At 59.1% G+C, this 93,131-nt stretch carries 92 protein-coding genes, 1 tRNA gene and 7 pseudogenes (1 of these 100 only partly in view); 62 read left to right on the forward strand and 38 right to left on the reverse strand.

Annotation, left to right across the window (positions count from 1 at the left end):
* A protein-coding gene (locus FQ187_RS03685) for an HIT domain-containing protein (RefSeq protein WP_149628517.1) crosses the window boundary here: on the forward strand, positions 1 to 120 show its final stretch. The gene continues 306 nt to the left of window position 1, outside the view; the window shows 120 of its 426 coding nt (coding positions 307-426); its start codon lies off the left edge, out of view; the stop codon is at positions 118 to 120.
* Between the two features lie 3 nt (positions 121 to 123).
* Positions 124 to 330, forward strand: coding sequence for a SlyX family protein (locus FQ187_RS03690; protein ID WP_056741397.1), 207 nt, complete (start codon positions 124 to 126; stop codon positions 328 to 330).
* 60 nt (positions 331 to 390) lie between these two features.
* Here the strand turns inward: FQ187_RS03690 and FQ187_RS30700 are convergent, their stop codons facing one another.
* Positions 391 to 993, reverse strand: coding sequence for a cold-shock protein (locus FQ187_RS30700; protein ID WP_111451443.1), 603 nt, complete (start codon positions 991 to 993; stop codon positions 391 to 393).
* A 514-nt stretch (positions 994 to 1,507) separates the two neighbouring features.
* Between FQ187_RS30700 and FQ187_RS03700 the strand changes: the two genes are divergently transcribed.
* The 18 genes from FQ187_RS03700 (at position 1,508) to nadA (ending at position 15,953) form a co-directional block, all read left to right on the forward strand.
* Complete coding sequence (locus FQ187_RS03700; protein ID WP_149628445.1) at positions 1,508 to 1,846, forward strand: ribbon-helix-helix domain-containing protein; 339 nt, start codon at positions 1,508 to 1,510, stop codon at positions 1,844 to 1,846.
* Positions 1,847 to 1,982: 136 nt separating this feature from the next.
* Positions 1,983 to 2,204, forward strand: a complete 222-nt coding sequence (locus FQ187_RS03705; protein WP_010457489.1) for an FmdB family zinc ribbon protein — start codon at positions 1,983 to 1,985, stop codon at positions 2,202 to 2,204.
* Between the two features lie 122 nt (positions 2,205 to 2,326).
* Positions 2,327 to 4,102: an aspartate--tRNA ligase gene (aspS, locus tag FQ187_RS03710; protein WP_149628446.1), complete on the forward strand. Its 1,776-nt coding sequence runs from the start codon at positions 2,327 to 2,329 to the stop codon at positions 4,100 to 4,102.
* Between the two features lie 123 nt (positions 4,103 to 4,225).
* A complete protein-coding gene (locus FQ187_RS03715) occupies positions 4,226 to 4,972 on the forward strand; it encodes a YebC/PmpR family DNA-binding transcriptional regulator (RefSeq protein WP_149628447.1) in 747 nt (248 codons plus the stop codon).
* Between the two features lie 156 nt (positions 4,973 to 5,128).
* Entirely contained in the window at positions 5,129 to 5,653 is a 525-nt protein-coding gene (gene ruvC / locus FQ187_RS03720) for a crossover junction endodeoxyribonuclease RuvC (RefSeq protein WP_149628448.1), read from the forward strand.
* A gap of 116 nt (positions 5,654 to 5,769) precedes the next feature.
* Entirely contained in the window at positions 5,770 to 6,384 is a 615-nt protein-coding gene (ruvA, locus tag FQ187_RS03725; RefSeq protein ID WP_149628449.1) for a Holliday junction branch migration protein RuvA, read from the forward strand.
* Complete coding sequence (gene ruvB, locus FQ187_RS03730) at positions 6,385 to 7,446, forward strand: Holliday junction branch migration DNA helicase RuvB (RefSeq protein WP_134417557.1); 1,062 nt, start codon at positions 6,385 to 6,387, stop codon at positions 7,444 to 7,446.
* Positions 7,447 to 7,573: 127 nt separating this feature from the next.
* Positions 7,574 to 8,041, forward strand: a complete 468-nt coding sequence (gene ybgC / locus FQ187_RS03735; protein WP_008147372.1) for a tol-pal system-associated acyl-CoA thioesterase — start codon at positions 7,574 to 7,576, stop codon at positions 8,039 to 8,041.
* Positions 8,031 to 8,726 (forward strand): protein TolQ, encoded by a 696-nt coding sequence (gene tolQ / locus FQ187_RS03740; RefSeq protein ID WP_046049659.1) that lies wholly within the window; start codon positions 8,031 to 8,033, stop codon positions 8,724 to 8,726. Before ybgC ends, tolQ begins: the two co-directional genes overlap by 11 nt.
* Positions 8,727 to 8,749: 23 nt before the next feature.
* Positions 8,750 to 9,202 carry a protein TolR gene (tolR, locus tag FQ187_RS03745; RefSeq protein ID WP_161807482.1) on the forward strand — a complete coding sequence of 151 codons (453 nt, stop codon included), beginning with the start codon at positions 8,750 to 8,752 and terminating at the stop codon, positions 9,200 to 9,202.
* Positions 9,202 to 10,281 (forward strand): cell envelope integrity protein TolA, encoded by a 1,080-nt coding sequence (tolA, locus tag FQ187_RS03750; protein WP_149628450.1) that lies wholly within the window; start codon positions 9,202 to 9,204, stop codon positions 10,279 to 10,281. Before tolR ends, tolA begins: the two co-directional genes overlap by 1 nt.
* Before the next feature lie 29 nt (positions 10,282 to 10,310).
* The gene (gene tolB, locus FQ187_RS03755; RefSeq protein ID WP_218580699.1) at positions 10,311 to 11,579 is read left to right on the forward strand and encodes a Tol-Pal system beta propeller repeat protein TolB; all 1,269 of its coding nucleotides are present in this window, start codon (positions 10,311 to 10,313) and stop codon (positions 11,577 to 11,579) included.
* Between the two features lie 52 nt (positions 11,580 to 11,631).
* Positions 11,632 to 12,129 (forward strand): peptidoglycan-associated lipoprotein Pal, encoded by a 498-nt coding sequence (pal, locus tag FQ187_RS03760; RefSeq protein WP_003178634.1) that lies wholly within the window; start codon positions 11,632 to 11,634, stop codon positions 12,127 to 12,129.
* Between the two features lie 6 nt (positions 12,130 to 12,135).
* A complete protein-coding gene (gene ybgF, locus FQ187_RS03765) occupies positions 12,136 to 12,975 on the forward strand; it encodes a tol-pal system protein YbgF (RefSeq protein WP_149628452.1) in 840 nt (279 codons plus the stop codon).
* A 167-nt stretch (positions 12,976 to 13,142) separates the two neighbouring features.
* Positions 13,143 to 13,790 carry a 7-carboxy-7-deazaguanine synthase QueE gene (gene queE / locus FQ187_RS03770; RefSeq protein WP_149628453.1) on the forward strand — a complete coding sequence of 216 codons (648 nt, stop codon included), beginning with the start codon at positions 13,143 to 13,145 and terminating at the stop codon, positions 13,788 to 13,790.
* Position 13,791: 1 nt separating this feature from the next.
* A complete protein-coding gene (gene queC, locus FQ187_RS03775) occupies positions 13,792 to 14,484 on the forward strand; it encodes a 7-cyano-7-deazaguanine synthase QueC (protein WP_149628454.1) in 693 nt (230 codons plus the stop codon).
* Between the two features lie 63 nt (positions 14,485 to 14,547).
* Positions 14,548 to 14,623 (forward strand) — tRNA-Lys (locus tag FQ187_RS03780).
* A gap of 271 nt (positions 14,624 to 14,894) precedes the next feature.
* On the forward strand, positions 14,895 to 15,953 hold the full coding sequence (gene nadA / locus FQ187_RS03785) for a quinolinate synthase NadA (protein WP_149628455.1): 1,059 nt from the start codon (positions 14,895 to 14,897) through the stop codon (positions 15,951 to 15,953).
* 64 nt (positions 15,954 to 16,017) lie between these two features.
* Here the strand turns inward: nadA and FQ187_RS03790 are convergent, their stop codons facing one another.
* The 17 genes and pseudogenes from FQ187_RS03790 to gap form a co-directional block, all read right to left on the reverse strand.
* On the reverse strand, positions 16,018 to 16,506 hold the full coding sequence (locus FQ187_RS03790) for an RDD family protein (protein WP_149628456.1): 489 nt from the start codon (positions 16,504 to 16,506) through the stop codon (positions 16,018 to 16,020).
* A 96-nt stretch (positions 16,507 to 16,602) separates the two neighbouring features.
* Entirely contained in the window at positions 16,603 to 16,815 is a 213-nt protein-coding gene (locus FQ187_RS03795; RefSeq protein ID WP_003175786.1) for a cold-shock protein, read from the reverse strand.
* 400 nt (positions 16,816 to 17,215) lie between these two features.
* Entirely contained in the window at positions 17,216 to 18,340 is a 1,125-nt protein-coding gene (gcvT, locus tag FQ187_RS03800; RefSeq protein ID WP_149628457.1) for a glycine cleavage system aminomethyltransferase GcvT, read from the reverse strand.
* A gap of 38 nt (positions 18,341 to 18,378) precedes the next feature.
* On the reverse strand, positions 18,379 to 19,755 hold the full coding sequence (locus tag FQ187_RS03805) for an L-serine ammonia-lyase (protein ID WP_149628458.1): 1,377 nt from the start codon (positions 19,753 to 19,755) through the stop codon (positions 18,379 to 18,381).
* A gap of 120 nt (positions 19,756 to 19,875) precedes the next feature.
* Positions 19,876 to 22,728, reverse strand: coding sequence for an aminomethyl-transferring glycine dehydrogenase (gene gcvP, locus FQ187_RS03810; RefSeq protein ID WP_149628459.1), 2,853 nt, complete (start codon positions 22,726 to 22,728; stop codon positions 19,876 to 19,878).
* 11 nt (positions 22,729 to 22,739) lie between these two features.
* Positions 22,740 to 23,123, reverse strand: a complete 384-nt coding sequence (gene gcvH, locus FQ187_RS03815; protein ID WP_007949423.1) for a glycine cleavage system protein GcvH — start codon at positions 23,121 to 23,123, stop codon at positions 22,740 to 22,742.
* Positions 23,124 to 23,423: 300 nt separating this feature from the next.
* Positions 23,424 to 24,932, reverse strand: coding sequence for a sigma-54-dependent transcriptional regulator (locus FQ187_RS03820; protein WP_149628460.1), 1,509 nt, complete (start codon positions 24,930 to 24,932; stop codon positions 23,424 to 23,426).
* A gap of 132 nt (positions 24,933 to 25,064) precedes the next feature.
* Positions 25,065 to 25,424: a DUF5064 family protein gene (locus FQ187_RS03825; RefSeq protein WP_149628461.1), complete on the reverse strand. Its 360-nt coding sequence runs from the start codon at positions 25,422 to 25,424 to the stop codon at positions 25,065 to 25,067.
* Between the two features lie 12 nt (positions 25,425 to 25,436).
* On the reverse strand, positions 25,437 to 26,366 hold the full coding sequence (gene arcC / locus FQ187_RS03830; protein ID WP_149628462.1) for a carbamate kinase: 930 nt from the start codon (positions 26,364 to 26,366) through the stop codon (positions 25,437 to 25,439).
* A gap of 57 nt (positions 26,367 to 26,423) precedes the next feature.
* The gene (locus FQ187_RS03835; RefSeq protein WP_149628463.1) at positions 26,424 to 27,434 is read right to left on the reverse strand and encodes an ornithine carbamoyltransferase; all 1,011 of its coding nucleotides are present in this window, start codon (positions 27,432 to 27,434) and stop codon (positions 26,424 to 26,426) included.
* A gap of 70 nt (positions 27,435 to 27,504) precedes the next feature.
* Positions 27,505 to 28,761, reverse strand: coding sequence for an arginine deiminase (gene arcA / locus FQ187_RS03840; protein ID WP_149628464.1), 1,257 nt, complete (start codon positions 28,759 to 28,761; stop codon positions 27,505 to 27,507).
* Positions 28,762 to 28,796: 35 nt separating this feature from the next.
* Entirely contained in the window at positions 28,797 to 30,224 is a 1,428-nt protein-coding gene (gene arcD, locus FQ187_RS03845; RefSeq protein WP_149628465.1) for an arginine-ornithine antiporter, read from the reverse strand.
* A gap of 593 nt (positions 30,225 to 30,817) precedes the next feature.
* Positions 30,818 to 32,149, reverse strand: a complete 1,332-nt coding sequence (locus FQ187_RS03850) for a CoA transferase (RefSeq protein ID WP_149628466.1) — start codon at positions 32,147 to 32,149, stop codon at positions 30,818 to 30,820.
* Positions 32,150 to 32,187: 38 nt separating this feature from the next.
* Positions 32,188 to 32,943, reverse strand: coding sequence for a methyl-accepting chemotaxis protein (locus FQ187_RS30810; protein WP_371925501.1), 756 nt, complete (start codon positions 32,941 to 32,943; stop codon positions 32,188 to 32,190).
* 150 nt (positions 32,944 to 33,093) lie between these two features.
* A pseudogene (locus FQ187_RS30815) lies at positions 33,094 to 34,731 on the reverse strand (hypothetical protein); the annotation flags it as partial.
* Entirely contained in the window at positions 34,635 to 35,099 is a 465-nt protein-coding gene (locus FQ187_RS03860; RefSeq protein ID WP_008155845.1) for a methylglyoxal synthase, read from the reverse strand. The gene FQ187_RS03860 and the pseudogene FQ187_RS30815, both read right to left, overlap by 97 nt.
* Before the next feature lie 29 nt (positions 35,100 to 35,128).
* Complete coding sequence (gap, locus tag FQ187_RS03865) at positions 35,129 to 36,130, reverse strand: type I glyceraldehyde-3-phosphate dehydrogenase (RefSeq protein WP_149628468.1); 1,002 nt, start codon at positions 36,128 to 36,130, stop codon at positions 35,129 to 35,131.
* A 220-nt stretch (positions 36,131 to 36,350) separates the two neighbouring features.
* On the opposite strand from gap, the gene edd reads away from it, so the two are divergent.
* The 11 genes from edd to FQ187_RS03925 all read left to right on the forward strand — a co-directional run bounded on the left by edd (position 36,351) and on the right by FQ187_RS03925 (position 49,796).
* Positions 36,351 to 38,177 carry a phosphogluconate dehydratase gene (gene edd / locus FQ187_RS03870; protein ID WP_149628469.1) on the forward strand — a complete coding sequence of 609 codons (1,827 nt, stop codon included), beginning with the start codon at positions 36,351 to 36,353 and terminating at the stop codon, positions 38,175 to 38,177.
* On the forward strand, positions 38,174 to 39,133 hold the full coding sequence (locus tag FQ187_RS03875; protein WP_149628470.1) for a glucokinase: 960 nt from the start codon (positions 38,174 to 38,176) through the stop codon (positions 39,131 to 39,133). Before edd ends, FQ187_RS03875 begins: the two co-directional genes overlap by 4 nt.
* A gap of 86 nt (positions 39,134 to 39,219) precedes the next feature.
* Positions 39,220 to 39,951 (forward strand): response regulator, encoded by a 732-nt coding sequence (locus FQ187_RS03880; RefSeq protein ID WP_008155851.1) that lies wholly within the window; start codon positions 39,220 to 39,222, stop codon positions 39,949 to 39,951.
* Entirely contained in the window at positions 39,941 to 41,410 is a 1,470-nt protein-coding gene (locus tag FQ187_RS03885; protein WP_074879393.1) for an ATP-binding protein, read from the forward strand. The genes FQ187_RS03880 and FQ187_RS03885 overlap by 11 nt, the downstream gene beginning before the upstream one ends.
* A gap of 227 nt (positions 41,411 to 41,637) precedes the next feature.
* A complete protein-coding gene (locus FQ187_RS03890; protein WP_149628471.1) occupies positions 41,638 to 42,897 on the forward strand; it encodes an AGE family epimerase/isomerase in 1,260 nt (419 codons plus the stop codon).
* 117 nt (positions 42,898 to 43,014) lie between these two features.
* On the forward strand, positions 43,015 to 44,322 hold the full coding sequence (locus FQ187_RS03895; RefSeq protein ID WP_149628472.1) for an ABC transporter substrate-binding protein: 1,308 nt from the start codon (positions 43,015 to 43,017) through the stop codon (positions 44,320 to 44,322).
* A gap of 158 nt (positions 44,323 to 44,480) precedes the next feature.
* On the forward strand, positions 44,481 to 45,389 hold the full coding sequence (locus tag FQ187_RS03905; protein WP_007902369.1) for a carbohydrate ABC transporter permease: 909 nt from the start codon (positions 44,481 to 44,483) through the stop codon (positions 45,387 to 45,389).
* The gene (locus tag FQ187_RS03910) at positions 45,382 to 46,227 is read left to right on the forward strand and encodes a carbohydrate ABC transporter permease (RefSeq protein WP_007902370.1); all 846 of its coding nucleotides are present in this window, start codon (positions 45,382 to 45,384) and stop codon (positions 46,225 to 46,227) included. Before FQ187_RS03905 ends, FQ187_RS03910 begins: the two co-directional genes overlap by 8 nt.
* 4 nt (positions 46,228 to 46,231) lie before the next feature.
* Positions 46,232 to 47,392, forward strand: a complete 1,161-nt coding sequence (locus FQ187_RS03915; RefSeq protein WP_149628473.1) for an ABC transporter ATP-binding protein — start codon at positions 46,232 to 46,234, stop codon at positions 47,390 to 47,392.
* Between the two features lie 94 nt (positions 47,393 to 47,486).
* Positions 47,487 to 48,833, forward strand: a complete 1,347-nt coding sequence (locus tag FQ187_RS03920) for a carbohydrate porin (RefSeq protein WP_149628474.1) — start codon at positions 47,487 to 47,489, stop codon at positions 48,831 to 48,833.
* A gap of 108 nt (positions 48,834 to 48,941) precedes the next feature.
* Positions 48,942 to 49,796: a D-hexose-6-phosphate mutarotase gene (locus FQ187_RS03925; protein ID WP_149628475.1), complete on the forward strand. Its 855-nt coding sequence runs from the start codon at positions 48,942 to 48,944 to the stop codon at positions 49,794 to 49,796.
* 95 nt (positions 49,797 to 49,891) lie between these two features.
* On the opposite strand, the gene FQ187_RS03930 is transcribed toward FQ187_RS03925, so the two are convergent.
* Complete coding sequence (locus tag FQ187_RS03930) at positions 49,892 to 50,752, reverse strand: MurR/RpiR family transcriptional regulator (protein ID WP_177318169.1); 861 nt, start codon at positions 50,750 to 50,752, stop codon at positions 49,892 to 49,894.
* Positions 50,753 to 50,994: 242 nt separating this feature from the next.
* Here FQ187_RS03930 and zwf point away from each other — a divergent pair, with 242 nt between their 5' ends.
* From zwf to FQ187_RS03950, 4 genes are all read left to right on the forward strand, one after another.
* Positions 50,995 to 52,464 (forward strand): glucose-6-phosphate dehydrogenase, encoded by a 1,470-nt coding sequence (zwf, locus tag FQ187_RS03935; RefSeq protein WP_008151108.1) that lies wholly within the window; start codon positions 50,995 to 50,997, stop codon positions 52,462 to 52,464.
* Entirely contained in the window at positions 52,451 to 53,164 is a 714-nt protein-coding gene (gene pgl / locus FQ187_RS03940; protein WP_149628476.1) for a 6-phosphogluconolactonase, read from the forward strand. The genes zwf and pgl overlap by 14 nt, the downstream gene beginning before the upstream one ends.
* 17 nt (positions 53,165 to 53,181) lie before the next feature.
* Positions 53,182 to 53,847: a bifunctional 4-hydroxy-2-oxoglutarate aldolase/2-dehydro-3-deoxy-phosphogluconate aldolase gene (locus FQ187_RS03945; protein WP_008151112.1), complete on the forward strand. Its 666-nt coding sequence runs from the start codon at positions 53,182 to 53,184 to the stop codon at positions 53,845 to 53,847.
* 168 nt (positions 53,848 to 54,015) lie between these two features.
* Positions 54,016 to 54,741 carry an intradiol ring-cleavage dioxygenase gene (locus FQ187_RS03950; RefSeq protein WP_149628477.1) on the forward strand — a complete coding sequence of 242 codons (726 nt, stop codon included), beginning with the start codon at positions 54,016 to 54,018 and terminating at the stop codon, positions 54,739 to 54,741.
* Between the two features lie 2 nt (positions 54,742 to 54,743).
* Here the strand turns inward: FQ187_RS03950 and FQ187_RS03955 are convergent, their stop codons facing one another.
* The gene (locus FQ187_RS03955) at positions 54,744 to 55,925 is read right to left on the reverse strand and encodes an aminotransferase class V-fold PLP-dependent enzyme (protein ID WP_149628478.1); all 1,182 of its coding nucleotides are present in this window, start codon (positions 55,923 to 55,925) and stop codon (positions 54,744 to 54,746) included.
* Between the two features lie 36 nt (positions 55,926 to 55,961).
* Positions 55,962 to 56,198, reverse strand: a complete 237-nt coding sequence (locus FQ187_RS03960; RefSeq protein ID WP_096509378.1) for a DUF3820 family protein — start codon at positions 56,196 to 56,198, stop codon at positions 55,962 to 55,964.
* 203 nt (positions 56,199 to 56,401) lie between these two features.
* Between FQ187_RS03960 and FQ187_RS03965 the strand changes: the two genes are divergently transcribed.
* From FQ187_RS03965 to FQ187_RS03980, 4 genes are all read left to right on the forward strand, one after another.
* Complete coding sequence (locus FQ187_RS03965; protein WP_149628479.1) at positions 56,402 to 56,869, forward strand: PA2169 family four-helix-bundle protein; 468 nt, start codon at positions 56,402 to 56,404, stop codon at positions 56,867 to 56,869.
* A 159-nt stretch (positions 56,870 to 57,028) separates the two neighbouring features.
* Positions 57,029 to 59,017, forward strand: a complete 1,989-nt coding sequence (locus tag FQ187_RS03970; protein WP_149628480.1) for an FUSC family protein — start codon at positions 57,029 to 57,031, stop codon at positions 59,015 to 59,017.
* Positions 59,004 to 59,210: a DUF1656 domain-containing protein gene (locus FQ187_RS03975; RefSeq protein WP_008151119.1), complete on the forward strand. Its 207-nt coding sequence runs from the start codon at positions 59,004 to 59,006 to the stop codon at positions 59,208 to 59,210. The genes FQ187_RS03970 and FQ187_RS03975 overlap by 14 nt, the downstream gene beginning before the upstream one ends.
* Before the next feature lie 10 nt (positions 59,211 to 59,220).
* Entirely contained in the window at positions 59,221 to 60,084 is an 864-nt protein-coding gene (locus FQ187_RS03980) for an HlyD family secretion protein (RefSeq protein WP_149628481.1), read from the forward strand.
* Positions 60,085 to 60,132: 48 nt separating this feature from the next.
* Here the strand turns inward: FQ187_RS03980 and FQ187_RS03985 are convergent, their stop codons facing one another.
* Both FQ187_RS03985 and FQ187_RS03990 read right to left on the reverse strand, forming a co-directional pair.
* On the reverse strand, positions 60,133 to 60,603 hold the full coding sequence (locus FQ187_RS03985; RefSeq protein WP_046049496.1) for a MaoC family dehydratase: 471 nt from the start codon (positions 60,601 to 60,603) through the stop codon (positions 60,133 to 60,135).
* A gap of 40 nt (positions 60,604 to 60,643) precedes the next feature.
* Positions 60,644 to 61,588, reverse strand: coding sequence for an alpha/beta hydrolase (locus tag FQ187_RS03990; protein WP_149628482.1), 945 nt, complete (start codon positions 61,586 to 61,588; stop codon positions 60,644 to 60,646).
* 246 nt (positions 61,589 to 61,834) lie between these two features.
* On the opposite strand from FQ187_RS03990, the gene fadD2 reads away from it, so the two are divergent.
* Together fadD2 and fadD1 are read left to right on the forward strand one after the other, a co-directional pair.
* Complete coding sequence (gene fadD2, locus FQ187_RS03995) at positions 61,835 to 63,523, forward strand: long-chain-fatty-acid--CoA ligase FadD2 (protein ID WP_149628483.1); 1,689 nt, start codon at positions 61,835 to 61,837, stop codon at positions 63,521 to 63,523.
* Positions 63,524 to 63,823: 300 nt separating this feature from the next.
* Positions 63,824 to 65,524, forward strand: a complete 1,701-nt coding sequence (fadD1, locus tag FQ187_RS04000; protein ID WP_149628484.1) for a long-chain-fatty-acid--CoA ligase FadD1 — start codon at positions 63,824 to 63,826, stop codon at positions 65,522 to 65,524.
* A gap of 61 nt (positions 65,525 to 65,585) precedes the next feature.
* Here fadD1 and FQ187_RS04005 read toward each other — a convergent pair whose 3' ends face one another.
* Positions 65,586 to 65,963, reverse strand: a complete 378-nt coding sequence (locus FQ187_RS04005; RefSeq protein ID WP_149628485.1) for a hypothetical protein — start codon at positions 65,961 to 65,963, stop codon at positions 65,586 to 65,588.
* Between the two features lie 199 nt (positions 65,964 to 66,162).
* On the opposite strand from FQ187_RS04005, the gene FQ187_RS04010 reads away from it, so the two are divergent.
* The 3 genes from FQ187_RS04010 to def all read left to right on the forward strand — a co-directional run bounded on the left by FQ187_RS04010 (position 66,163) and on the right by def (position 68,021).
* A complete protein-coding gene (locus tag FQ187_RS04010; RefSeq protein ID WP_149628486.1) occupies positions 66,163 to 66,354 on the forward strand; it encodes a CsbD family protein in 192 nt (63 codons plus the stop codon).
* Positions 66,355 to 66,525: 171 nt separating this feature from the next.
* Entirely contained in the window at positions 66,526 to 67,485 is a 960-nt protein-coding gene (locus tag FQ187_RS04015) for a YihY/virulence factor BrkB family protein (RefSeq protein WP_149628487.1), read from the forward strand.
* Positions 67,482 to 68,021, forward strand: a complete 540-nt coding sequence (def, locus tag FQ187_RS04020) for a peptide deformylase (protein WP_149628488.1) — start codon at positions 67,482 to 67,484, stop codon at positions 68,019 to 68,021. The genes FQ187_RS04015 and def overlap by 4 nt, the downstream gene beginning before the upstream one ends.
* Before the next feature lie 12 nt (positions 68,022 to 68,033).
* Here the strand turns inward: def and FQ187_RS04025 are convergent, their stop codons facing one another.
* Complete coding sequence (locus FQ187_RS04025; RefSeq protein ID WP_149628489.1) at positions 68,034 to 68,438, reverse strand: GNAT family N-acetyltransferase; 405 nt, start codon at positions 68,436 to 68,438, stop codon at positions 68,034 to 68,036.
* 287 nt (positions 68,439 to 68,725) lie between these two features.
* On the opposite strand from FQ187_RS04025, the pseudogene FQ187_RS04030 reads away from it, so the two are divergent.
* The 3 pseudogenes from FQ187_RS04030 to FQ187_RS30240 form a co-directional block, all read left to right on the forward strand.
* Positions 68,726 to 69,258 (forward strand): annotated as a pseudogene (locus FQ187_RS04030) (fatty acid desaturase); the annotation flags it as partial.
* Positions 69,259 to 69,260: 2 nt separating this feature from the next.
* Positions 69,261 to 69,598: pseudogene (locus FQ187_RS04035) on the forward strand (PhnD/SsuA/transferrin family substrate-binding protein); the annotation flags it as partial.
* Positions 69,597 to 69,719, forward strand: a pseudogene (locus FQ187_RS30240) (ABC transporter substrate-binding protein); the annotation flags it as partial. The pseudogenes FQ187_RS04035 and FQ187_RS30240, both read left to right, overlap by 2 nt.
* A 147-nt stretch (positions 69,720 to 69,866) precedes the next feature.
* Here FQ187_RS30240 and gstA read toward each other — a convergent pair.
* Entirely contained in the window at positions 69,867 to 70,466 is a 600-nt protein-coding gene (gene gstA, locus FQ187_RS04045) for a glutathione transferase GstA (protein ID WP_149628490.1), read from the reverse strand.
* A 99-nt stretch (positions 70,467 to 70,565) separates the two neighbouring features.
* On the opposite strand from gstA, the gene FQ187_RS04050 reads away from it, so the two are divergent.
* The 3 genes and pseudogenes from FQ187_RS04050 to FQ187_RS30825 form a co-directional block, all read left to right on the forward strand.
* Positions 70,566 to 71,438 (forward strand): LysR family transcriptional regulator, encoded by an 873-nt coding sequence (locus FQ187_RS04050; protein WP_149628491.1) that lies wholly within the window; start codon positions 70,566 to 70,568, stop codon positions 71,436 to 71,438.
* Between the two features lie 522 nt (positions 71,439 to 71,960).
* Positions 71,961 to 72,632: pseudogene (locus tag FQ187_RS30820) on the forward strand (PAS domain-containing protein); the annotation flags it as partial.
* Between the two features lie 111 nt (positions 72,633 to 72,743).
* A pseudogene (locus FQ187_RS30825) lies at positions 72,744 to 73,175 on the forward strand (methyl-accepting chemotaxis protein); the annotation flags it as partial.
* 118 nt (positions 73,176 to 73,293) lie between these two features.
* Here FQ187_RS30825 and FQ187_RS04060 read toward each other — a convergent pair.
* The 4 genes from FQ187_RS04060 to FQ187_RS04075 form a co-directional block, all read right to left on the reverse strand.
* Positions 73,294 to 73,848 carry a hypothetical protein gene (locus FQ187_RS04060; RefSeq protein WP_149628493.1) on the reverse strand — a complete coding sequence of 185 codons (555 nt, stop codon included), beginning with the start codon at positions 73,846 to 73,848 and terminating at the stop codon, positions 73,294 to 73,296.
* A 179-nt stretch (positions 73,849 to 74,027) separates the two neighbouring features.
* Positions 74,028 to 74,768: an NAD(P)-dependent oxidoreductase gene (locus tag FQ187_RS04065; protein WP_149628494.1), complete on the reverse strand. Its 741-nt coding sequence runs from the start codon at positions 74,766 to 74,768 to the stop codon at positions 74,028 to 74,030.
* 40 nt (positions 74,769 to 74,808) lie between these two features.
* Positions 74,809 to 75,441, reverse strand: coding sequence for a glutathione S-transferase family protein (locus tag FQ187_RS04070; protein WP_149628495.1), 633 nt, complete (start codon positions 75,439 to 75,441; stop codon positions 74,809 to 74,811).
* 56 nt (positions 75,442 to 75,497) lie between these two features.
* A complete protein-coding gene (locus FQ187_RS04075; protein ID WP_149628496.1) occupies positions 75,498 to 75,929 on the reverse strand; it encodes a PACE efflux transporter in 432 nt (143 codons plus the stop codon).
* A 120-nt stretch (positions 75,930 to 76,049) separates the two neighbouring features.
* On the opposite strand from FQ187_RS04075, the gene FQ187_RS04080 reads away from it, so the two are divergent.
* Positions 76,050 to 76,922: a LysR family transcriptional regulator gene (locus tag FQ187_RS04080; protein WP_149628497.1), complete on the forward strand. Its 873-nt coding sequence runs from the start codon at positions 76,050 to 76,052 to the stop codon at positions 76,920 to 76,922.
* Between the two features lie 41 nt (positions 76,923 to 76,963).
* Here the strand turns inward: FQ187_RS04080 and FQ187_RS04085 are convergent, their stop codons facing one another.
* Positions 76,964 to 77,995 (reverse strand): LacI family DNA-binding transcriptional regulator, encoded by a 1,032-nt coding sequence (locus FQ187_RS04085; RefSeq protein ID WP_149628498.1) that lies wholly within the window; start codon positions 77,993 to 77,995, stop codon positions 76,964 to 76,966.
* Positions 77,996 to 78,370: 375 nt separating this feature from the next.
* Here FQ187_RS04085 and FQ187_RS04090 point away from each other — a divergent pair, with 375 nt between their 5' ends.
* On the forward strand, positions 78,371 to 78,904 hold the full coding sequence (locus FQ187_RS04090; protein WP_149628499.1) for a gluconokinase: 534 nt from the start codon (positions 78,371 to 78,373) through the stop codon (positions 78,902 to 78,904).
* A gap of 82 nt (positions 78,905 to 78,986) precedes the next feature.
* Positions 78,987 to 80,339 (forward strand): GntP family permease, encoded by a 1,353-nt coding sequence (locus FQ187_RS04095; protein ID WP_149628500.1) that lies wholly within the window; start codon positions 78,987 to 78,989, stop codon positions 80,337 to 80,339.
* 130 nt (positions 80,340 to 80,469) lie between these two features.
* Here FQ187_RS04095 and alaC read toward each other — a convergent pair whose 3' ends face one another.
* Positions 80,470 to 81,681, reverse strand: a complete 1,212-nt coding sequence (gene alaC, locus FQ187_RS04105; RefSeq protein ID WP_008151144.1) for an alanine transaminase — start codon at positions 81,679 to 81,681, stop codon at positions 80,470 to 80,472.
* Between the two features lie 139 nt (positions 81,682 to 81,820).
* Between alaC and FQ187_RS04110 the strand changes: the two genes are divergently transcribed.
* The 4 genes from FQ187_RS04110 (at position 81,821) to FQ187_RS04125 (ending at position 83,789) form a co-directional block, all read left to right on the forward strand.
* The gene (locus tag FQ187_RS04110) at positions 81,821 to 82,483 is read left to right on the forward strand and encodes a LysE family translocator (RefSeq protein WP_149628501.1); all 663 of its coding nucleotides are present in this window, start codon (positions 81,821 to 81,823) and stop codon (positions 82,481 to 82,483) included.
* Positions 82,484 to 82,550: 67 nt separating this feature from the next.
* Positions 82,551 to 83,036: a GyrI-like domain-containing protein gene (locus FQ187_RS04115; protein ID WP_149628502.1), complete on the forward strand. Its 486-nt coding sequence runs from the start codon at positions 82,551 to 82,553 to the stop codon at positions 83,034 to 83,036.
* Positions 83,037 to 83,133: 97 nt separating this feature from the next.
* The gene (locus tag FQ187_RS04120; RefSeq protein ID WP_149628503.1) at positions 83,134 to 83,622 is read left to right on the forward strand and encodes a GNAT family N-acetyltransferase; all 489 of its coding nucleotides are present in this window, start codon (positions 83,134 to 83,136) and stop codon (positions 83,620 to 83,622) included.
* Positions 83,619 to 83,789 carry a prevent-host-death protein gene (locus FQ187_RS04125; protein ID WP_149628504.1) on the forward strand — a complete coding sequence of 57 codons (171 nt, stop codon included), beginning with the start codon at positions 83,619 to 83,621 and terminating at the stop codon, positions 83,787 to 83,789. Before FQ187_RS04120 ends, FQ187_RS04125 begins: the two co-directional genes overlap by 4 nt.
* A gap of 146 nt (positions 83,790 to 83,935) precedes the next feature.
* On the opposite strand, the pseudogene FQ187_RS04130 reads toward FQ187_RS04125, so the two are convergent.
* Together FQ187_RS04130 and FQ187_RS04135 are read right to left on the reverse strand one after the other, a co-directional pair.
* Positions 83,936 to 84,131, reverse strand: a pseudogene (locus FQ187_RS04130) (pyridoxamine 5'-phosphate oxidase family protein); the annotation flags it as partial.
* Between the two features lie 101 nt (positions 84,132 to 84,232).
* A complete protein-coding gene (locus tag FQ187_RS04135; RefSeq protein WP_149628505.1) occupies positions 84,233 to 84,718 on the reverse strand; it encodes an N-acetyltransferase in 486 nt (161 codons plus the stop codon).
* Between the two features lie 141 nt (positions 84,719 to 84,859).
* Between FQ187_RS04135 and FQ187_RS04140 the strand changes: the two genes are divergently transcribed.
* From FQ187_RS04140 to FQ187_RS04150, 3 genes are all read left to right on the forward strand, one after another.
* The gene (locus FQ187_RS04140) at positions 84,860 to 85,285 is read left to right on the forward strand and encodes an SgcJ/EcaC family oxidoreductase (RefSeq protein WP_008151160.1); all 426 of its coding nucleotides are present in this window, start codon (positions 84,860 to 84,862) and stop codon (positions 85,283 to 85,285) included.
* Between the two features lie 80 nt (positions 85,286 to 85,365).
* Positions 85,366 to 85,716: a YciI family protein gene (locus FQ187_RS04145; RefSeq protein WP_008151161.1), complete on the forward strand. Its 351-nt coding sequence runs from the start codon at positions 85,366 to 85,368 to the stop codon at positions 85,714 to 85,716.
* Positions 85,716 to 86,951 carry an RNA polymerase sigma factor gene (locus tag FQ187_RS04150; protein ID WP_149628506.1) on the forward strand — a complete coding sequence of 412 codons (1,236 nt, stop codon included), beginning with the start codon at positions 85,716 to 85,718 and terminating at the stop codon, positions 86,949 to 86,951. Before FQ187_RS04145 ends, FQ187_RS04150 begins: the two co-directional genes overlap by 1 nt.
* A 93-nt stretch (positions 86,952 to 87,044) precedes the next feature.
* Here the strand turns inward: FQ187_RS04150 and FQ187_RS04155 are convergent, their stop codons facing one another.
* The gene (locus FQ187_RS04155) at positions 87,045 to 87,899 is read right to left on the reverse strand and encodes a LysR family transcriptional regulator (RefSeq protein ID WP_149628507.1); all 855 of its coding nucleotides are present in this window, start codon (positions 87,897 to 87,899) and stop codon (positions 87,045 to 87,047) included.
* Between the two features lie 90 nt (positions 87,900 to 87,989).
* Here FQ187_RS04155 and FQ187_RS04160 point away from each other — a divergent pair, with 90 nt between their 5' ends.
* Positions 87,990 to 88,427 carry a multidrug/biocide efflux PACE transporter gene (locus FQ187_RS04160; protein ID WP_149628508.1) on the forward strand — a complete coding sequence of 146 codons (438 nt, stop codon included), beginning with the start codon at positions 87,990 to 87,992 and terminating at the stop codon, positions 88,425 to 88,427.
* A gap of 22 nt (positions 88,428 to 88,449) precedes the next feature.
* Here the strand turns inward: FQ187_RS04160 and FQ187_RS04165 are convergent, their stop codons facing one another.
* Entirely contained in the window at positions 88,450 to 89,208 is a 759-nt protein-coding gene (locus tag FQ187_RS04165) for an SDR family NAD(P)-dependent oxidoreductase (RefSeq protein WP_149628509.1), read from the reverse strand.
* Positions 89,209 to 89,329: 121 nt separating this feature from the next.
* Here FQ187_RS04165 and FQ187_RS04170 point away from each other — a divergent pair, with 121 nt between their 5' ends.
* On the forward strand, positions 89,330 to 90,226 hold the full coding sequence (locus FQ187_RS04170) for a LysR family transcriptional regulator (RefSeq protein WP_149628510.1): 897 nt from the start codon (positions 89,330 to 89,332) through the stop codon (positions 90,224 to 90,226).
* Between the two features lie 2 nt (positions 90,227 to 90,228).
* Here the strand turns inward: FQ187_RS04170 and FQ187_RS04175 are convergent, their stop codons facing one another.
* Both FQ187_RS04175 and FQ187_RS04180 read right to left on the reverse strand, forming a co-directional pair.
* Positions 90,229 to 91,842, reverse strand: coding sequence for an inorganic phosphate transporter (locus tag FQ187_RS04175; protein ID WP_149628511.1), 1,614 nt, complete (start codon positions 91,840 to 91,842; stop codon positions 90,229 to 90,231).
* Between the two features lie 111 nt (positions 91,843 to 91,953).
* Positions 91,954 to 92,976, reverse strand: a complete 1,023-nt coding sequence (locus FQ187_RS04180; protein WP_149628512.1) for a transporter — start codon at positions 92,974 to 92,976, stop codon at positions 91,954 to 91,956.
* Positions 92,977 to 93,131 lie beyond the last annotated feature (155 nt).

Below are 93,131 nucleotides of genomic sequence, written 5' to 3' on the forward strand. Positions count from 1 at the left end.
TGGCCGGCTCCGGTCTGGGGTCAACACCCAGCCAAACCTTATGGCTCAGAGCAGATCGCGGCGATTCGCGAACGGTTGCGCTTGGTATTGACCGATGGTTTTACGTTTCTGGAGGGTTGAATCATGAGCCTGGAAGATCGTGTTACCGATCTGGAGAGTCAACTGGCGTTTCAGGATGACACCATCCAGGCATTGAGTGATGTGCTGGCGACGCAGCAGCGTGCAGTTGAGCGTCTGCAATTGCAAATGGCGGCATTGCTCAAGCGGCAAGAAGAAATGGCTGGCCAGTTCGAGACGTTTGAAGAAGAGGCGCCACCGCCGCATTACTAAGTTGCATGTATTAAAAAACCGCGAACAGCCAGGCTGTTCGCGGTTTTTTTTAGCCTTGAATCAGCGACGCGGCAGTGCGGCGATCACATCTTCGGCTTGCAGGCCCTTGTCACGATTCATGACGGAGAACTCCACGCGCTGGCCTTCGACCAGAACACGATGACCTTCGCCACGAATGGCCCGGAAATGCACGAAAATATCATCGCCGGAATCACGGGAAATAAAGCCGAAGCCTTTAGAGGTGTTGAACCACTTTACGGTACCGGTATCGCGGTTGCTCATGTCATAGCTTGGCGAGGCGGCGGCCGGTGAAGATTTGTAGAAGCTGATGGCCAGGTGCAGAAGAACGGCAATCAGGGCAGCGACCAGGCTGAACAGAACAGCAGGTTGACCGGCAATGACAGGCATCGGCGCGATCAGCGTCAGGGTTTGCAGGACGACGGCCAGAACCAGCAGGGCGCTGACCAGGTTTTGCAGTTGATGACGCGGGCCTTTGTTCCAGTAGGGGATAACAGGAGCGAGGGTGAGGTTGAGCAGGCCGAAAAAGGCCAGGTACAGAGCATCGGGTTGTTGCAGGTAAGGTACGGCTTCGGATCGCAGGCTAGGGATGAAGGACAACAGCAAGGCTGCTGCGCCCATTAGCAGGTGGACAATTTTCAACATTTTGAGTAACTCACGTTAAGACGGATCACAAGGAAGAGCTGATTGAGTGCGGTTCGCTTCAGAACAATAAGAGGCGGTGGACACGTACCCGGTACCAGCCTATGCGCGGCCCCCGGAAAATAGGCGGTAGCGACACACTGTCTATTTAACAGCAAAGCCTGCAGCTACTCAAATCAGGCAGTCCAGCGGTGCTCTTAGGGTCGATTTGTCGCAGGTGGCCGGAGAATCCCGGGCTGCCTGACCCCGCATATGCAAGCCCACGAGAAAACCGCTCGGATGCTACGCTCCCTGTCTTCTCGTAACTTTAAGTGCCTTCCTGTTGAGTGATATTGCGCCCAGTCGTGTAGGAAATTATCTGGGGTAGGACGGTCTCCATGATCGCCCTTCAGTTGTTGGCTTATCCTACGTTGATGGTCATAAAGTCATCTGGATATAACTTTGCGCCTGCGCTTTTATAGAGAAACAGCTTGTTGCTCTAATAAAAAAGCAAGGATGACAAAGGAGTGTCAACGATATGGTTTACGAAGACAGGCGAAGCGAGTGGAGGGGCGGTCCACTTAAGGATGTAAGGATCGACCCATTTGTCAGCGAATTTGATATGGGCCTGGCCCAGCCTTTATCCCGGTCAGTGCGGTTGAATGGCTTTGCAACCTGTTTGCGGCTTGAACAGGTCTATTGGGATATTTTGGGCGACATGGCCAAGGTCAACTGCTGTACGGTCAGTGCGCTGTTGTCGCATGTGGACCGCGAGGTGCATTTACGTCACGGCGGGGTCAAGAACTTCACCGGGCTGGTGCGGGTTGTGTGCGTCGTGCACAGCCTGAAGGAAGGCGGCTGCGTCGCCATGCCTTAGCCACAGGGGTGGAATGGGTAGAGTGTCGGTCTGTGCAGTCTTACGGCTGCACAGGCTGCATTTAATGGATATAATCCCGCTCTTTGCCGCAAAACCCAGCGTGTGCGGTAGCAATCTGATCGCCGAGATAACCCCCATGCCGATGTACGACTATCAATGTGCTTCCTGTGGTCATCAGTTGGAAGCCATTCAAAAGATCAGCGCAGCACCGCTGGTCGACTGCCCTGCCTGCCAGGCGCCAGAGCTTAAGAAGATGCTGTCCATGCCGGGCTTCCGCCTTAGCGGCACCGGCTGGTACGAAACCGATTTCAAGACCGGTTCCAAGAAGAATCTGGCCGGCGGCGACAAAGCTGACTAGGGTCTTGAGCCTGAGTTGAACGACACGTGCGAGCTCTTGCATCATCTGGCACCTTTCACAAGGGCGGGATATGAGCAAGGTCTCCAACCGAATTTCGAATTACGAGAAGCGAAACCACTACCATGATGCGCAGCCATTATTGCGGCCAACTGAACGAAAGCCTGGAAGGCCAGGAAATTACCCTTTGCGGATGGGTTCACCGTCGCCGTGACCACGGTGGGGTGATTTTCCTCGATATCCGTGATCGTGACGGTCTGGCCCAGGTGGTGTTCGACCCGGACCGCGCTGAATCCTTCGCCGCCGCCGATCGCGTGCGCAGCGAATACGTGGTCAAGATCACCGGCAAGGTTCGCCTGCGTCCGGCCGGTGCCACCAACACCAACATGGCGTCGGGCATGATCGAAGTGCTGGGCTACGAGCTTGAAGTGCTGAACGAATCGGAAACCCCGCCGTTCCCGCTCAACGAGTTCTCCGACGTCGGCGAAGAAACCCGCCTGCGTTATCGCTTCCTCGACCTGCGTCGCCCGGAAATGCTCGAGAAGCTGCGTCTGCGTTCGCGCATGACCACCAGCATCCGTCGCTTCCTCGACGAGAACGGCTTCCTCGATGTCGAAACGCCGATTCTGACCCGCGCCACGCCAGAAGGCGCTCGCGACTACCTGGTGCCGAGCCGTACTCACGCAGGTAGCTTCTTCGCCTTGCCGCAATCGCCACAGCTGTTCAAGCAGCTGCTGATGGTCGCCGGCTTCGACCGTTACTACCAGATCGCCAAGTGCTTCCGCGACGAAGACCTGCGCGCCGACCGTCAACCGGAATTCACCCAGATCGACATCGAGACCAGCTTCCTCGATGAAAAAGAGATCATGGGCATCACCGAACAAATGATCCGCAACCTGTTCAAGGAAGTGCTGGACCTGGAGTTCGGCGACTTCCCGCACATGACCTTCGAAGAGGCCATGCGTCGTTACGGCTCCGACAAGCCGGACCTGCGTAACCCGCTGGAACTGGTTGACGTTGCCGATCAACTGAAAGAAGTCGACTTCAAGGTGTTCAGCGGCCCTGCCAACGACCCGAAATGCCGCGTTGCCGCCTTGCGCGTTCCAGGCGCGGCGAGCATGCCGCGCAAGCAGATCGACGACTACACCAAGTTCGTCGGCATCTACGGTGCCAAGGGCCTGGCGTACATCAAGGTCAACGAGCGCGCCAAAGGCGTCGAAGGCCTGCAATCGCCGATCGTCAAGAACATCCCTGAAGCCAACCTCAATGTGATCCTTGATCGCGTTGGCGCGGTTGACGGCGACATCGTGTTCTTCGGTGCCGACAAAGCCAAGATCGTCAGCGAAGCCCTGGGCGCGCTGCGAATCAAGGTCGGTAACGATCTGAACCTGCTGACGTGCGAGTGGGCACCGATGTGGGTTGTCGACTTCCCGATGTTCGAAGAGAACGACGACGGTAGCTTCACTGCCTTGCACCACCCGTTCACCGCGCCGAAGTGCACCCCGGAAGAACTGGAAGCCAACCCGGCGACCGCTCTGTCCCGTGCCTACGACATGGTACTGAACGGCACCGAGCTGGGTGGCGGTTCGATCCGTATCCACCGCAAGGAAATGCAGCAGTCGGTGTTCCGTCTGCTGGGTATCAGTGAAGCGGAACAGGAAGAGAAATTCGGCTTCCTGCTCGACGCCCTGAAATACGGCGCGCCGCCGCACGGTGGTCTGGCCTTCGGTCTGGACCGTCTGGTGATGCTGATGACCGGCGCCCAGTCGATCCGTGAAGTGATCGCCTTCCCGAAAACCCAGAGTGCTGCTTGCGTCATGACTCAGGCCCCGGGTGTGGTAGATGCCAAGGCATTGCGCGAACTGCACATTCGTCTGCGCGAAACGCCGAAAGCTGAGTAAGGCTGACCAGAAGGGCGCATCTTCGGATGCGCCCTTTCTTTATAGATTGATCGAGATTTTTATTTGCTGGCTGGCGCGTCATGGCGTAGCGGGCAATGTTTCAAAGAGAATTCGGAGCGAGATATGGCGGGTCATTCCAAGTGGGCGAACATCAAGCACCGCAAAGAACGTCAGGATGCCAAGAAGGGCAAGATTTTCACCAAGTGGATTCGTGAACTGACCGTTGCTGCCCGTCAGGGCGGTAGTGATCCGGGTTCCAACCCGCGTTTGCGTCTGGCGCTGGACAAGGCCCTCGGTGCGAACATGAGCCGGGACATTATCGACCGTGCGGTTGCCCGCGGCGCCGGTGCTGCCGACACCGACGACATGGTCGAGCTGACCTACGAAGGCTATGGCCCGGGGGGCGTGGCGGTGATGGTCGAGTGCATGACCGACAACCGCAACCGCACCGCCGCCGCTGTTCGCCACGCGTTCAGCAAGTGCGGCGGCAACCTCGGTACGGACGGTTCGGTGGCCTATCTGTTCGAGCGCAAGGGGCAGATTTCCTTCGCGCCGGGCGTCGATGAAGATGCGCTGATGGAAGCGGCGATGGAGGCCGATGCCGATGACGTGGTGACCCACGAAGACGGCTCCATCGACGTATTCACCTCGTTCGCCGGTTTCTATTCCGTGCGTAACGCGCTGGAAGCGGCCGGTTTCAAAGGCGATGACGCGGAAATCGTGATGTTGCCGACCACCAGTGCCGAACTGGACCTGGAAGGCGCCGAGAAGGTTCTCAAGCTGATCGACATGCTTGAAGACCTGGATGACGTGCAGAACGTTTACTCCAACGCGGACATTCCAGAGGCAGTCGCCGCACAGCTCGGTTAAGGGCGACTAAGATTCAATGTGGGAGCGAGCCTGCTCGCGAATGCGGATTTTCAGGCAACATTGTTGCTGAATATGAAACCGCTTTCGCGAGCAGGCTCGCTCCCACAGTTGTTTCGCTGTAATGAATATCGTGCTTTTACTTAACCCGCAGGCGTTATGACTTTAATTCTTGGTATCGACCCCGGTTCGCGCATTACCGGTTATGGCGTAGTGCGCGATACCGGGCGTGGTTGCGTGTACGTGGCGTCGGGCTGCATTCGCACAGGTTCCGGCGAGCTGCATGAACGCCTGCAAATCGTCTATCGCGGCGTGCGCGAAGTCATTCAGACCTACGGCCCGGTGACCATGGGCATCGAAAAGGTCTTCATGGCGCGCAACGCCGATTCTGCGCTGAAACTTGGCCAGGCCCGCGGCGCAGCCATCGTTGCCGGGGCGGAAGAAAGCCTGGAAATCGCTGAATACACCGCGACCCAGGTCAAGCAGGCGGTGACCGGGACCGGCGCGGCGAATAAAGAGCAGGTGCAAATGATGGTCATGCAGATGCTGAAACTGACCAGCAAACCGCAAATCGATGCCTCGGACGCCTTGGCCATCGCCATTTGCCATGCTCACACCCGTTCCAGCCTGTTGCCCCATGGCCTGGGCACGGCACGCAGTCGTGGCGGACGCCTGCGTCTCTGATAGCATCAGCAATCATTTTTTATGGAGCGAGGGTTTTGCGCCTGTGTCGTCGGCGCAAAACCCTTGCTCTGTCAGTCGCCAGCTGCTGAGCTGGCCAACGCTCAAGGATCTGAAACGTGATTGGACGCTTGCGCGGCACACTGGCTGAGAAACAGCCGCCGCACCTGATTCTGGATGTAAACGGTCTGGGGTATGAGCTGGAAGTGCCCATGACCACGCTTTATCGCTTGCCGTTGGTCGGTGAGCCGCTGACCTTGCACACCCATTTGGTCGTACGCGAAGACGCGCAGTTACTCTACGGCTTCTTCGGCAAGCGCGAGCGAGACTTTTTTCGCGAGTTGATCCGTCTCAATGGTGTAGGTCCGAAATTGGCCCTGGCTCTGATGTCGAGCCTGGAAGTCGATGAGCTGGTCCGCTGCGTGCAGTCCCAGGACACCTCGGCGTTGACCAAGGTGCCGGGCGTGGGCAAGAAGACTGCCGAGCGTTTGCTGGTGGAACTCAAGGATCGCTTCAAGGCGTGGGAGACTGTACCGGCGATGTTCACCCTGGTGCCAAACCAGCCGGGTGGGCCAGATGCGGCTCCGGTCGCTACCGCCGAAAATGACGCGGTTAGCGCGCTGATTTCCCTGGGCTACAAGCCGCAGGAAGCCAGCAAGGCGATTTCCTCGATCAAGGAGAAAGGTTTGAGCAGTGAAGACATGATTCGTCGTGCCCTGAAGGGAATGATCTAAGTGATTGAAGCTGATCGTCTGATTACCGCTACGCCTGGCCCTCGTGACCGCGAGGAAGTCCAGGACCGGGCGATTCGTCCCGTCAGCCTGGCGGAATACATCGGCCAGCCGACCGTTCGCGAGCAAATGGAATTGTTCATCCAGGCTGCCCGCGGGCGCAATGAATCCCTGGACCACACGCTGATTTTCGGCCCGCCGGGTCTGGGTAAAACTACCTTGGCCAACATCATCGCCCAGGAAATGGGTGTGTCGATCAAGAGCACCTCGGGCCCCGTGCTTGAACGCCCGGGTGATCTGGCTGCGCTGCTGACCAATCTTGAGCCACACGACGTGCTGTTCATCGACGAAATCCATCGGCTGTCGCCGATTGTCGAAGAAGTGCTGTACCCGGCCATGGAAGATTTCCAGCTCGACATCATGATCGGCGAAGGGCCGGCCGCGCGCTCGATCAAGCTTGATCTGCCACCGTTCACTCTGGTCGGTGCGACGACCCGTGCCGGCATGCTGACGAATCCGCTGCGCGACCGTTTCGGCATCGTCCAGCGCCTGGAGTTCTACAACATCGCGGATCTGGCAACGATTGTCAGTCGTTCGGCGAATATCCTCGGCTTGCCCCTGGACCCGGAAGGCGCCTTCGAAATCGCTCGCCGTGCCCGTGGTACGCCACGGATCGCCAACCGCTTGCTGCGCCGGGTTCGGGATTTCGCCGAAGTTCGCGCCAAGGGCCACATCACCAAACCAGTCGCCGACCTGGCCTTGAACCTGCTGGATGTCGACGAGCGTGGTTTCGATCACCAGGATCGACGTCTGTTGTTGACCATGATCGAGAAGTTCGACGGTGGGCCGGTCGGGGTCGATAGCCTCGCTGCAGCCATCAGTGAAGAGCGCCACACTATTGAAGACGTGCTGGAGCCGTACCTGATCCAGCAGGGCTACATCATGCGTACGCCGCGGGGGCGAGTGGTGACTCGGCATGCGTATCTGCACTTCGGTTTAAACATCCCGTCACGATTGGGCGAGATGCCAGTGGTAGACGAGTTCCTCGATGCCGTGGACGATTAATAACCTTTGCGCGCTGATTTATTCGGGGTTTGTGCGGTCCTAGGACCGTATTTTCGCCAGAAAGCCGTGAATCAATGAAAAACAGTTGCCTGGCCGGATTGGCAACCTGAGGAGTAAGCACTAGAGTATGCGCGCGCAAAACGGGCTTGAGCCTTTCGCACTTCGTTGTCGCGTTTATTACGAGGACACCGATGCGGGCGGCATCGTGTATTACGTTAATTACCTCAAGTTTATGGAACGGGCTCGAACCGAGCGGCTCCGGGAGCTGGGCTTTGCCCAATCCCAGCTTGCAGGTGAGGACCTGTTGTTCGTCGTGCATTCCAGCGAAGCGCGTTACCACGCGCCGGCGCGACTGGATGACGAGCTGCTGGTAAGCGCTGAAGTAATCGAATTGAACCGTGTCAGCCTGCGCTTCAAACAGCAGGTCAGGCGAGCCACGGATAATGCGCTGCTCTGCGAAGGGCAGTTTTTGGTGGCCTGTGTGCGCACTAACAGTTTGAAACCCCGGGCCATTCCCGAAGCTCTACGTGCGGCCTTTGCCGACGTGAGCGGCGCGGGTACACACTCAAAGCAGGAGATAAAGCGTGGAAGCTAACGTCGTCGACCATTCCTCCATGTGGAGCCTGGTCAGCAATGCCAGTATCGTGGTGCAACTGGTAATGCTGATCCTGGTAGCCGCATCGGTGACCTCATGGATCATGATCTTTCAGCGCAGCAATCTGCTGCGCGCCGGTCGACGTGCCCTGGAGAGCTTTGAAGAGCGCTTCTGGTCGGGTATCGACCTGTCCAAACTCTACCGCCAGGCCGGCAGTAATCCTGATCCGGATTCGGGCGTAGAGCAGATCTTCCGTGCAGGTTTCAAGGAATTCTCCCGTCTGCGCCAGCAGCCAGGTGTTGACCCGGAAGCGGTCATGGAAGGCGTGGCCCGTGCCATGCGCGTCGCCATTTCCCGCGAAGAAGAAAAGCTCGAGCAGAGCCTGCCGTTCCTCGCGACCGTAGGTTCCGTCAGCCCGTACATTGGTCTGTTCGGTACCGTCTGGGGGATCATGAACTCCTTCCGTGGTCTGGCAACTGCGCAGCAAGCGACCCTGGCCACTGTGGCTCCAGGTATCGCCGAGGCACTGATTGCAACCGCGATCGGTCTGTTCGCCGCCATCCCGGCCGTTATCGCTTACAACCGTTTTGCTGCTCGCAGCGAAACCCTGCTGAGCCGTTACTACACCTTCGCCGACGAATTCCAGGCGATCCTGCACCGTAAAGTGCACACCAGCGAAGAATAAGCAGGTAATTTCCAATGGCTTTAATCGCTCGAGCTCGCAAAAAGCGCAAGCCGGTTGCCGAGATGAACGTGGTGCCTTACATCGACGTGATGCTGGTACTGCTGGTCATCTTCATGGTGACCGCTCCGATGCTCAATCAGGGCGTGAAAGTTGATCTGCCCAAGGTTTCCAGCGAAGCCTTGCCGCAGGACAACAACACCCAGGTCCTGACCATTTCGATCAAGGCTGACAAGACCTACTACTGGAACCTTGGCAGCGAAGTCGACACTGAAAAGCAACAGGACAAGGCCATGACCTTGCCGCAGATGACTGACGCGGTGACCAAAATCATTCGCGCCGGCACTGAAGGTGGCAAGCGGACTCAGGTGTTCATCCGCGGCGACAAGACCGTCGATTACGGTTCCGTCATGGGCGCCATGGGCGGGTTGCAGAAAGCCGGGGTCGGTAATGTTGGCTTGATTACCGAGGCACCCTGATGCAGCAAATGCGAGAGCCGTCCGCCTCGGAAAGCTACTTCTGGCCTAGTGTCTGGGCGCTTGTCTTGCACGTGCTGGTTTTTGGCATGCTGTTCGTCAGTTTCGCCTTCACACCGGAACTGCCGCCGGCCAAGCCGATTGTCCAGGCGACCCTGTACCAACTGAAATCGAAAAGTCAGGCGACCACCCAGACCAATCAGAAGATTGCGGGTGAGGCGAAGAAATCCGCCGCGCGCCAGACCGAAGTCGAACAGATGGAACAGAAGAAGATCGAGCAGGAAGCGATCAAAGCCGCGGAACAAAAGAAGGAAGATGCGGCTCAAAAAGCCGAGGAATCCAAGAAGGCCGACGAGACGAAGAAAGCGGAAGAGGCAAAAAAGGCTGATGAAGCCAAGAAAGCCGATGAAGCGAAGAAGACCGCCGAAGCCAAAAAGGTCGAAGAGAAACAATTGGCTGATATAGCCAAGAAGAAGTCTGAAGAAGAAGCCAAGAAAGCAGCTGAAGAAGAGGCCAAGAAAGCGGCCGCTGAAGAAGCGAAGAAAAAGATCGTCGAAGACGCGAAGAAGAAAGCCGCGGAAGACGCCAAGAAGAAATCTGAAGCTGAAGACGCGAAGAAGAAAGTCGCCGAAGACGCGAAGAAGAAAGCTGCTGCCGATGCTGCGAAGAAAAAATCGCAGGAAGCGGCACGTAAATCCGTCGATGAGAAAAAGGCTCAGGCCCTGGCAGATCTGCTTTCCGACACGCCGCAGCGTCAGCAGGCCTTGGCGGATGAACAGGGTGATGAAGTCGCGGGTAACTTCGACGATCTGATTCGCTCGCGCGCTTCTGAAGGTTGGGCGCAGCCACCGTCGGCCCGCAAGGGCATGAAAGTGATCCTGCAAATCAACATGCTGCCTGACGGAACAATCTCCGGCGTATCGGTTGCCAAATCCAGCGGTGATGTACCGTTCGACAGTTCAGCGGTAGCGGCGGTAAAAAATATTGGTCGATTGACCGAAATGCAGGGTCTGAAGTCAGCTGATTTCGCACCCTATCGTTCATTCAAGATGACATTCACACCTGAGGATCTAGCCTTGTGAGAAACCTTCTTCGAGGACTGCTTGTAGTCATGTTCTGCTTTGCAGGACTGGCCACCGCAGATGAAAAAAATATCCTGGTCAGCAGTGGTAGCTCCCAGGCCACCCCGATCGCAGTCGTTCCGTTTGGCAACCAGGGCGGCAGCGTGCTGCCGGACGACATGGCCGAAATCATCGGTAACGACCTGCGCAACTCGGGTTACTACTCGCCGATTCCTAAACAGAACATGATCAGCCAGCCAAGCCAGGCCAGCGAAATCATCTTCCGTGACTTCAAGGCGCTGGGCGCCCAGTACGTCATGGTCGGCAGCATTGCTCCTGCGGGCGGTCGCCTGCAGGTCCAATACGCACTGTTCAACGTCGCCACCGAGCAGCAAGTGCTGACCGGCAGCGTGTCGGGTAGCGTCGATCAACTGCGCGACATGTCGCACTACATCGCGGACCAGTCGTTCGAAAAACTTACCGGTATCAAAGGTGCGTTCTCGACTCGTCTGCTGTACGTGACGGCCGAGCGTTTCTCTGAGAAGAACACTCGCTACACGCTGCAACGTTCGGACTATGACGGTGCCCGTGCTGTGACTCTGCTGCAATCGCGCGAGCCGATCCTGTCGCCGCGTTTCGCACCGGATGGCAAGCGCATCGCTTATGTGTCGTTCGAGCAGAAGCGTCCGCGTATCTTCATGCAGAACATCGACACCGGTCGCCGTGAGCAGATCACCAACTTCGAAGGCCTGAATGGCGCGCCAGCATGGTCGCCTGATGGCAATCGTCTGGCATTCGTACTGTCGAAAGATGGCAACCCGGACATCTACGTGATGAACCTGGGTTCGCGTCAGATCACGCGTGTCACTAACGGTCCTGGCATCAATACCGAACCGTTCTGGGGTAAAGATGGTTCGACCATCTACTTCACCTCGGACCGTGGCGGCAAGCCGCAGATCTACAAAACCAGCGCAGGCGGTGGCGGTGCGGAACGTGTGACCTTTATCGGTAACTACAACGCCAACCCTAAACTTTCGGCTGATGAAAAGACCCTGGTGATGATCCATCGTCAGGAAGGTTTCACTAATTTCAAGGTGGCGGCCCAGGATTTGCAGCGCGGAAGCGTAAAAATCCTCACTGATAGCACTCTGGACGAGTCGCCTACTGTTGCGCCCAACGGCACCATGGTAATCTACGCCACCCGCCAGCAGGGCCGGGGAGTCTTGATGCTCGTGTCCATTAATGGACGCGTAAGGCTCCCGCTTCCTACCGCACAAGGCGAAGTCAGAGAACCTTCCTGGTCCCCTTACCTGAACTGACGCGGCGCTACACGTTGTACTTAACACACTGGGGTTCATTAGGAGTTTCACGATGGAAATGCTGAAGTTTGGTAAATTTGCTGCGCTGGCTCTGGCCATGGCTGTAGCTGTAGGTTGCTCGTCCAAAGGCGGCGACAATGCCGGTGAAGGCGCTGTAGATCCAAACGCTGGTTACGGCGCAAACACTGGTGCAGTTGACGGCTCCCTGAGCGAAGAAGCTGCTCTGCGCGCAATCACCACTTTCTACTTCGAATACGACAGCTCGGACCTGAAACCAGAAGCCATGCGCGCTCTGGACGTTCACGCCAAAGACCTGAAAGCAAACGGCGCTCGCGTTGTTCTGGAAGGCAACACCGACGAACGTGGTACTCGTGAGTACAACATGGCACTGGGCGAGCGTCGTGCGAAAGCCGTTCAGCGTTACCTGGTACTGCAAGGTGTTTCCCCAGCTCAGCTGGAACTGGTTTCCTACGGCGAAGAGCGTCCAGTTGCTACCGGCAACGACGAGCAGTCCTGGGCTCAAAACCGTCGCGTCGAACTGCGTAAGTAATTCGTCATGCGAACGTGCCGTCGTGCTGTAACTGTTTTGGCTCTCAGCCTCGCACCGCTTGCGGTGTGGGCTGCGGTTCCTGTGGTCGATAACGACTCCGGCTATAACAATAGCGGGACTAGTAATCCGCCTGCGGGTTACGGTACGAACGGCGCCTATGCCGGGGGAGGGGTTTCGGCCCCTGTCTCGGCACAGGGCGAGCTGTTCAACCAACTGCAATCGATGCAGGAGCAGATCTCGCGCCAACAAGGCATCATCGAAGTTCTGCAAAATGATGTAGCGCGCATGAAGCAAGAGAACCTGGAGCGATATCAGGATCTTGATCGGCGCATAGGAACCGGCGTTGCACCAGCCGCGACTCCTGATAATTCTACCGCCGGTGGCAGTTTGAATGCCCCCGGTGCAGCAGCGGGCGCAGCCGCAGGAGCGGCAGCCGCTCAAGCACCTGCCGCGGGTAGCGAGCCGGCTGATCCGGCGAAGGAAAAACTGTATTACGATGCAGCCTTCGACCTGATCAAAGCCAAGGATTTCGACAAGGCCAGCCAGGCGTTTGCCGCATTCCTGCGCAAGTACCCTAACAGTCAGTACGCGGGTAATGCCCAGTACTGGTTGGGCGAAGTGAACCTGGCCAAAGGCGATCTGCAAGGTGCAGGTCAGGCTTTTGCCAAGGTTTCACAGCTGTACCCCAAGCATCCAAAAGTGCCTGATTCGCTGTACAAGCTGGCTGATGTAGAGCGCCGCCTTGGTCATCCCGACAAGGTCAAAGGCATTCTGCAACAGGTAGTGTCCCAATATCCGGGCACCTCCGCTGCTCAGCTGGCTCAGCGTGATCTGCAAAAAATGTAAGGGCAGCTTGACCCGCTTTGAAGAAACCCGCGCTTGTCGCGGGTTTTTTCGTTAGAATTCACGCCCTTTTTATGAAACACGCTTTTTGGGATCTGCGCGGTGGCGGGGTTCCTTGAAGTGCCTGACGGAGGCGGACAGCCTGTTTAGCTGTTATGCCCGTGGCGACTATGCAAGACACATTGAGAATCACCGAAGTTTTCTACTCGTTGCAGGGTGAAACGCGGACTGCCGGGCTGCCCACTGTTTTTGTGCGTCTGACCGGTTGCCCATTGCGTTGCCAATACTGCGACAGCGCTTATGCATTCACTGGCGGCACCCTTCGCACGCTCGACGACATCCTGGAGCAAGTGGCCGGTTTTCGTCCGCGTTACGTCTGTGTCACCGGCGGCGAGCCGCTGGCACAACCCAACGCCATCCCATTGCTCAAGCAGTTGTGTGACGCCGGTTACGAGGTCTCGCTGGAAACCAGCGGTGCCTTGGATATCTCGGCGGTCGATCCACGGGTCAGTCGCGTCGTCGACCTGAAAACCCCGGGCTCGAAAGAAGTCCACCGCAACCGCTACGAGAACATCGAACTGCTTACGCGCAACGATCAGGTGAAGTTTGTCATCTGCTCGCGGGAAGACTACGACTGGGCCGTGTCCAAGCTGATTCAGTACGGTCTGGATCAACGTGCCGGCGAAGTCCTGTTTTCGCCCAGTCACCATGACCTGAACGCTCGGGACCTGGCTGACTGGGTGGTGGCGGACAACCTGCCAGTGCGTCTGCAATTACAGTTGCATAAATATCTTTGGAATGACGAGCCGGGGCGCTGAAATGACTGAACAACTGAACACTGTCGAAAAACGTGCAGTCATCCTGCTGTCCGGCGGCCTCGACTCCGCGACCGTTGTGGCTATGGCCCGTGCTGAAGGCTATAGCTGCTACACCATGAGCTTTGATTATGGTCAGCGGTCTCATGCCGAACTGCACGCCGCCAAACGTGTCGCCCGAGACTTGGGTGTTATCGAACACAAAGTGATCGGTCTGAACTTGAACGGTATTGGCGGTTCGGCACTGACCGACAGCAGCATCGACGTGCCGGAAGTGCCGGGTGAAGGTATTCCGGTAACTTACGTGCCGGCGCGCAACACGGTGTTCCTGTCGCTGGCTCTGGGCTGGGCTGAAGTGCTGGGCGCGCGTGACATCTTTATTGGTGTGAACGCCGTGGATTACTCCGGATACCCAGACTGCCGTCCCGAATTTATCGAGTCCTTCGAGCGCATGGCCAATCTGGCGACCAAGGCCGGCGTAGAAGGGCAGGGCTTCCGTATTCAGGCGCCACTGCAGAACCTGAGCAAGGCGCAGATCGTCCAGGCAGGCGTGAAACTGGGTGTTGATTACGGGCTGACTGTTTCCTGCTATCAGGCTGACGATAATGGCCGCGCATGCGGCAAATGCGACAGCTGCCGCCTGCGCGCAGAAGGCTTTGCGGCAGCCGGAATCAGCGACCCAACACCTTATTTTTGATTTATTTCAAATTAGGTGTTGAATAGTCCTTAAAAATCAGTATTATACGCGCCACCACACAGCGGGTCGTTAGCTCAGTTGGTAGAGCAGTTGGCTTTTAACCAATTGGTCGTAGGTTCGAATCCCACACGACCCACCATTTTTGTAGAAGTTTTAAAAGTCTGGAAGGCCCACGCAAGTGAGGATTTCCGGATTTTTTTTTGCCCGCGATTTGAGCTCGCCCATTGCGGGGCTGCACCGCGTGACGCAGGTCAGAATCATCTTTTGCATCCACGGGATATTCTGTAGCCTTGCACAGCTTCAATGTTGTCCGTGCCTGATGATACTCACTCTCCCGGCGGTACCCTGAAAGGTCCGGAGCCGGGTGTATACTCGACTTTCGCGCGAAAGCGCCTGCAGGTCTTGCGAACATGACGCAGATTTCCGAACGCCTTCTGGTTCAAGCCCACCTCGACGCCAAGCAGCCCAAGCCGCTGACTGCCGAGGAGGAGGCCTATTACCGTGCCGCCATCGCTGCCGAGCTCAAGGCTAAGGATGCGGTGCTGGTTGCTCACTTCTATTGCGATCCGGTTATTCAGGCCCTGGCCGAAGAAACCGGCGGTTGTGTCTCCGACTCGCTGGAGATGGCCCGCTTCGGTAGCGCTCACCCGGCCAAGACCGTGGTGGTCGCCGGTGTGAAGTTCATGGGCGAGACTGCCAAAATCCTCAACCCTGAAAAACGCATCCTGATGCCAACCCTGGAAGCGACTTGCTCGCTGGATCTGGGTTGCCCGGTGGACGAGTTCTCGGCGTTCTGCGATCAGCACCCGGAGCGTACCGTGGTGGTGTATGCCAACACGTCGGCGGCGGTCAAAGCCCGGGCAGATTGGGTGGTGACTTCAAGCTGCGCGCTGGAGATCGTCGAAAGCCTGATGGATAACGGCGAAACCATCATCTGGGGCCCGGACAAACACCTGGGCACCTACATCCAGCGCCAGACCGGTGCGGACATGCTGCTGTGGGACGGTGCCTGCATCGTTCACGAAGAGTTCAAGTCCAAGCAGCTCGAAGACATGAAGGCGCTGTACCCGGACGCAGCGATTCTGGTGCACCCGGAGTCGCCGACGTCGGTGATCGAGTTGGCGGATGCCGTCGGCTCCACCAGTCAGTTGATTGCGGCAGCGCAGAGCCTGCCGAACAAGACCTTCATCGTCGCCACTGATCGCGGCATCTTCTACAAGATGCAGCAGCTGTGCCCGGACAAGGTCTTCATCGAAGCGCCAACGGCTGGTAACGGCGCGGCATGCCGTAGTTGCGCACATTGCCCGTGGATGGCGATGAACACCCTTGAGCGCCTGCTGAAGAGCTTGAAGGAGGGGGCGAATGAGATCTTTGTCGATCCAGCGCTGATTCCGCAAGCGATTCGGCCGCTCAAGCGCATGCTCGACTTCACACAGGCAGCGCGGATGAAGTTAGCCGGAAACGCCTGATTCGCCGTCAGTGAGCCAAAAGAAAACGCCCCGATTTGATCGGGGCGTTTTTGCATCTGCTGGATTACTTGGTTTTCTTTGGAATCCGCACGAGCTGGGTATTGGAGTAGATGTCATGCCAGCTACGTTTCTGTTTGTCGAATAGCGACCAGAAGAAACCCAGCCCGATGCACAGCAAGGATGCTATCGACACCACAAAGCGCAGCAACGCCTGCCAAAGGCTGATGGATGAACCGTCGGCGTTTTGCACGCGTATGCACCAGACCTGCATGCCCAGGGTCTGACCGGACCAGGTCCAGAATTTGGCGAAGAAGCCGAACAGCACAAACAGCAGCACCGTTGAGAGCAATGGATCGCCGTCCAGCGCGCCGGCTTCGGTCAGGGTGCGCATTTTGTCTTCGCCGATGATCGCCATCTGGATCATCTTGTAAATCCCGCTGGTGACGATCAGCAGGGCGGTACACAACAAGAAGTCGTAGAACATCGCTGCCAGGCGACGACCCAGGGTGACGGCAGGAAAGTCGCCCTGGGGTTTTAGAAGATGTTTCGACATGGCAGCCTCTGGACGGAAAAAAGAAGCCATTTTACGGATTTACGCGCACAAAAAAGCCCCTGATGTCAGCATCAGGGGCTTTTTCGTAACAGAAGATCAGGCTTCTGCTTGTACTTCGTCAGCCTGCATGCCTTTCTGGCCTTGCACAGCAACGAAAGTCACTTTCTGGCCTTCTTTCAGGCTCTTGAAGCCGTTGCCCTGAATAGCGCGGAAATGCACGAACAGATCCGGACCGCTTTCTGGAGTGATAAAACCAAAACCTTTCTCGTCGTTAAACCACTTGACGGTACCGCTCTGACGTTGGGACATTTCTTATTTCCTTTAACGCAAAAATTAATGACAGCCTCCTTCTTGTGAAAGAGTACTGGGGCTGGTTGCAGGAGAGTAAGAAGACGCCGAACGGGATGTAGCTAACTTGTAGGCTACTGCCCAGGTCACGATTCCAAGCGACCCATGCAAACACAGTGAACAAACTCTACGCCAACTACGGGAGAAAAAACAAGCCCTGTGGAGGGCCCGGATTTGCTCGCGTCGGGGCGTTTATGCAGCAACTAGTGTTGGCTTATGCAATCGCCGTGTTCAATTGTTTTCGATCGTTATAAGCAACGTTCATAAACGAAGCTTACAGGAGTGATGCACTGTTTTATGGCGGTTGCGTTACACATTAGTGCGCTGTTAACGCAACCGCGTTACTTATGGAAACAGTCAATCAGCCGCGGTAGTAGCGTTGTGGAACAAATGGCATTTTGCTTACAAGCAAAGGCACCTTTTTCCCACGAACAATCGCCCATACCGGCGTATCGAGAGCGATATAAGCACTGTCGACGTAACCCATCGCCAAAGGGCCGCCCAAGGTCGGACCGAAGCCACCGCTGCAAACAGCACCAATGATGTCGCCTGCTTCATTGACGATCTCTGCGCCTTCGCGCACCGGCGTGCGTTCCTGAGGCAACAGGCCAACGCGCTTGCGGCTGACCCCGGCTTGTTGCTGTCCGAACACGGTTTCAGCGCCAGGGAAGCCGCCGGCACGTGCGCCATCAGCGCGACGAGGCTTGGAGATGGCCCACAGCAGGCTGGCTTCGATCGGGGTGGTCTCGGTGTTCATGTCGTGGCCGTAGAGGCACAGGCCGGCTTCCAGGCGCAGGGAGTCGCGAGCGCCAAGGCCGATGGCCGCTACTTCAGGTTCGGCCAGCAGGGCGCGAGCCAGGGCTTCGGCGTTGGCGGCCGGTACGGAGATTTCGTAACCGTCTTCACCGGTATAGCCCGAACGGCTGACAAAGCAGTCCACGCCCAGCAGTTTCACGCGGGCGAATTGCATGAAGGTCATCTTCGCCACTTCAGGTGCCAGGCGTGCGAGCACGGTGACAGCGGTCGGACCTTGCAGCGCCAGCAGCGCGCGTTCTTCAAACAGCGGCTCGATAGTGCACTGGTCGCCGATGTGTTTGCGCAGATGCGCCAGGTCCTGGTCCTTGCAGGCGGCGTTGACCACCAGGAACAGTTCGTCGTTACCCAGGTTGGCGACCATCAAGTCGTCGAGGATGCCCCCCGTTTCGTTGGTGAACATCGCGTAACGCTGCGTGCCCACAGGCAGGTCGATGATGTCCACCGGCACCAGGCTTTCCAGCGCCTTGGCGGCATTGGCGCCGGTCAGACGGATCTGGCCCATGTGCGAGACATCGAACAGCCCGGCCTGATCACGGGTGTGCTGGTGTTCTTTCATCACACCGAGCGGGTATTGCACCGGCATGTCGTAGCCAGCAAACGGCACCATGCGGGCGCCAAGTTCGATGTGCAGTGCGTGCAGCGGGGTTTTCGACAGGTGTTCGGTGGACATATTCAGCTCCTGAAAAAGTGTGCAGATGCGCGTAAGCATCAGCACTCGATAATGTTGACCGCCAAACCGCCACGGGCGGTTTCCTTGTATTTGCTTTTCATGTCGGCGCCGGTCTGGCGCATGGTGCGGATGACCTTGTCGAGTGAGACGAAGTGCTGACCGTCGCCGCGCAGGGCCATGCGCACCGCATTGATTGCCTTGACCGACCCCATGGCGTTGCGCTCGATGCAAGGCACTTGCACCAGCCCGCCAATCGGGTCGCAGGTGAGGCCGAGGTTGTGTTCCATGCCGATTTCGGCGGCGTTTTCCACTTGCTGTACGGTGCCGCCAAGCACTTCGCACAGGGCGCCGGCGGCCATGGAGCACGCCACGCCAACCTCACCCTGACAGCCAACTTCGGCGCCGGAGATCGAGGCGTTTTCTTTATAGAGAATGCCGATCGCGGCCGCGGTCAGCAGAAAACGCACGACGCCGTCTTCGTTGGCCCCGGGGATGAAGCGCATGTAGTAATGCAAAACAGCGGGGACGATCCCTGCCGCACCGTTAGTGGGAGCCGTCACCACGCGCCCGCCGTTGGCGTTTTCTTCGTTGACCGCCAGTGCGTAGAGGTTGACCCAGTCCAGCACCGACAGCGGATCGCGCAGTGAAGACTCCGGGTTCTTGCACAGTTGCCGATGCAGCGCGGCCGCACGGCGCTTGACCTTCAAACCCCCGGGCAGGATGCCTTCGTTGCGGCAGCCGGCAGCGACGCAGTCCTGCATGACTTGCCAGATTTTCAACAGGCCGGCGCGGGTTTCCGCTTCCGGGCGCCAGGCGCTTTCGTTGGTCAGCATCACCTGGCTGATGGACAAGCCGTAGGTGGCACAGTGACCGAGCAGGTCCTTGGCGCTTTTGAACGGGAAGGTCAGTGGCGTGGCGTCTTCGACGATACGGTCGGCGCCGGCGGCGTCTTCATCGACCACAAAACCACCGCCGACCGAGTAGTACTCGCGGCTGCGGATTTGTATGCCCGCCGCATCGAAGGCGCGAAAGATCATGCCGTTGGGGTGATAGGCCAACGGTTTGCGGATCATCGCCAAATGTTCTTTCTCATTGAACGCAATGCTGTGTTCGCCGAGCAGGTTCAAGCGACCGTTGCCACGAATCTCTTGCAGACGGGCGGCGACGGTTTCGGTGTTCACGGTGTCCGGGTGTTCGCCTTCCAGACCCAGCAACACGGCCTTGTCGCTGCCGTGGCCTTTACCGGTGGCGCCGAGTGATCCGTAGAGCTCGACTTTGACGCAGGTGGTCGCGGCCAGCAGCCCTTCACGGCGCAAACCTTCGGCGAAACGTGCCGCAGCACGCATCGGGCCGACGGTGTGGGAACTGGAGGGGCCGATGCCAATCTTGAACAGGTCGAACACGCTTAAAGACATGGTTGTTCTCCGGTTTCTTGTTATAGGGACCGGCACAGATCCTTGTGGGAGCGGGCTTGCTCGCTCCCACAGGGTTTTGTGGTGTCCTTGTGGGGGCGAGTAAACCCGCCCCTTATTCGTTTAAGCGTAGCTTTCGATCGAAGGGCAGGCGCAGATCAGGTTGCGATCGCCAAACACGTTGTCGACGCGACCGACCGGTGGCCAGTACTTGCCTTCGATCAGCGACGCGACCGGATACACCGCTTGCTCACGGCTGTACGGATGCGTCCACTCGCCGACGATTTCCGCCGCGGTGTGCGGCGCGTTTTTCAGTGGGTTGTCGTCCTTGTCCAGGGTGCCGTTTTCCACCGCGCGGATTTCTTCGCGGATGCGGATCATGGCTTCGCAGAAGCGGTCCAGTTCTTCTTTGGATTCGCTTTCGGTCGGCTCGATCATCAGCGTGCCGGCGACTGGGAATGACATGGTCGGGGCGTGGAAGCCGAAATCGATCAGGCGCTTGGCGACGTCATCGACGCTGATGCCGCTGCTGTCTTTCAGCGGACGCAGATCGAGGATGCATTCGTGCGCCACCAGACCGTTGCTGCCGGTGTAGAGCACCGGGTAGTGCTCTTCGAGGCGACGGGAAATGTAGTTGGCATTGAGGATCGCCAGTTGCGAAGCACGCTTGAGACCCGCGCCACCCATCATCCGAATGTACATCCAGGTGATCGGCAAAATGCTCGCGCTGCCGAACGGTGCGGCGCAGACCGCGCCTTCCTTGCGCTCCATGGTGCCGTGCCCCGGCAGGAACGGGGTCAGGTGCGACTTGACGCCAATCGGGCCGACGCCGGGGCCGCCACCGCCGTGGGGGATGCAGAAGGTTTTGTGCAGGTTCAGGTGCGACACGTCGCCGCCGAACTTGCCCGGGGCGCAGAGGCCGACCATGGCGTTCATGTTGGCGCCGTCGATGTACACCTGGCCGCCATTGTCGTGAATGATGCCGCAGATTTCGCGGATGCCTTCTTCGAACACGCCGTGGGTCGACGGGTAGGTGATCATCAGCGCCGCGAGGTGTTCGCGGTGCTCGATGGCCTTGGCGCGCAGGTCTTCGATGTCGACGTTGCCGCGGGCATCGCAGGCAGTGACGACCACGCGCATGCCGGCCATATTGGCGGTCGCCGGGTTGGTGCCGTGGGCGGACGAGGGGATCAGGCAGATGTCACGACGGTCTTCGCCACGGCTCTGGTGATAGGCACGAATCGCCAGCAGGCCGGCGTATTCACCCTGGGAACCGGCGTTCGGTTGCAGCGAGATCGCGTCGTAACCGGTGGCGGCGCAGAGCATCGCTTCCAGTTCGTCGGTCAGTTGCTGATAGCCGGCGCTTTGCGCGGCCGGGGCGAACGGGTGCAGGGCGCCGAACTCGGCCCAGGTCACCGGGATCATTTCGCTGGCGGCGTTGAGTTTCATGGTGCACGAACCCAGCGGGATCATGGTGCGATCCAGCGCCAGGTCCTTGTCGGCGAGCTTGCGCAGGTAGCGCATCAGCTCGGTTTCCGAGTGGTAGCGGTTGAACACCGGGTGGCTGAGGATTGGCGACTGGCGCAGCAGGGTGGCCGGGATCGTGCTTTGGACGGTGGCAGCCAATGCCGCGAAGTCCGGCAGTGTTTGGCCGTCGGCCAACAGCGCCCACAGGGTTTCCACGTCAGCTTGCGAGGTGGTTTCGTCGAGGGACAGGCCCAGACGCTCGCCATCGACCACGCGCAGGTTGATCTGCTTAGCACGTGCTTTTTCGTGCAACGCGGCAGTTTGGGCGCCGGTCTTGATCGTCAGCGTGTCGAAGAAGTTTTCTTGCTCAACCGTCAGACCGATTGCGCTCAAGCCTTTAGCCAGAATCGCGGTCAGGTGATGCACGCGATTGGCGATCTGCGTCAGGCCTTTCGGGCCGTGGTACACGGCGTACATGCTGGCGATGTTGGCCAGCAGCACTTGCGCGGTGCAGATGTTGCTGGTGGCCTTCTCGCGACGGATGTGTTGCTCGCGGGTCTGCATGGCCAGGCGCAGGGCCGGCTTGCCGAAACGGTCGACCGAGACGCCGACCAGACGGCCGGGCATGTCGCGCTTGAACGCATCCTTGGTGGAGAAGTAGGCCGCGTGCGGACCGCCGAAGCCCAGCGGCACGCCGAAGCGTTGCGCGCTGCCGATGGCCACGTCGGCGCCGAACTCGCCCGGCGGGGTCAGCACGGTCAGGGCCAGCAGGTCGGCGGCGACCGCCACCAGCGCATTCGCCGCGTGGAAGCGTTCGGTCAGCTCGCGGTAGTCGAACACGTCCCCGTTGCTCGCCGGGTATTGCAACAAGGCGCCGAAAAATGGCGTCACGTCGGTCAGTTCGAGTTCGTCGCCAACGACTACGTCGATGCCCAGCGGCTCGGCCCGGGTGCGCAGCACGTCGAGGGTTTGCGGGTGGCAATGCACGGAAGCGAAGAAGGCGTGGCTGCCCTTGTTCTTGCTCAGGCGTTTGCAGAAGGTCATGGCTTCGGCGGCGGCGGTGGCTTCGTCGAGCAAGGACGCGTTGGCGATCGGCAGGCCGCTGAGGTCGCTGATCAGGGTCTGGAAGTTCAGCAGCGCTTCGAGACGGCCCTGGGAAATTTCTGGCTGGTACGGGGTGTACGCGGTGTACCAGGCCGGGTTTTCCAGCAGGTTGCGCAGGATTGGCGACGGCGTGTGCGTGCCGTAGTAGCCCTGACCGATGTAGGTCTTGAACAGCTGGTTTTTGCCGGCGATGGACTTGATCAAGGCCAGGGCATCGGCTTCGCTCAGGCCGTCTTCGAGGCCGAGGACGCTGGTGCCCTTGATGCTGTCGGGGATGACGCTGGCGCTCAGGGCTTCCAGCGAGTCGAAGCCGAGGCTGTTGAGCATGGCTTGCTCGTCGCCGGAGCGCGGGCCGATGTGGCGGGCGATGAATTCGTTGGCGGTCGTAAGGTTTACTTGAGTCATGTCGGCGCTCCTCAGGCTTCGGCGTTGGCTTTGATCAGACGGTCGTAGGCGTCTTGATCCAGCAGTTTGGCGACAGCCGATGCATCGGTTGGCTGGAAGCGGAAGAACCAGCCTTCGCCCAGCGGATCTTCGTTGACCAGTTCAGGGCTGCTGTCCAGCGCCGGGTTCACTTCCAGCACTTCGCCGTCCAGCGGCATGTACACGCCGCTGGCGGCTTTTACCGATTCCACGGTGGCGGCTTCAGCGCCTTTGTCGTAGGACTGCAGCTCAGGCAGTTGTACGAAAACCACGTCGCCGAGGGCGTTCTGTGCGAAAGCGGTGATGCCGACGGTGACAGTGCCGTCAGCTTCGGTGCGCAGCCATTCGTGATCTTCAGTAAAACGCAACTCGCTCATGGAAACTCCTAGGGGGCCAGACTCGTCTGGTGGACGCGATTGAATACTCGGCAATGCCGTACTTTATGGATGGTTACTAAGCAAAAACGCGGCCAATGTTATTTTTATCTTATAAATCAACTACTTAGAGGTTATGGTGAGGCGTGACACTTTGGTGGTTGTAGCGAAATCGCTACAGCGCAGGGCAAAGAAAAAAGCCTAAGTGGATCAAAGCCTTGCACTGCGGTGATTAAGAGAGGGTGTAGCGATATCGTTCCACTGTAGCGCTTTCAGTACAGATGGAGGTCGCTTTTGAGGTGCTTACGGTTTATTGGGAATGCCGTACTTGCGCAATCGATGGGCGATGGCGGTGTGGGAGGTTTGCAGGCGGCTGGCCAGTTGGCGGGTCGAGGGGTAGCTGACGTAGAGCTTTTCGAGCAAAGTTTTCTCGAACTCCTCCATCGCCTGTTCGAGGCTGTCGACGTCGCTGTCGCTCTGGCGCGCCACGGAGGTGCCGGCGATGTCGAGGTCACCAATGTCCACCAGGCTGCTCTCGCAAATCGCCGCCGCGCGAAAGATCACGTTCTGCAACTGCCGCACATTGCCCGGCCAGCGGTTACCCAGCAGTGCCGGATAAGTGCCCGGCGCCAGGCGACAGACCGGGCGCTGGATCTGCGCACACGCCTGCTGCATGAAGTAGCGGGCCAGCAGCAGAATGTCCTGGCCGCGTTCGCGCAGGGGCGGGACTTCGACATTCAGGACGTTGAGGCGATAGAACAGGTCTTCGCGAAACGAGCCTTCGCTGACCATTTTTTCCAGATTGCGGTGGGTCGCGCTGAGGATTCGCACGTTGACCTTCACTTCGCGATCGCCGCCGACTCGCCGGAAGCTGCCGTCGTTGAGAAAACGCAGCAACTTCGCCTGCAAGTACGGCGACATTTCGCCGATCTCATCGAGAAACACCGTGCCCTGGTTGGCCAGTTCCATCAGTCCCGGTTTGCCGCCACGTTGTGCGCCGGTGAAGGCGCCGGGGGCGTAGCCGAACAGTTCGCTTTCGGCGAGGTTCTCCGGCAATGCCGCGCAGTTCAGCGCCAAAAATGGCGAACTGTGCCGAGCACTGATGGCGTGGCAGGCGCGGGCCACCAGTTCTTTGCCGGTGCCGGTTTCGCCCTGGATCAGCAACGGTGCATCGAGGGCCGCAACGCGCTGGGCGCGGGCCTTGAGGGTCCGAATCGCCGGGGACTCACCAAGCAGTGCATCGAAACCTTCGGCATGGTCGTGGTGCAGCGCCGATAGGCGTTCGCCAATGCGGTTGGGTTGATACAGGGTCAGCAGGGCGCCGGCGTCGGTAATCGGTGTGGCGTCCAGCAACAACGTCTGGCCGTTGACGGTGACTTCCCGCAGCGGCAGGCGGAAGCCGTTTTCCAGCAAGGCTTCGAGCAGTGCCGGGTCGGCGAACAGGTCCGCGATGCTTTCGCCGTCAGGCTCGCGACCGTACAAGGCAATCAGTGCCGGGTTGGCCAACAGCACCTTGCCGGCACTGTCCAGCGCCAGGACCGGGTCGGTCATGGCCGCGAGCAACGCATCAAGCTGCAGGTGCCGACGCTGACCGGGAAGAATGTCGACCACCGTCACCGCTTGCACGCCGCGCACGCTGAACAACGCATCGCGCAGCTCTTCGAGGACTTGCGGACTCAAGGTCGGGGCGTCGATGTAGACGTTGGGCGGCACCATTTCCACCGCATCCAGATTGAGATTGCGCCCACCGAGCAGGGCCAGGACTTCCTGGGTAATGCCGACGCGGTCTATGAAGCTGACGTGGATACGCATGGGGCGGTTTTTGGTTCTGGAATGCGGAGGGTGGCAAGTATGCCTTGGGGCGGGCCAATGGTGAAATCCTGCGCAGGACTTCAATGCAACGCCGAACCAATGTGGGAGCGAGCAGGCTCGCTCCCACACGGTTTATCCGAGGTGCTCGGGTTTTACCGGGTCGCCGGACTTCACATCAAGCTGCTTGCGCACGTCTTCGAACATTTCGTCGTAGGTCTTGTGCATTGACGCGATGTTGGCTTCTTTAGGGATGCCATATTTTTGCGCGATGTGCATGGCGTGCCGGGCGAAGTCGAATGCCTGATCCTTGGGCAGAAAAAATTCTTCCTGCAAATCCTTACCCTCGATGCTGCCATGCATCTTGAAGAGCATGCCTTTGCCTTCCTTCGGATCCTGCGTAACTTCATAGTCGATGCGCAGGTTGTAGCTGTAATCAGCTTTATTCAGCGCATGGCGCTCGATGTGCAAATGACCCGGCTCGAACGTTGCCATTGACGTCTCTCCCTATAAATAAGTAATGCCAGGTTTCGCCGTGCTGATGCGGGTGCCGGCCTTGCCCTGGACGATCGCTTCGATGTCCGAGAGTGAACCGATCACCGCGGTTTTTCCAGTGCGGCGGGCGAACTCGCAGGCGGCCTGAACCTTCGGCCCCATGGAGCCCGCTGCGAAGCCGAGTTTTTCCATTTCATCCGGGTGAGCCTGGGCGATGGCTTTCTGGGTCGGTTTACCGAAGTCGATGAAAGCGGCGTTGACGTCCGTGGCGATCACCAGCAGATCGCTTTCAAGCTGTTCGGCCAGTAGCGCCGAGCACAGGTCTTTGTCGATTACTGCTTCCACGCCTTGTAGTTTGCCGCTGGCGCCGTACATCGTCGGAATGCCACCGCCGCCGGCGCAAATCACGATGCTGCCTTTTTCCAGCAGCCACTTGATCGGGCGGATTTCGAAGATGCGTTTCGGTCTCGGGCTAGCCACGACACGGCGGAATTTATCGCCGTCCGGGGCAATCGCCCAGCCTTTCTCGGAGGCGAGTTTTTCTGCTTCGGCTTTGTCGTAGACCGGGCCGATGGGTTTGGTCGGGTTCTGGAACGCCGGGTCGTTGGCGTCGACTTCAACCTGGGTCAGCAGGGTGGCGAAGGGCACTTCGAAGTCCAGAAGGTTGCCCAGTTCCTGTTCGATGATGTAGCCGATCATGCCTTCGGTTTCGGCGCCGAGCACGTCCAGCGGGTAGGGCGAAACGGAGGTGTAGGCGGCCGCTTGCAGTGACAGCAGGCCCACTTGCGGACCATTGCCGTGGGCAATGACCAGTTGGTTGCCAGGGTACACCTTGGCGATTTGTTCAGTGGCAATCCGGATGTTGGCGCGTTGGTTGTCCGCGGTCATGGGTTCACCACGGCGGAGCAGGGCGTTACCGCCCAGAGCAACGACGATACGCATAATGCAGTCCTTTAAGAATTATCGTTCCCGCGCGATGCACGGGAACGATCGATACAGTTAGATATCCGCCAACGCCGACACCAGGATCGCCTTGATGGTGTGCATGCGGTTTTCCGCTTGCTCGAAGGCGATGTTGGCCGGCGATTCGAAGACTTCTTCAGTCACCTCGACGCCATTGGCCAGGTGCGGATAACGCGAGGCGATGTCCTTGCCAACCTTGGTTTCGCTGTTGTGGAACGCCGGCAAACAGTGCATGAACTTCACGCGCGGGTTGCCCGAGGCTTTCATCATTTTCGCGTTGACCTGGTACGGCAACAGTTGCTCGATGCGCTCGTCCCACGCTTCCACCGGCTCACCCATCGACACCCAAATGTCGGTGTGGATGAAGTCCACGCCTTTGACCGCTTCTTTCGGATCTTCGGTGATGGTGATGCGCGCGCCGCTGTCTTCGGCGAAGGCTTTGCACTGGGCGATGAAATCAGCGTGTGGCCACAGCGCTTTCGGCGCGCCGATGCGCACGTCCATACCGAGTTTGGCGCCGATCATCAGTAGCGAGTTGCCCATGTTGTAGCGGGCGTCACCGAGGTAGGCGTAGCTGATGTCGTGCAGCGGCTTGTCGCTGTGTTCGCGCATGGTCAGGGTGTCGGCGATCATTTGCGTCGGGTGGAATTCAGCGGTCAAACCGTTGAACACTGGCACACCCGCAAACTTGGCCAGCTCTTCAACGATTTCCTGTTCGAAGCCTCGGTACTCGATGGCGTCGAACATCCGCCCCAGCACGCGGGCGGTGTCTTTCATGCTTTCCTTGTGGCCGATCTGTGACGACACCGGGTCGATGTAGGTGACGTGGGCACCCTGGTCATGGGCCGCGACTTCGAAGGCGCAGCGGGTGCGGGTCGACGTTTTCTCGAAGATCAGCGCGATGTTCTTGCCTTGCAGGTGCGGACGCTCGGTGCCGGTATATTTGGCGCGTTTCAGGTCCCGGGACAGGTCCAGCAGATAGTGCAACTCGCGAGTGGTGTGGTGCATCAGCGAGAGCAGGCTGCGGTTGCGCATATTGAAAGCCATGATTGGATCTCCTTTGGTTTCGGTTATCCCCAGGGCCCGCGCTTTATAAGCGCAGGCCCTGGTGGGCAAATTAATAGTCGATAGGGTCGCGAATGATCGGGCAGGTCATGCAGTGGCCGCCGCCACGCCCGCGTCCAAGTTCGCCGGCGCTGATGGTGATGACTTCCACACCGGCCTTGCGCAGCAAGGTGTTGGTGTAGGTATTTCGGTCGTAACCGATCACCACGCCTGGCTCCAGCGCCACGACGTTGTTGCCGTCGTCCCACTGCTCGCGTTCGGCGGCGAAGCTGTTGCCGCCGGTTTCCACCACGCGCAACGCTTTGAGGTTGAGGGCCTTGGCCACGGTGTCGAGGAAGCTGGTTTCTTCGCGGCGAATGTCGATACCGCCCGCTTTTCCTTCGTCAGGGCGCAAGGTGAAGGCGACGATCTGGTTCACCACTTCCGGGAAGATCGTGACGAGGTCGCGGTCGCAGAAGCTGAACACGGTGTCCAGGTGCATCGCTGCGCGAGATTTCGGCAGGCCGGCGACGATCACGCGTTCCACGGCTTTGTTCTTGAACAGGTTCAGCGCCAGTTGGCCGATGGCCTGACGCGACGAACGCTCGCCCATGCCGATCAACACCACGCCGTTGCCGATTGGCATCACGTCGCCGCCCTCAAGGGTGGAACTGCCGTGTTCCTGGTCCGGATCGCCGTACCAGATCTCGAAGTCGGCGTTGGTGAACTGCGGATGGAATTTGTAGATGGCGGTGGCCAGCAACGTTTCCTGGCGGCGCGCCGGCCAGTACATCGGGTTCAGCGTCACGCCGCCGTAGATCCAGCAGGTGGTGTCACGGGTGAACTGGGTGTTGGGCAGCGGCGGCAGAATGAAGCTGGAATGGCCGAGGAAGTCGCGGAACATCTGAATGGCTTTGCCGCCGAAACTGTCCGGCAGGTCATCGGCGGAGACACCGCCAATCAGGAACTCAGCGATCTTGCGCGGCTGCAGGCTGCGCAGCCACGAACTGGTTTCGTTGACCAGGCCTAGGCCGACCGAGTTTGCAGTGATCTTGCGCTCAAGAATCCAGTCCAGCGCTTCAGGGATGGCGACGATGTCGGTCAGCAGGTTGTGCATTTCCAGCACGTCGATGTTGCGTTCGCGCATCTTGGTGACAAAGTCGAAATGGTCGCGCTTGGCTTGGGCAACCCACAGCACATCATCGAAAAGCAGCTCGTCACAGTTGTTCGGGGTCAGCCGCTGATGGGCCAGGCCAGGGGAGCAAACCATGACTTTGCGCAGTTTGCCGGCTTCGGAATGTACGCCGTACTTAACTTTTTCCGTGGTCATTACAGGGATCCTCCAGATGACAAATAAGTCAGGTATTACAGAGTCAAGAAGCCGTCATACAGCCCGTAAGCCGCCACCAGGGCGCCCGCGACGACCGCTGCGAAAATCAGCTTCTCGATGTTGGTGAAAACCGGTTTGTTGACTTCAAGCTTGGCCTTGGCGAACAGGATCGCGCCGGGGGCATAGAGCAGGGCGGAGAGCAGCAGGTATTTGACGCCACCGGCATAGATCAGCCAGACCGCGTAAATCAACGCAACGGCGCCGATGAACAGGTCCTTGCTGCGTTCGGCGGCAGCGTTTTCATAGCTCTCGCCGCGCACCGCCAGCAGCAGCGCGTAGGCCGCCGACCACAGATATGGCACCAGAATCATCGAGGTGGCGAGGTAGATCAGCGACAGGTAAGTGCTGGCGGAAAACAGTGTGATGATGAGGAACAGCTGGACCATTGCGTTGGTCAGCCACAGCGCATTGACCGGCACATGGTTGGCGTTTTCTTTGCGCAGGAAGGCCGGCATGGTGTGGTCCTTGGCGGCGGCGAACATGATCTCTGCGCACAGCAACACCCACGACAGCAACGCGCCGAGCAGCGAGATGATCAGGCCAACGCTGATCAGCACCGCGCCCCAATGACCGACCACGTGCTCCAGCACCGCAGCCATCGAAGGGTTTTGCAGTTTGGCCAGTTCCGGTTGAGTCATGATGCCCAGCGACAGCACATTCACCAGCACCAGAAACAGCAGCACGGTGATGAAGCCGATCACCGTGGCTTTACCGACGTCGCTGCGTTTTTCCGCACGGGCCGAGAAAATGCTCGCACCTTCGATACCGATGAACACCCAGACGGTGACCAGCATCATGTTGCGCACCTGGTTCATCACGCTGCCCAGTTCCGGGTTTTTCACGCCCCAGATGTCAGCGGTGAAGATGTCCAGCTTGAAGGCGAAAATCGCGATCAGCACAAACAGGACCAGCGGCACGATCTTGGCGACGGTGGTCACCAGGTTGATGAACGCCGCTTCCTTGATCCCGCGCAGCACCAGGAAATGCACGGCCCAGAGCAGCACCGAAGCGCCAATAACGGCGGCGACAGTATTGCCCTCGCCAAAAATCGGGAAAAAGTAACCGAGGGTGCTGAAGAGCAAAACGAAGTAACCGACGTTGCCCAGCCAGGCACTGATCCAGTAACCCCAGGCGGACGAGAAACCCATGTAGTCGCCGAAACCGGCTTTGGCGTAGGCGTAGACCCCGCCGTCCAGATCAGGCTTGCGATTGGCCAGGGTCTGGAACACGAAGGCCAGCGTCAGCATGCCTACGGCGGTGATCGCCCAACCGATCAGCACCGCGCCGACGTCGGCACTGGCGGCCATGTTCTGCGGCAAAGAGAAGATCCCGCCACCAATCATTGAGCCGACCACCAGTGCAACAAGTGCACCGAGTTTCAGTTTTCCGGGGGATTCAGACATTGCATGACTCCAATGCAGGAGAAGAGAGACAACAGAATAATTCTGTTAGTTATTCACTCATCTGACATGGATCAATGCATAGGCACATTCCATTATTATTGAAAGACTTATGAACTTTTACCGAACATAACGGTACTGCTGGAAAGCCCTATCCAAAGGGCTTGGCCAGATCAAACAGAAATAATGCTTATCGCATGGAGTTTTGAAGCTAGTTTGTTTTTGAGTTTTCGCAAATTTTCTTGTTTGCGTGTAGTTGAGAATTGAATTATTAGGTTCAACACGCAGAACTTCTATTGCGACGCGCCTGATAGAAGCACTGACTATAAATAAAATTACGTTAATGACCATTAATCAATAAACGTTATTACCGTTTGACTATTTAGTTAAATCGTTGGGCGATCACTGCCGTCGGTATGCTGACCCTGGCGTTAGTCTTCCAGCGGTCGCTGGAATGGAAACGGTGGTCGAAGGGGGTGTATTCGCGCAGCATCGGATTGAAGGGGGAGCACGGCACGGCTCACCTTTGATCAGCGAGCCGGACACAGCAACATCGTGTTGACGGAAAGGCTCAGGGCGTGAAGGCGTCCGAAAAGTCACCACCACTGTGCGCGATGGGAACCCAATTCCCCGGCAGGAAGTGCCCACTGCATCGGAGTTCCGGTGATTTTCAGTGGCACATGAAGTCGATGCGCCGGTCCCCAGGTTGTCTGCTCAACCAACACGCCCTGATCGTTTTCATCCTCTGCCCGTAGCGGTTCGTGTGAACCTGCGCCCTGTCCAATCAACAACTTCGCCGTCCGCGCCAGCGACAACCGGGCCGACCCGCCACGCCCCAGCAACGTGATCGCCGCAGCCGCCATCAAATACCCGGTCGCATGATCCAGCGCCTGCACCGGCAGTGGCGTCGGCTTATCCGCGTTCTTCCATCGCATGCCCGCTTCGGCGATCCCGCTGCTCATTTGTACCAGGCTGTCGAAGCCGCGGCGGTTCTGCCACGGGCCGCTCCAACCGTAGGCATTGAGGCTGACGTCGATCAGGCCGGGCGCCAGTTTCTGGCGTTCGGCGACGCCGTAACCCAGGCGTTCCAGTGCATCGGCGCGATAGCCGTGGAGCAGAATGTCAGCGTCCTTGAGCAGGCTTTCGAACACCGAGCGATCAGTCTTGTCGTGCAGGTCCAGGCGTGCGCAGCGTTTGCCCAGGGTGACTTCCGGCACCACGCCCGGTTCGTTCCAGGTCGGTGGGTCGATCCGCAAAACGTCGGCGCCGAGGCCTGCCAGAAAGCGGCTGGCGATCGGTCCGGCGAGCACTCGAGTCAAATCCAGCACCTTGATCCCGGCCAGCGGTTGCGCCCCCGAGCCTTGCCACGGTTTCGCGTTCTGGCGACTGTTGTCAGCAAACTGAATCAGCGGTTCGGCGTTCACCGCCTGACCTTGGGGATGCGCCTGCCATTGCGCCCAGCTACGCATCTCGGCGGCGCAGCCACCGGCATCGACCACGGCCTGCTCCAGATCGCTTTTGGCCCATTGAGCAACCTTGCTCGCCATCGCTGCACGGTCGGTACAGGCGCCGAGCACTTTTTCGGCTGCGGCGCGGTGATGGGGTGCGTTGGTGTGCAGGCGAATCCAGCCATCCTTTGTGGCGTAGTCACCGGCGACCGGATCCCACGGCGGCGGGACGCTCCAGCCTATCGGGCGGATCGACGTGGCGAACCAGAAAGAGGCCAGGCGGCGGTCGACCTCAAGGCTGGGTAAGCGACCGGTTTGTTGCTGCAGCCATTCGCTGACAGCCTGGCCGGCAGCGGCAATGCTGGCGCACGCCAGGTCGGTGACGGCAAACGCCGAGGGCAGGGCACCGCTCGAGGTGAACTTGACCTGGGTATGAGGCAAGCCGAGTGCGGTTTGAATGGACGTGAGTAAATCAGTCATCGAAGGCCCTCCGGGAGAGGGCCTGATGATAGATCAAATTACACCCGGAACTGATCCATCAATTTCATCTGATGGGTGGTCAACGAATTGAGCTTGCTGCTGATCTGCGCCGATTCGGTGGCTTGGCCGGTCAGGGTTTCGGTGACGGTGCGGATCGCCGAGACGTTGCGGTTGACCTCTTCGGCCACGGCGCTTTGCTGTTCGGCGGCGCTGGCGATTTGCAGGTTCATGTCGCTGATGACCGTCACCGCGTCGCTGATTTTGCTCAGAGCCTGCACCGCTTGCTGGATCTGTCCGGCGTTGCTGTGAGCCTGGGACTGGCTCGAATGCATGGTGGCGACCACGCCGCGAGTACCGGACTGGATGCGCTCGATGACGATGCGAATTTCCTCCACCGAATCCTGCGTACGTTTGGCCAGGTTGCGAACCTCGTCGGCGACCACCGCAAAGCCGCGACCGCTTTCCCCGGCGCGTGCAGCTTCGATGGCGGCGTTGAGCGCCAGCAGGTTGGTTTGCTCGGCGATGCTGCGGATCACCTCCAGCACCGAACCAATCTGCTCGCTGTTGACCGCCAATGCTTCGACTTCGGTCACTGCCTTACTGACTTCGTCGGCCAGTTGATTGATGTCGCGGGTGCTGCGTTCGATGATCTGCATGCCGTCGCGGGCCGACTGGTCGGCACCCTTGGCCGCGTTAGCCGCGTTCGAGGCACTGTTGGCGACGTCGTGGGCGGTGGCGCTCATTTCGTTGGACGCGGTGGCGACCTGGTCGATTTCGCGGAACTGCACCTGCATGCCTTCGCTGGTCTGGCGGGCGATTTCTGAAGACTGGTCGGCCGTGCCGCGTGCATCGGTGATGCTTTGTTTGATCTGCGCGATGGTCGGTTGCAACTTGTCGAGGAAGCGGTTGAACCAGCTCACCAGTTCGCCCAGTTCGTCTTTCTTGCTGTAGTGCAGACGCTGCGTCAGGTCGCCGTCGCCGCTGGCAATCGCCTTGAGCATCTCGGCCACGCTGTTGATCGGCCGGGTCACGCCGGACGCCGTGAACCAGATCAGTAACAGTCCGACCAGGCCAGCAATCACCGCGACCAAAACGGCTTTGATCGTGCCGCTTTGCTGCGCGTCATTGAGTACGGCTTGCAGTTTTACCGAGTCGGCCAGCAACACTTGTTTTGGCAGGTCGATCACCACGCCCCAGGCTTTGGACTCGGCAATCGGACTGACCGGGTACACCGCACGGATCAGGTCGCCCTGTTCGAGAATCTTCGGCGTACCCCCGCTGAGTAGTTGCAGGACCTCCTTGCCATCTGCGCCCAAGGTATCGCCGATGCTTTTGCCGACCTTGCTCGCGTCCATGCTGTAACCGGCGAGTACGCCGCTGCCGGAGACAATCAGCATGTGTCCGGCGCTATTGAACAGGTCGCGTTGAGAATCGACAGCCGCCGCTTGCAGGGCGTCGAGGGCGATGTCCACACCGACCACGCCGATGGATTTGCCGTCCACCAGCAGCGGCACGGAAATGGTGGTCATCAGCATTTCCTTGCCGGCGACGGTATCGGCATACGGGTCGAGCAGGCAGGTACGTTTGCTATCGCGAGGGCAGGTGTACCAGCTGTTATAGGGTGTGCCGCTGAGGCTCAAGGTGGTTTTGGTCATGTCGTCTTCGACCATGATCGTGTTGATCCCGACACCGCCGGCACGGCTCCAGTAGCTGGCGAAACGACCGGCTTCGTTGGACTGGCGAGCCGCATCGTTGGCGAATTCGCTGTCCTTGCCGTCCAGGCCATTGGGTTCGAATGCCAGCCAGATGCCGAGCACTTTACTGTTGCGCTCGAAGGCGGTTTTCAGGCTCTGGTTCAACTCTTCACGCAGGACGCCGGCGTCAAGGGAGCGCTTGCTCGCCATGTTGCGCATGTCCTTGATCTGATCGGCCAGGGCTGTCACCACCAGCAGGCTTTCGCCGAAGGTCTTCTGCACCCGCACCGCTTGCTCGGCAGCCTTGGCCTGGAGCAGGTTCTGCACGCTGGCGGTGAGCATCTTGCTGCTGGAGGCACTGACCAGTTCATCGTTCTGATCGCTCTGGTAGATGTTCATGCCGACGATCAAGACGACCACGCCCAGCAGGCACAGACCGGACAGCAGGACGATTTTCAGGCGGATGGAGAGAGAGTCGAACATAGGACGAACTCGCGAATGGATGAGGTGTTGGCTGTGAGTCGGGATCGACCCGGTTCGCCAAGTCCATTCAGCGCCATTTAATGCACATCGGCGCGGGCGCAGGTTGCATGAACGCGAAGCCGACGAACGGTAGCAGGTGACCGTTTGCGCAGGAAAATGCCCTGAAAAGGACAGAAATTCAGGAGATTGTCGGCAACGATTCCGGCCGCGCGGCAGGGTGAGGCAGGAGGCTCGATCGACAAGTCCTCCTGCAGGAGCAAGCGCCCACAGGAGGGCGCATTCAGTCAGGCAAGCAACAGAGTGAAGCTTTAGGCGCGGCCCAGCAGATAGGTCGCGTAATCGGGGATCCGATGTTCGTGCGCCTGCTCCATCATCGGGCTGCTGAGCAGGTAGTCGGCGCTGCATTCGTTGCAGGCGACGGGAATGTTCCAGACCGCCGCGACTCGCAGCAACGCCTTGATGTCCGGGTCGTGCGGCTGTGGTTCGAACGGGTCCCAGAAGAACACCAGCATGTCGACCCGCTGCTCGGCGATTCGCGCGCCGAGTTGCTGATCGCCGCCCAATGGGCCGCTGATCATGCTCTCCACAGGCAAATCCAGGCGTTGTTGCAACAACAACCCGGTGGTGCCGGTTGCGACCAGTTCATGCTGTGCGAGCCTGTCTTTCTGCCGCTCCGCCCAGTCCAGCAAAAACACCTTGCAGTGGTCATGGGCGACCAAGGCAATACGCTTGCGCGCTGCCATGGTCTTTTGCGTAAAGCTGATACCGATCATGGGTGCTGCTCCTGCTTTTTCACGGCGGGTTATTCAGCGTTGCACAGCGCCAGGCAGTTATCGAGCATGCGGTTGGAGAAACCCCATTCGTTGTCGTACCAGGCCAGCACCTTGAGCAGCTTGCCGCTGGACTTGGTGTGGTTGGCGTCAAAGATAGACGACAGGGGATTGTGGTTGAAGTCGCTGGAGACCAGCGGCAGGGTGTTGTAACCGAGAATCTTCGAGTGCTGGCTGGCTTCTTTCAGCAGCGCGTTCACTTCATCGGCCGACGCTTCGCGTTTGAGTTGCACGGTCAGGTCCACCAGCGACACGTTGATCACCGGCACGCGCACCGACATACCGGTCAGTTTGCCCGCCAGTTCTGGCAGCACCAGACCGACCGCTTCAGCCGCGCCGGTTTTGCTCGGGATCATGTTCTGCGTGGCCGAGCGCGCACGATACGGATCGACATGATAGACGTCGGTCAGGTGCTGATCGTTGGTGTAGGCGTGAATAGTGGTCATCAGACCGCTTTCGATTCCCAGCTCGCGGTGCAACACCTGGGCCACCGGGGCCAGGCAGTTGGTGGTGCACGAAGCATTGGAAATGATCTGGTGCGATTGGCGCAGAATGTCGTGGTTAACGCCATACACCACTGTGGCATCGGCGCCTTTGGCCGGGGCCGAGATGATCACTTTGCGTGCGCCGGCCGTAATATGCGCGGCGGCTTTGGCGCGGTCGGTGAACAAACCGGTGCATTCGAATACGACGTCGATCTTCTCGGCAGCCCAAGGCAGTTCGGCCGGGTTGCGAATGGCGCTGACAGAAATACGGTCGCCGTTGACGGTCAGGCTTTCCCGATCGTGCTGGACATCGGCATCGAACGTGCCGTGAACAGTGTCGTACTTGAGCAGATGAGCGTTCATCGCGCTGTCGCCCAGGTCATTGATGGCAACGATCTGCAGATCCTGGCGATAACCTTGGGTATACAGTGCGCGAAGGACGTTACGGCCAATTCGGCCAAAACCATTGATTGCGATTCGAAGAGTCATTTAACAGGGCCGCCGTCGTTTTGTTGTTGGAATTACAAGATTATTCGCATAAAAATAGAAAACAAGCCTTTTTAATGGCAATATTTTGTTCAATCTACAACGAGTGACCTGAATCAACTGGTCCGACCGATCAAGAAAACCGTCTGTCATCCCATCGACAACGGCTCTTGTTCAGCATAGACAATCAGGTCGCCACATCCGTTAGCCTGGAGTTCTAAACATGCATCCCCGCGTCCTTGAGGTCACCGAACGGCTTATCGCCCGCAGCCGCGCCACGCGTGAGGCTTACCTTGCACTGATTCGTGGTGCTGCCAGCGACGGTCCCATGCGCGGCAAGCTGCAATGCGCCAACTTCGCCCACGGCGTGGCCGGTTGCGGCACCGACGACAAGAACAGTCTGCGGATGATGAACGCCGCCAACATTGCGATTGTTTCGTCCTATAACGACATGCTCTCGGCGCACCAGCCGTACGAAGTCTTTCCTGAACAGATCAAAAAAGCCCTGCGCGAAATCGGCTCCGTCGGCCAGTTCGCCGGCGGCACCCCGGCCATGTGCGATGGCGTGACCCAGGGCGAACCGGGCATGGAATTGAGCCTGCCGAGCCGTGAAGTGATCGCGCTGTCCACCGCTGTGGCGTTGTCCCACAACATGTTCGATGGCGCGCTGATGCTCGGCATCTGCGACAAGATCGTGCCGGGCTTGATGATGGGTGCGCTGCGCTTCGGTCACTTGCCAACGATCTTCGTACCCGGCGGGCCGATGGTCTCGGGCATTTCCAACAAGCAGAAAGCCGACGTGCGCCAGCGCTATGCCGAAGGCAAGGCCAGCCGCGAAGAGTTGCTGGAATCGGAGATGAAGTCCTACCACAGCCCGGGTACCTGCACCTTTTACGGCACCGCCAACACCAATCAGTTGTTGATGGAAGTCATGGGCCTGCACTTGCCGGGCGCCTCTTTCGTCAACCCGAACACGCCGTTGCGTGATGCCCTGACCCGCGAAGCGGCGCATCAAGTCACGCGTCTGACCAAGCAGAGTGGCGACTTCATGCCGATCGGCGAAATCGTCGACGAACGTTCGCTGGTCAACTCCATCGTGGCGTTGCACGCCACCGGCGGCTCGACCAACCACACCTTGCACATGCCGGCGATCGCCATGGCGGCGGGCATTCAATTGACCTGGCAGGACATGGCCGACCTCTCCGAGGTGGTGCCGACCCTGAGCCACGTCTACCCGAACGGCAAAGCCGACATCAACCACTTCCAGGCAGCGGGCGGCATGTCGTTCCTGATCCGCGAATTGCTGGAAGCCGGACTGCTGCACGAAAACGTCAACACGGTTTTGGGCCATGGCCTCAGCCGCTACACCATGGAACCGTTCCTCGAAAACGGCGAGCTGGTCTGGCGCGAAGGCCCGATCGAAAGCCTCGACGAAACCATCCTGCGTCCAGTCGCGCGTGCGTTCTCGCCAGAAGGCGGCCTGCGCGTGATGGAAGGCAACCTCGGTCGCGGCGTCATGAAGGTTTCCGCCGTCGCGTTGGAAAACCAGATCGTTGAAGCTCCGGCGATGGTGTTCCAGGATCAGCAGGATCTGGCCGATGCGTTCAAGGCCGGTTTACTGGAGAAGGATTTCGTCGCGGTGATGCGCTTCCAGGGGCCGCGTTCCAACGGCATGCCGGAGCTGCACAAGATGACGCCGTTCCTCGGCGTGCTGCAGGATCGCGGCTTCAAAGTGGCGCTGGTCACCGACGGGCGCATGTCCGGTGCGTCGGGAAAAATCCCGGCGGCGATTCACGTCAGCCCCGAAGCGTATGTGGGCGGCGCTTTGGCACGGGTGCAAGAGGGCGATATCATCCGCGTCGATGGCGTCAAAGGCACTCTGGAGCTTAAGGTGGACGCCGAAGAATTCGCAGCGCGCGAACCTGCCAAGGGCCTGTTGGGCAATAACATCGGCAGCGGGCGCGAACTGTTTGGTTTCATGCGCATGGCCTTCAGCTCGGCGGAGCAAGGCGCCAGCGCCTTTACTTCTGCCCTGGAGACGCTTAATTGAAACTGGCTTTGGTCGGTGACATCGGTGGGACCAACGCACGTTTCGCGTTGTGGAAAAACCAGCAGCTGGAATCGATTCAGGTGCTGGCAACGGCCGACCACGCCAGCCCGGAAGAGGCGATTGCTCTCTACCTGAGCGGGCTTGGCCTGGAACCGGGTTCGATCGGTTCGGTGTGCCTGTCGGTGGCCGGCCCCGTCAGCGGCGATGAATTCAAGTTCACCAACAATCACTGGCGACTCAGCCGCAAGGGTTTCTGCAAGACCTTGCAGGTGGATCAACTGTTGCTGGTCAACGACTTCTCGGCGATGGCGCTGGGCATGACCCGTTTGCAGCCGGACGAGTTTCGGGTGGTCTGCGAAGGCACGCCGGAACCGTTGCGGCCGGCGGTAGTGATCGGTCCGGGGACTGGCCTCGGTGTTGGCACGTTGCTGGATCTGGGGGAAGGTCGTTTCGCCGCGTTGCCGGGGGAGGGCGGTCACGTCGATTTACCGCTGAGCAGTCCGCGGGAAACTCAACTGTGGCAGCACATCTTCAATGAGATCGGCCATGTCAGCGCTGAAACGGCGTTGAGCGGCAGCGGCTTGCCGCGTGTCTATCGGGCGATTTGTGCGGTGGACGGTCATGAGCCCGTGCTGGATTCCCCTGAGTCGATTACCGCAGCCGGGCTGGCCGGCGATCCGATTGCCCTGGAAGTGCTCGAGCAGTTCTGCTGCTGGCTGGGTCGTGTGGCCGGCAACAACGTGCTGACCACGGGCGGTCGGGGTGGCGTGTACATCGTGGGCGGGGTGATTCCGCGGTTCGCCGATTTCTTCATCGAAAGCGGTTTTGCCCGGTGCTTTGCCGACAAGGGCTGCATGAGCGATTACTTCAAGGGCATCCCGGTGTGGCTGGTGACGGCGCCGTATTCCGGCCTGATGGGGGCAGGGGTAGCACTGGAGCAATCCAGCCCGGCCTGAAATGCTCCCACATGGGTTTTGCGGTGTTTGTTGGTTCTGCGCTTAAGGCATAATCCGCCCAATTCAAACAACAAGGACGCCGCCCCGTGAGCTCAGTCAACAAGTCGATTTTGTTGGTCGATGACGATCAAGAGATACGCGAGTTGCTGGACACCTACCTGACCCGCGCCGGTTTCCAGGTTCGTACCACGCCCGACGGTGCAGGCTTTCGTCAGGCGATGAACGAGGCACCGAGCGATCTGGTGATCCTCGACGTCATGCTGCCGGACGAAGACGGTTTCAGCCTCTGCCGCTGGATCCGTCAGCACCCGCGTCAGGCTCAGGTGCCGATCATCATGCTCACGGCCAGTTCCGACGAGGCCGACCGCGTCATCGGTCTGGAATTGGGCGCCGACGATTACCTCGGCAAACCCTTCAGCCCGCGTGAATTGCAGGCACGCATCAAAGCCTTGTTGCGTCGCGCGCAGTTCGGTCAGGAGCGTTCCGGCAGTGAAGTGCTGGCCTTCGATGACTGGCGACTGGACATGGTCAGCCACCGCCTGTTCCACATTGACGGCGAAGAAGTGATTCTCTCCGGCGCCGATTTCGCGCTGCTGAAACTGTTCCTCGATCATCCCCAGGAAATTCTCGACCGCGACACCATCGGCAACGCCACCCGTGGTCGTGATTTGATGCCGCTGGATCGCATCGTCGACATGGCGGTCAGCCGTTTGCGCCAGCGCCTGCGCGACACCGAAAAACCGCCGCGGTTGATCCGTACCGTGCGCGGCAGCGGCTACCAACTGGCCGCCAATGTGGTTGCCAGCAATGGCCACTGAGTTTTTTCGCAAGCTCGCCGCACGGATTCCCGTGCCGCGTTCGTTGCTCGGGCGGATGTTGCTGTTGACGCTGTTGGCAGTGTTGTTCGCCCAGACGCTGTCGAGCGTGATCTGGGTCTCGCAACTGCGCGCCACCCAACTGGAAGGACTGGTCACCAGCGCCCGTAGCCTCGCTCATTCGATGACGGCCAGCGTCAGTTACTTCCGCTCTCTGCCGGTAGCGTTTCGGCCATTGGTACTCGACCAGTTGCGCAGCATGGGCGGCACCCGTTTTGTGGTGACGCTCAACGACAAACCCTTGGGCATGGAAGTGCTGCCGATCACCCCGCGCAAAGAAGCCGTGCTCAAAGCGGTGGACGAAGTGCTGCGCCAGTCCCTGGGCCAGGACACGGATATCTCGGTGACGTTCGTCAGCCCCGAAGACCTGCGGATCTTCAACGGTGGCCTGAAACTCGATGAATTGCCGCGCTCCTGGGCGCATTACGCGCTGACCCTGGAACCGGTGAACCCGCCGGTATTGGTCACCCAAATCCAGATGGCGCCGGGCGAGTGGCTGTACATCGCCTCTCTGTTGCCCGAGCCCTACACCAGTCTTGAAGAACAAGGCCTGCCGGCGCAGCAAGTCTGGTTCATCGTGCTCACCAGCGGCTTTTTGCTGTTGTTCATTGGCCTGCTGGTGCACTGGCAGAGCCGGCCGCTCAAACGTTTGGCGCGGGCTGCCCGGGACATGTCCCTCGGCGCGGAAGTCGAGCCAGTGGCGGAGGGGGGCGGCAGTGAAGTGGTTGAGGTCGGCCGCGCCTTCAATGCAATGCGCGAACGCATCAGCCGTTACCTGACCGAGCGCAGCCAGTTGTTCAGCGCGATTTCCCATGACTTGCGCACGCCAATTACCCGTTTGCGGTTGCGGGTTGAATTGCTCGAAGACGAAACGCTGCAAGCCAAGTTCGGCCGTGATCTGGATGAGCTGGAGCTGTTGGTCAAAGGCGCGCTGCAATGCGTGAAAGACACCGACATCCACGAAAACATCGAGCCGGTGGACCTCAACCACGTGCTTGATTGTCTGGTGGAGCCGTACCTGGCGCCCAACGGCAATGGTCGCGTCACCCAGCAAGGGCGTGCGCTGGCGGCGTATCCGGGGAAGCCGCTGGCGCTCAAGCGTTGCATCGGCAACCTGATCGACAATGCCTTGAAGTATGGGCAGAAAGCGCATCTGCACATTGATGACGACCAGAGTGCGTTCATCCTGCATGTGGACGATGAAGGCCCAGGCGTGCCGGAGCAGCGGATGGAGCAGGTGTTCGAGCCGCACTTTCGGCTGGCCGGGCAGCAGCAGGGTTATGGATTGGGGTTGGGGATTGCGCGAAATATTGCGCATAGCCATGGGGGGGAGGTCAGCCTGCAGAATTTGCGTGAGGGTGGGTTGCGGGTGACGTTGCAATTGCCGCGCAGTGTTGATTAGCGGCACCGCGTTATCGTTCTTCGCGAGCAAGCCCGCTCCCACACTGGATTTGCGTCGTACACAAATCCAATGTGGGAGCGGGCTTGCTCGCGAAGGCGCCAGACTTTTCAACACATTCCTCAGGCTGAATGTCACAAGTCAGTGACATAACTCGCCCCCTTCGTTACAAGCCCGCCACCGCCCGTTGTTTAGACTGCCCCCAGTCATAACAACAAAAAAGGCACCCCATGGACACCTTCCAACCCGCGTTCAGCAGTTGGCTGAACGCCCCCGCCCATCAGCACTGGCTCGCCGCCGAAGGCCTGCGCCTGCTGGCGTTTGCCAAGGCTTCGAAGCTCGCCGTAGGCTTTGGCAATCTTGATGAAAAGGGCCGCCTCCCGGCCAACGCCCACGCCGAAACCATGAACACCGCGCGCATGACCCACAGTTTCGCCATGGCCCACATTCAGGGCTTGCCGGGTTTCGCCGAGCTGGTGGATCACGGCGTCAAAGCCCTCAGCGGCCCATTGCGTGACGCCGAACACGGTGGCTGGTTCGCTGCCCCCGAACACCGCGATGGCAACACCGGCAAGGCGGCTTATCTGCACGCCTTCGTCGCGCTGGCCGCCAGTTCTGCGGTCGTCGCTCAGCGTCCCGCCGCGCAGGCCTTGCTCGACGATGCTATCCACATCATCGACGCGCATTTCTGGTGCGAGCAGGAGGGCGCGATGCGCGAATCCTTCAACCGCGACTGGAGTGAAGAGGAAAGCTATCGCGGCGCCAACAGCAACATGCACGCCACCGAAGCCTTTCTCGCGTTGGCCGATGTCACCGGCGACAACCGTTGGCTGGTCCGCGCCCAGCGCATCGTCGAGCGGGTGATCCATGGTCACGCCGCTGCCAACGATTACCTGGTGGTCGAGCATTTCGACCGTGACTGGCAACCCTTGCGCGAATACAACCACGACAACCCGGCCGATGGTTTTCGCCCCTACGGCACCACGCCGGGCCACGGTTTCGAATGGGCCCGGTTGATGCTGCATCTTGAAGCGGCGCGGGTTAAGGCCGGGATGCTGACGCCGGGCTGGCTCGCCACCGATGCGCAGAAACTCTTCGACCACAACTGTCGTCACGGCTGGGATGTCGACGGGGCGCCGGGGATTGTCTACACCCTCGACTGGGACAATCGCGCCGTGGTTCGCCATCGCCTGCACTGGACTCATTGCGAAGCCAGCGCCGCGGCCAGTGCGCTGCTTAAACGCACAGGCGATGCGCAATACGAAAGTTGGTACCGACTATTTTGGGAATTCTGCGACAGCCATTTCATCGACCACGAAGGCGGCAGCTGGCATCACGAACTCGATCCGCAGAACCGTCCGAGCGCCGATATCTGGGCTGGTAAACCCGATCTTTATCACGCCTGGCAAGCCATATTTATCCCGCGATTGCCTCTGGCGCCGAGCATGGCGACTGCCCTGGCACAGTTATCCCAGAGCGCTCCTGTGTAACCATGCGGTGACATTCGAACGTCCCTTCGTTACCTGCGAAGGGACAACACCTGTTTAAAATCCTATGCAGCGCAAGCACCAGACTTGCATGCATAACAACAAGAAAGGTACTACTAGATGAACGCGATTTCTCGCCTCGCTACTGTCATTTCTCTCGCTTCACTGCTTCCCCTGTCTGCATTCCCGCTGAGTGCGCTTGCCGCCGACTCCAAAGGTTCGGTGGAAGTCGTTCACTGGTGGACCTCTGGTGGTGAAAAGGCTGCGGTCGATGTTCTGAAGGCCCAAGTCGAAAAAGACGGCTTTACCTGGAAGGACGGCGCAGTCGCCGGTGGCGGCGGTTCCACTGCCATGACCGTACTCAAAAGCCGCGCCGTCGCCGGTAACCCGCCGGGCGTTGCCCAGATCAAAGGTCCGGACATCCAAGAGTGGGGCAGCACTGGCCTGCTCAGCACCGATACCCTGAAAGACGTGGCCAAGTCCGAAGGCTGGGATGGCCTGCTGTCGAAGAAAGTCTCCGACACCGTCAAATACGAAGGCGACTACGTCGCCGTGCCGGTGAACATTCACCGCGTCAACTGGCTGTGGATCAACCCGGAAGTCTTCAAGAAAGCCGGGATCGAAAAAGCCCCGACTACCCTCGAAGAATTCTATGCCGCCGGCGACAAGCTCAAAGCTGCCGGCTTCATCGCGCTTGCCCACGGTGGCCAGCCTTGGCAGGACAGCACCGTGTTTGAAGACGTGGTGCTCTCGGTCATGGGCGCTGACGGTTACAAGAAAGCCCTGGTAGACCTGGATCAGAAAACCCTCTCGGGCGCCGAGATGACCAAGTCGTTCACGGAGCTTAAAAAACTCACTGGCTACATGGACCCGAACCGCGCCGGTCGTGACTGGAATATCGCGGCCGCCGACGTCATCAACGGCAAGGCCGGTATGCAGATGATGGGCGACTGGGCCAAGAGCGAATGGACCGCAGCCAAGAAAGTAGCGGGCAAGGACTACGAGTGCGTGCCGTTCCCGGGCACCGAAAAAGCCTTCACCTACAACATCGATTCCCTGGCGGTGTTCAAGCTCAAGGCTGATCGCAAAGGCGACATCGCCGCTCAGCAAGACCTGGCCAAGGTCGCGCTGGGTAAAGACTTCCAGAAAGTCTTCAGCATCAACAAAGGCTCGATCCCGGTGCGTACCGACATGCTTAACGACATGAGCGGCCTGGGCTTCGATTCCTGCGCTCAAGCGTCGGCCAAGGATTTCCTTGCAGACGAGAAGACTGGCGGCCTGCAACCGAGCATGGCGCACAACATGGCCACTTCCCTGGCCGTGCAGGGCGCGATCTTCGATGTGGTGACCAACTTCATGAACGACAAGGATGCTGACCCGGCCAAGGCCAGCGCCCAACTGGCATCGGCCGTCAAAGCCGCCCAGTAATCCCTGACACCGCGTGTCCCCATGTGGGAGCGGGCTTGCTCGCGAAGACGGACTGACATTCAACATGGATGTCGACTGACACACCGCTTTCGCGAGCAAGTCCGCTCCCACAAGGGATCGCCGTGCGGATTTCATTTCTCTTCACCTGGATTATCCCGATGAGCTCTGTGGCGGTTTTCAGCAAAGCCTCACCGTTCGACGCACTGCAGCGCTGGCTCCCCAAACTGGTTTTGGCGCCAAGCATGCTGATCGTCCTGGTTGGTTTTTACGGTTACATCATCTGGACATTCGTTCTGTCCTTCACCAATTCCAGCTTCATGCCGAGCTACAAATGGGTCGGCCTGCAGCAATACATCCGCCTGATGGACAACGATCGTTGGTGGGTCGCGAGCAAAAACCTCGCGGTCTTTGGCGGCATGTTCATCGGCATCAGCCTGGTGCTCGGCGTGTTCCTCGCGGTGCTGCTGGATCAGCGCATTCGCAAGGAAGGCTTCATCCGCACCGTTTACCTGTACCCGATGGCGCTCTCGATGATCGTCACCGGTACCGCGTGGAAATGGCTGCTAAACCCAGGGCTGGGCCTGGACAAAATGCTGCGTGACTGGGGCTGGGAAGGCTTCCGTCTCGACTGGCTGGTGGATCAGGATCGCGTGGTGTATTGCCTGGTGATCGCTGCTGTGTGGCAAGCCTCCGGGTTTGTGATGGCGATGTTCCTGGCCGGCCTGCGTGGTGTCGATCAATCGATCATCCGTGCCGCGCAAGTCGACGGTGCGAGCCTGCCGACTATCTACCTGAAGATCGTGTTGCCGAGCCTGCGCCCGGTGTTCTTCAGCGCCTTCATGATCCTCGCGCACATCGCGATCAAGAGCTTCGACTTGGTGGCGGCAATGACCGCTGGCGGCCCGGGCTACTCGTCCGACTTGCCCGCGATGTTCATGTATTCCTTTACCTTCAGCCGTGGCCAGATGGGCATCGGTTCGGCCAGCGCCATGATGATGCTCGGCGCGATCCTGGCGATTCTGGTGCCGTACCTGTACTCCGAATTGCGAGGCAAACGCCATGAGTAATCAACTCGGAAAACCGGCGATCAGCTTCAGCCGCATCGCAATCTACGCCACGCTGTTGCTGGCCGCCGCAATCTACCTGATCCCGCTGGTGGTGATGCTGCTGACCAGTTTCAAATCCCCGGAAGACATCCGCACCGGCAACCTGCTGAGCTGGCCGCAAGTGATTGACGGCATCGGCTGGATCAAGGCCTGGGACAGCGTCGGCAGCTACTTCTGGAACTCGGTGAAAATCACCGTGCCGGCAGTGCTGATCTCCACCTTCATTGGTGCAATGAACGGCTACGTGCTGTCGATGTGGCGCTTCCGCGGTTCGCAACTGTTCTTTGGGCTGCTGCTGTTCGGCTGCTTTCTGCCATTCCAGACCGTGCTGCTGCCGGCCTCGTTCACCCTCGGCAAGATTGGCCTGGCGAACACCACCACCGGTCTGGTGCTGGTGCACGTGGTCTACGGCCTGGCGTTCACCACGCTGTTCTTCCGCAACTACTACGTGAGCATTCCGGATGCGCTGGTCAAGGCTGCACGGCTTGATGGCGCGGGCTTCTTCACGATTTTCTGGAAGATCCTGCTGCCGATGTCGATCCCGATCGTGATGGTCTGCCTGATCTGGCAGTTCACTCAGATCTGGAATGACTTCCTGTTCGGCGTGGTCTTCGCCAGTGGCGATGCCCAGCCAATTACCGTGGCCCTGAACAACCTGGTCAACACCAGCACCGGGGCCAAGGAATACAACGTTGATATGGCCGCCGCGATGATCGCCGGGCTGCCGACACTGCTGGTCTACATATTCGCTGGCAAGTATTTCCTGCGTGGGCTGACGTCCGGCGCGGTCAAGGGGTAGAACAATGGCAACTCTCGAATTACGCAACGTCAACAAGACCTACGGCGCCGGTTTGCCGGACACCCTGAAAAACATCGAACTGAAGATCGATGACGGTGAGTTCCTGATTCTGGTTGGCCCGTCGGGCTGCGGTAAATCCACGCTGATGAATTGCATCGCCGGTCTGCAAAACATCAGCGGCGGCGCGATCCTGGTGGACGACGCTGACATCAGCGGCATGAGCCCCAAAGATCGCGACATCGCCATGGTGTTCCAGTCCTACGCGCTGTACCCGACCATGAGCGTGCGCGACAACATCGCCTTCGGACTGAAGATTCGCAAAATGCCCGCTGCCGAAATCGACGAAGAAGTCGCTCGCGTGGCCAAGCTGTTGCAGATCGAACATTTGCTCGGCCGCAAACCCGGCCAGCTCTCCGGTGGTCAGCAACAGCGCGTGGCGATGGGCCGTGCCCTGGCGCGGCGGCCGAAGATTTACCTGTTCGACGAACCGCTGTCCAACCTCGACGCCAAGCTGCGCGTCGAAATGCGCACCGAAATGAAACTGATGCACCAACGCCTGAAAACCACCACGGTCTACGTGACCCACGACCAGATCGAAGCCATGACTCTGGGCGACAAAGTGGCGGTGATGAAGGACGGAATCATTCAGCAGTTCGGCACGCCGAAAGACATCTACAACAACCCGGCCAACCTGTTCGTGGCGAGCTTCATTGGTTCGCCGCCGATGAACTTCATCCCGCTTCGGTTGCAGCGCAAGGACGGTCGTCTGGTGGCGCTGCTCGACAGCGGTCAGGCGCGGTGTGAATTGCCATTGGGTATGCAGGACGCCGGTCTTGAAGACCGCGAAGTGATCCTCGGCATGCGCCCGGAGCAGATCGTTTTGGCGGGCAGCGAGCCGAATGGTTTGCCGATCATTCGCGCCGAAGTCCAGGTCACCGAGCCGACCGGTCCCGACACCCTGGTGTTCGTCAATCTCAACGAAACCAAAGTCTGCTGCCGTCTGGCGCCGGACGTCGCGCCTGCGGTGGGCGAGACCCTGACCCTGCAATTCGATCCATCGAAAGTGCTGTTGTTCGATGCCAAGACCGGTGAGCGCCTGGGGGTGGCCGGTCAGCCTAAAACCGAGGCTCACAGCGCCAACGTGGCGCAGTTCAAGGGCCGCTGAAGAACAAGATGTGGGGGCGAGCTTGCTCGCTCCCACAGGGGATGTCACCGCGTTAAATAAAAACAGTTAATAACAATAAAACGAGGATGTAGGGATGAAGAAGAACAACAACGCTCAGCTTATCTGCCAGTTGTCAGCCATTGCGGCAATGATGCTGGCCGGTAGTGTGCACGCGGCTGACGCGTTCAGCGCCGATTCCGAATGGATGACCGGTGATTGGGGTGGCGAGCGGACCAGATTGATCGAGCAGGGTATCGACATCAAGATGGACTACGTCGGTGAAGTGGGTGGCAACCTTCACGGCGGGTTTAATGATGACAAGACCGCGCGTTACGCCGACCAGTTTGGGCTGGGCGTGGCGCTTGACCTGCAAAAACTGTGGGGCTGGGATAACACCCAGGCCAAGATCCAGTTCACCAACCGTAATGGTCAGAACATTTCCAATGACCGTGTCGGCGACCCGCGTGCCGGCACCTTGAGTTCGTCCCAGGAAGTCTACGGCCGTGGCCATATGGTTCGTCTGACCCAGTTGTGGGTCAAGCACCAGTTCCTCGACGGTAAACTGGACGTCAAGGCCGGTTACTTCGGCGAAGGCGAAGACTTCAACACCTTCCCTTGTGAGTTCCAGAACCTGGCATTCTGCGGTTCCCAGGCAGGTAACTGGGCGACCGGTATCTGGTACAACTGGCCAGTCAGCCAGGCTGCTGTGCGTGTGAAGTACAACATCTCGCCTGAGTTCTATGCGCAGATCGGTGCTTACAACCAGAACCCGTCGCAACTGGAGCACGGTAACGGCTTCAAGCTCAGCGGCAGTGGTACCAAAGGCACCGTTTTGCCGGTCGAACTGGTCTGGCTGCCTAACCCTAACAACCTGCCGGGCGAGTACCGTGTCGGTTACTACAAAAGCACGGCCAATGCCAATGACGTTCGTAAAGACGACAACGGCAATGATGCAGCAACCAGCGGCAACGCCTATCGCAGCCACGATAGCAAACACGGCTACTGGTTCGTGGCGCAGCAACAACTCACCAGCCACAACGGTGACGCTTCCCGCGGTCTGAACGTTGCCGCCAACGCCACTTTCCACGACAAGGACACCAACTTCGTCGACAACTACCAGTCGCTGATGTTTGTGTACAAGGGCCCGTTCGACGCACGTCCAAAAGATGACATGGGTATCGGTTTTGCCCGTATCCATGTCAACGATGACGTGAAGAAAAACGCCGAGCTGGTCAACGCCTCCAATGGAGTTACCGAGTACGAGGATCCACTGTTCTCGCCGCTGCGTACCACCGAGTACAACTACGAGATCAACTACGGCTTCCACGTTACCAACTGGCTGACCGTGCGCCCTAACCTGCAATACATCACTCACCCGGGTGGTGTTGATGAAGTCGACAACGCGCTGGTCGCCGGCCTGAAAATTCAGTCGGTGTTCTAACGTTGTTGCGATAAGCTCCTCTCTATGTGCGCATTTTTGCGGACAGCCCAGGCTGTCCGCTTTTTTTTGGGGGCTGCGCACCCCGGGTGATTTTCAGGACCGTGGCACATGCATGAGCATCCGCTACAACGCTTCTTCAAATCCTTGCGCGAACGTCCGGTGTTTGCGTGGGAGCGCTATCAGAAGCGCGACGTGCTGGTGATCGACCATCCGCTGTGTGCGGCTGTGTTCAGTCGGCAGGGTGCGCAGTTGCTGCACTTCCAGCCAAAGGGCCAGAAACCCTGGCTCTGGTGCGCGGCGAAGTGGCCGCAGGTCGGCGCGATTCGTGGTGGCGTTCCGGTGTGCTGGCCGTGGTATGGCCGTCATCCGAGCGAAAACGCCTGGCCGTCCCATGGCTGGGCACGGTTGATCGACTGGAAGTTGCTGAACAGCAGCACTGATGACGATGGCGTGCGCCTGCACTGGCAACTTCAGTTGTGCGACTGGCAAGTGGACCTGCACGCGCACTTGGGTGAACGCATGGATTTGCGCCTGAGTACCGAGCATCAAGACAGCCTGCCGTGCCAATTGAGTCAGGCGTTGCATGCGTATTGGCGTATTGGCGACGTCGGTGAGGTAGCGCTGTCTGGCCTCGACGGGGCGCAGGGTTACGACCAGTTGAACCGGCAGATTTGTCATCAGGAAGGCGAGTTGCGGGTAGAGGGTGGCTGTCAGCGGGTGTTCCAGCATGACGGCGAATTACAACTTAAGGACCACGCCTGGCAGCGTGAGTTGTGCATCGATACCGGTGACCATGCGGACACGGTGGTCTGGCATCCGGGCTCACGACCGTTGTTGGGAGTGAGCTGGAACGAGATTTCGGAGTTTGTGTGTGTTGAAGCCGCGAGTGGCGGGACCGATAGCCTGAGCCTGGCACCGGGGGAGAGGGCGCATTTGAGTTTGCAGGCGCGGGTCGGGGCGTAAGATCAAAAGATCGCAGCCTCGTTTCACTCGACAGCTCCTACAAGGGATCGTGTAAACCTGTAGGAGCTGTCGAGCGAAGCGAGGCTGCGATCTTTTTAATTAAACTCATCCCCAATCGGATACCGACTGGCATTCAGACTTTCCTTGATCTTGCGCAAATGCGGCTGGAAATCCACACCGCGGCGCAAAGTCATGCCGGTCGCCAGCACATCCAGCACGGTCAACTGAATGATCCGCGACGTCATCGGCATATAGATGTCGGTGTCTTCCGGCAGCGGAATATTCAGGCTCAACGTACTGGCCTTGGCCAATGGCGAACCTTCGGCGGTCAGACCCAGCACCGAAGCACCGTTTTCCCGGGCAATACGCGCCACTTCCACCAGTTCGCGGGTGCGGCCGGTGTAGGAAATGATCACGAACAACTCGCCGGTGTGCGCCACCGACGCAATCATGCGCTGCATCAGCACGTCGGCATGGGCGGTGACCGCCAGGTTGAAGCGGAAGAACTTGTGCTGCGCATCCAGCGCCACCGGGGCCGAGGCGCCGAGGCCGAAGAAATGGATCTGACGGGCCTGGATCAACAGGTCGACAGCGCGGCTGATCAGGTTCGGGTCAAGCGCCTGCAAGGCACTGTCCAACGAGGCGATGGCGCTGCCGAAAATCTTTTTGGTATACGCTTCCGGATTGTCGTCGGCCTCGACCGCACGGCTGACATACGCCGCGCCACTGGCCAGGCTCTGGGCCAATTGAAGCTTGAGTTCCGGGTAGCCGCTGACGCCGAACGAACGGCAGAAACGGTTGACCGTCGGCTCGCTGACCTTTGAGGCCTGGGCGAGGGCGGCGATGCTGAACCGGGTGGCCTGCTGCGGGTTGAGCAGGATCACTTCGGCGACTTTGCGTTCTGCCTTGTTCAGGTCTTCAAGGCGATTCTGGATCTGTTCCAGTAAATTTCGCACGCGGTCCATATGGTTTCCTTGGTTCGCCTACAAGAGTGCTCTGCGATGCAAGCAAGCGTGTTGCTATGCAAATTGGGCCTTTGATGCAGCCCCAAACGGTGGCCTATCCTACTGATGGCTCCGACCGTCCACCACTCGGAATCTGTATTTTGCGAAAATGTTGTGGTTATTACTACATTTTCCCTTGAGTGATGCCTTGAAAAAAGGTATTTGTAGCGTAACTTGATAAAAGAACAAACATCATGCCTTCGATTACGGTTGAACCGTGCACCTTTGCCTTGTTCGGCGCCCTCGGCGATCTGGCCCTGCGCAAGCTGTTTCCTGCCCTTTATCAGCTCGATGGCGCAGGCCTCTTGCACGAGGACACGCGAATTATCGCGCTGGCCCGTGAGCCTGGCAGCGAGCAGCAGCATTTGGCGTTCATCGCCTCCGAGCTGCGCCGCTACGTCGTCGCCAAAGAGCTGGACGAAGCCGTGGTCGAACGCTTCCTGGCCCGCCTGAGTTACCTGCACGTCGACTTCCTCAAGGCTGACGATTACGTCGCCCTGGCCGAAATGGCCGGCAGCGCCCAGCGTGTGATTGCCTACTTCGCAACACCGGCCGCCGTTTACGGCGCGATCTGCGAGAACCTGTCGAAGGTCGGCCTGACCGAAAACACCCGCGTGGTGCTGGAAAAACCCATCGGTTCGGACCTGGAATCCTCGCGCAAGGTGAACGACGCCGTGGCGCAGTTCTTCCCGGAGAACCGCACCTACCGCATCGACCACTACCTGGGCAAAGAAACCGTCCAGAACCTGATCGCCCTGCGTTTTGCCAACAGCCTGTTCGAAACCCAGTGGAACCAGAATTACATTTCCCACGTGGAAATCACCGTGGCCGAGAAGGTCGGGATCGAAGGTCGCTGGGGTTACTTCGACAAGGCCGGCCAGCTGCGGGACATGATCCAGAATCACCTGCTGCAACTGCTCTGCCTGATCGCCATGGACCCGCCGGCCGACCTGTCCGCCGATAGCATCCGTGACGAGAAAGTCAAAGTGCTCAAGGCGCTGGCGCCGATCAGCCCGGAAGGCCTGACCACTCAGGTGGTGCGCGGTCAGTACATCGCCGGTTACAGCGAAGGCAAATCGGTCCCTGGTTACCTGGAAGAGCCGAACTCCAACACCCAGAGCGACACCGAAACCTTCGTTGCGCTGCGTGCCGATATCCGCAACTGGCGATGGGCCGGTGTGCCGTTTTACCTGCGTACCGGCAAGCGCATGCCGCAGAAGCTGTCGCAGATCGTCATCCACTTCAAGGAACCGTCCCACTACATCTTCGCTCCCGAGCAGCGCCTGCAAATCAGCAACAAACTGATTATCCGCCTGCAACCGGACGAAGGCATTTCCTTGCGCGTGATGACCAAAGAACAAGGCCTGGACAAGGGCATGCAGCTGCGCAGCGGTCCGTTGCAGCTGAATTTTTCCGACACTTATCGCAGCGCACGGATTCCCGATGCCTACGAGCGGTTATTGCTGGAAGTGATGCGCGGCAATCAGAACCTGTTTGTCCGTAAAGATGAAATCGAAGCCGCGTGGAAGTGGTGTGACCAGTTGATCGCCGGGTGGAAAAAATCCGGTGATGCGCCCAAGCCGTACGCGGCGGGGTCCTGGGGGCCGATGAGCTCCATTGCTCTGATCACGCGGGATGGGAGGTCGTGGTATGGCGATATCTGAATTGAAACTGCCTCAGGGCGTCAGCGCCCATGAGTTCAAAAGCCCAGTGCTGCTGGCCGAAGGCCTGGCGCTGAATGTGACCAAGCAACTGAGTGACGCGATCGACGCTCGCGGCACCGCAACCCTGGTGGTTTCCGGTGGGCGCAGCCCGGTGGCGTTTTTCCAGCACCTGGCCAAGCAGACGCTGGACTGGTCCAAGGTTGTCATCACCCTGGCCGACGAGCGCTGGGTGCCGGTAGAGCATACCGACAGCAATGCCGGTCTGCTCAAACGCTATCTGCTGCAAGGTCCGGCGGCCAAGGCTCAGTTCCTGAGTCTGTACAGCGCCACGGCCAACCTTGAACTGGCGGCCGAACAGGCGGATCGCTTGCTCGAGGAGTTGCCGCCGATCGACGTGCTGATACTTGGCATGGGCGACGACGGTCACACCGCCTCGCTGTTCCCCAACAGCCCGAACCTGGCCGATGCCTTGAAAGTCGACGGCAGCCGTCGCTGCTGGCCGATGCTGGCGCCGACCGTGCCGCATCAGCGCCTGACCATGAGTCGCGCGCTGCTGGCCTCGGCCAAGACCACCGTTCTATCGATTTCCGGTCAGTCCAAGCTGACCACCTTGAGTGCCGCATTGGCCGGTGACGATGTCGCCGCCATGCCGATTCGCGCGTTTCTGCAACCTACGTTAGAGATTTACTGGTGCCCATGAGCCAAGGAACAGCCGCTATGACAACCCCATCCCCGACCGTTTCCATGGCGGACAAAGTTGCCCTGATCGACAGCCTCTGCGCCAAAGCGCGGATCCTGCCGGTGATTACCATCGCTCGCGAGCAGGACATCCTGCCGCTGGCCGACGCCCTCGCGGCCGGTGGCCTGACAGCCCTGGAAGTGACCTTGCGTTCACAGTTCGGCCTCAAGGCTATCCAGATTCTGCGCGAGCAGCGTCCGGAGCTGGTGACCGGTGCCGGCACTGTGCTGGATCGCAACATGCTGGCGGCTGCCGAAGCGGCCGGTTCGCAGTTCATCGTCACGCCGGGCATCACCCGTGACCTGCTGGAAGCCAGCGTCAACAGCCCGATTCCGCTGTTGCCAGGCATTAGCAACGCCTCCGGCATCATGGAAGGCTATGGCCTGGGATATCGCCGCTTCAAGCTGTTTCCGGCGGAAGTCAGCGGCGGCGTCGCGGCCATCAAGGCCCTGGGCGGCCCGTTTGGCGAAGTGAAATTTTGCCCGACTGGCGGGGTCAGCCCAGCCAACATCAAGAGCTACATGGCGTTGAAAAACGTGATGTGCGTGGGCGGTAGCTGGATGCTTGATCCCGAGTGGATCAAGAACGGCGACTGGGCCCGCATTCAGGAATGCACCGCCGAGGCACTGGCGCTGCTGGACTGATCGGCTTTTACCAAACACTTCGTTGTGTGTTCTACGGCTTTACGGTGCGCTTGGTCGGTGCACCGTTTTTTTTTGCCCGGTGAAAACCGCTTGGCGCGATAAATAATTACCGCACATCCGGCTTTGTCCCGCCCTAACCTGCGTTCATCTTATGGAAGAGAGAACGTCATGGACGACAACACTCCGGTTTCACCCCAGCCAGCGGTTTACCTGCTTTCACCCGAACAGATCGCGGGTCCTTATTTCCGAAATCCGAAATTGATCAGACGAAACATCAGCGAAGGCATGGACGGTATTCCCTTGGTGCTGAGGCTGACGATCGTCGATGCCATGACCGGTCAACCGGTGACTGACGCGTTAGTGGATATCTGGCACTGCAACGCGCGCGGTGCGTATTCGGGCTGGAGCAAGGTCAATCCGGACAAGGAAGTCGACGTCGGCGACATAGGCTCGATCCCGCGAACCGACGACGACACTTACCTGCGAGGCGGGCAATTCACGGACAAGAACGGCATCGTGCGGTTCACCACGATCTATCCGGGGTTCTACGCCGGCCGTGCCCTGCACATTCACGTTGTGGTACGCATTATGGAAGGCTACAACTACCTGGAAGAGCGGCATGTTGCCTGGGTCGGTCAGCTCTACTTTCCCGAGGTGGCCTCGCGCTCGGTACTCAACGCCAGGGAGTACCGCGGTCGAGCCGTTTCGCCGCTGACCAACGATCAAGACTTTTTCTATGAAAACATGGGCGGCGAAGCTTCGACCTTGAACGTTCACACCCTGAGTCGAGACTCGAATAAAGACGGCTACTTCGGGCACACGACCATCGGCATCGACACCTTCGCGGTGTCGACGCAGATCAAACCCGAGGACTTCGACAAATACACGGTGTGACGTCAGCGCAGTTCGGTGAGCGCTCTGGTCAGCAAATCCATGTCTGCAGCGGTGGTAGTGAGCCCCGGGGTTATGCGAATGCACGGACCACTCGCGGCACCGCTGCGCGCCACGGTAAACAGGTTGTAGTCCTTGAGCAGCCGCTCGACCATCACCTGTTGATCGGCATGCCGGGTAAAGCGCATCGAAGTGATGCCGCAATACAGTCGCGGGTCGTCCGGGGTCATGACGTCGATCCCCGGCAACTCGCGTACCGCGCTTACCCAGCGGTTGCGCAGGTAATTGAGCCGAGCGCCCTTGGCGGCGGAACCGCCCATGGCCCGATGTTCCTCGAACACCAGCGGCAAGGTCAGCAGCGCCGGGATGTTGGGCGTGCTGTACGGCGTGCGGGCGCGAATGTCGGTGACCGGGAAATGCATCTCGCCCATGTCCGGATCGATGTCGGCCAGGCGCTCGGGGGCGATATAAATGAAGCCCAGAGTCAGCGGTGCACCGATCCATTTGTGCAGGTTGTAGCCCGCAAAGGCGATGCCTAGTTTATCGAGATTGAACTCGAGCTGGCCGAGCGCATGGGCACCATCAAGGATCACGTCGATGCCATGTTCCCTGGCGGCTGCGGCAATGGCCTGCACCGGCATCACCAGCCCGGAGCGGTGAGTGACGTGAGTCAGGGCCATCAGTTTGAGTCGCGGATAACGCACGAAAGCTTCGCGGTAAGTGGCCAGCAAACTGTCGAAACTGGCGGGGTGCGAGTGTTCGATCTCGATCACTTCGACACCGCGATGACGTGCCAGCCAGCGCATGGCTCCTTTGACCGTGTCGTACTCCAGATCACACATCAGCACCTGATCGCCCGGCATCAGACGGTTGTAGTTGCGGATCAGCGATTGAAGACCGTCCGAAGCGTTGCGGGTGAGGGCGACGGTGTCGGCGGGGACGCTCACCAGCTCGGCGAGCTGTTTGCGGATCTCCAGGCTTTCGCCCTGTTCGAAGCGTTGCCGCACGTGCACCGAGTTGCCGCGGTTGATCAGTTCGATGTTGCGCTGATACTCCTCGACCACTGTGCGCGACATGCGCCCGAAGTACCCGTTTTCGAGGTTGACCGGGCCGGGTTCAACCGCATATCGGTCGGCAAAGGTTCGCCAGAAAGCTTCATCACGGGCGCGGCGGGTGTTATCGGGCATGGGCTACTCAATCAGGGGCCAGGTCTGGGTGTCGGGTCAATGGCGAGGGGCGGGTTTGCCATGTTTGGCGCGAAGCGGTTCGAGCAACTCCGACAGGCCGTTGTGATCGATTTCCTGCATCAAGGCCAGTAAGCCGCCGAGTTCGCCATGGGGGAAACCTTCCCGAGCGAACCAGTTCAGGTATGGGCCGGGGAGGTCGGCAATGATCCGGCCCTTGTATTTGCCGAAGGGCATTTCACGGGTGACCAGCAGTTCGAGCTTTTCAGGGTTCATCAATCAGTCGTCTTGATTCAATCAGTCTGGAAAATACAGGCATTCTGCATGCAGGCCAAATGACAGATCATGCAAATAAAGCGGATACAGTTTTCGCGTTAATCGATAAGCAATTGAAATATAAGAAATAACTTATCAATTCAAAGCTGGCATGCAGGATGCAACACCTATTGCATCTTTCATCAACCCGTGAGGAATTGAAAATGACCGACATGAATAAAGAAGCCATCTCTGTGCTCAACGACCTGATTGAAACCAGCAAAGACGGTCAGGAAGGGTTCAAGACTTGCGCTGAAGACATCAAACATCCAGAACTGAAATCGCTGTTCATGCAGCGTTCCGCCAACTGCGCCACTGCGGCTTCCGAACTGCAAGCGCAGGTGCGTTCGCTAGGCGGCGATCCGGAAACGTCCACCAGTGTCAGCGGTGACCTGCACCGTCGTTGGGTCGACGTGAAGGCGATGTTCACCGGCAAGGATGAAGAAGCCGTGCTGAACGAAGCCGAGCGGGGTGAAGACCATGCACTGAAGGCTTACAAAGAAGCCATCGAAAAAATCAACAAACACAACCTGGTGGGCATTCGTGATCTGGTTGAGCGTCAGTACCACGGCGTGCAACGCAATCACGATCAGGTAAAAGCCCTGCGTAACCAGGCGCGCGCACGCTCGTAAGCGTTCGTTGCCTGTCAAAAACGCCAGCCAGTCTGGCGTTTTTTTTGTGTCCGGGAATTAGCACTGGACGATCTATAGTTAGCTAGCTAATAATTTGTTTTTCAAGTGACTGAATCGAACCCGACTATCGTTAAATCGCCTTTTCCAAGAGTGCTTTACGTGCCTATCACCTTGCAGGCTTTGTTTGCGCCTGACCGCCGCGCCTTACAGTTCGCGATCAAAACGTTGATCGGCGGCGGTCTGGCGCTGTGGCTGGCATTACGCTGGGGACTGGAGCAACCGGCCTGGGCGTTGATGACTGCTTTCATCGTCGCCCAGCCCTTGTCGGGGATGGTGGTGCAGAAGGGCCTGGCGCGGTTGCTGGGGACTCTGGTCGGGACGATCATGTCAGTGGTGTTCATGGGGTTGTTTGCCCAGACGCCTTGGCTGTTTTTGTTGGCCCTGGCGTTATGGCTAGGGCTGTGTACGGCGAGTTCGACCTTGCTGCGCAGCGCCTGGTCCTATTCGTTCGTGCTGGCCGGTTACACGGTGGCGATTATCGCACTGCCGGCCATTACTCATCCGCTGACGGTGTTCGATCAAGCCGTGGCTCGCTGCACAGAAATCTGCCTGGGCATTCTTTGCGCCACCGCCGCCAGTGCGCTGCTCTGGCCGATGCGGGTCGAACGGCAACTGGCCGATGAGGCTCGGGCAGCCTGGCAAAGTGGGATGAGCGCCGCGCGTGCGACCCTGGCCGGTGATGGTCAGGCGCGTAAAGGCTTGCTGGAAATCCTGGGGAGAATCGTCGCCGTCGATGCCCAGCGCGAGCATGCCTGGTTTGAAGGAAGCCTGGGGCGGCAACGTGCACGTGCGATCAGCGGCTTGAGCCAAAAGCTGTTGATGCTGCTGCGCATCGCCCGTTCGGCGCGTCGTCAGTGGAAGCAATTGGAACCCCAGGAAGCCGAGCAACTGTTGCCCTGGATGACGGAGGTTCAAGAGGCGCTCAACAGCCCGGATACCGCGACCCTGCAGGCGCTGCGGCCGAGGTTGCTCGACGCTTCCCACGACCCGCACAGCAGCTGCGCACAGAGTTACTGCCTGGCCCGTTTCACCTTGTTGCTCGATACCGCCATGGCGGCCAGCGCCGCGTTGAACGCCGTTGAGGAGGGCAAGGAAACGGTCGATCCACCGAGAACCCTGACACCACACCGCGACCTGTCATTGGCGCTGATGTTCGGTACCCGCAGTGCGTTGGCGTTTCTGGTGGTCTCGTGCTTCTGGTTGGCGACCGCCTGGCCCGCTGCCTCCGGCGCACTGCTGTTGACGTGCGTGGTGTGTAGTCTGTTCGCCAGCCGCGAGAACGGCGCTCAGATCGGCATGAGTTTTATGCGCGGGATCTTCCTGGCCATTCCGGCCGCGTTTATCGTCGGGCAGATTCTGCTGCCGCAATGGAGTGGTTTTGCATTGCTGTGCATGGGCATGGGCGTGCCGTTGTTCCTCGGCGCGCTGGGCATGGCCAAACCGCAGATCGGCGCCACGGCTACCTCATTTTGTCTGCACTTCATCGTGCTGGTCTCGCCGCTTAATGCGATGAAATTCGATGTCGCGACTTTCTTGAACAGCGCTCAATCCATCGTGGTCGGTGTCGGCGCCGCAGTTCTGGCGTTTCATTTGTTGATTCTGCGCAACCCGACGTGGCATGGCCGACGTTTGCTGGCGGCAACCCTCGACGATCTGGTGCGCCTGACCCGGCGCAATCTGCGCGGTGCCGAAAGCTGGTTTGGCGGGCGCATGGCCGACCGCTTGCTGCAATTGGCGCGACACTACCCCGAGTTGCCGGAACCGGCGCGCAGTCGCTGGGACGATGGCTTGCTCGGCCTGGACATCGGCGACGAATTGCTGCATTTGCGTTTGAGTCTGGCGGTGGCGCAGGCACCGGTCAGTGCGCCTCAGCGGCGTTATCTCGAACAGCTGGAAAAAATCCTCGAGCAAGGCCCGGCCGGCAGTCGCGCCGAGGCGTTGGCGCAGCCGAGCGAAGAATTCTTGAAGACCTTGTACGCGTTGCCTTCCAGCGATGCCGTGAAACTGGCCCAAGGCGCGGTGCTGCAATTGCAAAGCAGCTGGCGCGCCTGGTGCCGTCAACAGGAGCAAAGCCATGGGCTTGCGTGAGTGGTCGGTGGGTGGCGTGCTGCTCAGTCCGTTTCTGATTTATGTGCTGCTGGCGCTGCTCGTGACCGGGGCCTTGCGCATGCTCTTGCGCCTGACGCCGGTGGGCCGCTGGATCTGGCATGAAGCATTGTTTGATTGCGCCTTGTACGTCTGTGTATTGACCTTGATCACCGTCGTCCTTGGACCTTTATAAGGAGTTGAAAATGCGTACACCCGTACGTGTCGCGGTAACCCTGGGCCTGGTGGCGGTGGCGATCTTTGCCGGCTTCCATTTGTGGCAGTACTACATGCTCACGCCGTGGACTCGGGATGCGCGGATCCGCGCCGACGTTGTGGTGATCGCGCCGGACGTCTCGGGTTGGGTGCGTGAGCTCAAGGCTTTTGATAACCAGCAGGTCAAGGCCGGCGATTTATTGCTGAGCATCGACCGCGATCGTTTCGAAGCGGCGCTGGAGAAAGCTCAAGCGGTGGTGCAGACCCGTCAGCAACAACTCAATCTGCGCGAGCGCGAAGCCAGTCGCCGCGCAGCCCTCGGGCCGCAGGCAATAAGTGCCGAGCTACGCGAGAACGCGCAAATCAACGCCGGCATCGCCCGTGGCGAACTGCGCGAAGCCCAGGCCGAAGCCAAGGTTGCGGAACTCAACCTCGCCCGTAGTCAGGTCCATGCGCCACGCAGCGGTCACATCACCAACCTGCGCCTGGCCGAAGGCAACTACGTGAATGCCGGGCAGTCGGTGATGGCGTTGATCGACGATTCGACTTTCTATGTGCAGGCGTATTTCGAAGAAACCAAGCTGCCACGGATTCGTGTTGGCGATCCGGTGAAGGTCTGGTTGATGAGTGCGGGAGAGGCATTGCAGGGGCATGTGGAAAGCATCAGCCGCGGGATTACCGATCGCAATACCACGCCGGACGGGCAGTTGCTGGCAGAGGTCGAGCCGACGTTTAACTGGGTGAGGCTGGCGCAGCGGATTCCGGTACGGATCAAGATTGATCAGTTGCCGGAGGGGATGAATTTGAGTTCGGGGATGACGGCGAGTGTGCAGGTGCAGGAGGGCAACCGCTGATCGTTCCCACGCGTGGGAACGATCAGCGTCAGGTAGGGGACCAGTGGTTCAGCCGATACTGATTGCGGGCAGCTTAGGCAACGTCACCGTCTGCTGCTTACGCGGCGCCAGAATCTCCGCCTCACCATCCACTACCAACTCATCACGCTGGTTAAACACGCGAGTGGCAATCCGCACACGAAACTTCGGCAGCTTCTCGAGAATCTCCAGACGCACGGTCAAGGTGTCGCCAATCTTCACCGGTTTCTGAAAGCTCATCTGCTGACCGATATAAATAGTCCCCGGCCCAGGCAACTCGCAGGCAACGGCAGCGCTGATCAGCGCCCCGCTGAACATGCCGTGAGCGATGCGCTCCTTGAACATGGTGCCGGCGGCGAATTCAGCGTCCAGGTGCACCGGGTTGTGATCGCCGGACATCGCGGCGAACAACTGAATGTCGCGCTCTTCGACCGTCTTGCTGTAGCTGGCGGTCTGGCCGACTTCAAGGGCTTCGTAAGGGGTGTTGGTAACCTGGGTCATCTGTTTCAATTCCTGTCACGAATAAATAAATTCAAAAAAACTATTCCGATCTGGGTGGCCGACGGTGGCTCAGCGCCTGGGCGATCCAGCTCAACACGTCATTGATCACTTCATCGCGGTTGCTCTCGTTGAACAGTTCATGCCGTGCCTGCGGGTAAATAGTCAGTTGCAGGCTCTGGCTGCCGGCAGCGCGCAGCGCATGGGCCAGATCTTTCAGACGCTTGCCTTCGCTCACCGGATCACATTCACCGCCGATGACCAGCAACGGCAGGCCCGGATCAATCTGAGCGAGATTGGACGCTTTGCTGATTTGCTGCAACCCACCGAGTAAATCGATCCACAGTTGATTGGTGCAGCGAAAGCCGCAGAGCGGGTCATTGGCGTACAGGTCGACCTGGGCCGGGTCGCGACTGAGCCAGTCGAACTGGGTGCGTTCCGGTTTGAATTTCTTGTTGAACGAACCGAATGACAGCCACTCGATCAGCGCGCTGCGACCCTTCGGGCCCTGGCGCAAACGTTCTAACCGCGCAATCTGCCGCGCCGCGCGATAGAGCGCCACCGGTTGGAAGTTCGACCCGCTGAGAACGGCCCCGTGCAGGCTGGCGCTGTGGTGCAGCAGATAGGCCTGGGCGATGTAGCTGCCCATGCTGTGACCGAGCAACACAATCGGCAGCCCCGGATGTTGTTGGCCGATGTGCTGGTTGAGGCTCGCCAGGTCGCCGACCACCTTGCACCAACCGTCATCGTCGGCGAAATGGCCGAGGGTCCCGTTTTCGGCAGTTTTGCCATGTCCACGCAGGTCCGGCGCATACACACCGTAGCCCTGAGCACAGAGTTTTTCCGCCAGACGCGCGTAGCGGCCACTGTGTTCCGCCATGCCGTGGGCCAGCAGGATCACTGCTTTTAACGGCGCGGCGGGCAGCCACTGGTTAACGAAGAGGCGGCTGCGGTCACTCGCGGTCAGCCAGAAAGTGTCGTGGATCATGGCGGTTCCTTTGCGTAGGGCTGCATGTGGCATGGGCGTCGTTGCATTGTATAGCGCATCCAAAGCGTGCCGTCTGATCAGGCCACGCCACGGCAGCTAGATTCACACGATCAATGTCGACCGTGCGCATATTTGCCTGATTCGCCATAGCTGCTAGTGTCCGTGAAGCTCCGCTTTTCGCTTTTTGTTTTTGAAGAAGGACAGAAAAGCGGCCCCGGATAGGTTCAGGTAAAGAGGACAAGAACAATGCAACCTGATTTCTGGAATGACAAACGCCCGGCCGGCGTGCCCCTGGACATCGATCAAGGGGCCTACAAGTCGGTGATCGAGGTGTTCGAGCGTTCCTGCAAGAAATTTGCTGACCGCCCGGCATTCAGCAACATGGGCGTCACCCTGACCTACGCCGAACTGGAACGCTACAGCGCAGCGTTCGCCGGTTACCTGCAAGCCCACACCGACCTGGTGCCCGGGGATCGCATTGCGGTGCAGATGCCCAACGTCCTGCATTACCCGATTGCCGTGTTCGGTGCCCTGCGCGCCGGGCTGATCGTGGTCAACACCAACCCGCTGTACACCGCGCGGGAGATGCGTCATCAATTCAAGGACTCCGGTGCCCGGGCGCTGGTTTACCTGAACATGTTCGGGCAAAAAATCCAGGAAGTGCTGCCCGACACCGACATCCAGTACCTGATCGAAGCGAAGATGGGCGACCTGATGCCCGCCGCCAAGGGCTGGCTGGTCAATACGATGGTGAGCAAGGTCAAGAAGATGGTCCCGGCGTACTCCTTGCCGCAGGCCATCTCCTTCAAGAGCGCGCTGCATCTGGGCCGGGGCCTGGGCATCAAGCCGCTGAACGCCAGTCTCAACGACATCGCCGTGCTGCAATACACCGGCGGCACCACTGGCCTGGCCAAGGGCGCGATGCTGACGCACGGCAACCTGGTCGCGAACATGCAGCAGGCGCGAGCGTGTCTGGGACAGTTCGGCAAAGACGGCCAGCCGTTGCTGCGCGAAGGGCAGGAGGTGATGATCGCGCCGCTGCCGCTGTACCACATCTATGCCTTCACCGCGAATTGCATGTGCATGATGGTGACTGGCAACCACAACGTGCTGATCACCAATCCGCGAGACATCAAGGGCTTCATCAAGGAGCTGAAGAACTGGCGGTTCTCGGCGTTGCTGGGGCTCAACACGCTGTTCGTCGCCCTGATGGACCACCCGGACTTTAAGACTCTGGATTTCTCCAGCCTCAAACTCACCAACTCCGGCGGCACCGCGCTGGTCAAGGCCACGGCCGAGCGCTGGGAACAGCTCACCGGTTGCCGCATCACCGAAGGTTACGGCCTGACCGAAACCTCGCCGGTGGCCTGCACCAACCCGTACGGCGACAAGTCGCGCATCGGTACGGTCGGCCTGCCAGTGCCGGGCACCACGCTGAAGGTCATCAACGATGAAGGCGTCGAGCAGGCGCTGGGCGAGCGCGGCGAACTGTGCATCAAGGGCCCGCAGATCATGAAGGGCTACTGGCAGAAACCCGAAGCCACTGCCGAAGTGCTGGATGCCGAAGGCTGGTTCAAGTCCGGTGACATCGCGGTGATCGACCCGGACGGTTTTGTGCGCATCGTCGATCGCAAGAAAGACATGATCATCGTCTCGGGTTTCAACGTGTACCCGAACGAGATTGAAGACGTGGTGATGGCTCACCCGAAAGTCGCCAACTGTGCGGTGATCGGGGTGCCGGACGAGCGTTCGGGGGAGGCGGTGAAGCTGTTTGTGGTGGCCCGTGAAACGGGTGTCAGCCTTGAAGAGCTGAAGGCTTACTGCAAGGAAAACTTCACGGCGTACAAAGTGCCCAAGCACATCGTCTTGCGTGAGTCGTTGCCGATGACGCCGGTGGGCAAGATCTTGCGGCGGGAGTTGCGTGATATCGCGTAACCGGCCGTAGACCGAGGAGCTGCCGAAGGCTGCGATCTTTTGCTTTTAAGCCCCATATTTATGGGGCTTTCAAGGTCGTATAGAATTTTTGCTCTAAAATGACTGCTTTATGCTCTTGAGTCATTAAAGTGACTGTGGAGGCGGCTTTTGGCTCTAGTCGGCCCTAGGCAAAGCTGCTACTCTCGGCGCGCTTTGTGACTTCTCGGCCTATGTAAATAGCCAGACTCACCAACAAACACACACCAATAATAATCGCATCAAATGCGGTGATGAATTCGCGTTGCTGAGGAGTGGGCTTCCATGATCGAAGACTTTTGGAAGGATAAGTACCCTGCCGGGATTGCTGCCGACATCAATCCGGACGAGTATCCGAATATTCAGGCGGTGTTGAAGCAGTCCTGCCAACGCTTTGCCGACAAACCGGCGTTCAGCAACCTGGGCAAGACAATCACCTACGGTGAACTGTACGAATTGTCCGGTGCCTTTGCCGCGTACCTGCAACAGCATACCGACTTGCAGCCGGGCGATCGAATCGCCGTGCAGCTGCCCAACGTGTTGCAGTACCCGGTCGCCGTCTTCGGTGCCATCCGCGCCGGGCTGATCGTCGTCAACACCAACCCGCTGTACACCGCGCGGGAAATGGAACACCAATTCAACGACTCCGGTGCCAAAGCCCTGGTCTGCCTGGCCAACATGGCGCACCTGGCCCAGCTCGTCGTGCCGAAAACCGGCGTCAAGCACGTGATCGTCACCGAAGTGGCCGACCTGCTGCCGCCGCTCAAGCGTCTGCTGGTCAACAGCGTCATCAAATACGTGAAGAAGATGGTCCCGGCGTATCACTTGCCCAAGGCCATCAAGTTCAACGACGTATTAAGCAAGGGCCACGGCCAGCCAGTCGCTGAAGCCAACCCGGCCAGCAGCGACGTTGCCGTGCTGCAATACACCGGCGGCACCACCGGCGTGGCCAAGGGCGCGATGCTGACCCATCGCAACCTGGTGGCGAACATGCTGCAGTGCAAGGCGCTGATGGGTTCCAACCTCAATGAAGGTTGCGAGGTCCTGATCACGCCGCTGCCGCTGTACCACATCTATGCCTTCACCTTTCATTGCATGGCGATGATGCTGATCGGCAACCACAACATCCTGATCAGCAACCCGCGCGATTTGACGGCGATGGTCAAGGAACTGTCGAAGTGGAAGTTCAGCGGTTTCGTCGGGCTCAATACGCTGTTTGTCGCCCTGTGCAACAACGAAGGCTTCCGCAAGCTGGATTTCTCTGCACTGAAAGTCACCCTGTCCGGTGGCATGGCCCTGCAACTGGCCGCGGCCGAGCGTTGGAAAGCGGTCACCGGTTGCGCCATCTGCGAAGGTTACGGCATGACCGAAACCAGCCCGGTGGCCACCGTCAATCCAATCCAGAACATCCAGATCGGCACCATCGGTATTCCGGTGCCGTCGACCCTGTGCAAAGTCATCGACGATGCCGGCGTTGAACAGCCGTTAGGCGACATCGGCGAGCTGTGTGTGAAAGGTCCGCAAGTGATGAAGGGTTACTGGCAGCGTCAGGACGCCACCGATGAAATCCTCGACAGCCAAGGCTGGTTGAAGACCGGTGACATCGCGCTGATCCAGCCTGACGGTTACATGCGCATCGTCGATCGCAAGAAAGACATGATCCTGGTCTCCGGTTTCAACGTGTATCCGAACGAGCTGGAAGACGTGCTCGCGACCCTACCAGGCGTGCTGCAATGCGCAGCCATCGGCGTGCCGGACGAGAAGTCGGGCGAGGCGATCAAGATCTTCATCGTCGCCAAACCGGGCGTGACGCTGACCAAGGAACAGGTGATGGAGCACATGCGCGCCAACGTCACCGGATACAAAGTGCCGAAAGCCGTGGAATTCCGCGATGCGCTGCCGACCACCAACGTCGGCAAGATCCTGCGCCGCGAGTTGCGCGACGAAGAGCTGAAGAAGCTCGGCGTCAAGAAGGTCAGCGCGTAACAAACAAAAGCCCCGCAGATGCGGGGCTTTGTTTACCTGATCGATCGTTCCCACGCTCTGCTTAGAGGCGGAACTGCGCGAAATTGACGTTGGTGCCCGCCGGGCGCATGTCCTGGAGGTACGAGTCCTTGTCGGCGCTCAGTTCCAGGCTCAAGGCCGCTTTGCGTTTACCTTCGTTGCGCACCACCAGGCCTTCGAGCTTCTCGCACAGGAACACCGTCGGCACTTTCAGGTGCAGCAGTTCGTCGGTATCCGGGGTGTGCATCAGCAGGTGAACCCATTCGTACTGACCAATGGCCAGACGTGCGACCGGAATATCAAACCACCAGATGTTGCGGTTGCGGTTCAATTCGGTGAAATGGCAGTTGTTGACGCCAAGCACAGCACCGCCAAGTTCCTGGTTTCTGCGGGCAATGGCCTGCTTTTTATCGAGTTTCATAACATTCCTACGGGATTGGATCTTCAGTGCCATGGCCTGAATACGTTGCGCATTCTCGGGGGTTGGTCGGCAAACATAAAGCCCAACCTGCATTGAACGATGAAATGTCGCCGGGAAAATAAATGAAACTCCCCGCAAACGCCTCCGGTCAACCTTGTGTAACGACTTTTCTTGTTCAATTGTTCACAGGAGAAACACCATGAGCAGCACTGGCGATAAAGTAAAAGGCATGGCCAACGAAGCCGCCGGCAACGTCAAGCAAGGCGTCGGCAAGGCCACCGGTAACGACAAAATGCGCGCCGAAGGCGTCGTGCAGGAAAAGAAAGGCGAGGCCCAGCAAGCGGTCGGTAAAGCCAAGGACGCAATCAAAAAAGGCATCGACAAGGCGTGATCAGGCCTTTGATGAGCAACAGAAACGGCCATCCGCGGATGGCCGTTTTTGTGTCAGCCTGAACTTGCACAAGGAAATTGTTTCAAACTCGCCAAGTAGGCTACTTTGATGTAGAAAACGGCCCCTGAGTCGCCACGACTTCGAGCAAATTTGCGGCGAAAGGAGACGCTAATGTTTTTCCCACACATGAAAGGTCTGCCCATACACCGTGTGATGGTGCGCACGATCACCGAGTTCGTCGACGACGAGATGTCGACCTATGCCTCGGCGTTGGCCTATCAGATGCTGTTCTCGCTGTTCCCCTTCATTCTGTTCCTGATCGCCCTGATCGGTTTCCTGCACCTCCCGGACTTCTTCTCCTGGCTGCGGCTGCAATCGGAACTGGTCCTGCCGCCCCAGGCGCTGGAGCAGGTCAACCCGGTCATCGACCAGCTCCAGCAATCCAAGGGGGGCTTGCTGTCGATCGGTATCGTGATTGCCCTATGGACTGCGTCTGCCGGTGTACGGCTGATGATGAGTGCGATGAACGCCGCCTACGACGTGGTCGAAGGCCGGCCGGCGTGGAAGCGTTTCCCGCTGTCGATTATTTACACCGTCGGCATCGCTGGCATGCTGCTGGTGGCCGCTGCGCTGATGGTGCTCGGGCCGCAGGTGATGGGCTGGATCGCCTCGCAAGTCGGCCTCGAAGACTTCATCGTGACCCTCTGGACCATCGTGCGCTGGCCGGTGGTCGTGATTCTGTTGATGATGGCGGTGGCGCTGATTTATTACGTCATGCCCGACGTCAAGCAAGAGTTTCGCTTCATCACCCCGGGCTCGGTGCTGGCGGTGGTGGTGTGGATCATCGCGTCGGTGGGTTTCGGCCTGTACGTCAAGACGTTCGCCAACTACAACGCCATGTATGGCAGTATCGGCGCGATCATCGTGCTGTTGCTGTACTTCTACATTTCCGCCGCGGTGCTGTTGCTCGGCGCCGAGATGAATGCCGTGATCGAACACATGTCGACCGAGGGCAAGAATGATGGCGAAAAAGTCCCCGGCGAACTCGCCCACGAAGAACCCAAACAACACGTGTCGGGACTGGGTCGGGACCACTCGATCAAGCCGACCACTGACGAAGTCATCAAATGATCCGTGAAATTCTGAAAATGGGCGACGAGCGCCTGCTGCGCATTGCCCCGCCGGTGCCCGCCGAAATGTTCGACAGCCCGCAGCTGTGGCAACTGATCGACGACATGTTCCAGACCATGGAAAGCGTTGGCGGGGTTGGCCTGGCTGCGCCGCAGATCGGTGTCGACCTGCAACTGGTGATCTTCGGTTTCGAGCACAGCGAACGCTATCCGGACGCCGAAGCCGTGCCGCAGACGATTCTGATCAACCCGCTGATCACACCGTTGAGCCCGACGCTGGAAGAGGGTTTCGAAGGCTGCCTGTCGGTGCCCGGACTGCGCGGCGCGGTGGATCGCTATCAACACATTCGGTACGAAGGTTTCGATCCCAAAGGGCAGCCGATCGTGCGCATCGCCTCGGGATTCCATGCACGCGTGGTGCAGCATGAATGCGATCACCTGATCGGTCGGTTGTACCCGTCGCGCATCAGTGACTTCAGCAAGTTCGGGTTTACCGACGTGATGTTTCCGGATCTCGATCCTGCTGCAGGCGACTGACGCCTTCCTGAATCATTCAGAGGCTTCCAGACCCATGGCGATCATCGGTTTGCTGCGCGCATAACGGCTCAAGCGTTCCGCCATGGAGTAGGGCAGTGGCGGGTCGAAGGTAAAACCGCGACGTTCATAAAACCCGCGCAAGTCCGGATGACAAAACAGCCACACCGGGCCTTCAAGCTCCTTGAGCGCCTCGGCGATCAGCGCCGCAGCGATGCCCTGTTCACGGCAGGCCGGATCGACAAACAAACCCGTCAGCCAATGCCCGTCCGCCACCGGACGCAAACACAGCGCGCCGCGCCTGGCCACCCAGAGTTGAGCGTCGCGGACCGCTTTCATCGACGATTGGTGAACGCGATAAAACTTGTTCATCAAGGGCCATAAAGGCTCGGCGAGCAAGGTGTACTGGGTGTTGGGCATGGTCTTCGACTGTCGGTGCGCAAAGCGGGTGATTATAAAAGAACGCGCGCGCAGCGATAGGTGTATACCTGATCTCACATCCCGTATGAGTGGAGTACGTATCATGGCCAAAGGCATGGATTCAAAAAAAGCGGCAAAGAAGAAACCGGCAAAAACCGCCGATGAAAAGCGCGCGGACAAGAAGGCCAAGAAGGTGGATGTGTTCGGTCATTGAGCCTGTGACAAGGGAGCCCGGCCTCGGGCTCCCGCTGCTTCTGACGAAATAACCAAATAATTTGCAAGATTCATCAGCGTCGTTGCACAGAAGGCACTGCGACGAAGACCTGACCCTCCCGGGTCGCGATCCGGAAAGCCGGTACCTGAGCTCCGAGCAGTGGCAGGGCAGTTCACTGTTCGAACAAAGCCTGCACTGGCTGAACAAAACCGTACTCGGACGCTTCGCCCTCGGTGCACCGCTGGCCTTGCTGGCGCTGGCCCGGGAAGAGCTGCAGCGTCTGAAAACGGGTGAGCGGCAGCCTGGTTGATGTGGCTGACCCACGGCACGCTGACCCCGCTGATGTTGCTGTTTATCGCCCGCTACAGCGTGCTGCCGATCTGGCATTACCTGTTGCTGATCAGTGTGCCGGCGCTATCGATTGCCATGATTCGCTCCTACTATGAACACCGTCCCCATGCCGCGCCCGAGCAAAGGACGATCATCAACGAAGCCGCCTGGCCGTGGCGCTGGCTGTTCCTCAACCTCAATCTGCATTTGGTGCATCACGACTTGCCAGGGCTGCCCTGGTACGACTTGCCCCGCGCCTACCGCGCGCGTCGCGAGCCGGTCGGGTCCGGGTCATCGGTCGTCCTCGCTATAAGCTGCCGGACGCCAATGGCGGCAACCATTGCAGCCTGTTGCTGAGTCGCGCCGATGATCCGTGGCGCAGCCTGCCGGCCTTTCGCGACAGTCGTGGGGCGATCATGGCGAAGACTCCAACAGCGGCATGAACCTGTTGCGTCACCGACTGGCGCCGCTGCATCGAGACGGGCAGTTCTTCGCCAGTGTCGGTATCAGCGGCAGCCACCGCGAAAGCCTGCGTGGGTTGCGTGAAGAAACAGCGGACCTGGCGGCCATCGACAGCGTCACCTTCGCCTATCTGGCGCGCCATGCCGAAGGAGAATCCAAAAGGCACGCGTTCGATGCCGGCAAGCCTGGCGATTGGGGTGTCCGCGCCGTTCAAGGCGCAGTACCCGGACCTGGTGGCATTCTTCGAAAAGGTCGACCTGCCGATCGATCTGCTGAAGAGCAGAGCGAATACCAACCAAAAGTCAGTTGAGGGCTTCCCCTCAACCATAGAATCTCCCACAGGTGATTTCGGGTGTTCACGAAGTTGTGATCGACAGAGATCCCCTTGTGGGGGCGAGCCTGCTCGCGAATGGTCTTAAGTCCTACACCCACTCCGCAGCCAACGCCGCCTTAACGGCTGGCCTCTGGTCAATTCTGACCTGAAATCGCACCAACGCCGGCCACTGATCCAGATCAATCGCAAACAGTGGCGCCCAACGCAACACCGTAAACAAATACGCATCAACCACGCTCAACTCACCCATCAAATAATCCTGCCGTTCCAGCGTCTGGCTCAGCACCGCCAACCGCTTGAACAACTTCGCTTTGATCAGCGCTTTCACCTCATCTGGAAATTCGGCATTGAACAGCCAACCCAAGCCACCATGAATTTCGGTCGAGACGAAATTCAGCCACTCCTGCAATCGTACCCGTTCGAACGTACCGTTCGCTGCCGCCAGGTTCCCCTCGGGTCGCAGGTCTGCCAGGTATTGCAGGATTGCCGGGCCTTCGGTCAGCACTTCGCCATTGTCCAGTTGCAATGCCGCGACGTAACCCTTGGGGTTGATGGCGAGGAAGTCCTCGCCGCTGGCAGTTCTCTTGGTGTTGTTGTTGACGCGGATCAATTCGAACGACAGATCCAGTTCGCGCAGCACGATATGTGGCGCGAGCGAGCAGGCGTGTGGGGCGTAATACAACTTCATTGGCAGGGCTCTGGTTGGGGATTTGCGCCAGTGTCATAGTGCGCAGCACCCTCGGTAAAATTAATCTTTCAGAAAACCGCCATAAGGAAAGCTACTGCCATGATGAATCTGATGCATTGGCGAATGGTGGTGGCGGTGGCTGACACGGGCAACATTACCCGGGCTGCCGAGCGGGTCGGCATGACCCAGTCCGGTGCCAGCCAGGCCTTGGCGTTGATTGAAGAAACTCTGGGCGTTCAGCTGTTCAGTCGGGAGAGTCGCCAGACCTTGCCGACGGCAATCGGCCTGTCTGTGATCGAACACGCGAGAACCATGCTCGGTGCCCTGGAAAATATCCGCACCTGCGTCGATGCCACCAAAGACATTCAGCGCGGGACGATTCGCCTAGCCAGTTTCCCCATGGTGCTGGCGACTTTCCTGCCGCCGCTGCTGCGTCAGTTCAACCGGCTTTATCCCGGCATTCAGGTGGTCGCGCTGGAGGTCAGCGACGATGAAGTGGAAACGCTGCTCGGTGCCGGGTTGGTGGATGTCGGCGTGGTATTGAACCCGGCGCCCGAGCGCAATGCCGGTCGCCTCGGACGTGATGCCTGGATGGCGGTGGTGCCCGGCGGCCATCCCTTGGCTCGCCGTTCGAATGAAGAAGGCATCTCCCTGGCGGAGTTGGCGGAGCAACCTTTTGTACTGGCCACGGGCGGTTGTTCGACCAACGCTCGCAGCCTGGCGAAGGATGCCGGGCTGCAACTGCGTGATGTGCGGGTCGAGGTCCGTGAATGGAGCAGTGCGTTCACCCTGGTGCGGGAAAACATCGGAGTGACGCTGGTGCCGGAGATGACACTGCCGAGCCAACTTCAGGGGCTGCGTGTGGTGCCGGTCAAACCGCGTATCGATCGAGAGTTTGCCTTGGTGGCCGCTGCGAAAAAGCCTCCCTCGGCGGCGGTGCAGGCGTTGATGGGCATGCTCGCTGAGAAATGACGCATACCGATGCTGAACCGATTTTGTCCTCAATACTGGCCGACTAGTGGCCTTGCTTACCTTCCTCGCCTGTCTATGCTGACTCGTAACTAACTATGTCGACCGCCATGTGAAGGCCGTCACACACGTTAAAAGCGTGCGCAACCCAAGGCACCGACTCTGAACAACACGGAGCTGTCCGGTCAATGGAATGTCTTATCAGAACGTTAGGGCTGGCCCGATTCCGGGCTATCAAGAGAAGGATGTCTTGATAAGAGCGTTGCTGCATGGACTCTCCGATTAAACATCATTGATCACCTGACCAAGTCCTTCCTGTGGAGGGGGGCGTGTGCCTGTTCCTTGGAACGTAGTGGTGGAGCTGTTGAAAGACCAAAGAACTTTCATCAAACAAAAGACCGCGCTGAAGGTGATACGACTATGTTTAACCGACGTCACAAGACCGACCTGCTGGAAATCGAACGATTCAGTTGCGCGCTGACCGAGGCTAACGCGAAGTTGGCCGCGGTCAGTCGCTCGATGGCAATGATTGAGTTCACTCCCGAAGGCATCGTGCTCGATGCCAACGACAACTTTTGCAGTGCCATGGGTTACAGCGTCGAAGAAGTGCGCGGAAAACATCACCGGATATTCTGCGATGAAGCGTTTTATCGAAGCGAAGCCTACGCCAAGTTGTGGCGTGACCTGGCCCGTGGCGAACCGGTGAGCGGGACCTTTTTACGCTTGAACAGGAGCGGCGAGGAGATCTGGCTTGAAGCCAGCTATATGCCGGTGTTCGGCGCTGATCGTCAGGTTCGGAGTGTGATCAAAGTCGCCACTGACATCTCCGCCAGGGTCTACAAGGAGCACGAAAACGAGAGCATGCTCGCGGCGATCGGTCGTTCCATGGCCGTGATCGAATTCACTCCGGATGGCAAGGTCATCACGGCCAACGACAACTTCTTGAAGACGATGCATTACTCGCTCAACGAAGTGGTTGGCCAGCACCACAGCCTGTTTTGTCATCGCGCCGAAGCCGAATCTCAGGCCTACAAAGCGTTCTGGGCCTCGCTCAATCGCGGCGAATATCACTCGCACCGTTTCGAGCGCAAAGATAAGCACGGTCATACGGTTTTCCTGGAGGCCTCCTACAACCCGCTGTTCGACACCAAGGGTCGATTGTACAAAGTGGTCAAGTTCGCCAGCGACATCACCGATCAGGTGACCACCCTGCAAACCGCCGCGGAGTCGGCCCACAGCACCTCGGTTCAAAACGACGCGTGTGCGCAGAAAGGTTCTCAGGTGGTGCAGCAAACGGTGCAGACCATCCAGGACATTTCCAAAGACTTGAACGAAGCGGCACTGAGCATTGATGCCGTCAGCAAACAGTCCGACATCATCGGCACCATCGTTCAGACCATTCGCGGCATTGCCGATCAGACCAACCTGCTGGCGCTCAACGCCGCGATTGAAGCGGCCCGGGCCGGGGAGCACGGGCGCGGGTTCGCGGTAGTCGCCGATGAAGTTCGCAGCCTTGCGGCACGAACGAGCCAGGCAACACTGGAGATCGTTGAAGTGGTGCGCAAGAACCACGATTTGTCATTGAGTGCGGTGTCGAGCATGCAGTCCAGTTTGAGTCGAACCGGGCTTGGAGTGGAACTGGCGAATGAGGCAGGAGCGGTGATTCTGGAGATTCAACAAGGGTCGCGGCATGTGGTGGATGCAATCAGTCAGTTCAACTCGACCTTGCAGATAAGTTGATAGGGGAACATTGAAAAGGGTCCCTCGAAGGGCAATGCCGATCAGTTAAGCCAAAACGCGATCCGTAGCAGCCGAACGCAGGCTTCGCCAGCTGCTACGGATTGTGTCGCCCGCGCTGTTAAAGCGAAGCGAGGAACTTGTCGACCACCTGGCTGCTGCCGTTTTCGCTGCTGCTGTTCTCTTTCTCGGCTTGCGCCAGTTTGATCTTGTCTTGCATGCGCTCGGCAATCTCTTTACCGATCGCCAGTTGTTTTTCCGGCGGCATGGCTTTTAAGTCATCTTCCGTCAGCCCCATCTCTTCCAGAATGCTGTCGCGCAACCGCTGTTCCGGTGTTTTGCTCATGTACTCCTTGAAGGCGTCCGTGGCTGTTTCAACATCGGCCGGTAGTTGGGCGGACGAGGCTTGCAGTCCCACGCGGGTTTTAGCGAACGCTTCATCAACGTAGTCGCTGATCCGGGTCGCTTCGCTGACCTGTTGCGTGGCGATTTGAGTGGCGGAGTCCTGGACCTGCTTAGTGGTCTGCGCGGTTTGCGCCTGCACATTGTTTTGCAGGGCTTGCGTCATGGCGGCTTGCAGGCCGCCCTGAAGTCCGGCGGCAGCGTCCGTGATCGGTTCGTCGCCGGGGCGCTTGGGGAGGGGCGCCACCAGGTTTTGTTTTGCACTGACCAACATGATGAAGAGACCTTGTAGGTATTTGCGGTGCAGTGTTTTCAGCAAATAGTATGCCTTGTTGATAAATATCAACAAAAACAACTAGTTGCGTCTTTGAAGCTCAGCAAATGACGAGGAATTTAGGCCAACCTTTGCCGCCGGACGGCAGAGGTCGACCGCACGGTGGATCAGCGATGGGCTTATGGCGCAATAGGGATATCGAACGTCTGAAACGCATCATCCACCGGCCGGTAACCCAACACCCGCATGGTTTCGCTGAGGTCCAGGCGCTTGAAGCGGTTGTTGGAAATGCCGTGGGCGATCAGGTGTTGCACGCCTTCGACCTCCACCGAACGCTGCAGCAATTGCACTGCATCGCGCGGGCTCAGCCAGGCGCTCAGGTCTCGGGCATTGGTCAGTTCATGACGGTCCGGGAATTCGAAAGCACCGATCCGTATCGCGATGGTCGAAAGGTTGCGTTTGGCAGCATAGAACGCACACAACGCTTCGCCATAACACTTGCTGACGCCATACAGATTGGCCGGCATGACCTGCATGCCCGGAGTGATCTGCCGGTCCACCGGATAGCCTTCGATGGTTTGCGCACTGCTGGCGAACACCAGTCGTTTGCAGCCAGCCGCCGCCGCGGCTTCGAACAGGTAAGTGGTGGCCAGAATGTTATTGGGCAGCAGCTCATTGAAAGTGGCAGTGGCGTGAGGAATGCCGGCCAGGTGCACGATGACGTCGATCCCTTGCAATACTTCGCCCATTGCCGCGGGGTCGGACAGGTCCAGGCTGACAAAACGGTGAGGCGCATCGACCGCAAAGTCGGGCTTCACGCGATCCGTCAGGACGAAGGTGTAGCGGTCTTTTGAGGCTTCGAAAAAGGTTTTGCCGATTCTGCCGCAGGCACCAGTCAGCAGTACGTTGAGTCCGTTCATGAGTCTCTCTTTTCAGGGTAGGAGCGTTGCGGGTTTGGCGTTATGGCAGGCCGTTGCAGCCATGTTTCAGGAACCCCGGGCGTTGTGCCAACCGTTGGAAATACTCGTCGATGGCGGGGTAGTCGGGACGCTCCATCGGTGTCATCAGCCAGCGGTTGACCGACAGCCCGATGACGATGTCCGCCAGTGTGAAGTGTGGCCCGGCGACATACGCTTTGGTGGCCGCGAGCTGATGCTCGAGGATGCCCATTTTCTGATTCCAGCCGTGTACACCGGCGGCAATGTGATGCGGGTCCTGGAACTCCGGATCTTTGCGTACCAACGCCGTGAACGCAAAGCTCCAGGAGGCATTGAGTTCAGTCGCTTGCCAATCCATCCACTGCTCCACCCGAGCGCGGGCCGCCGGTTCGTGGGGTAGCAGATCGGTATTGTGGTGTTTACCGGCCAGATAGCGGCAGATGGTGTTGGACTCCCACAGCACGCCGGCCTCATCGATGAGCACCGGCACCAGTGCGTTGGGATTGAGCCTGAGAAACTCCGGCGTGTGGGTCGAGGCATAACCGCCGCCCCAGTCTTCACGTTCGTAGGCAACACCCAGTTCCTCACAGGTCCACAGGACTTTTCTGACGTTAATGGACGAGGCTTTACCCAGAATCTTCAGTGCGTGTTCCATTGAGCTACTCCATTAGCGATTCGACGCTTCAGGAATCTAACAGACATTCAGCGTTTTCAAACCGGATCCGGAAGCGCCGAAGTTGGCAAACCAAACGTACGATCAAACAACCAGTTGAAGGCGAAGGTGTAACACGGGATGAAAATGATCAGCGCCGCGTCCAGCAGGAAGGCTTGCACCAGGCTGATGTTCATCCACCAGGCGATCAACGGGATGAGGAACACTATCAAGGTTAGTTGAAAACCCACGGCATGGGCGATGCGCCGTTTAACGGTGCGGGTTCGCGAAGGCTGACGACTTTCCCAGCGCTCGAACAGCGTGGTGTAGATGAAATTCCAGGTCACCGCGATGGTGGTGATGATCACTGCCAACGGGCCAGTGCTGCCGGGCGAGGTGCCGGACAACAAAGCCAGACCCAGGGCCGAGAAGGTCATGCCGATGACCTCGTAAAGCGACACGTAGACCAGTTTTCGTTTAACGCCTTGCATGGGGTTTTGCCTCTTCTTGCCAACTTGAAGCCAGGAGCACTGGCGAAGGCGACGAAAGATAGCTTCAATAGGGCTGACAGAAAAAGTCAGTAGCTTTCAGTTTTATTGATAGGACGATGGATGAATTTCAACAGTGACAGCATCGAGTTGTTCCTCGCAGTGATCGAGCGCGGCTCGTTTTCCGCTGCCGCCCGGGCGCTGGGTAAAGTGCCGTCGGCGGTGAGCATGGGCATCGCCAACCTGGAAGCCGAGCTCGGTTATCCATTGTTCGATCGCAGCCATCGCGAGCCGGTACCGACGGCGATGGCCAGCGCATTGGTGCCGCATGCGCGACTGATTGCCGAGCAGCTCAAACAGCTGCAAGTGCATGCGGTCGAGTTGTCGCTTGGGCTGGAAAGCAAGTTGTCGATCGGGGTGGTGGCGGACATCGACAAGGGCCGCGTGATGGCGGCGATCAAGGTCATCGCCGAGCGTCATCCGCTACTGGAGATCGAAGTGCTCAGCGCACCGCAGGATGATGTGCTGGCGATGCTCCACAGCGGCCGGGTCAGCGTTTGCCTGGCGTTCGCCGGGCTGAGCATGAACGTGCTGGAGCGGTTCCAGTTCGTCGGCAACGAACGGATGATCGCCACGCTGGCGGCAGACAATCCGTTGTTTCAGGGCAAGGATTTGTTTCTGGAAGACTTGGTCCACGTACGGCAAATCATCGTCGCCAGCCGCGACCTGCCGATCAGCGAAACCCGGCCGCTGGTGGCCGAGTCTTACTGGCGCACCGACACCTTGGCCATGGCGCTGGAAATGGTCGAGGCCGGATTGGGTTGGGGCAATTTTCCGCTGTCGGTGGTCCAGCCGTGGCTCGATGCTGGAAGGCTCAAACGCCTGAGCTTTCGTAACATCGAGAACGGGTTGGTGCTGCCGGTGCATGCGGTATGGCTCAAGAGCCAGCCATTGCAGAAAGGGGCGTTGGCGATTGTGGAGTTGATGGGGCGTTGATGATCGTTCCCACGCAGAGTGGTGGAAACGATCAACCAGCGTCAGGTGCTTTCGCGCACCTTCAACTCAAACCCCATGTCCTGCACCGGTTTGGCCACCGTGTTGCCAGCCATCAACGTCAACATCTGCTCCGCCGCGCGACGGCCAATCGCCTCGCGCGGGGTGCTGATGCTGCTCAGGCGCGGGACCATGTGGGCCGAGGCCGGCAGGTCGTTGAAGCCGAGGATCGCCACTTGTTCGGGGATCTTGATCCCGCAGCGCATGGCTTCGAGCAGTGCGCCCTGGGCCAGGTCGTCGTTGCCGAAAAAGATCGCGTCGACATCGGGACGAGTGGCAATCAGTTGCAGGAACAGTTCGCCACCAAGGCCGACGGAGGAAGCGCGAGGGGTCAGCACTTCCAGGTCCGGGTCATACAAACCGGCCTTTTGCAGGGCTTTGCGGAAACCTTCGCCGCGCAGCAACGTGCGTTGATCCAGTTGCGCGCCGATGTAGGCCAGACGCTTACGACCGCGTGACAGCAAATGCCCGGCCGCTGTCTCGCCGGCAGCGAGTTGCGAAAAACCCACGCAATTGAGCCCGGCTGCGCTGTCCAGTTCCATCATGTACACGCACGGAATGTTGCTGGCCTCGATCATCCGGCGCGAACTTTCGGTGCGGTCGAAACCGGTCAGCAGCAAACCGCGAGGCTGATACGCCATGTAGTTGCGCAGCAGGTTTTCTTCTTCATCACGTGAGTAATGGAAGTTCCCGATCAGCACCTCAAAGCCTTTGGGGCGCAAAACCTGATGAATGGCTTCCAGCGTGTCGATGAACAATAAGTTGGACAGCGACGGCACCAAAACCACCACCGAATGGCTCTGGGCCGAGGCTAACGCGCGAGCGGCAGGGTTGACCACGTAGTTGAGTTCAAGCGCCGCTTTCTGCACTTTTTCCACCAGTTCGGTGGCCACCGTGCTGACCCCGCGCAGGGCGCGAGAGGCAGTGATCGGGCTGACACCGGCCAGGCGTGCGACTTCGCTCAGGGTGGGGCGGCCAGTGGTGCGCGTATTTTTATCGTTTTTAGGGGAGATCATCGGACGGCTTGCCAAACAAAATTCGAGGCACTAAGGTAGCGCTGTCTCGACGCAGCTGCAAATGCGTGAGCGGGGTTTGCCTGATCCCCGTTTTTTGGCGTTGGGAACGAACATGCTGCAACCCACAAAAATGACAAGAAGGCGTCGGCAACTTCTGCTTTTGATTGGAGTGTCCTGTCTCATAAATACTGTTCATTTTTGACGGTGTCTGTTGCTGTCATGCTGCGTTACCGCTCCTCGCCATAGCCAGCTATGACTCGTCGCGGTGCCTTGCCTGACAACAACAGCCACTCGTCAAAAAGGAACGTATTTATGAGACAGGACACTAATGTCCTAACTGTCAAAGGTAGCGCTGTCTGCGCACTGAGGTGTTACATGAATCATCCCATCACCGCCCTGGTCATCATGGGCGTTGCCGGTTGCGGCAAGACTTGCGTCAGCGAGGCCTTGTGCCAACTCAGCGGCGCGACCGCCATTGAAGGCGACACTTTCCACCCTGCCGCCAATATCGAAAAGATGAGCGCGGGTATCCCCCTGAACGACGACGACCGTACCGGCTGGCTCGACAGCCTGTGCGATGAATTGCGCCGCATCGACGCCAAGGGCGAACGCCCGGTGCTGACCTGCTCGGCCCTCAAACACATTTACCGCGAACGTCTGCGCCGCGCCTTGCCGGGCCTGGGCTTCGTGTTCCTTGAGCTGACCCCGGAAGTCGCCGCTGATCGCGTCTCCCATCGGCCGGGCCACTTCATGCCATCAACGTTGATCGACAGTCAGTTCGCCACCCTCGAATCCCCCGTTGGCGAGCCCCTGACCCTGGCACTGGACGCGTCTAACCACAGCGTCGACCAATTGGCGAAGCAAGCTCATGACTGGTGGCAGGCTCATGGCCTGAAACACGCCGTATGAGTTTTGCCCGAAGAGATAGCGCTGTCCTGATGGCTTGCGAATTACCCGCTTTAATAACAACAACAACCAGGAGACACCCCTAATGTTTGGCATGTCCCACGAGACGTTCCTGCTGCTAGACGCAGTGGTCACGGTGATCGGGCTTATCGTCCTGATCACCAAGTTCAAGCTTCATCCGTTCATTGCCCTGATCATCGCCGCTGCCTTTCTCGGGCTGACCTCCGGCATGCCGATCGGCACCATCATCAAGGCGTTCCAGGACGGCTTCGGTGGGGTGCTCGGTTTCGTCGGGATCATCCTCGCGCTGGGCACGATGCTCGGCAAAATGATGGCGGAGTCGGGCGGGGCGGATCAGATTGCCCAAACCCTGATTCGCGCGTTCGGCAAGGACAAGGTGCAGTGGGCGATGATGTTCGCGGCCTTCCTGGTCGGCATTCCGCTGTTCTTCGAAATCGGCTTCGTGCTGCTGATCCCGCTGGTGTTCATCGTCGCCCGGCGTACCGGCGTGTCGATCATCAAGATCGGTATCCCGCTGCTGGCCGGTCTGTCCGCCGTGCACGGTCTGGTTCCGCCGCACCCGGGCCCGTTGCTGGCCATCGGTGTGTTCGGTGCCGACATTGGTAAAACCATTCTCTACGGCCTGATCGTTGCGCTGCCGACGGCCATCATCGCCGGCCCGATCTACGGCACGTTCATTGCCAAGTACATTCCGGGTCATCCTAACCAGGAACTGGTCGACCAACTGGCGCGCGAGCCAGAGGCAGTTGAGCTGCCGAGCTTCAGCATCACCCTGATCACCGTGTTGCTGCCGGTGTTCCTGATGTTGCTCAAGACCTTTGCTGACGTGGTCCTGCCGGACGGCAATTTCTTCCGCTCGTTCATGGACCTGATCGGTCACCCGATTTCGGCGCTGCTGCTGGCGTTGCTGCTGTCGCTGTACACCTTCGGGCACCGTCAGGGCATGGGCTCCAGCAAAATTCTCAAGTTGCTCGACGCGAGCCTTGCGCCGACCGCCGCGATCATTCTGATCATCGGTGCCGGTGGTGGCTTCAAGCAGATGCTGGTGACCAGCGGCGTGGGTGACGTGATCGGCCACATGGCGGTGAACGCACAGATCTCGCCGATCCTGCTGGCCTGGCTGGTAGCAGCGGTGATTCGTATCGCGACCGGTTCGGCAACCGTAGCCACCATTACCGGCGCGGGCATCGTGGTGCCGGTGGTGGGGATGATTCCAGGTGTGAACCGTGAGCTGCTGGTGTTGGCCACCGGTGCCGGTTCGTTGATCCTGTCTCACGTGAACGATGCGGGTTTCTGGCTGGTGAAGCAGTACTTCAACATGACCGTGGCGGAAACCTTCAAGACCTGGACTGCGATGGAAACCATCCTGTCCGTGGTGGGTCTGGGCTTTATCCTGCTGTTGTCGCTGTTCGTCTAAGTCACTGACACCGCAAAACCAAATGTGGGAGCGGGCTTGCTCGCGAAGGGGCCGTGTCAGACAACATCAATGTTGACTGACACACCGCATTCGCGAGCAAGCCCGCTCCCACAGTGTTATGTGCAGGGCGTCAAGATTTGCTAATTAGCCCATCCGCCCGGAACATCCCGCGAATCCCGCGTATGGCCTGACGAATCCGATCCTGGTTTTCGATCAGCGCGAAGCGCACGTGGTCATCTCCATACTCCCCAAACCCTACACCCGGCGAGACGCAAACCTTGGCTTCGGCCAGCAGTTTCTTGGCGAACTCCAGCGAGCCCAGGTGCGCATAAGCCTCTGGAATCTTCGCCCAGACATACATCGACGCTTTTGGATTCTCGACCATCCAGCCCAGTTCATGCAGGCCTTTGACCAGCACGTTGCGACGCTGCCGGTACTGCTCGGCGATGTCTTTGACGCACTGCTGATCGCCTTCCAGCGCCGCAATCGCCGCGACCTGCAGCGGGGTGAACGTGCCGTAGTCGTGATAACTCTTGATCCGCGCCAGGGCGTTGACCAGTTCGGCATTGCCGACCATGAAACCGATGCGCCAACCCGCCATGTTGTAGCTCTTGGACAGGGTGAAAAACTCCACCGCGATGTCCTTGGCGCCCGGCACTTGCATGATCGACGGGGCTTTCCAGCCGTCGTAGACGATGTCGGCGTAGGCCAGGTCGTGCACCACCAAAACGTCGTACTGCTTGGCGAGGGCGATCACTCGCTCGAAGAAGTCCAGCTCCACGCACTGGGCAGTGGGATTCGACGGGAAGCCGAGGATCATCATTTTCGGTTTCGGAATCGAGCCGCGAATGGCGCTTTCCAGTTCGGCGAAGAAGTCCACGCCCGGAATCAATGGCACCGAACGCACCTGAGCGCCGGCAATCACCGCGCCGTAGATGTGAATCGGGTAGCTCGGGTTCGGCACCAGAACGGTGTCGCCCTGGTCGAGGGTAGCCAGCATCAAATGCGCCAGGCCTTCCTTGGAACCGATGGTGACGATGGCTTCGCTTTCCGGGTCGATGTCGACCTCGTAGCGATCCTTGTACCAATTGGAAATCGCCCGGCGCAGACGCGGAATGCCCTTGGACGTCGAGTAGCCGTGAGTGTCTTCGCGCTGGGCGACGGTGACGAGTTTTTCGACGATGTGCGGCGGTGTCGGGCCGTCGGGGTTGCCCATGCTGAAGTCGATGATGTCTTCGCCACGACGACGGGCGGCCATCTTCAGCTCGGCAGTGATGTTGAATACGTAAGGGGGGAGTCGATCTATGCGCGCAAAGCGGCGCGGCGAACCTGGGTTGGCCATTGTTGCCTCGGGTAACGTGAGCGCCCGGAACCGTCCGAGCGACGCTGGTCACTGCGGTGACCTGTGGCGGAATGTAAGGGCTGATGTGGCAAACTGTCCAGCGACTATGTAAACAAATTTGTCCGAAGGAAATCGGTTGATGGAATTTACCAGTGGCTTCTTGCTGAGCCTTTCGCTGTGCCTGGACATCGGCGTGGCCAACATCGCGATGATCACGTTGGCGATGCAGCGTGGCTATTTTCAAGGCTTCGCGCTGGGTTTGGGGACGTGTGTGGGCGACCTGATCTACGCCGTGCTGGCCTTGGCCGGGATGACCGTTTTGCTGCAATACGAAAGCGTGCGCTGGGTGCTGTGGATCGGAGGTTCGGCGCTGTTGTTGTACTTCGCGGCGAAGATGATCTATTCGGCGATTCACCATGAGGCGGTACTGGCGCAGGCCGAAGACGTGGGTCAGAACTCCCATCGGCGCGAGTTTTTCCGCGGGATCTTCCTCGCCATGTCGTCACCTAGCGCCATTCTCTGGTTCGCGGCGGTGGGCGGCACATTGATCGCTCGTTCCGGCGGCGGTGGCGCCCTCAGTTCGGTGTTGTTTCTTGGCGGATTTCTCTGCGCCGGGGTGCTCTGGTGCGTTGCGTTGTGCTTCGCCGCGAGTCACGGAGGCAAGTTGCTGGGCGACAAACTGCTGCGTTACTCCTATATGGCATCGGCGGCGATCTTCTGCTATTTCGCGGTCTACGTGATCCTATCGGGGTATACCGAGTTCGTCGGCGCAGGTGCTGTCGAGCAGCTGCATGCTCTGTAACTGGGCGAATTCGGTTTGGGTTCTATACTCCCAGCCGAACCCACTTTTTTGTTCCAGGAGTTGAGTCATGGATGAGCAAACAGGCGTCGAAACGGCCAAGCCACGCTTCGAGCACGGGCACTTCCTGCTCATTGCAGGGCTTGGCGGACGATTTACCACGGATACGACCAGCGGCATCCCTGCTCTCTGGGAGAAATTCATTCCCGAGATTGGCAAAATTCCCGGTCAAAAAAACGAAGTGACCTACGGCATCTGTTGCAATCCGGATGGCAAGGGCGGCTTCGAATACATTGCCGGCGTTGAAATCAGCAAGCTCGACGACCTGCCCGAGAAATACCGTTGGGTTGAGGTCCAGCCTCAGCACTATGCAGTGTTCGAGCACAAAGGCTCTCTCGATCAGTTGCCCCAGACCTTCCAATACATCTGGAAAACCTGGCTGCCACAGTCCGGTTATCAGGCGGCGGACGCGCCGGAATTCGAACGCTATAGCGAAGACTTCAACCCGAAGCTCAACACCGGCGTGCTGGAAATCTGGCTGCCGCTCAAGGCGTAATGACTGGATCGAGAGGCGGATCGGCGATTCGCCTCTCGATGTCGTGGTGGCGCTGATTTATGATCCCCAGCCTTTCCATCGCTGATCCCGAGCTGCCATGAACACCGTCATCCGCCACGTCACGCCTGCTGATCTGGACCGCTGCTACGCCATCGAAACGGTTGCCTACGAAGGCGACGAAGCCGCGACCCGCGAGAAAATCGCCACCCGCATCGCCACCTGGCCCGAAGGTTTCATCGTGGCCGAAGTCGATGGCGTTGTAGCCGGTTTCATCAATTCCGGTGCGGCGTTTCAGGTCGAGATGTCGGACGAGGCGTTCAAGGAACTGATCGGCCACGACCCGGCCGGCCCGCACGTGGTCATCATGTCGGTGGTGGTGCACCCGGATTTTCAGGGGCAGGGCCTGGCGAAACAGTTGATGGGCGAATTCATCGAGCGGATGCGCGCGCTGGGCAAGACCCACATCCATCTGATGTGCAAGGAGCGGCATATTCCGCTGTATGCCGGGTTCGGCTTTGCTTACATCAAGCCTTCAGCGTCTGACCATGGCGGGATGGCTTGGCATGAGATGGAGTTGGAGTTGTGATCGAGTCTTACGAGAAACGTAAGCGGCGAGATGAGACCATCGCGCTGATCAGACTGCTTTCGTTCTCTTCACGCGACAAGGAGCAGGGAAAGCTGATCTCTGGTGATATGTTGCTGGAAAAACTGGCGAAGCGACGTCAATTGCTGCAATACGATAACGATGGCTGAGGCCTTCAAAGTAGAGTTCGTGAGTACTGCATAACAGGAGGCTATTTCACTGAAGCGCTATGCGACGCAGAAGTAACTTTCGACTACAGCCTATTGCTCCGATATCTCCCAAGGGTTGCCTCAAGGCAACCCTTTTTCGTGTTCGATCAGTAAAGGTTGTCCCGCACTCTGGCCGGCGCTTCCCGGTCATATGTCTCGGCATCGAACTGCCCATCGTTCAAACGCTTGTGAAAGGCTCGCCGTCGGCAGGGGAGCGCATTCGACGTGCTTTTGCGGGTTCCATAAATCCGAACGAACGATGGCATTGGAGCAGTGGAAGTATGCCGCTTCCACCGTCACCAGCTTCGGCCTCGTTCAAAAAAGCGATCTGCTTGCGTACGGCGCGGTCGTGAGGTTGGCCGTAGAGGGCTTCCAGTTCTTCGATACTGTTGAGCATAACCACCTCAGAAAATCAGACCCATGCGCCGTTCGTAACCGATCCGGCCCCTGTAGGCTTCGCCGCTGTCGACCCAGCCGAATTTTGCGTAAAGCGCGATGGCCGATGCGTTATCCGCATCCACCGACAACTCCAGCCCCTTTATTTCCGGAAACGCCTGACGCGCAACGTCGGGCAGGGCTTGCAGACAGGCCTTGCCATAGCCTTTGCCCTGAGCCCGATGATCGACTTGCAGTGCGTGAAGGGTGGCGCTGTGTTCATCGGCCCACGCCGGCAATACGGGCGGGCGTTTGAGCAGCAGAAAGGCCACGGGAACATCCTCGACCAGTAGCGCAAATCCTTTGACGCCGGGGCCGGGTTTGGACAGCAAGGTGTGCAACGCACCGTGAATGTCGCCGCAGAACCTGATTTGTTCTTTGTGAACTTCAATGGCCTCGACCTGCTGGCGCTGGAGCGCGTTCAGGCTGTCGTAAGGCACGAGTCGGGCTGTCACTGGAGTGTCCTTTTTCCAACATAAATGTGTTTCGAATTCTAACGAGTTTGCGTTCCTGGACTATTTTTATTTCCGCTGTCGATTTGTCTTTTCGCCAGACGACTAAAGGTGTCTTCACCACAAAAACCACGGAGAACCACCATGAACGCTACCCACGAAATCCAGACCCTGATCGACACCTATCGTCAGGCGGTCATCGCCAAGGATGTCGAGAAACTCATGCCCCTGTATGCCGAGGACATCGTCTCCTACGATGCGGTGAAGGCCCTGCAATTTCGCGGCAAGGCGGCCTACCGCGCGCATTGGCAGGAATGCATGGAAATGTGCCAGGGCGCGCACAAGTTTGATTTCGACCATATGAACATCGTGGCGGACGAGCATATCGCCTTCGCCCATTGGCTGGCCCATTGCGGCGGCACCAACGAGAAGGGCGAAACCCAGGCCTGCTGGATGCGCGTGACCGCCTGCTATCGGCGCGACGATGGACAATGGCGCATCGTCCACGAACACTGGTCGGCCCCGTTCGACATGATGAGCGGCACGGTGCTGTTCAACCTGGAGCCGTGAGCGTCGTGCTGATTCGCCGGGAATGTCGCGAAAGCGTCAATCTACAGCCATAGTTGATCCGTTCGATTCAGGAGAGCCCCATGAAGTATTTATGCCTGGTCTACAGCAACGAGCACGAGTTGCACTCGCTGCCCGAAAGCCCGAATGACGCTGAATGCATGGCCTATGCCGAGGCGATCCAGGGCAGCGGCCGAATGGTCGCCGCCGAGGCGCTGGAATCGGTGCAGACCGCGACCACGGTGCGGATGCGCAACGGGAAAATGTCGATCACCGACGGCCCGTTCGCCGAAACCAAGGAGCAATTGGCCGGCTTCTACCTGATCGATGCCAAAGACCTCAATGAAGCCATCCAGGTCGCCGGCAACATCCCGGCGGCCCGGGTCGGCTGTGTCGAGGTGCGTCCCGTTCGTCAGTTGAATCCCGGCGCCTGATGTCGGCCGAGTCGGTACGGGCGCAGGTCGAGCAGGTTTACCGCGAAGACTCGCGGCGGATTCTGGCGACCCTGATCCGTTTGCTCGGAGATTTCGACCTCGCCGAAGAGGCCTTGCACGAGGCGTTTTTCGTCGCGGTCGAACGCTGGCAGCGTGACGGTGTGCCGGACAATCCGCGTACCTGGCTTGTGTCCACGGGGCGTTTCAAGGCCATTGATGTATTGCGTCGGCGCGCACGTTTTATCGCGTCGCAACCGATGTTGATCGCTCAACTGGAGGCGCTGGAGCAGGCCGACTGGAGTGACGAAGACGTGGAAGACGATCGCCTGCGCCTGATCTTCACCTGTTGTCACCCGGCACTCGCGGCGAACGCCCAGGTGCCGTTGACGCTGCGCGAAGTCTGCGACCTGACCACGGAAGAAATCGCCCGGGCCTTTCTGTCGGCGCCAGCGACCATCGCCCAGCGCATCGTGCGTGCCAAGGCCAAAATCCGTGACGCAAAAATACCTTATCAAGTGCCGACGTTGGCGGAATTGCCCGAGCGCCTGGACAGCGTGTTGCGGGTGATTTACCTGGTGTTCAACGAAGGCTATTCCGCGTCCATCGGCGCGGAACTGACCCGTGAGGATTTGACCCGCGAAGCGATTCGGCTCGGTCGTTTGTTGATGGATTTGCTGCCCGAGCCCGAAGTGATGGGGCTTCTGGCGCTGATGCTGCTGCACGAGTCCCGACGCCCGGCCCGGACATCGGCGAGCGGAGAGTTGATCGTGCTGGATGAACAGGACCGTTCGTTGTGGGACGCCGAGATGATCGCCGAAGGTTGCGCACTGGTGGAGCGTGCACTGACAACCCGGCGCTTCGGGCCTTATTGCCTGCAAGCGGCGATTGCGGCGTCGCATGCCGAAGCGCCCACGGCGGCGGAAACGGACTGGCTGGAGATTGTGGGTCTGTATGACGTACTGTTGCGGGCGGCGCCTTCGCCAGTGATCGAATTGAACCGTGCGGCGGCGATCTCCAAACGGGATGGGCCGTTGGCGGGGCTGACGTTGATTGAAGGGATCCTGGCGCGGGGTAATTTGCTGGATTACCACTTGGCTCACGCGGCGCGGGCGGAGTTTTGTCGGCAGTTGGGAAGGGGTGATGAGGCGCGGGCGGCTTATGAGCGGGCGCTGGAGTTGACGCAGCAAGTGCCGGAGCGGCGGTTTATCGAGGCCCGGTTGCGGGAGCTGAAGTGATGTGATCTTGCGGTCCTCTTCGCGAGCAAGCTCGCTCCCACAGGTTTAGCGCAAATCCTGTGGGAGCGGGCTTGCTCGCGAATGGCAGCACCGCTATTCCAGCATCTTGCTCAATAACCAACTCCCCGCCGGCCCTGGCGGATGCAGCCGCGACCACAGTGCATCGACGAACACCGGTTTCGGCCAGCCGCGCACGTCCAGTTCCTGCAACGTCCCTGGCCCAAATCGCTCCACCAGCCACCGGGGCAAAGGGACCCAGCCGAATCCGCCCTGGGCCATTTCCAGCAGCATCAGATAACTCGGCGCCGACCAGACGCGCCCCTTCGCACGGCTTTCATACGGATTGACGATCGTCGCCAGACGCAACTCCCGGTGTTGTTGCAACACGTCTTGATTGATGTGGCTCAGCGCCGCCAACGGATGCTCGCGGGACACGAACAGGGCAATCTCGGTCCGTTCTTCCACGGTCGAGCTGACCAGGTCCGGCGGGTAACTGTCTTGTTTTTCGGCGAAGGCCACATGCGCCCGACCCCGTTGCACCAAGGCCACCAAGTCATCGCACTCGGCGATCAGGCATTCAAGTTCCAGATCCGGATAACGCTGCTCGAAGGCGCTGAGCGCGGCTTCGAATCGGTCGGACTGATACGTGTCGGAAATCGCCACGGTCAGCTTCGGCTCGACCCCTTGGGACAGTTGGCTGGCGGTCATTTCCAGTCGACTGGTGGCGGCCAGAATGTCCTCGGCCCGTTGCAGCATCACGTGCCCGGCCGGGGTCAGGCTCGGTTTGCGGCTGCTGCGGTCGAACAGAGTCAGGTTCACGTCGATTTCAAGGCTGGCCACGGCGGCGCTGATGGTCGACTGACTGCGGCCCAATTTGCGCGCCGCGGCGGAAAACGAGCCTTGAGTCGCTGCCTGAACGAAAGCCTGCAACACTTCTTGAGAGGCCATGAACTATCGCCTTGATCGATGGTTATTGGTTATGAAGTATCGGTGTGAAGAAGGATCATGGCAACCACAGTCACTCAGAGGAGTCTGGCCATGAGCGCCAACAAATCCATCACTGAACGTATTTTCCAGGCCATCGGTTTCGAATTGCTGGCCATTTTGATCTGTACGCCGCTGCTGGCGTGGATCATGGACAAACCGATGCTCGAGATGGGCGTTGTCACTCTTGTTATCGCCGCCCTTGCTCTGGCCTGGATCGTGGTCTTCAACGGCCTGTTCGACCGTGCGCTCAAACACTACGACATCGTGCACAACGCGTGGGTACGTGTTGTCCATGCGCTGTTGTTCGAAGGCGGTCTGGTCGCGGTGGGTGTGCCGTTGATTGCCTGGTGGTTGAAGGTGAGCCTGGGGCAAGCGTTTCTGCTGGACATCGGCGTGTTGCTGTTTTTTCTGCCGTACACCTACGTCTACCACTGGGTGTATGACGTGGTGCGCGAGCGGGTGGTGATGCGCCAGGCTGTCTCGGGATAAAAGCAAAAGATCTCGATGGCGTTTACAAAAACATCCCGCCCGACGCCTCTACGCGCTGGCCGTTGATCCACTGACTGCCCGGCGCCAGCAGCAATGCAATCGCAGCACCGATGTCATCCGGCTGACCAACGCGCCCCAACGCGGTGTTGCCGGCGACATAGCTGTTCACGTCGCTGTTATCACGCACCGTGCCGCCGCCGAAATCGGTTTCGATCGCCCCGGGCGCCAGGGTGTTCACGGAAATACCGCGTGCACCGAGTTCTTTGGCCTGATAACGCGTCAGCACTTCCATCGCGCCTTTCATCGCCGCGTAAGCGCCGTAACCCGGCAAGCTGAAGCGGGTCAGACCGCTGGAAACGTTGAGGATACGGCCACCGTCAGCCATCAGCGGCAGCAGGTTCTGGGTGAGGAAGAACGGCCCCTTCAGATGGATGTTCATCAGTAAATCGAACTGGGCGACGGTGGTGTCAACGAAGGTCGCATTCAGGCCGATGCCGGCGTTGTTGAGCAAAAAGTCGAAGTGCTCGCGATCAAAACGGCTGCGCAATACATCGGCGACCTGCGTGGCGAAATCTGCGAAGCCTTCACTCTGACCAACGTCCAATTGCAGCATGACGGCGCGACCGCCGAGGCTTTCGATTTCTGTGACCAGTGCTTTAGCCTCATCGGCGCGGCTGTTGTAAGTACCAATAACGTCGATGCCTTGGGCTGCCAGATGCAGGGCTGCGTTTTTGCCGAGGCCGCGGCTGGCGCCGGTGATCAGTGCGATTTTACGGTTCATGGGACTTCCTCAAGGAGCAGTGGGTGATGACGTGGAGGAAGTGTATTTATCCGTCCTGAAGTGATAAACAGGCTTAAATCGGAATCACTGGTCGGTTAATCCGAGCAATAAAGGTCGGCCCATGAACAAGCTGGAACTGCTGCGTACCTTCGTTCGCGTCACCGAGATGTCGAGTTTTACCCTTGCCGGTGAAAGCCTGGGTTTGCCCAGGTCCACCGTGTCCGAGCACGTCCAGGCCCTAGAAATGCTGGTCGGCACGCGGTTACTGCAACGCACCACGCGCAAGGTTCAGGCGACTCAGGACGGCCTGGTGTTGTACGAGCGCAGCAAGGACTTGCTGTCGCAAATGGACGAAATCGAAGGGTTGTTCCGCCAGGACGAAGCGTCGCTCGTTGGGCGGATTCGCATCGACATGCCGAACATTCTGGCCCGTCGGGTGGTGATGCCGCGTCTGCCCGAGTTCTTGGCTCAGCACCCCAATCTCGAGCTGGAAATCAGCAGCACCGACCGCCGGGTCGATTTGCTCAGCGAAGGGTTTGATTGCGTGGTGCGAGTCGGCGCGCAGCCGGATCAATCGGTGGTCGCGCGTCATTTGTGCGATTTCACCATGGTCAACTGCGCCAGCCCCGAGTATCTGCAGCGTTATGGCGTGCCTGAACGGCTCGAAGACCTGACGCAGCATCGGCTGGTCCATTACGTCGGCGTATTGGGTTCGCGGTCGGAGGGCTTTGTGTACGAGCAAGAGGGCAAGCTCCATCGAGTGCCGATGGCGGGCAGCGTCACGGTCAACAGCACCGATTGTTACGAGTCGGCGTGTCTGGGCGGTTTTGGTTTGATTCAGGCGCCGTTGATGGGCATGCAGCCCCACCTGCTCAGTGGCGAGTTGGTGGCGGTGCTGCCGCAATTCAATGCGCCATCCATGGAGGTTTCGCTGCTCTACGCCCGGCAACGGCATCTGCCGTTGCGGGTGAGAGCGTTCATGGATTGGTTGGGGCAGGTGATCCGATCAACCACCTGACCTTAGAACAGCTTGGTGAACAACCAATACAAACTGCCCGACAACAGAATCGCCGCCGGCAAGGTCAGCACCCAGGCCATCAGCAGGTTGCGGATGGTCTTCATCTGCAAACCGCCGCCGTTGGCGACCATGGTCCCGGCCACGCCCGAGGACAATACGTGAGTGGTTGAGACCGGCAGGCCGAATATGTCCGCCGCGCCAATGGTCAGCATCGCAACGGTTTCCGCCAAGGCGCCTTGCGCATAAGTCAGGTGGGTCTTGCCGATCTTCTCGCCGACCGTCACCACGATACGTTTCCAGCCGACCAGGGTGCCCAGCCCCAGAGCGATGGCCACCGCGATTTTCACCCACAGCGGAATGAACCGCGTGGCGTTGTCGATCTGCTGCTTGAACAGTTGCAGCTTGCCGGTGGTGTCGGCATCGAAGTTGCCGACCTTGTTTTTATCCATCAGGCGAATGGTTTCGCTGGTCAGGTACATGTCGTTACGCACGTTGCCCATGGCCTCGGCCGGGACTTTCGAGAGCGAGCCGTAGCCCTTCACTTCGTTCCCGATATTGCCGGTCAACGCGGCGAGGGCGGGGATCAGTTGCGGCGTGGCTTCCTTGCTGCGCACGTATTCGGACAGCACCGGACGCGGGTTGGTCGGCGCTGGCAGCGGAGCACTTTTGACCAGCGCTTGCTGGGTGACTTCGGCCACGGCGGCAAACTGCAGCGCCTGGTCCGCCGGCATGGTGCGGTTCAGTGCGTAAGCCATCGGCAGCGTGCCGACCAGAATCAGCATGATCAGGCCCATGCCTTTCTGGCCATCGTTGGAACCGTGGGCGAAGGACACGCCGGTGCAAGTCAGGATCAACAGGCCGCGAATCCACCACGGTGGCGGAGTGTCGCCCTTCGGTGCTTTATACAGCGCACGATTCTTGACGAAAGCACGCAAGGCCAACAGCAACAGTGCAGCAAACGCGAAGCCGATCAGCGGCGACAGCAATAGCGCGTAACCGACTTTGGTTGCCTGCGCCCAGTCCACACCGCTGGTGCCGTCGCGACCGTGCATCAGGGCATTGGCCACGCCGACACCGATGATCGAGCCAATCAGGGTGTGCGACGACGAGGCAGGCAAGCCCAGCCACCACGTGCCGAGGTTCCACAGGATCGCGGCGATCAACAGGGCGAAGATCATCGCGAAACCGGCGGAGGAACCGACCTGCAGAATCAGCTCCACCGGCAGCAGGGCGATGATGCCGAACGCCACCGCGCCGCTGGACAACAGCACCCCGAGGAAGTTGAAGAACCCGGACCAGGCCACCGCGAAATTCGGCGGCAAGGAGTTCGTATAAATCACCGTGGCCACGGCGTTGGCGGTGTCGTGGAAACCGTTGACGAACTCAAAACCGAGGGCAATCAGCAGCGCCACGCCTAACAGCAGAAACGGCGTCCAGGTGGTCACCACGGTGCCGAGTTCGTTCATGTCGTGCATCAGGCTGTAGGCGGTGAACAACAGCCCGCTGCCCAGCACCGCGAAGAAAATCACGATGGTCAGCAGGCCGGGCTTTTTATCGAGTTGCGGTTTGGCGCTACTGGCGGGCGCTTGGGCGGCGGTGAAGGAAGGAGTAGCCATGACGGACAATCCTGAGGAGAGAAGGAATGTCGCCCATGATCGTTGCTGAATATTACAGAGAGGCTGCGCTGGGTCAGTGTTTGGGTTTTTTAAAGGCAGAATCAAAAGATCTTAATAATCCTGACGCTTACGAAACGCCCAACGCCCGGCGATCACGGTAAACGTCGCGACCAAGGCCACCAGAATCCAGAACCCTTCCGGGTCGCCGGAAAGCGGCACCCCACCGACGTTCATGCCAAAGAACCCGGCGATGATGTTGATCGGCAACGCCAGCACCGTCACCACGGTCAGGGTGAACAATGTGCGGTTGCTCTGTTCGTTGAGGTTGGCGGCGATTTCTTCCTGCAACAGCTTGATCCGTTCGCCGAGCGCCGTGAGGTCGTTAATGATCAGCGCGAACTCCTCGGTGGACTTGCGCAGCTCCTTGACGTCTTCCTTCTGCAACCACTGCGGCGGGCGATTGAGCAGGCGCAGCAACGAGCCCGGTTCCAGCGCCAACAAGCGTTGCAGGCGCACCAGCACCCGTCGGTTGGCACCCAGCTCAGCCCGATTGGTCGACAGTCGCGAGGACAGCAACTCATCTTCGATCTGATCGACACTGAGGCTGGTCTTGCGCACGATCTGGGTCAGCACTTCGCCCTGATCGCGCAGCAGATGCACCAGCAATTCCAGCGGCGAGCGAAAGCATTCTCCGGCCTTCACCGACGAGCGCAGCTTGTCCACCGAGTGCAGCGGTTGCAGCCGTGCGCTGATGATCAGCCGACTGCGGGCGCAGACCCACAGCGTCGAGACATCCGAGGAGACCATGCTGCTGAGGTTGAACACCACGTCGTTGACCACCGCCAGCAACGCCGAATCCACATGCTCGATGCGCGTCGAACGGGAGCCCTCATGCAGCGCTTCGAAAAATTCGTCGGGCAACTCCAGATGGCTTTTCATCCAGCGCTCGCATGCGGCGTGGGCCAGGTTGAGGTGCAGCCAGAGAAATTCGTCGTTGTCGCCGGGTTGTTGCAGGCACTGCAAGGCCTTGGCCGAATCGAGCTCGCGACCGCGCTCGCCGGGGCGAAAACTGAAACCGTACAGCAGACCGAACAGGTCCGTGTCGCGATGACTTTGGTCGATGCTGTGGTTCATGAGGTCTCGCAAAGGGGCGCTATTGCTCTATGTAATTGGATGGACTCGCCCAAGCCGAGGCGTCAATGCGCCACGGTGGCAGTCTAAACAGCCAACGACAGCGAGGGCGAGTCCATGAAAAATCATAGTTCGATTGATCAATCCCTGTCTTCTTC

The sequence above is a fragment of the Pseudomonas sp. ANT_J28 genome (genome assembly GCF_008370005.1).
In the GTDB taxonomy this organism is placed as follows: domain Bacteria; phylum Pseudomonadota; class Gammaproteobacteria; order Pseudomonadales; family Pseudomonadaceae; genus Aquipseudomonas; species Aquipseudomonas frigoris.

Bases quoted from the DNA above. Each gene is read 5' to 3' on its own strand.
- FQ187_RS03690 (WP_056741397.1), top strand. From the start codon at position 124: ATGAGCCTGGAAGATCGTGTTACCGATCTGGAGAGTCAACTGGCGTTT.
- FQ187_RS30700 (WP_111451443.1), bottom strand. From the start codon at position 993: ATGTTGAAAATTGTCCACCTGCTAATGGGCGCAGCAGCCTTGCTGTTG.
- FQ187_RS03700 (WP_149628445.1), top strand. From the start codon at position 1,508: ATGGTTTACGAAGACAGGCGAAGCGAGTGGAGGGGCGGTCCACTTAAG.
- FQ187_RS03705 (WP_010457489.1), top strand. From the start codon at position 1,983: ATGCCGATGTACGACTATCAATGTGCTTCCTGTGGTCATCAGTTGGAA.
- aspS (WP_149628446.1), top strand. From the start codon at position 2,327: ATGATGCGCAGCCATTATTGCGGCCAACTGAACGAAAGCCTGGAAGGC.
- FQ187_RS03715 (WP_149628447.1), top strand. From the start codon at position 4,226: ATGGCGGGTCATTCCAAGTGGGCGAACATCAAGCACCGCAAAGAACGT.
- ruvC (WP_149628448.1), top strand. From the start codon at position 5,129: ATGACTTTAATTCTTGGTATCGACCCCGGTTCGCGCATTACCGGTTAT.
- ybgC (WP_008147372.1), top strand. From the start codon at position 7,574: ATGCGCGCGCAAAACGGGCTTGAGCCTTTCGCACTTCGTTGTCGCGTT.
- tolA (WP_149628450.1), top strand. From the start codon at position 9,202: ATGCAGCAAATGCGAGAGCCGTCCGCCTCGGAAAGCTACTTCTGGCCT.
- tolB (WP_218580699.1), top strand. From the start codon at position 10,311: ATGTTCTGCTTTGCAGGACTGGCCACCGCAGATGAAAAAAATATCCTG.
- pal (WP_003178634.1), top strand. From the start codon at position 11,632: ATGGAAATGCTGAAGTTTGGTAAATTTGCTGCGCTGGCTCTGGCCATG.
- ybgF (WP_149628452.1), top strand. From the start codon at position 12,136: ATGCGAACGTGCCGTCGTGCTGTAACTGTTTTGGCTCTCAGCCTCGCA.
- queE (WP_149628453.1), top strand. From the start codon at position 13,143: ATGCAAGACACATTGAGAATCACCGAAGTTTTCTACTCGTTGCAGGGT.
- queC (WP_149628454.1), top strand. From the start codon at position 13,792: ATGACTGAACAACTGAACACTGTCGAAAAACGTGCAGTCATCCTGCTG.
- nadA (WP_149628455.1), top strand. From the start codon at position 14,895: ATGACGCAGATTTCCGAACGCCTTCTGGTTCAAGCCCACCTCGACGCC.
- FQ187_RS03790 (WP_149628456.1), bottom strand. From the start codon at position 16,506: ATGTCGAAACATCTTCTAAAACCCCAGGGCGACTTTCCTGCCGTCACC.
- FQ187_RS03795 (WP_003175786.1), bottom strand. From the start codon at position 16,815: ATGTCCCAACGTCAGAGCGGTACCGTCAAGTGGTTTAACGACGAGAAA.
- gcvT (WP_149628457.1), bottom strand. From the start codon at position 18,340: ATGTCCACCGAACACCTGTCGAAAACCCCGCTGCACGCACTGCACATC.
- FQ187_RS03805 (WP_149628458.1), bottom strand. From the start codon at position 19,755: ATGTCTTTAAGCGTGTTCGACCTGTTCAAGATTGGCATCGGCCCCTCC.
- gcvP (WP_149628459.1), bottom strand. From the start codon at position 22,728: ATGACTCAAGTAAACCTTACGACCGCCAACGAATTCATCGCCCGCCAC.
- gcvH (WP_007949423.1), bottom strand. From the start codon at position 23,123: ATGAGCGAGTTGCGTTTTACTGAAGATCACGAATGGCTGCGCACCGAA.
- FQ187_RS03820 (WP_149628460.1), bottom strand. From the start codon at position 24,932: ATGCGTATCCACGTCAGCTTCATAGACCGCGTCGGCATTACCCAGGAA.
- FQ187_RS03825 (WP_149628461.1), bottom strand. From the start codon at position 25,424: ATGGCAACGTTCGAGCCGGGTCATTTGCACATCGAGCGCCATGCGCTG.
- arcC (WP_149628462.1), bottom strand. From the start codon at position 26,366: ATGCGTATCGTCGTTGCTCTGGGCGGTAACGCCCTGCTCCGCCGTGGT.
- FQ187_RS03835 (WP_149628463.1), bottom strand. From the start codon at position 27,434: ATGGCTTTCAATATGCGCAACCGCAGCCTGCTCTCGCTGATGCACCAC.
- arcA (WP_149628464.1), bottom strand. From the start codon at position 28,761: ATGACCACGGAAAAAGTTAAGTACGGCGTACATTCCGAAGCCGGCAAA.
- arcD (WP_149628465.1), bottom strand. From the start codon at position 30,224: ATGTCTGAATCCCCCGGAAAACTGAAACTCGGTGCACTTGTTGCACTG.
- FQ187_RS03850 (WP_149628466.1), bottom strand. From the start codon at position 32,149: ATGACTGATTTACTCACGTCCATTCAAACCGCACTCGGCTTGCCTCAT.
- FQ187_RS30810 (WP_371925501.1), bottom strand. From the start codon at position 32,943: ATGCAGGTGCAGTTCCGCGAAATCGACCAGGTCGCCACCGCGTCCAAC.
- FQ187_RS03860 (WP_008155845.1), bottom strand. From the start codon at position 35,099: ATGATCGGTATCAGCTTTACGCAAAAGACCATGGCAGCGCGCAAGCGT.
- gap (WP_149628468.1), bottom strand. From the start codon at position 36,130: ATGACTCTTCGAATCGCAATCAATGGTTTTGGCCGAATTGGCCGTAAC.
- edd (WP_149628469.1), top strand. From the start codon at position 36,351: ATGCATCCCCGCGTCCTTGAGGTCACCGAACGGCTTATCGCCCGCAGC.
- FQ187_RS03885 (WP_074879393.1), top strand. From the start codon at position 39,941: ATGGCCACTGAGTTTTTTCGCAAGCTCGCCGCACGGATTCCCGTGCCG.
- FQ187_RS03890 (WP_149628471.1), top strand. From the start codon at position 41,638: ATGGACACCTTCCAACCCGCGTTCAGCAGTTGGCTGAACGCCCCCGCC.
- FQ187_RS03895 (WP_149628472.1), top strand. From the start codon at position 43,015: ATGAACGCGATTTCTCGCCTCGCTACTGTCATTTCTCTCGCTTCACTG.
- FQ187_RS03905 (WP_007902369.1), top strand. From the start codon at position 44,481: ATGAGCTCTGTGGCGGTTTTCAGCAAAGCCTCACCGTTCGACGCACTG.
- FQ187_RS03910 (WP_007902370.1), top strand. From the start codon at position 45,382: ATGAGTAATCAACTCGGAAAACCGGCGATCAGCTTCAGCCGCATCGCA.
- FQ187_RS03915 (WP_149628473.1), top strand. From the start codon at position 46,232: ATGGCAACTCTCGAATTACGCAACGTCAACAAGACCTACGGCGCCGGT.
- FQ187_RS03920 (WP_149628474.1), top strand. From the start codon at position 47,487: ATGAAGAAGAACAACAACGCTCAGCTTATCTGCCAGTTGTCAGCCATT.
- FQ187_RS03925 (WP_149628475.1), top strand. From the start codon at position 48,942: ATGCATGAGCATCCGCTACAACGCTTCTTCAAATCCTTGCGCGAACGT.
- zwf (WP_008151108.1), top strand. From the start codon at position 50,995: ATGCCTTCGATTACGGTTGAACCGTGCACCTTTGCCTTGTTCGGCGCC.
- pgl (WP_149628476.1), top strand. From the start codon at position 52,451: ATGGCGATATCTGAATTGAAACTGCCTCAGGGCGTCAGCGCCCATGAG.
- FQ187_RS03945 (WP_008151112.1), top strand. From the start codon at position 53,182: ATGACAACCCCATCCCCGACCGTTTCCATGGCGGACAAAGTTGCCCTG.
- FQ187_RS03950 (WP_149628477.1), top strand. From the start codon at position 54,016: ATGGACGACAACACTCCGGTTTCACCCCAGCCAGCGGTTTACCTGCTT.
- FQ187_RS03955 (WP_149628478.1), bottom strand. From the start codon at position 55,925: ATGCCCGATAACACCCGCCGCGCCCGTGATGAAGCTTTCTGGCGAACC.
- FQ187_RS03960 (WP_096509378.1), bottom strand. From the start codon at position 56,198: ATGAACCCTGAAAAGCTCGAACTGCTGGTCACCCGTGAAATGCCCTTC.
- FQ187_RS03965 (WP_149628479.1), top strand. From the start codon at position 56,402: ATGACCGACATGAATAAAGAAGCCATCTCTGTGCTCAACGACCTGATT.
- FQ187_RS03975 (WP_008151119.1), top strand. From the start codon at position 59,004: ATGGGCTTGCGTGAGTGGTCGGTGGGTGGCGTGCTGCTCAGTCCGTTT.
- FQ187_RS03980 (WP_149628481.1), top strand. From the start codon at position 59,221: ATGCGTACACCCGTACGTGTCGCGGTAACCCTGGGCCTGGTGGCGGTG.
- FQ187_RS03985 (WP_046049496.1), bottom strand. From the start codon at position 60,603: ATGACCCAGGTTACCAACACCCCTTACGAAGCCCTTGAAGTCGGCCAG.
- FQ187_RS03990 (WP_149628482.1), bottom strand. From the start codon at position 61,588: ATGATCCACGACACTTTCTGGCTGACCGCGAGTGACCGCAGCCGCCTC.
- fadD2 (WP_149628483.1), top strand. From the start codon at position 61,835: ATGCAACCTGATTTCTGGAATGACAAACGCCCGGCCGGCGTGCCCCTG.
- fadD1 (WP_149628484.1), top strand. From the start codon at position 63,824: ATGATCGAAGACTTTTGGAAGGATAAGTACCCTGCCGGGATTGCTGCC.
- FQ187_RS04005 (WP_149628485.1), bottom strand. From the start codon at position 65,963: ATGAAACTCGATAAAAAGCAGGCCATTGCCCGCAGAAACCAGGAACTT.
- FQ187_RS04010 (WP_149628486.1), top strand. From the start codon at position 66,163: ATGAGCAGCACTGGCGATAAAGTAAAAGGCATGGCCAACGAAGCCGCC.
- FQ187_RS04015 (WP_149628487.1), top strand. From the start codon at position 66,526: ATGTTTTTCCCACACATGAAAGGTCTGCCCATACACCGTGTGATGGTG.
- def (WP_149628488.1), top strand. From the start codon at position 67,482: ATGATCCGTGAAATTCTGAAAATGGGCGACGAGCGCCTGCTGCGCATT.
- FQ187_RS04025 (WP_149628489.1), bottom strand. From the start codon at position 68,438: ATGCCCAACACCCAGTACACCTTGCTCGCCGAGCCTTTATGGCCCTTG.
- gstA (WP_149628490.1), bottom strand. From the start codon at position 70,466: ATGAAGTTGTATTACGCCCCACACGCCTGCTCGCTCGCGCCACATATC.
- FQ187_RS04050 (WP_149628491.1), top strand. From the start codon at position 70,566: ATGATGAATCTGATGCATTGGCGAATGGTGGTGGCGGTGGCTGACACG.
- FQ187_RS04060 (WP_149628493.1), bottom strand. From the start codon at position 73,848: ATGTTGGTCAGTGCAAAACAAAACCTGGTGGCGCCCCTCCCCAAGCGC.
- FQ187_RS04065 (WP_149628494.1), bottom strand. From the start codon at position 74,768: ATGAACGGACTCAACGTACTGCTGACTGGTGCCTGCGGCAGAATCGGC.
- FQ187_RS04070 (WP_149628495.1), bottom strand. From the start codon at position 75,441: ATGGAACACGCACTGAAGATTCTGGGTAAAGCCTCGTCCATTAACGTC.
- FQ187_RS04075 (WP_149628496.1), bottom strand. From the start codon at position 75,929: ATGCAAGGCGTTAAACGAAAACTGGTCTACGTGTCGCTTTACGAGGTC.
- FQ187_RS04080 (WP_149628497.1), top strand. From the start codon at position 76,050: ATGAATTTCAACAGTGACAGCATCGAGTTGTTCCTCGCAGTGATCGAG.
- FQ187_RS04085 (WP_149628498.1), bottom strand. From the start codon at position 77,995: ATGATCTCCCCTAAAAACGATAAAAATACGCGCACCACTGGCCGCCCC.
- FQ187_RS04090 (WP_149628499.1), top strand. From the start codon at position 78,371: ATGAATCATCCCATCACCGCCCTGGTCATCATGGGCGTTGCCGGTTGC.
- FQ187_RS04095 (WP_149628500.1), top strand. From the start codon at position 78,987: ATGTTTGGCATGTCCCACGAGACGTTCCTGCTGCTAGACGCAGTGGTC.
- alaC (WP_008151144.1), bottom strand. From the start codon at position 81,681: ATGGCCAACCCAGGTTCGCCGCGCCGCTTTGCGCGCATAGATCGACTC.
- FQ187_RS04110 (WP_149628501.1), top strand. From the start codon at position 81,821: ATGGAATTTACCAGTGGCTTCTTGCTGAGCCTTTCGCTGTGCCTGGAC.
- FQ187_RS04115 (WP_149628502.1), top strand. From the start codon at position 82,551: ATGGATGAGCAAACAGGCGTCGAAACGGCCAAGCCACGCTTCGAGCAC.
- FQ187_RS04120 (WP_149628503.1), top strand. From the start codon at position 83,134: ATGAACACCGTCATCCGCCACGTCACGCCTGCTGATCTGGACCGCTGC.
- FQ187_RS04140 (WP_008151160.1), top strand. From the start codon at position 84,860: ATGAACGCTACCCACGAAATCCAGACCCTGATCGACACCTATCGTCAG.
- FQ187_RS04145 (WP_008151161.1), top strand. From the start codon at position 85,366: ATGAAGTATTTATGCCTGGTCTACAGCAACGAGCACGAGTTGCACTCG.
- FQ187_RS04150 (WP_149628506.1), top strand. From the start codon at position 85,716: ATGTCGGCCGAGTCGGTACGGGCGCAGGTCGAGCAGGTTTACCGCGAA.
- FQ187_RS04155 (WP_149628507.1), bottom strand. From the start codon at position 87,899: ATGGCCTCTCAAGAAGTGTTGCAGGCTTTCGTTCAGGCAGCGACTCAA.
- FQ187_RS04160 (WP_149628508.1), top strand. From the start codon at position 87,990: ATGAGCGCCAACAAATCCATCACTGAACGTATTTTCCAGGCCATCGGT.
- FQ187_RS04165 (WP_149628509.1), bottom strand. From the start codon at position 89,208: ATGAACCGTAAAATCGCACTGATCACCGGCGCCAGCCGCGGCCTCGGC.
- FQ187_RS04170 (WP_149628510.1), top strand. From the start codon at position 89,330: ATGAACAAGCTGGAACTGCTGCGTACCTTCGTTCGCGTCACCGAGATG.
- FQ187_RS04175 (WP_149628511.1), bottom strand. From the start codon at position 91,842: ATGGCTACTCCTTCCTTCACCGCCGCCCAAGCGCCCGCCAGTAGCGCC.
- FQ187_RS04180 (WP_149628512.1), bottom strand. From the start codon at position 92,976: ATGAACCACAGCATCGACCAAAGTCATCGCGACACGGACCTGTTCGGT.